Here is a 114497-nt window from a genome sequence, read left to right as displayed (position 1 = left end):
ACATGAGGCGGCCGTGGCGTGGGCGGGAGGCGGATCGCGGATCGGCGACGGTGTGGGTGCTGGGCGTGGTGGCGCTGCTCGGGGTGGTGTGCGCGGGGGTGCTGGCCGTGGGGCAGGCGGTGCTGGCCCGGCACCGGGCCGGGGCCGGAGCGGACCTGGTGGCGCTGGCGGCGGCGACGGAGTGGACGCGGGGCGAGCGGGCGGCGTGCGGGAGGGCGGCCGAGGTGGCCCGGGCGCAGGGGGCGCGGGTGGTGCGGTGTGCGATGCGGGGCGAGGTCGCGGACGTCTCGGTGGCGGCGGGGGCGGGGCCGTACGAGGCGGTGGTGAGGGCACGGGCGGGTCCTGCGGGCCCGGACGAGCGGGGTGGGCGGTGGGCCGGGCGGCTAAGCGGGGGCCGCGTTCAGGAGGGTGGTGAGGAGGCGGAGGGCGCCGCGTTTGTGGAGGGGTTCGTTGCCGTTGCCGCATTTCGGGGACTGGACGCAGGAGGGACAGCCCGCGTCGCACTCGCAGGAGGCGATGGCCTCGCGGGTGGCGGTGAGCCAGGCACGGGCCGTGTGGAAGCCGCGCTCGGCGAAGCCCGCTCCGCCCGGGTGGCCGTCGTACACGAAGACCGTGGGCAGCAGGGTGTCCGGGTGGAGGGGGATGGAGACGCCGCCGATGTCCCAGCGGTCGCAGGTGGCGAAGAGCGGAAGGAGGCCGATGGCGGCGTGCTCGGCGGCGTGCAGGGCGCCCGGGAGGATCTCCGGGGTGAGGCCGGCAGTGTCGAGGTCGTCCTCGGTGAGGGTCCACCAGACGGCACGGGTGCGCAGCGTGCGGGGCGGGAGGTCGAGTTTGGTCTCGCCCAGGACCTCGCCGGTGATCAGTTTGCGACGGAGGAAGGAGACCACCTGGTTGGTGACCTCGACGGAGCCGAAGTGGAGGCGGGCGGCGCCCCAGGGGACGGACTCGTCGGTGGAGAGGATGGAGATGGCGGTCGTGTCGCGGGCGGTCGTGGAGTAGGGCGGGGCGGCCTCCTCGACGAGGGCGGCGGAGTCTTCGAGGTCGAGGCGGCGCACGAGGTAGCTGCGGCCCTGGTGGAGGTGGACCGCGCCCTCGTGGACGGAGGTGTGGGCCGCTTCGGCGTCGACCGTGCCGAGCAGGCGGCCGGTGGACTCCTCGACGATCTGGACGGGGTTCCCCCCGCCGCCGCGGATGTCGGCCAGGTCGGCGGCCCGCTCGCGACGGGTCCAGTACCAGGACGTGCCCCGACGGCGCAGCAGGTTCGCCGCCTCGAGGGACGGCAGGAGCGGTTCGGCGGCGGGGCCGAAGAGGGTGAGATCGGAGGAGGTGAGGGGAAGTTCGGCGGCGGCCGCGCACAGGTGGGGAGCCAGGACGTACGGGTTGTCGGGGTCGAGGACCGTGGACTCGACCGGCTGGTCGAAGAGGGCCTCGGGATGGTGCGCCAGATAGGTGTCCAGGGGGTCGTCGCGGGCGATCAGGATCGCCAGGGCCCCGCCGCCGGAACGGCCCGCGCGGCCGGCCTGCTGCCAGAGGGAGGCGCGGGTGCCGGGGTATCCGGCGATGAGGACGGCGTCCAGGCCGGATACGTCGATGCCGAGTTCGAGGGCCGTGGTGGCGGCCAGGCCGAGGAGTTCGCCGGAGTGCAGGGCCGCTTCGAGGGCCCGGCGTTCCTCGGGGAGATATCCGCCCCGGTAGGCGGCCACCCGGCGGGGCAGGAAGCGGTCGGAGCGGTCGGCGAGGCGCTCCTTGGCGATCAGGGAGATCAGCTCCGCCCCGCGACGGGAGCGCACGAAGGCGACTGTGCGGGTGTTGTGGAGAACCAGGTCGGTGAGGAGGTCGGCGGTCTCGGCGGTGGCGGTGCGCCGGACAGGGGCGTTGTTCTCGCCGTGGAACTCGGTGAGGGGAGGCTCCCACAGGGCGAAGACCAGTTCGCCGCGGGGTGAGGCGTCGTCGGCGACCTCGCGGACGGGCAGCCCGGTCAGGCGGCTCGCGGCGATCGCCGGTTCGGCGGAGGTGGCCGAGGCGAGGAGGAAGACCGGGTCGGCGCCGTACCGCTCGCAGAGGCGGCGCAGACGTCGTACGACCTGGGCGACGTGGGAGCCGAAGACGCCCCGGTAGGTGTGGCACTCGTCGATGACGACGTAGCGCAGGGCCTTGAGGAAGGAGGACCAGCGGGGGTGGGACGGGAGGATGCCCCGGTGCAGCATGTCGGGGTTGGTGAGGACCAGGTTGGCGTACTGGCGCACCCACTCGCGTTCCTCGACCGGGGTGTCCCCGTCGTAGACCGCCGGGCGGACCGCGTTGCCCAGCGGGGCCGCCAGGGACTTCACCGCGCGGCGCTGGTCGGCGGCCAGGGCCTTGGTGGGCGCCAGGTAGAGGGCGGTGGCCCCCCGGCCGTTGGGGGCCTCGGAGCCGTCGAGCAGGGCGCTGAGGACCGGGGCGAGGTAGGCGAGCGACTTGCCCGACGCGGTTCCTGTGGCGATCACCACTGATTCGCCGTCCAGGGCGTGCTCGGCGGCTTGTGCCTGGTGGGCCCAGGGGTCCCGCACGCCGGCTGCCTCGATCGCCGCGATCACCTCGCTGCGGATCCGGTCCGGCCACACCGCATGGGTGCCCTCCCGCGCGGGCAGGTGCTCCGTATGAGTGACGCGAGCGGCCCGGCTCTCCCCTGCGGAGAGACGGGCGAGGACCTCGCCGGGAGACAGGGTCTGGGCCCTGCTCCGGGGAGGTCGTCCAGGACGGGAATTCGTGGCCATCACCGCCGAGTGTGTCACTGGCGTGACGGACAATGGTCCCAAGGCGTCGTGCTCGCCTGCTGGTAAGTGATTGAATGCGTTTCGCGGCTGGCGTTCCGTCCTCTGGCTCCGCCGGGGAGACCTCAGGGGGGCGGCCGCTCGATAGCAAGGTGCTGGAGGATCCGTGGACCTGTCCCTGTCGACTCGCAACGTGAACGGCCCCAACGGCGACCGTACGGTCGTCGAGGTCGGTGGCGAGATTGATGTGTATACCGCGCCCAAGCTGCGCGAGCAGTTGGTCGAGTTGGTGAACGACGGCAGTTACCACCTGGTCGTCGACATGGAGGCCGTGGACTTCCTCGACTCCACCGGACTCGGCGTGCTCGTGGGCGGACTGAAGCGTGTGCGTGCCCACGAGGGCTCGCTGCGCCTGGTCTGCAACCAGGAGCGCATTCTCAAGATCTTCCGGATCACCGGATTGACCAAGGTGTTCCCGATCCACACGACGGTCGACGAGGCCGTCGCGGCGGCCGACTGACATCTGGTCCGTCCGCCGGGAAGCACGCCCGCCCCATGTGGGCGTGCGACGCCCTCACCGGCGTGGCAGTACGCGCCGCCCACCGGCGTGAACACAAGCTCAGAGCAGTACGACGCGGGGTGCCGGGCCTCACCGCCCGGCCTCTCGCGGATGCACGCCCGTACGTCCTAGGGGGATGCGCAATGGCCACCGTGGAACTCCGTTTCAGCGCCCAGCCCGAGCACGTCAGGACGGCCCGCCTCGTGGCGGCCGCCGTGGCGCGTCGGGCCGGGGTCGACGAGGCGGTGCTGGACGAGGTCCGGCTCGCGGTGGGCGAGGCGTGCTCCCGGGCCGTGGGCCTGCACCGTACGAACAACATCACCGCACCGGTGAAGGTCGCGCTGACCGAGGAGGAGAAGACCTTCTCCATCGAGGTCAGCGACGAGGTGCCGGCACCGGGTGATCCGGTCCCCGGGGCGCGTGGCGCAGCGGGGACGGGGGCGCGCGGGACGGAACTCGAAGCGGACGCCGAGGACGACATGGGCCTCGCCGTCATCAGTGGACTCGTCGACGACCTCGAAGTCGTCGGCGGGGAAAGCGGCGGTTCGATCCGGATGAGCTGGCCCACCGCTTCCGCGGTGGTAATGCCCTGAAGGCATTCTGCGTGCGACATCTTTTCTGAATATTCGAAAGGCCCTGCTGAGCAGGGCCTTTCGTTTTTTCCGGAGCATTTCAATATCGTTCTCCGGGATTGGTGAAAGATCCCTTCAACGGCGGTCTGTTGAGATCAGCTTCCGCTCCCTAGAATCCGTCCATCTTGAGCTCTGCGCGTCAAGGAGGACGAATGGCGGGACTCTTCAACTCCCCACAGTCCGATCACTTCTCGAACCTCGCGGTCTCCCTCACCGACGACAACCGGCTGATCGTGATCGTCATCGCGGCCGTCGCGATCGCCGCACTGATCGTCGCCCGGCTGCTGGTGCGGCAGGTGCTGGCGGCCGACGAGGGCACCGAATCCATGAAGGAGATCGCCGCCGCGGTGCAGGAAGGCGCGAATGCCTATCTGATGCGGCAGTTGCGCACTCTGGGGATCTTCGCGGTAGTGGTGGTATTCCTGTTGCTGCTGCTTCCGGCGGACAACACCTCGCAGCGGATGGGGCGTTCACTGTTCTTCCTCGTGGGCGCGGTTTTCTCGGCGGCCACCGGTTACATCGGAATGCGGTTGGCTGTACGCAGCAATGTGCGCGTCGCGGCTGCCGCGCGGGAAGCGACTCCTGCGCCCGGTGAGGCGGAAAAGGATCTCAAAACCGTCTCCCACAAAGCGATGAAGATTGCTTTTCGCACCGGCGGCGTCGTCGGGATGATCACCGTGGGCCTCGGTCTGCTCGGTGCGGCCGTCGTCGTCCTCGTGTACGCCGCCGACGCCCCCAAGGTCCTGGAGGGCTTCGGGCTGGGAGCGGCCCTCATTGCGATGTTCATGAGGGTCGGCGGCGGCATCTTCACCAAGGCCGCCGACGTCGGCGCCGACCTTGTCGGCAAGGTGGAACAGGGCATTCCGGAGGACGATCCGCGCAATGCCGCCACCATCGCGGACAACGTGGGCGACAACGTCGGCGACTGCGCGGGCATGGCGGCCGACCTCTTCGAGTCGTACGCCGTCACGCTCGTCGCCGCGCTGATCCTGGGTATGGCGGCCTTCGGCGACGCGGGGCTCGCGTTCCCGCTGATCGTCCCCGCGATCGGGGTGGTCACCGCCATGATCGGCATCTTCGCCGTCGCGCCGAGGCGGGCCGACCGCAGCGGCATGACCGCGATCAACCGCGGTTTCTTCGTCTCCGCCGTGATCTCGCTGGTGCTGGTCGCCGTGGCCGTCTTCCTCCACCTGCCGTCGTCGTACCGGGAACTGGCCGGCGCGGACGCGTCCGTGGCCGGGCACGGAGGCGATCCGCGGATGCTGGCGCTGGTGGCCGTGGCCATCGGCATCGTGCTGGCCGCACTGATCCAGCAGCTCACCGGGTACTTCACGGAGACCACCCGGCGGCCGGTGCGCGACATCGGCAAGTCGTCGCTGACCGGGCCCGCGACCGTGGTCCTCGCGGGCATCTCGATCGGGCTGGAGTCCGCCGTCTACACCGCGCTGCTCATCGGACTCGGTGTGTACGGAGCGTTCCTGCTCGGCGGTACGTCGATCATCCTGGCCCTCTTCGCGGTCGCCCTGGCCGGGACCGGGCTGCTCACCACCGTCGGCGTCATCGTCGCCATGGACACCTTCGGGCCGGTCTCCGACAACGCGCAGGGCATCGCCGAGATGTCCGGTGACGTGACGGGCGCGGGCGCGCAGGTGCTCACCGACCTGGACGCCGTGGGCAACACGACCAAGGCCATCACCAAGGGGATCGCCATCGCGACGGCCGTGCTGGCCGCCGCCGCGCTCTTCGGCTCGTACCGGGACGCCATCCTGGGCGCCGCGAAGAAGGCGGGTGTCGTGACCGGCGGCCAGGGCACCCCGGTCAACCTCTCCATGGACATCTCGCAGCCCAACAACCTGGTCGGGCTGATGCTCGGCGCCGCGGTCGTCTTCCTCTTCTCGGGGCTGGCGATCAACGCGGTGTCCCGGTCGGCGGGAGCGGTGGTCTTCGAGGTGCGGCGGCAGTTCCGCGAGCACCCCGGGATCATGGACTACACGGAGAAACCGGAGTACGGGCGGGTCGTCGACATCTGTACGAAGGACGCGCTCAGGGAACTGGCGACGCCCGGCCTGCTGGCCGTCATGGCCCCGATCGCGGTCGGCTTCACCTTCGGCGTCGGCGCGCTCGGCTCGTACCTGGCCGGCGCGATCGGCGCGGGCACGCTGATGGCCGTCTTCCTCGCGAACTCCGGCGGGGCCTGGGACAACGCCAAGAAGCTCGTCGAGGACGGGCACCACGGCGGCAAGGGCAGCGAGGCGCACGCCGCGACGGTGATCGGCGACACGGTCGGCGACCCGTTCAAGGACACCGCCGGCCCGGCCATCAACCCGCTGCTGAAGGTGATGAACCTGGTGGCGCTGCTGATCGCACCCGCCGTGGTGCAGTTCAGCTTCGGCGTCGACGCCAGTCCGTGGGTGCGGGCCGTCGTCGCGGTCATCGCCTTCGGGGTGATCGTCGGTGCGGTGTACGTGTCCAAGCGGCGCGGCATCGTGATGGGCGACGAGGCCGGGGGCGACGCGACGGGCGGCGGCGGCGCCGGTGGTGACGAAGGCAACGCGGCGGCGGTCCCCCCGCAGGCCGAGCCCTCCGTGCCGACGCGGGCGGTGCCGCAGGCGAACGCATAACGGCAGGTCAGGAAGCGGACGGGCGGCACGTGGTGACGTGCCGTCCGTTCGTCCGCGCCGGAGTCCGGAAAGGGGCGCACGCCCGGCGCGTTCTTGGTGCAAATGGCTTCAATGCCGGAGGAATGGGAAGCCCGACACGCGGTAGTAGGCCACTTGGCGTGTATGTTCCGGGGCCGAGAACCTTGGAAGGGACCAATCCGGTGAACAAGAAGCTTGCAGCCGCGCTGTCCGGCGGTGCGGTACTCGTGATGACGGCGACGCTCTCGGGCTGCGGGGACGACGCCGAGGACAAGGCCAAGGACTGGTCCGCGTCGTACTGCCCCAAGGAGAAGGCGGCCGTCGAGAAGGCCACCAAGGCGGAGAAGCTCATCAGCTCCGTCGCCGCCGACGGCAAGCCCGAAGAGCTCAAGAAGGTCGACATCCAGGCCTTCCAGATGTACGGCGACGCGGCCCGGGACAGGATCAAGGCGCTCAAGGACGCCGGGGTCCCGCCGGTCGAGAACGGTGAGCGCGACCACAAGGAAATGATCAAGAACCTGGACGCCAGGGCGAAGGCCTACGACGAACTGAAGAAGCAGGCGGAGGCGCTGGACCCGGAGTCGAAGGAGTTCCCGAAGGCCCTCGACAAGATCGGCGCGGACCTCGGGAAGGCGGACAAGCTGCCCGCGCCGAAGATCTTCTGCCCGAGCTCGAACGCGGGGACGACGACGGGCGCGTCGTAGCCCGTCCCGGGGCGGGGCTGCCGTGATTGTCAGAGGCAGCGGCGACAATGGCGGGGTGAGTCAGACCAGCCTTTCCGCGCCCCTGCCCGAGTCCCTGCCTGCCGCCGGGAGTGCCGCCCGCCTCCGGGAGGCCCTGCTCGCGGCGGCCTTCACCGCCGACGGGCTGCTCGACCTCCTCGGCGCGCCCGCCTACAGCGCGCTGGCCCGCGGCGAGACGGTGCCCGCACTGCGCGCGACCAGGGGGGAGGAGCCGCTGGCGGCGCTGGTGCGGCTCTTCCTGCTCCAGGAGTCCGTGCCGGCGGCCCGCGTGGCCGGGGTGCTCCCGGTGGACGTGTGCGTGGCCGACCGGTGGCTGGTCCGCGAGGGCGAGGAGCTGCGGGCGACCGTCGACGTGCGGCCGTACGGCGGGGACGACGGCCAGGACTGGTTCATCGTCTCGGACCTCGGGCGCGCGGTCGGCGGCGCGGGCGGTGCCGGGACCCGGCAAGAGGGCGTCGTGCTCGGCGTCGGCGGGGCGTCCACCACGCTCGCCGGAATCACCGTGCGTACGCCTGTCGGCTCCGCCCTCGATCTCGGTACGGGGTCGGGGATCCAGGCGCTGCACGCCGCGCAGCACGCGGTGCGGGTGACGGCCACGGACCTCAACCCCCGGGCGCTGGACTTCACTCGGCTCACCCTCGCCCTGTCGGGGGCGGCGGAGGCCGAGTTGGCGGAGGGCTCGCTGTTCGAGCCGGTGGGGGAGGCGACGTACGACCTGATCGTCTCGAATCCGCCGTTCGTCATCTCGCCGGGCGCCCGGCTGACGTACCGCGACGGCGGCATGGGCGGCGACGACCTGTGCCGGACGCTCGTCCAGGAGGCCGGGGAACGACTGAACGAGGGCGGGTACGCGCAGTTCCTGGCCAATTGGCAGCACGTCGAGGGGGAGGACTGGAAGGACCGGGTCCGCTCGTGGGTGCCGCGTGGGTGCGATGCGTGGATCGTGCAGCGCGAGGTGCAGGACGTCACGCAGTACGCGGAGTTGTGGCTGCGGGACGGGGGCGATCACCGCAGCGATCCGGCCGAGTACGCGGCGCGGTACGAGGCGTGGCTGGACGAGTTCGAGGCGCGGAGGACGGTGGGGGTCGGCTTCGGGTGGATCACGCTGCGGAAGTCGGCCGCGGCGCGGGACGAGCCGTCGGTGCTGGTGGAGGAGTGGCCGCATCCGGTGGAGCAGCCGCTGGGGGAGGTCGTGCGGCAGCACTTCGAGCTTCAGGACTACCTGCGGGCGACGGATGACGCGGGACTGCTGGCGGACCACTTCGTGCTGGCCGACGAGGTCGTGCAGGAGCAGATCGGGGCGCCGGGGACCGAGGACCCGGAGTACGTGGTGCTGCGTCAGCACCGGGGGATGCGGCGGGCGACGCGGGTGGACACGGTGGGGGCGGGGTTCGCGGGGGTGTCGGACGGGGGGCTGAGCGCGGGGCAGATCCTGGACGCGATCGCGCGGTTGCTGGGGGAGGACGGGGTGGTGCTGAGGGACCGGACGCCGGAGGCGATCCGGGGGCTGGTGGCGGAGGGGTTCCTGCTTCCGGCGCGGGGGGTTGGGGAGTAGGCCGTCCCTGCGGAGTGCCTCGCCCAGGGCGCGGGCTAACTGCGCGCGCGACCCCCACGAACCCGCACGTCTCCCGCCGGGGGGGCGCCCCGTTCAGGGGCGCGGGGAACTGCGCGACCGGCCACGACGCATCCGCGGTGAACCGGGGGCAGCCGCGCGGCGAGCGCTTTAGGTGGAGGGGCGGGTCCGGGGCCTCCCTGCCCGAGCAGGGCGGGGCTGACGCGTCCGGTACGGGGGTTGAGCTCACGGCCCTGGCGGAGTCTCTTGCCCGGCACAGGCGCTTGCGCGGGGCGGCACCCGGGTGGGCCGGGAGCGGGAGGGGCCGCCCCCTTGCCCGCCCGTTCCGCCCCCTTGGGGCGGCCCCGTCGCCCAAGGGGACGGGGGAGCGGGAAGGGCGGCCCCGTCGCCCAAGGGGCGGGGGGAGGGGAAGGCCGGGCGGGTCCGTCGCCCGAGGGGTTGGGGGCGGGGGTGAAGGAAGTGGGGTTGTGGGGGCCGAGGGGAGGGGGAAGAGGGTCCGTACGGGGGCGGTGGGGTGGTCCGGGCGGCAGGAATGGCGATTGTCGGGTTACCGTCTCTCAGGTGGCCGTTGCGGGCTTTCGGGCTTTTGCCGTCTGACACGAGGACGGCATGTACCGTCACACTCCGCAGCGTCAAGCGTCCGGACGGGTCCGTCCGGCGGGCGCCTGAGACCACGACTGTGATCACTGAGTGCCGACCGGAGAGAAGAGCCAAGTTGTCCCCGACCAGCGAGACCGCACAGGGCGGCCGCCGACTCGTCATCGTCGAGTCGCCTGCCAAGGCGAAGACGATCAAGGGCTACCTCGGCCCCGGATACGTAGTCGAGGCGAGCGTCGGGCACATCCGCGACCTCCCGAACGGCGCCGCCGAGGTGCCCGACAAGTACACCGGTGAGGTGCGCCGCCTGGGCGTGGACGTCGAGCACGACTTCCAGCCCATCTACGTCGTCAATGCCGACAAGAAAGCCCAGGTCAAGAAGCTCAAGGAGCTGCTGGCCGAGTCGGACGAACTCTTCCTCGCCACCGATGAGGACCGCGAGGGCGAAGCCATCGCGTGGCACCTCCAGGAAGTCCTGAAGCCCAAGGTCCCGGTCCACCGGATGGTCTTCCACGAGATCACCAAGGACGCGATCCGCGAGGCGGTGTCGAACCCGCGCGAGCTGAACAAGCCGATGGTCGACGCCCAGGAGACGCGCCGCATCCTCGACCGGCTGTACGGGTACGAGGTCTCGCCGGTCCTGTGGAAGAAGGTCATGCCGAAGCTCTCGGCGGGCCGGGTCCAGTCGGTCGCGACGCGACTCGTCGTCGCCCGGGAACGCGAGCGCATCGCTTTTCGTTCTGCCGAGTACTGGGACCTCACCGGTACGTTCTCCACCGGACGTGCCGGGGACGCCTCCGACCCGTCCTCCCTGGTCGCCCGCCTGACGACGGTCGACGGCCGGCGCGTCGCCCAGGGCCGCGACTTCAACGCGGCCGGACAACTGAAGAGCGACGTCCTGCACCTGGACGAGGCGAACGCCCGCGCGCTGGCCGCCGCCCTCGCCGACTCCTCCTTCGCGGTGCGCTCGGTCGAGTCCAAGCCGTACCGCCGTTCGCCGTACGCCCCGTTCCGTACGACGACGCTCCAGCAGGAGGCTTCCCGCAAGCTCGGCTTCGGCGCGAAGTCGACCATGCAGGTGGCCCAGAAGCTGTACGAGAACGGCTTCATCACCTATATGCGTACGGACTCCACGACGCTGTCGGACACGGCGATCAACGCCGCCCGCGCCCAGGTGACGCAGCTTTACGGTGCCGCCTACCTGCCGGACAAGCCGCGCTCGTACGCCGGGAAGGTCAAGAACGCGCAGGAGGCGCACGAGGCGATCCGCCCTTCGGGTGATCGTTTCCGCACCCCCGCCGAGACGGGTCTGACCGGCGACCAGTTCAAGCTGTACGAGCTGATCTGGAAGCGGACCGTCGCCTCCCAGATGAAGGACGCGGTCGGCAACTCGGTCACGGTCAGGATCGCGGGCGCCGCCTCCGACGGCCGGGTCGCCGAGTTCTCCGCCTCCGGCAAGACGATCACCTTCCACGGCTTCATGAAGGCGTACGTCGAAGGCGCCGACGACCCGAACGCAGAGCTGGACGACCGCGAGCGCCGGCTGCCGCAGGTCGCCGAGGGCGATGCGCTGGCCGCCGAGGAGATCACGGTCGACGGCCACGCGACGAAGCCGCCGGCCCGCTACACCGAGGCCTCGCTGGTCAAGGAGCTGGAAGAGCGCGAGATCGGACGTCCTTCGACGTACGCCTCGATCATCGGCACGATCCTGGACCGCGGATACGTCTTCAAGAAGGGGACGGCGCTGGTTCCGTCGTTCCTGTCGTTCGCCGTGGTCAACCTGCTGGAGAAGCACTTCGGCCGGCTCGTCGACTACGACTTCACCGCCCGGATGGAGGACGACCTCGACCGCATCGCGCGGGGCGAGGCGCAGTCCGTGCCGTGGCTGAAGCGGTTCTACTTCGGCGAGGGCGAGGCCACGGGCGTCGCCTCGGACGCCGGCAACGGCGACGGGGACCACCTCGGCGGCCTCAAGGAGCTGGTGACGGATCTCGGCGCGATCGACGCGCGTGAGATCTCGTCGTTCCCCGTCGGGGACGGGATCGTGCTGCGGGTCGGCCGGTACGGGCCGTACATCGAGCGTGGTGAGAAGGACGCCGAGGGCCATCAGCGCGCGGACGTTCCGGACGACATGGCTCCGGACGAGCTGACGGTGGAGTACGCGGAGGAGCTGCTCGCCAAGCCCAGCGGTGACTTCGAGCTGGGCACGGACCCGGAGACGGGGCGGCAGATCGTCGCGAAGGACGGGCGCTACGGCCCGTACGTGACGGAGATCCTTCCCGAGGGCACGCCGAAGACGGGCAAGAACGCGGTCAAGCCGCGGACGGCCTCGCTGTTCAAGTCGATGTCGCTGGACACGGTGACGCTGGCGGACGCGCTGAAGCTGATGTCGTTGCCGCGGGTGGTCGGGGTCGACGCCGAGGGCGTTGAGATCACCGCGCAGAACGGCCGGTACGGGCCGTACCTGAAGAAGGGCACGGACTCGCGGTCGCTGGAGACCGAGGACCAGCTCTTCTCGATCACGGTCGAGGAGGCGCTGGCGATCTACGCCCAGCCCAAGCAGCGCGGGCGGGCGGCCGCCAAGCCGCCGCTCAAGGAGCTGGGCACCGACCCGGTGAGCGAGCGTCCGGTCGTGGTCAAGGACGGCCGTTTCGGGCCGTACGTGACGGACGGCGAGACGAACGCGACGCTGCGGTCCGGCGACAGTGTGGAGGAGATCACTCCCGAGCGCGGGTACGAGCTGCTGGCCGAGAAGCGGGCCAAGGGCCCGGCGAAGAAGGTCGCCAAGAAGGCGGTGAAGAAGGCCCCGGCGAAGAAGGCCGCCGCCAAGAAGACGGCGGCGAAGAAGACGGCTTCCTCTTCGGCCGCGGCGAAGAAGACCGTGGCGGCGAAGAAGGCCCCGGCGAAGAAGGCTCCCGCCAAGAAGGTGGCGGCGGCGCCGGCGGAGTAGGGCTGGAGCTTGCGGAGCGGGGCTGCCGCTCGCGGAGTGGGGGCGGCCCCGAGGAGTTGCGTACGGGGGCCGGAACCGGAACGGGCGGGCCCGGACCGGCCGGGCGGGCCGCCCCTTGCCCGCCCCCGGGGGCCCGCCCGTTCCGCCCCCGGGGCCCGCCGCCGAAAGGGCCGCGCGTGCCCCCCCCGCGTACCCACGCACACATTCGTTCGAGGACCCCCGCATGCCCCCCGGACACTCCGGATAGGCTGGCGGGATGACGCGAGCCGAGCAGCCAACGGTCGTGAGCCCCACCTCCGACGCACTAGCCGCAGACTCACGCGAGCGAGCCGTACGGGCTCTTCTGCGCCACCAGCCGCTGAAGCGGCTGTGGAGCGCACAGCTCGTCAGCGGTGTCGGGGACGCTCTCGCCCTACTCGTCCTTCTCCTGCTGACGCTGGAGGCCGCAGGCCCCCGGACGGTGTTCGGCGGTGACTACCGCGGTGCCGCCTTCGTGGTCGCCGCGGTCTTCGGTGCGCGACTTCTCGCCACGCTGCTGTTCGGCGCCGTCCTGCTCGGGCCGGTGTCCGCGCTCGTCGCGCCCGGCGGCCCGCTCGACCGGCGCTGGGCGATGCTCGCCGCCGACGGGCTGCGGCTCGCGCTGCTGGTCGTCGCGCCCCTGTGGGCCGGCTGGATGCCGGGCAGGGCGACGGCGGTGCTGCTCGTCACGGTCTTCCTCCTCGGCGTCGCGGAACGGCTCTGGTCGGTGGCGCACGAAAGCGCCGCCCCCGCCCTGCTGCCCACCCCGCCCATCGAGGGCGACGCGGTACGTCCGCTTCCGGATCACCTGGGGGCGCTGCGCAGGCTGACGCTCCGTACGAACTTCGCCACGATCCCCCTCGCCGCGGCCGCGCTCCTCGTCGCGACGCTGCTGGGACGACTGCTCGGCACCGGGATCGAATGGTTCACCGGGCACCCGGCGGCCCTCGCCTCGTACGTCGCGGCGGGCCTCTTCGCGGCCTCCCTCTCCGTCCTCGCCCTGCTGGAGCTGCCCGACGCGCACACTCCGCGGCCGCGCTCCCCGCTGGAGGGCCTGCGCAGGCCCAGCACCGGCAACGGCCCCGACAAGGGCCGCACCGGCGCCCTTCCGCTTCTGGTGCTGGCGGGCGGTGCCGTGACCTGCGCGACCGCCGCCGCGGGCGCCGTCTCCGTCCTGCACGCGCAGGACCTCGGCGGCGGGGGCGCGACCTTCGCGCTGCTGGTGCTGGCGCTCGCCGCGGGCACCGGGCTCGGCATCCGGACGGCCGCCAAGGTCCTCCCGGCGTTCTCGCGCCGACGCCTGCTGTCCCTCGCGGTCGCCGTCGCCGGGGTCGCGCTGCTGGCCATGGGGCTGGTGCCGGACACCACCACCGTGCTGCTCCTCGCCCTGCTCGCGGGGTACGCCGCCGGGGTCGCCGCCAACACCGCGCACACCCTGCTCGACCTGGAGACCGAGGACTACCGGCAGGCCCGCACCACCGAGCACCTTCAGGCCGTCGTACGGCTCAGTGGCGCGCTCGGCATGCTCGCCGGCCCCCTGCTGGCCGCCGCGATCGGGCTGCACCGGCTGGAGAGCGGAAGCGTCGTCCTCGTCCGGGGCGGCGGGGCCGGGTACACGTTGATGCTGGTCGGGGCCTTGCTGCTGCCGGTGGCCGCGCTCGTGCTCGCGAAGACGGACGACCGGCAGGGGGTCCCGCTGCGGCGGGACCTGCGGGAGGCGATCCGGGGCGGCGAGCCCGGGCAGGCACCGTCGAAGACCGGGTTCTTCATCGCCCTGGAGGGCGGCGACGGCGCCGGGAAGTCGACACAGGCGAAGGCGCTGGCCGACTGGATAAGGGCCAAGGGCCACGAGGTCGTCGTCACCCGCGAGCCGGGGGCGACGCCGATCGGCAAGCGGCTGCGGTCGATCCTGCTGGACGTGTCGAGCGCCGGCCTGTCGAACCGGGCGGAGGCGCTGCTGTACGCGGCCGACCGGGCCGAGCACGTGGATTCGGTGGTGCGGCCGGCGCTGGAGCGCGGTGCCGTGGTGATCACCGACCGGTACATCGACTCCTCGGTGGCGTACCAGGGCGCGGGGCGCGACCTGGCCCCGACCGAGATCGCCCGCATGTCCCGCTGGGCGACCCACGGCCTCGTACCGCACCTGACGGTTCTGCTGGACGTGGCGCCGGAGACGGCGCGCGAGCGGTTCACCGAGGCGCCGGACCGGCTGGAGTCGGAGCCGCCGGAGTTCCACGCGCGGGTGCGGGCCGGCTTCCTGACGCTCGCGGCTGCTGACGCCAGTCGCTACCTGGTCGTCGACGCGGGCCAGGAGCCCGAGGCGGTCACGACGGTCGTACGTCACCGGCTCGACCGGATGCTGCCGATGTCGGAGCAGGAGATCGCCGCCGCCGAGGCCGCGCGCAAGGCCGCCGAGGAGGAGGCGCGACGCCGCGCCGAGGAGGAGGCCGCGCGCAAGGCCGAGGAGGAGCGCATCGAGCGCGAGCGGCAGGAACAGCTCGCCCGGCTGCGCGCCGAGGAGGAGGAGCGCAAGCGCCGCGAGATCGAGGAGGCGCGGCGCCGCGAGGCCGAACGGCAGGCCGAGGAGGCCAGGCAGCGTGCCGAGGAGGCGCGCCGGCTCGCCGAGGAGGAGCGGGCACGCCGCGAGGCCGAGGCCAAGGCGCGCGCCGCCGAGCAGGAACGTCTGCGCAAGCAGGCCGAGGAGGAGGCGCGGCTGCGCGCCGAGGCGGAGGAACGCCGCCGGGAGAAGCAGCGCAAGGCGGAGGAGGCGCTGCTGAAGGCGGAGGAGGCGCGGGCGGCCGCGGCCGCTGCCGCGGCGGCTTCCGCTGCGGCGGCGACGGCTTCGGCCACGGCTTCGGCGACGGCCCCGGTGCGTACGCCGCGACCGGCCGAGCGCGTGCCGGAGTCGGACAACGAGAGGACCGTGCCGACGCCGATCGTGCGGCTGGACCTGACGAAGGACCCGGCGCCCGGCTCCGCGGACGAGACGACGGTCCTGCCGCAGACGCCGGCGGCGGACGGGACGACGGCGCTGCCGCGGACCCCGGCAGACGGTTCGGCGGACGAGACCACGGTGATCCCCCCGGTGCGGGAGGGGGGCCCGGCGGCGGACGAGACGGCGGTGCTGCCGCCCGTACGGGACGCGGGACCGGCGGACCGGGTGCCTGCGGGGTACTTCCGGGACGAACCCGCGGTGGACCGTACGCGGGAGCTGCCGCAGGTCGACCCGGACGGCCCGACGGAGGCGGAACGCCGGCCTCGACGGCGCTCGGACTGGGCGGAGGAGACACCGCTGGACGACCTGCCGTCGCTGGCGGACGAACTGCTCGGGGGGCCCCCGGAGGAAGACGGGAACAAGGGCCCGAGGGGCCGGGGCCGACGGTAGACGGCGGAGCCGGGACGGGCCGGACCGCCCGTCCCGGCAAGGGCTGCCGCCAGGATCGCGGCAGACCGCGGCTCCGCGGGCTCACGCGATGGCGCGCCCGCATCGCTCGCCCCCGGCAAGGGATGCCGCCAGTGGTGCGGGGAACTGCGCGACCAGCCGCCCACCGGCCCGCTCGGAGCGGCTGACCGCCCGGCGGGGTCACGGGACGGGGCAGGGAGGGGAGATGCCCCCGCCACCGGGTGCCGCGCCCGCCCCGGTCCGCGCGCGGGGTCCCCGTTCGCGCGCGTACGCCTGCGCACTGGGCGTGCCCGTACGCCCCGACCGCCCCCGGCCCCCCCCCGACCGCCCGCCCCCTCCGTCCTCGATTGTCAGTGGGCTCCCCCACAATGGAGACCGGCCCCACCCCGGGGCCCGCAAGTGCAGGGAGCGGCCATGACCGTATGGGACGACCTCGTCGGCCAGCAGCGCGTCCAGGAGCAGTTGGCCGGCGCGGCCAAGGACGCCGACGCCCAGGTCACTGCCCAGTCCGCCGGTGAGAAGGCCGCCGACGCGTCGAAGATGACGCACGCCTGGCTGTTCACCGGCCCCCCCGGCTCCGGCCGCTCCACCGCCGCCCGCGCCTTCGCCGCGGCCCTCCAGTGCACGAGCCCCGACCGCGCCCTCGGCGCCGACCCGGGCTGCGGGTTCTGCGACGGCTGTCACACCACCCTCATCGGCACGCACGCGGACGTCGAGATCGTCCGTACCGACCTGCTCTCCATCGGTGTGAAGGAGACCCGCGACCTGGTCCGCCGCGCCCAGCTCTCCCCGGCCGTGGGCCGCTGGCAGGTCATCGTCCTGGAGGACGCCGACCGTCTCACCGAGGGCGCGGGCAACGTCCTGCTCAAGGCCGTCGAGGAGCCCGCCCCCCGCACGGTGTGGCTGCTCTGCGCCCCCTCCCTCGAAGACGTGCTGCCCACCATCCGCTCCCGCTGCCGCCACCTCACCCTCAGCACGCCCTCCGTCGCCGCGGTGGCCGACGTCCTGGTGCGCCGCGACGGCATCGAGCCCGAGGCCGCCATGACCGCGGCCCGCGCCACCCAGGGGCACATCGGCCGCGCCCGCCGCCTGGCCACCGACGAGCGGGCCCGCAGCCGCCGCGCCACCGTCCTGCGCCTCCCGCTCCGCGTGGACGACATCGGCGGCTGCCTCAAGGCCGCCCAGGAACTGGTCGACGCGGCGGGCGAGGACGCCAAGCAGGTCGCGGAGGACGTGGACGAGAAGGAGACCGAGGACCTGAAGGCCGCCCTCGGCGCGGCCGCCGGGGGCCGGATGCCGCGCGGCACGGCGGGCGCGATGAAGGAGTTGGCCGACCGCCAGAAGCGCCGCTCCACCCGTACCCAGCGCGACAGCCTCGACCTCGCCCTGTCCGACCTCACCGGCTTCTACCGCGACGTCCTCGCCCTCCAACTGGGCTCCTCGGTCGCCCTCGCCAATGAGGACGTACGCGAGTCCCTGGAGCGCATCGCCCGCGACTCCACCCCCGAGCGCACACTGCGCCGCATCGAATCGATCATCGCCTGCCGCAACGCCTTGGACCGCAACGTGGCCCCTCTCCTCGCGGTGGAAGCGATGGCGGTGTCCCTGCGAGCGGGCTGAGCGGATGCCGGGCGGCGAGCGCCTGGCCGGCGGGACCCGGGACAAGCGGGCGGCCCCGGGTTGACCACCTCACTCGTACGAGCAACTGAACGCATCCGAGACCCACCACGCGTGACAATCCCACTACGCTCCGGACATGAACTCCAGGCGCCTGCTCCGTTCCTCCGCCACCCTGTTCGCCGTGACCGGTCTGCTGATCGCGGGCTGCTCCGGTGGTTCGGGGGCGTCGTCGCCGCCGAGCCGGACGGTGTCCACCACCGCGCAGAGCGCGGGGACGGCCGGGGACCGCGCGGCCCTGGCTCCGTACTACGCGCAGAAGCTGAGCTGGCGGGAGTGCGGGGTGCCCGGTTTCGAGTGCGCGACGATGAAGGCGCCGCTCGACTACGCGAAGCCGTCCGGCGGCGACATCAAGCTGGCGGTGGCGCGGAAGAAGGCCACCGGGCCGGGCAAGCGCATCGGATCGCTGCTGGTCAACCCCGGCGGGCCGGGCGGTTCCGCGATCGGCTACCTCCAGGCGTACGCCGCTCTCGGTTACCCGGCGCCGGTCCGCGCCCGCTACGACATGGTGGCCGTCGACCCGCGCGGAGTCGCCCGCAGCGAGCCCGTGGAGTGCCTGACCGGTCCCGAGATGGACGCCCACACGCAGGTCGACCAGACGCCGGACGACGCGGCGGAGGTCACCAGGCTGACGGCCGCGTACGAGAAGTTCTCGAAGGGCTGCGAGAAGCGTTCGAAGAAGATCCTCCCGCACGTCTCCACCGTCGAGGCGGCCCGGGACATGGACATCCTGCGCGAGGTCCTCGGCGACCAGAAGCTCCAGTACGTCGGTGCCTCGTACGGCACCTTCCTGGGGGCGACGTACGCCGAACTCTTCCCCGACCGCACCGGCCGCCTCGTCCTCGACGGCGCGATGGACCCCTCCCTGACCGCCCGGGACCTGAACCGGGACCAGACCGCCGGGTTCGAGACCGCCTTCCGGTCCTTCGCCGCCGACTGCGTCAAGCAGCGGGGCTGCCCGCTCGGCACCGGCACCCCCGCCGAGGCCGGCGCCCGCCTGAAGGCCCTGTTCAAGGCGCTGGACACCAAGCCCGTCCCCACCAAGGACAAGAACCGCCCGCTCGGCGAGGCCCTCGCCACGACGGGCGCGATCGCCGCGATGTACGACGAGGGGGCCTGGCCGCAGCTTCGGGCCGGCATCACGGCCGCCCAGCAGGGCGACGGCAACGGCCTGCTGGCGCTCGCGGACACCTACTACGAGCGCGACGGCAGCGGTGCGTACGCCAACCTCATGTACGCCAACACCGCCGTCAACTGCCTCGACCTCCCCCCGGCCTTCACCTCGCCGGCCGACGTCCGGGCCGCCCTCTCCGCCTTCGAGAAGGCTTCCCCGGTCTTCGGCAGGGGCCTGGCCTGGGCCTCCCTGAACTGCGCCTCCTGGCCGGTCGAGCCCACCGGCGCCGCCCACCGCATCGAGGCCAAGGGCGCGGCCCCGCTGGTCGTGGTCGGCACCACCCGCGACCCGGCGACCCCTTACAAGTGGGCCGAGTCCCTCGCCGGCCAGCTCGCCACCGGCACCCTCCTGACGTACGACGGCGACGGCCACACGGCGTACGGCCGCGGCAGCGACTGCATCGACACGGCGATCAACACCTACCTCCTGGAAGGCACCCCTCCGAAGGACGGCAAGCAGTGCTCCTGACCCGGCACCGCCCCCGCACAGCCCGCCACTGACCTGCGCGGAGTCCGCCATTCCGGGGGTGTGCGGAGCACCCCCGGAAACTGTGTAGACTTGGCTCCGCTGCTGATCGCACCATGGTGTGAACGCGGCGGCGCCGCCTTAGCTCAGTTGGCCAGAGCAACGCACTCGTAATGCGTAGGTCTCGGGTTCGAATCCCGAAGGCGGCTCGGAAGGACCCCAGACCGGAAGTTTCCGGTCTGGGGTTTTCTGTTGTGTGCGGGGCCGGGTCAGGACGGGTCGTTCTGAGGGGTGGGGCGGGTCCAGACCTCCAGGGCGGGGTGGCCGTTGGTGGCGGGGAGGGTGTCGGTGGGGTGCCAGTGCCAGGCTTCGTAGGCTGCCTTGGCCACCGTGTTGGCGGGCTCGATCAGGGTGGTGACGAGTTCGGCGTCGACCCGTACGAGAAGGCGGTCCTGGAGTTCCTCGGCCACGCCCCGGCGGCGGTGGGAGGGGGCGACCATCAGTTCCGCCACGTTGAAGATCCGGCCGGAGTCGGCGAGTTGGCCGAGGGTGGCGGGGGCGATGTCGTGGCGGCCGTACCACCAGGAGCCCTGGCGGTCGGGCAGGTAGCCGTAGATGCAGCCGACCAGGGCCGTCGCCGCGCTGGCGATCAGCATGTCGAAGCCGGGGCGCTGGACGTCCGCGGCGAAGCGGTCGAGGAAGGCGGCGCGGTCGCGGGCGGCGTGGGTGGGCGTTTCGCGGCGCGCGCTTTTGTCGTATGAGATCCGGGTGCCTGTGGACGGCGGACGGGGTGGGGGATCGGAGTCGCGGTACGTTTTCTCGTACAAGTCGGCGATCGATTCCCGCTGTTGGTCCGCCTGCCACCTGCTCAGCCGACGGAAGAAGACCTCTGCCACTGCTGCCATTCCCACAGAGTGTCAGGGGGCGGCGGGGAGTGGAACAGGTCGCCGCTCCTCCGCTCGCCGGTACCCATGCTGGTGTTTGTTCCGGTGCGGGAATCGTCTAGTGCGGCAGTGCCGTTTCGATCTGGGCGGTGACCTCGGCCGCCGGGAGCGGGCGGCCGGTGCGGCCGAAGCCGTGGATGGAGGTCTCGCCCAGGCGCAGGGTCGGCGTCCCGCGTACCTCGCTGCGGGCGAAGGCCTCGGCGACGGAGTCGGCCCACGGCCTGTACGTGCCCGATGAGACGGCCTCGCGGAAGTCGGGCGCGGTCAGGCCCGCCGATTCCGCTACGCGCAGCACCACGGAGGGGCGCCCGTAGGAGTCGACGCTCTCGTCGGGCTGCTGGGCGTAGAGGGCCTCGTGCAGGGTCTTGAAGTCGGCCTGGCTCTCGTTGATCGCGGCGCCGGCCGCGCTCAGTGCGGTGGCGGAGCCCTGCCCGCCGAGCATCCCGTCCAGGAGCGCCGCGAAGTGGTACTCCAGGCGCAGCCGGCCCGCGTCCGCGAGGCCCCGTATCGCCTGGCCCGACGCCTGCTCCAGAGCCGCGCAGTACGGGCAGCGGAAGTCCTCGTACAGGGAGAGAACCGGCAGGTCACCGGGCTGTCCGTACGGGATCACCAGGCCGGAGCCGCCCGTGGTGTGGGCGGGGGCCAGGTGCTGCGAGGACGTCTGCTGCGTCATGGGGCGGGCTCCTTTTTCGGTCCCTCCCAGATACGCACAGGGGCGCGGGCCGCGCATCTTCAGCCTGCGCGGCCCGCGCCCCTGTGCCGCCGGGCTCCCCCGGCAGGGGTCCTGCCCCTGTGGTGTGTCCTGCGCCGGTGGCTCAGCGGTTCTCCGCCTGGAACATCCAGTGCTGCTTCTCCAGCTCCGCCGTCAGGGCGATGAAGAGGTCCTGCGTCACCGGGTCCGGCTTGTCGGTCGCGGCGATGCGCTCCCGCATGCGCTCGATGATGCCGCCCAGCGCTTCGACCAGCAGCGACACCACGTCGTCGTCGGCTGTCCAGCCGGCCTCCTGCTGCGGCAGCTTGCTGCTCGCGGCGACGGTGCCCGCCCGGCCGTCGGGGGCGATGCCGATGGCGGAGGCGCGCTCGGCGACGGTGTCCGCGTAGGAGCGTGCCATGGTGACGATCTCGTCGAGCTGGAGGTGCAGCGACCGGAAGCGCGGGCCGACGATCGTCCAGTGCGCCTGCTTGGCCAGCAGGGAGAGGTCCAGCAGATCGACCAGCGCGCCCTCAAGCGCGATGCCGGTGATCTGGCGGGAGGTCTCGGGGAGCGTGCTCGTGATCACGGGAGTGGTGTGGGTGGGGCGGGTGGTGTGGGTGGGGGTGGCCATGGCCGGGGTCCTCCTGTGGTTCGGGGTGTTCTGGTTGTCCGGGTTGCTCGTGGTGGTCGTGGTGGTCGTGTTCCGCGGTGTCCGGCTCGTGGGCGCGGGCGGTCAGGCGTTCGGGCCCGGGCCGCCCAGGTGGTGCGCGGTGCGGCGGACGCCGTCCTGCGGGAGCTCGTGCGGCTCCGGGTGCTCGTGCACCACGCCCGGCGGATGGTCCCGCTCGGGGGCGCGCGGCTGTTCCTCCGGACGCGGTGTGGCGGGCTCGCGCTTCTTGACGCGGATACCCAGCACCACGGCACCTATGAGCACGCCCACGATCACCAGCCCGATCACGAACGGGGCGATGCCCACCATCAGGTCGCGGGACACCGCGAGCCCGGTGCCGGCGAGCTCTGTTTGGATGCTTTCGGTGCTGTGTGCGTACATGCGTCCCGCGTACCCCACCCGTCGCCGCGAATGCGGGTGAAACATTCCGTCGGGTCCATCGCGTCAGGAAGGTGTGGGCGGGCGCGGGACGAGGGGGCGGAGTTCGCATGCGGGGGACGGGGCGCGACGCGGAGTACCTGGAGTTCGCGACCGTCAGGAGCGGGCACCTCTACCGGTCGGCATGTCTGTTGACCAGCGGGGACACCCACCTCGCGGAGGACCTGACCCAGGAGACACTGGGGCGGATGTACGCCCTGTGGGGCCGGATCTCGCGGATCGACAATCCCGCGGCGTACGCCCAGACCGTTCTCGTACGGACCTTCCTCAGCCAGCAGAGGAGGCGCTCGGCCGCCGAGCGTCCGGTGGGGGATGTTCCGGACGGCGCGGGCGCCCCGGGCGGTGATCCGGAGCTGCGGATGACCCTCCTCCAGGCGCTGGGGCGGCTCGCGCCGAAGGACCGCGCGGTGATCGTGCTGCGGTACTGGGAGGACCGCAGCATCGAGGAGACCGCCGACGCCATGAACGTGAGCTCGGCGGCGGTGCGGACCCGGTCCGTGCGGGCGCTGGCCAAGCTGCGCGAGCAACTGGGCGGCACCCTGGTCGCGTTCGCCTCCGGGTGACGGGGGGCCGCTCCCCGACTGCCCGCCGCACGGCATTTCCAGGACGACACGACACCCATGACGGGGGTTTGCCATGCCACCTTTCGAGGACGAACTCGGCCGGGCGCTGCGGCGCACCGGCGACAGCTTCTCCGCCGACCAGCAACGGCTCGCCGACACGGGCCTGGCCAGGGGCCGGCGCACCCTGCGCCGCCGTCGGGCCGGCGCGGTCACCGGCAGCGTGGCCGCCCTGGCCCTGGTGGGGGTGGGAGGGGCGTGGGCGGGCGGCCTGCTGGGCGGTTCCGGCGGCCGGGGGGACGTGGCGGCACCCGTGCCCGCGGTGGAGCGGACCTCGGGCGCGAGCGACGCCGGGCGGGACGGCGGGAACGAGACCGGAAGGGCCGAGGGCTCGGGCAAGGGCGACAGCGAAGGCGACGGCCACGGCAAGGCGGACAGCGCGGTCGGCGACACGCGCCACATCACTCGCGCCTGGATGACCGACACCTTCAAGCGCCTGATGCCGCGCGGCGAACTGACCGACGTCGAGGCCCGGGGAACGGACGAGGCGGCCCGGGGAACGGAATCGGCGCCGGGGCCCCCGAACAGTCCGATGGTCTCCGCGCTCCACGACGACGGCCGGGGCAAGGGGGCCGTCCGGCTCGGCATCACCCGGGCCGACCCCGGCGGCCATTCGACCCGCGAGATGGTCACCTGCCCGGCCAGGGCCTACGTGCGCTTCGACTCGTGCAGGAGCGAGAAGCTCTCCGACGGTTCGGACTTCATGCTGTTGCAGAGGTATGTGTACAACACCGGCAAGACCAAGGAGTGGCGGGCCGTCCTGGTCACCCCGGACGGGCTGGTCGTCGACGTGAGCGAGTACAACGCGCCCGCCGAGAAGGGCGAGCCGGTCAGCCGCGTCGACCCGCCGCTGGACCCGGCCCAGTTGCGGAGGCTGACGACGGACGGCGCCTGGCGCTCCGTGACCGGCGCCCTGCCCGCGGCGAAACCCGAAGGAGACGTCGGCATCCCGGGGGAGCCGGGCGAGGAGAAGATGCACAGCACCCTGGCCGCCCTGCTGCCCAAGGGGCTGAGGCTCGGTGGCAGGTCCGGTCAGGCCGGGTTCGCCAGTGTGGTCGTCGACGACGGCGGGGGCGGCAGCCTCGTCGAGGTGAACGCCCAGGTCGGCATGGACGACCTGCTCGGCGGGAAGACACCGACCGAGAAGGACGGCACCGTGGTCACGGTGACCCGCAGCGGCAGTGAGAAGGGCGTCGCGGGGATCGTGCAGCTCACCGTCGACGCGGTGAAGCCGGACGGGCGGCGCGTCGTGCTCTCCGCCTTCAACGCCGACACCCAGCACTCCGCCGCCACCCGCGAGCAGCCGGCCCTCACGGCCGAGCAGCTCAAGGCGATCGCGCTCAGCCCCACCTGGTGGAAGTAGTTCCGGTGCGCGTGCTTCCTGCGGAAACAGTCCCCGTGCGCGTGCTTCCCATGGAAGTAGTTCCCGCACCGGAAGTAGTTCCCGCACCGGAAGTAGTTCCCGTACGAGCGGCTCCCGTACGAACTCACTTGGCGTCCGCATAGCACTCCACCTCCGCCACCGTGAACGGGAACCGCACCGGCGTCTCCCCGAAGGCGATCCGTCCGGCCAGGTCACCGGCCGCGCGGATCGCCTCCGCGACCGCCGCCGACTCGTCGGCGGGGCAGTGCACCATCACCTCGTCGTGCTGGAAGAAGACCAACTGGGCCCGCATCCCGGCCTCGTGCAGCGAGCGCCGCAGGGCCGCGAGCACCAGCAGCGCCCAGTCCGCCGCGCTGCCCTGGACGACGAAGTTGCGGGTGAAGCGGCCCCGGGCCCGGCTGTTCCGGGAGGCGTGCCCCGGGGCGAACTCGCCCTCGCCGGACTGCGGTTCCGGGGAGGGCTCCTGGGGCAGGCCCGCCTCGCCGGCGTCGTCGTCCGCGCCCGCCGCAGGGGGGCAGGTCCGGCCGAGCCAGGTCCGTACGAGCCGGCCCTCCTCGCCCGCGCGGGCGGCGTCGTCCACGTACGCGACGGCGCGCGGGAAGCGCCGGCGCATCGCGGCCAGGTTCTTCAGGCCGTCGCCCGAGGTCTGTCCGTATATCGCGCCCAGCACCGCGAGCTTCGCCGCCGCGCGGTCGCCGGAGAAGGCCCGGTCGGAGACCGCCTTGTAGAGGTCGCCGCTCTGGCCCGCCACGTCCATCAGGCCGGGGTCGCGCGAGATCGCGGCCAGCACGCGCGGCTCCATCTGGTCGGCGTCGGCCACCACCAGCCGCCAGCCCGGGTCGGCGACCACCGCGCGGCGGATCACCTTGGGGATCTGGAGGGCGCCGCCGCCGTTGGTCACCCAGCGCCCGGTGACCGTGCCGCCGGGCAGGTACTCCGGGTGGAAGCGCCCGTCGCGCACCCAGTCCTGGAGCCAGCCCCAGCCGTGCGCGGTCATGATCCGGTAGAGCTTCTTGTACGCGATCAGGGGTTCCACCGCCGGATGGTCGACGGACTCCAGCTCCCAGCGCCTGGTGGACCTCACCTTGACGCCGGCCTGCGCGAACGCCTTGATCACGTCGGCGGGCAGCTCGGGCCGCACCCGGCGGCCGAAGGCCCGCGACACCTCGTCCGCCAGCTCCGCCATCCGGCGCGGGTCGCCGCCGCCCGCGTACCGCTCGCCGAGGAGGTCGTCCAGCAGGGCCCGGTGGACGTCGGCCCGCCAGGGCAGGCCGCAGCGGTTGAGCTCGGCGGCGACGAGCATCCCGGCGGACTCGGAGGCGGTGAGCAGGCTCATCCGGCCGGGGTGCTCCGCCTCCTCGTGTCTTCGCTGCTGGTCGGCGTAGACCTCCAGGAGGGCGTCGAAGGGCACGGGCACGGGCTGCGGCTCGAAGAGGGAGGACTGCGAGCCGGGATCGGCCGTGCGGGCCGGCGGGTCGGGCGGCACCGGACGGCGGTGCAGCCGGGCGTGCGCCGCGGCGGCGGACCGCGGCTCGCCCCAGCGGCCCGCGTGGCCCAGCAGGAGGAGCTCGGCGTCCTCGATGTCGTAACAACGCTCCACCCGCACCCCGGCGGCGAGCAGACGCGGGTAGATCTCGGCGGTGTTCCGCCACACCCAGCGACCGACCTCGGGGCGGGAGCGGACCGCCTCGACGAGGTCGCTCTCGTGGCGCGCCCCGGCGGCGGGGCGGCCGTCCCGGGTGAGCGGGGCGAGCAGTGCCCCGCCTCCCTCTGTCGGGGCGACGGCCCACCGGTCGTTCATGGGTGCGAGTGTGGCAGCCGGGTCTGACAATCCGGCCGAAGCACCGCGTTCGCGCAGGTCAGGCGCAGGTCCGTCGGGCTCGGCCGGGAACAGGCCGCCGCGCTGGCCGGTCGCGGCCGAGACCGCGCGGCGCGTACTGGACCCGCTGGGGGTGCGCGAGGTAGCTCCACAGGGGGGACGCCGTCCACGACGCGGCGGGGTACGGAATGCTGCCGGACGCGGTCGCGCTGCGCGGCGGCAGGGGTGACCGGGTGATCACCGTCGCGGACCAGGCGGCGCGGTCCCTCGGGGTGGTCCGTTCCGGTGGCGGCACGGGCGGCCCGCACCAGGCGCAGGCGCTGGGGCATGGGCAGGGGGCGGCACCCGGGTGGGCCGGGAGCGGGCGGGGGCGAAGCCCAAGGAAGCGAGGGCGAACCCCAAGGGGGCGGAGGCGGAGCGCGATGCCCGAGAGGGCGGGGGCAGGAGGTGGCCGGGCGGTGGCTCCGGGGGCGGGCGAGGTATACCAGGGGGGTGAGCCCGACCGAGGAGAGACGACGTTGACCGAAGAGGCCTTCCCCGGGGCGGAGCGGGCGTTCTCCGCCCTGTACGGCACCGGCGACGACGATCTCGACCTCGGCGCCTCGCTGCTGGCCGCCGCCCCCTGGGCGGACGCCGGGCGCGAAGTGCTGCGCCGGGGGCAGGAGTTCGTACGCCGGGCGTGGGACCGGGGGTGGCAGCCCGCCGACGTCGCCCGTCTCGTACGGCGTGATCTCGACGAGGTGCATCTGCGGCTGCTGGCGGACCTGGTCGCCGCCGAGCGGCGCGGACATCCCGAGGAGCCGGTTCCGCCGCGCTGGCGGGCGCAGCTCGATGAGCTCGGGGTCCGCGCGGACGGTGTCTGGTGGAAGCGGGACGACGCGTACGGGGACGCCCTGGCCCGGCGGGAGAGAACCGACCGGTTCTCGCTGGCGACGGCCGCGCTGGAGCTGCTGCGGCTGCTGATCCGGCTGCCCCCGATCGAACCCGTCGGGCCCGCGCCCGGCGCGGGGGCCCGCGTGCGACAGGCGCAGGCGCCGCCCGGCGAGCCGCGCATGCTCACCCGCATCCGGGCGCTCCTCGCCAAGGCGGAGGCCACCGACTACCCGGAGGAGGCCGAGGCGCTCACCGCCAAGGCGCAGGAGCTGATGGCCCGGCACAGCGTCGACGAGGCCGTTCTGGCCGCGCGGGGGGACTCCGCGGCCGGGCCCGGCGCCTGCCGGATCGGGGTGGACGCGCCGTACGAGACGGCGAAGGCGATCCTGCTGGACGCCGTGGCGACGGCCAACCGGTGCCGGGCGGTGTGGAACAGCGCGTTCGGCTTCTCCACGGTGGTCGGTTTCGAGGCCGACCTGGAAGCGGTGGAACTGCTGTACACCTCGCTGCTGGTGCAGGGGACGGCCGCGATGACCCGTGCGGAGGCGGCGCAGCGGGCCGGCGGCAGGAAGCGCACCAAGTCCTTCCGGCAGTCGTTCCTGACCGCCTACGCCAGCAGGCTCGGCACCCGTCTCGCGGAGGCCACCGAGCACGCGGTGGAGGAGGCCGACCGCGGCGGCGCGCTGCTGCCGGTGCTGGCGGCCCGGGACGTCGCCGTGACGGACCGCGCGGAGCAGATGTTCCCGCGCACCACCGCCACCCGGGTGCGCGGAGTCAACGACCTCGCGGGCTGGGAGCACGGGACGGCCGCCGCGGACCGCGCCGCCGTTCCGGGCCGGCAGACGCCGCGGCGCGGACGCATCCGGTCCTGAGCGCGGCGGGTTCCGGGGCGCGGGCAGCGGCCAGCGGTCAGCGTTCCAGGTAGGAGCCGCAGCGGTACGGTCCGACCGTCTCGCGGCCCTCGAACGTCACCTGTACGTCGTCCGGGCGCACCCCCTTGGCCAGCAGCGACTGGGCACGCGCCAGGGTGCACACCAGTTGTCCGGTGGCCAGCTCGTTGAGCCCGTCCGCGAAGAAGGTCTTCGGGCTGCGCAGGACGACCCGCGCGCCGGAGCCGGTCACGTCGTAGGACGGCGGCATGCCCAGCGGTGAGGTGAGGCCCCGTTTGCGCTCCGCCTCGTCGGGGCCCAGCGCGAGGAGCTTCAACGCGGCCGGCAGTTCCCTGAGGGGCTGGGCGTCCGGCCGCGAAACGCCCTCCAGCCGCCCCGCCTTCGACACGAAGTACAGCCGCAGGCCCTTCGTCAGCCCGGTCGCCGGTTCGCCGCCCGCTATGACACCGGTCGGCTGCACGCCACAGGCGCCGAGCAGGAGGGCGCACGCGACAGCGGCGACGGCGGGCAGACGGACGTGGGCACGGGCACGGGTGCCGGTCATCGCGCGGCCTCCTCTTCCGGGTGCGGTGGGTGGCGGCGGTGCGGCAGGCGCAGCGTGAACACCGCGCCGGTGGTCCCGTCCGTCCGGTTGGCCGCCTCGACGGTGCCGCCGTGCAGGCGCGCGTTCTCCAGGGCGATCGCGGTGCCCAGACCGCTGCCGCCGTCGTCCCGGGTGCGGGTGCGGGAGGCGTCCGCCTTGTAGAAGCGCTCGAAGACCTGCGCCAGCACCGGGGCCGGCAGTCCGGGACCGGAGTCCGTGACGGTCACCGTCACCCCGTCCCGCTCCGCCCCCACCGCGACCGTCACCGGGGGAGCGCCGTGCCGCAGGGCGTTGCCGACCAGGTTGGCGACGATCACGTCGACCCGACGCCGGTCGGCCACCGTCCGTACCGCCCGCCCGGGTTCGAGCCGTACCGCGTCCGTCCAGCCGCGCAGGGCGAGCGAGGCCCGGACGGTCTCGCCGACGTCGATCTCGGAGGCGTTCAGCGCGGCGGCCCCCGAGTCGAAGCGGGACATCTCCATCAGGTCGTCCACCAGACGGGCCAGCCGCGCCGTCTCCCCGCTCACCGTGCGGGCCGCGTGCGCGGCGTCCGGCGGGAGCCGGTCGGCGTCCTCGTCCAGGACGGTGGCGACCATCGTCATCGCGGCCAGCGGGGTGCGCAGCTCGTGGCTGACGTCCGCGACGAAGCGCCGGGCCCGCGCCTCCTGCTCGCGCAGTTCGCCGACGGAGGCGCTCAGCTCGTCGGCGGTGTGGTTGAAGTCGCGCGCCAGGTCGGCCAGTTCGTCGCTGCCGCGCACCGCGATCCGGCTGTCGAGGTCGCCCTCGGCGAGCCTGCGGGTGGCCCGGCCCAGCTCCCGCACCGGGCGCAGCACCGTGCGCGCCGCCAGCAGCGCCAGCAGGGCGGCCAGCAGCACCACCGGCAGGATGCCGCCGCGCACGGCGTCCAGGACGCCGGTCGTGTCGTCCTGCTCGGCGCGCAGGGAGGCGACGGCGTAGACCTCCAGACCGGACGTCTGACCGTTCTCGTACGTCACCGGGGTGCCCACCACCAGGTACGGCTCGCCCTCGTGCACGACCCGCTGGAAGCTGACGCGCTCCCGCGTCGCGACGGCGGCCCGCAGTTCCGCGGTGATCCGGGAGTCGTCGGCCAGCGAGTCGGAGGTCGCCTTCAGGTCCTGGTGGCGGGCGACGACGAGCGGCGCGCCGCTCAGCCCGTCCGAGACGCGGGTGGCGAGGGCGGCGAGGGTCCGCACGTCGGGCGGCAGGTCGACGTTGGGGGCGACGGAGCCGACCCGGGCGACGAAGTCCTTCTGGAAGGAGTCCTGGGCGCGCTGGAGGACGGCAGTGCGCGACTCCCGGTAGGCGAGCGCGGTGGCGGTGACCGCGCTGACGAGGGCCACCAGCACGAAGGCCACCACCAGCCGGGCGCGCAAGCCGCCGACGAGCCGCAGCCGTCGCCCGGGGGCGCGCGGGGAGGCGCCCCTCCCGGGAGGGGGCACGCCGGGCGTCCGCGTCACAGCGGTCCGAACCGGTAGCCGAAGCCGCGCACCGTCTGCACGTACCGCGGCTTCGCCGGTACGTCCTCCAGCTTGGCGCGCAGTCTGCCCACCGCCGCGTCCACGATCCGGGAGTCGCCCAGGAAGGTGTGGTCCCACACCGACTCCAGCAACTGCTCCCGGCTGAACACCCGGCCGGGCGACGCCGACAGCTCCAGCAGGAGACGCATCTCGGTGGGCGGCAGCGGGACCGGAACGCCGTTCTTGGTGACGACCAGCCCGGCCCGGTCGATCCGCAGGCCGCCCCGGCCGGCCGCGTCCGGCACCGGCGCCGACGGCTCCGCGCGCCGCAGCGCCGCCCGGATGCGGGCCTCCAGCACCGGCGCGGTGACCGGCTTGACCACGTAGTCGTCGGCGCCCGCCTCCAGGCCGTCGACGACGTCCTGGTCGTCGCCGCGCGCCGTCAGCATGATGACCGGCAGCGTCGTCGTACGGGTGCGGATGCGGCGGCACACCTCGAAGCCGTCCAGGCCCGGCAGCATCAGGTCCAGCACGACCAGCTCGATCCGCGCCCCCCGCCCGCCGTCCAGCAGGGCCAGTGCCTCCTCGCCGGTGGCGGCCGTGTCCACGTCGTACCCGTGGCGGCGCAGCACCAGCTCCATTCCGTCCCGTACGGAGGCGTCGTCCTCGATCAGAAGCACATGCGGCATGAGGCCGATCATGCCGCACACCAGGGCCGCGACCAGGGCCTCGCACCGGGCACCTGCGCCGGGCGCGGGCATTGTTACGTTCCCATCATGTGCCCATGCACGGACCATCACGAGGGGCTTCGAACGTGGGCGCATGACCTTCCCCAGGACGAACCCCCGCGCCATCGCCCGGCTGCGCCTGGCCGCCCTCGTGGCCGCCCCCGTGCTCGCCCTCTCCGTCGCCTGCGGCGGCGCCGACGCCCCCCGGCAGGACGACGCCATCGCCGACGCCCCCGCCGCCCCGGGCACGGGCGCCGCGAGCAGCGGGAACAGCCCGAGCGCCAAGCCCGCCGCCAAGAGCGCCTTCCACGACGCCCAGACGAAGTTCGTCCAGTGCATGCGCGCCAAGGGCGGCTACCCGGAGTACCCCGACCCCAAGGTCGACGGGTACCTCCAGTGGGACAAGATCAACGAGCTCGGCGCGCAGCCCGGCCGCAACGACGGCATCAAGGCCGGCAAGAACAACGTCTGCATCGCGGAACTCCAGGCGGCCATGACGGCGGAGCCCGAGCGCGACCAGCAGAAGGACTACGAGTCGATGCTCGCGCACGCCAAGTGCATGCGCGACAACGGCGTCTCCCGGTTCACCAACCCGCAGATGTCCGGCGGCAACGCCGTCCCCGGCGGCGACCCCAACCCCGCCGACCCGGTGCTCGACCAGAAGTCCCCGGCGTACCAGAAGGCGGCGAAGACCTGCGCGCCGAAGCTGCTCCCCGGCCTGGACGGGCGGGTCTGATGAAGCGCCGCACCGCCCTCCTCGCCCTCGGCGCGCTGACCGCCGCCGCCGTCACCGCCGGCGTCCTCGTCCTCGGCGACGGCGGCGGTGCGGACGCCACGGCACGCCCCGCGCTGCCGGGCGCGACCGCGACGGTGGTACGCACCGACCTGGTGCAGTCCAAGACCGTCGACGGCAGGCTCGACTTCGCGCAGCGGCGCCCGGTCAGGGCCGTCGTCGAGGGCACCGTCACGGTGGCCGCCCCCGTGGGCCGCACCCTCGGCCTGGGCCAGGCCCTGTACGAGCTGAACGACAAGCCCGTCACGCTGCTGTACGGGGCGGTGCCGATGTTCCGCGAGATGAAGGCCGGCGACCGGGGCAGCGACGTGCTCCAACTGGAGCGGAACCTGCGCGACCTGGGGTACGGGTCGAAGCTGTACGTCGACACCCGGTACGACGAGGACACCGAGGCCGCCGTCAAGCGGTGGCAGAAGTCCCTGAACCGGGAGCCCACCGGCCGGGTCGGCATGGGCGACGTCGTCTTCCAGCGCGGCAAGGTCAAGGTCGTCGCCGCGGACGCCGCGCTCGCCGACCGGGTCGGCCCCGACAAACCGGTGCTCACCGTCGCCTCGACCAAGCCCGTCCTGCGCGCCCGGCTGGACCAGGGCGACGGCGCGCTCACCGCCAGGGGAACGCGGGTGGAGGTCACCCTGCCGAGCGGGAGGACCGCGCCCGGCAGGGTGCTCGGGACGGTGGTCCAGGACGAGGCGGCCGAGGGCGGCGAGAAGTCCGGGCCCGACGGCATCACCGTCGAGGTCGAGCTGACCGGGGGCGACGGCGCGGTGGCGGGGGAGGACTCCAGGGCGAGCGCGAGCGTGAAGTTCGTCAGCGAGAGCCGCAAGGGCGTCCTCGCGGTGCCGGTGGAGGCGGTGCTCGCCCTGCGCGGCGAGAACGGCGGCTACGGGCTCCAGGTGGTCCGGGGCGACACCGCCACGACGGTGCGGGTCGAGACGGGGATGACCGCCGACGGGCAGATCGAGGTCACCGGCGGCGGTCTGCGCGAGGGCATGAAGGTGGGAGTGGCGAAGTCATGACGACACCGAAGTCGCCGCCCCCGCGCCCCGTTTCGCCGGTGGCGCTCCCGCCCGCCTCTTCTCCGGTGCCGCAGCCGCCTTCGCGGGAGGCACCGGGCCCGGCGGCGTCGCGGCCCCCCGCGGTGGTGGAGCTGCGCGGCGCCACCAAGTCGTATCCCGGCGGTGTGCACGCCCTGCGCGGGGTGGACCTGACCGTCCACGAGGGGGAGATGCTCGCCGTCGTCGGTCCCTCCGGCTCCGGCAAGTCCACGATGCTCCAGATCATGGGCACCCTCGACAAACCCACCACGGGGACCGTCGAGGTCGCCGGATACGACGTCGGCGCGCTCAGCGACGCCCAGTTGTCCGCCCTGCGCGCCCGTCACATCGGCTTCGTCTTCCAGCACTTCCACCTGGCGGCGGGCCGCGACGCGGTCGACAACGTCGCCGACGGGCTGCTGTACGCCGGCGTCTCCCCGCGCGAGCGCCAGGCGCGTGCCCGGGAGGCCCTCGCCCGGGTGCGCCTCGACCACCGCTACTCGCACACCCCGAGCGAACTGTCCGGCGGCGAGAAACAGCGCGTGGCCATCGCGCGCGCCCTGGTGGGCGGTCCGCGGCTGCTGCTCGCCGACGAGCCGACCGGGGCGCTGGACACCGCGTCCGGGGAGATCGTCATGGAGCTGCTGCACGAACTGCACGCGGCCGGCACCACGGTCTGCGTCATCACGCACGACAACGAGATCGCGGACTCGCTGCCGCGCCGAGTGCGCTTCAGGGACGGGGAGATCGTGTCCGACACGTCCAGCGAGCGGGCGGTGTCCCGGTGAACGCGAAGAAGGACCTCAGACCGTCCCGGCTGGCGCCCCGTGACGTCCTGCGCGTCGGCTCGGTCGGGCTGCGCGCGCGCCGGGCGCGCGTGGTGCTGTCCGCGCTCGGCATCGCCATCGGCATCGCGACGATGGTCGCCGTCGTCGGGCTGTCCGAGTCGAGCCGTGCCGACCTGATGAACCAGCTCGACCGCCTCGGCACCAACCTCCTCACCGCCGAAGCCGCCGAGAGCGCCGACGGGAAGCAGATCAAGCTGCCCAGGAGCGCCGTCGCGATGGTCCGGCGCATCGGTCCCGTGCAGCAGGCCACCGCCACCGGCCACGTCACCGCCCAGGTCCGGCGCAGCGACGTGGTGCCCGAGGAGCGCACCGCGGGCGTCACCACCCTGGCGGCCCGCACCGACCTGCTGAGCACCCTCGGCGGCGGCGTCGACCGGGGCGTCTGGCTCGATCCGGCCAACGAGCGGCTCCCGGTGACCGTCCTCGGCGCGGTGGCCGCCGAACGCATCGGGGTCACGCGCCCCGGCGAGACGATCATGATGAACGAGACGCGCGTGGTCGTCGTCGGCATCCTGAAGCCCGTCGAACTCGTCCCCAACCTGGACCGGACGGCCCTGGTCGGCTTTCCGGCCGCCGAGCGGTACTTCGCCTTCGACGGGCACCCCACGACGGTCTTCGAGCGGTCCACGGACGCCTCCGTGGAGGACGTACGGGCGATCCTGGCCCGCACCATCAGCCCCGGCGCCGAGGCCGGGGTCAAGGTCTCCCGGCCCTCCGACGCGCTGGCGGCCAAGGCGGCCACCGACGAGGGGCTGACGACGCTGATGCTCGGACTCGGGGCGGTGGCGCTGCTGGTGGGCGGCGTCGGGGTCGCCAACACCATGGTCATCTCCGTGCTGGAGAGGCGTCAGGAGATCGGGCTGCGCAGGTCGCTGGGCGCGACGCGGGGGGCGATCCGGGTGCAGTTCCTGACGGAGTCGCTGCTGCTGTCGGCACTGGGGGGCGCCGCGGGGGCCGTGCTGGGGGCGCTGGCCACGTACGGCTTCGCGCGGGCGCAGGGGTGGAGCGCCGTGGTCCCGCCGTGGTCCCTGGCGGGCGGGCTGGGCGCCACCCTGTTCATCGGCGTGGTCGCGGGACTGTACCCGGCGATCCGGGCCGCCCGTCTCCACCCGACGGTGGCCCTGAACGCGACGTGAGCGGGCGGGGGGTCCCGGGGCGGCGGGAGCCGGAAGCGGCCCGGAGGCAGGAGCCGGGAGCGGCCCCCCGCCCCCCACCCCGCCGCGAGGGTTGCCGCACCCGAGCGCGGGTAGCCGGACGCACGGTTCCCCGGCAGCCCGACCGCCCGGCGAAATGCCCCTGAACAGCTAGTCTCGGTGATTATGAGCTGGCTCCACGCCCTGAAGCACACCGCCCGCTCCGGACTCACCGTCGAACGGCAGCGCCTCGACCCCCTGGTCGCCGTCCGGGCGGCCGCCGGGCTCGCCCTCGTCGTCGGGGCCGCCCTGTACTTCTTCGGGCCCGCCGTCGCGGCCAGCTCCGCCTTCGGGGCCTTCCAGGCCGCCCTGGCCACCTTCCAGCGCTCCTGGCGCACCCGGCCCGTGCTCGCGCTCGCCTCCGGCGCCAGCCTCGCCGTCACGACCTTCGTCGGATACCTGACCGGGGCTCATCCGGCGCTGTTCATCAGCCTGCTGGCCGTGTGGACCTTCCTGGCCGGGCTGGCCTGGGCGATCGGCCCCACGGCGGGCATGATCGCCAGCTCGAACGTCGCGATCATGCTGGTCACCGTGACGCTGCCGACCTCCGTCGCCGCGGCGGCGGGACACGCCGCGATGATCCTGGTGGGCGGACTCGTGCAGGCCGTGCTCATCGTGCTCTTCCCCGTACGCAGGTGGGGCGCCCAGCGCGACGCCCTCGCCGACGCGCTCGCCGCCGAGGCCGACTACGCGCGCCGGCTGCGGCACGACCCCGTCGCCCCGTTCGACCCCGAGCCCCTGATGACCGCCCGCAGCGCCGCCGCGATCACCCCGCGCCAGGCCCGCCGCCGCCCCGCCGAACTGCACGGCACCCGGGGCCTGGCCGAACGCATCCGGCCGGTGCTCGCCTCCCTCGCCGACCCCGCCCTCGGCGTCCCCGCCGAGGGGGAGCAGCGCGCCCGGGTACGGGAGCTGCTGGCCGCCGCCGGATCCACCCTGGACGCCGCCGCCCGCGCGGTGCGCCACGGCGAGCCCGTCGCCATGTCGCCCGCCGCCCGTGCGGTGCTCGCCGTGCCCAAGGAGGGCGCGGTGCTCACCGGGCCCGCCAGGCGTGCCGAGTCCCGGCTCATCAGCCTGCTGCGGGACGTCATCGAGACCGCCCAGGGCAGCGGCACCACCAACGGCCCCCGCCCCGGCCGCGGTGCCGGTGAAGCGGACTCCGCCGACGACACCGCCTACCGCACGGCCCGCCGTCTGGCGCGCAGTGCCGCCCGACGCGTCGCCCGCGTCCCGGAGAACCGTGCCGACCCGCACGACCACCTGCTGCGGCCCACCGTTCCCGGCCTCGTCCCCGTCGCCCTGCGCGCCATGCGCGCGGAACTGCGCCGCGACTCCCCGGTGTTCCGGCACGCTGTGCGCGTCGCCGTCGTCAGCGCCATCGGGTACGCCGTCGGCGCCTCCCTGCCGCTCGGGCACGGCTACTGGGCGCCCATGGCCGCCGTCATGGTGATGCGGCCCGACTTCTCCCAGACGTACTCCCGCGCGGTCGCTCGTTTCGGCGGCACCCTGCTGGGCGTCGGCCTCGCGACGGGCCTGCTGCAACTCACGCACCCGGACACCCGGTTGTCGGCCGCGCTCGCCGTCGGGTGCGCGTTCCTGATGTTCCTGCTGCTGCGCGCCGGGTACGCCGTCACGCAGGTGTGCGTCTCCGGATACGTCGTCTTCCTGCTCGGCATGGGCGGCCTCCAGTGGACCCAGACCGTCCCGGAGCGCGTGGTCCTCACCCTCGCGGGCGGGCTCCTCGCCATGCTCGCCTACGCCGTCTACCCGGCCTGGGAGACCCCGCGCCTGCGCACCCGGCTCGCCGGCTGGCTGGTCGCCGACGGGCGGTACGCGACGGCCGTCCTCCAGCGGTACGCCGACCCCGCCGGCGCCCCCCGGGACGCGGTGCGGGAAGCGCTGCTGGCCACCCGGGAGGCCCGGGTCGCCTGGCAGGACGCCCTGGAGCGGGCCGCCAACGAGCCCGTGCGCCACCGGGGCCTGTCCCGCGCGGCGGCCGACGACGCCCCGCACGCGCTGGCCCAGCTCGCCCGGGTGGCGATGCTGATGGAGGCCCACCTCCCGTCCCGCGACACCAGCCCGGTGCCGGCCGCCGCCGCCCTCGCCCAGGCGCTGCGCACCGACACCGAGGCGGCGGCCCGTGCCGTACGCGAACGGCGGGCCCCGCGCTGGGAGGCCTTCCGGGCGGCCCTGGAGTCGTGGGACGCCGGGGCCGCCGGGGACGCCACGGCCGACGACAGGTTCGTGCGCAAGGGGGCGGGCCTCCTCCTGGCGGCACTGGACGAGCTCACCGACGCCCTGGACGCGGAAGGGCCGCGCCCCCAGGGAGGCACGGCCCGTACGGCGGCCTAGGGCGGCGGGGCCGCGGCGCCCCGGGGCTACGGCTTCGGCGGGTCCGAGGGCGGCCCGGTCGGGACGCCCGAGGGCAGGGCGCTCGACGGGGCCCTGGTGAAGGTCTCCGTGACACCGCTGCCCTCCCACTTCACCGTGAGGGTCTTCCCGTCGGCGCCGGGCGTCACCGTGCCCCGGGCGCGGTCGGTCCGGCCGTTGGCGCACGAGAGGTCGAGCGTGACGGCGCCCCGCCGGGACACCGTTCCCGTGCAGATGTTCTCGCCCGCGATGCCCGCCAGCCCGTCGTGGATGGACAGCGCGACCATCTTGCCGCCCGTGGTGACCGCCCATTCGCCGTCCACGGAACCGGCTCCGGACCCGGACCCGGTGTCCCGCGCGGGCGGCGTGCTCGCGCCGCCGCCGTCGCCGGGGCTCGGCACGCTGCTCCGCGCGCTGCCCGGCGGACCGCCCCGGCCGTCCGGGCCGTCGTCCTTGCCGCTGTCGCCGCTGCAACCGGTCAGCAGCAGCGCCGCTGCGAGAGCGGCCGTCCCGGCGGCCGTACGTACCTGACTGTGCACTCCGGCATCCCCCAACGCGCGCTCGTGCGGCGGCCAATCGGCCACCGGAAGGAACGCGTCAAGCTACCAGGGCGTCTAGAGAAGGAGTCCGCACGGGAAGGAGGCCAATAAGGCCGACCGGTTCTGTAGTCAAGGGGCCACCCCGCGTGCACGTGCATCTGCCCATGCATCGGCAGATGAACGAAGCTATGATCCGGGTCAGTTGACAGTTCGGCAGCAGTTGACACCAGCACATCCGGGAGCGACCTGTGCACCACGCGTACAACGGCATGGCGGCCACAGAGCTTCACGGGGTGGTCTGGCAGAAGAGCAGGCACAGCAACTCGCAGGGCACCTGCGTGGAGTTCGCGAAACTGCCCGGTGGCAACGTTGCCGTGCGCAATTCGCGCCACCCCGAGGGGCCCGCGCTCGTCTACACGCCCGCGGAGATAGAGGCCATGCTCCTGGGCATCAAGGACGGCGAGTTCGACCACCTCATAGGGAACTGAGCCACGCGGTCGGAGGAAGAGGAAACCGGGCCACGCGCTCGACAGGGAACCGAGCCACGCGCGGAAGCGGGGCCGAGGGCCGTCCCCCTCGCGCCCCCGCCGCCCCCCGCGAGGTCGCCCGCCCTACCGCTCGTCGCGCAGGAGGAACAGCGCCCACACGACCTTGCCGTGCAGCGTCCCCGCCAGCGGGTGCCAGCCCCAGCTGTCGCTGAAGGAGTCCACCAGGAACAGCCCGCGCCCGGACTCCGCGGAGAAGTCCTCGCCCGCCCGCGCCGCCGGACCCAGGTGACTGGGGTCGCGCACCGCGCACACCAGTCTTCCGTTCCAGTGCATCAGGTGCAGCCGCACCGGAGGCTCGTTCTCGCGCGGGGTGTCCGCCGGGAGGGCGTGCCGCAGGGCGTTGGTGACGAGTTCCGAGACGACCAGGGCGACGTCGTCGAAACGGCTCTCCAGGTCCCACTGGCACAGCGTGCTGCGGGTGAACTTCCGTGCCCCGCGCACCGCTTCGAACCGCGGCGGCAGCGCGCACGAGGCCGAGGAGGACACGTCCTCGGGGCCGACGGGGGGAAGGCCCTGCCGTAATGGCACGAGCATGGTCGATCCATTCGTCCCCATGCGGGCACTCCCGGGTGTCGCGGTCGCGGCGAACAGCGGCGGCCGCACGCCGGAGTCCACGAAAGACGGAAGCGAGGGACGAACGCTGGTGGTCATACGTGCGCGCGGACCATGGTTCCGAATGCGTACAGCAGATGCAAGGGCAGATGCACGTGCACGCGCCGGACTTGGACAACAGAGTGCCGTTTCTTGCTCATTTCTTCCTCGGGTCTTCCTCGGGCCACTTTCCGGACGCTGCCGTCTCCGTAACCGAACGCGTACAGGCTGAAGCGTTTTGGTGGCAGACTTCGCCCTCTCGGGACCTTGGGGGAGGGCCTCGCGCACAGATGACCGAGAGGGAGGGCCGGAGAGGTGACCGCAGGCGAGTCGAGCGGATCGGTGGTCCGACGCATCCTGTTGGGCTCACAGCTCAGGCGCCTGCGCGAATCGCGCGGCATCACCCGTGAGGCGGCCGGCTACTCGATCCGCGCATCCGAATCGAAGATCAGCCGCATGGAGTTGGGACGGGTGAGCTTCAAGGCCAGGGACGTAGAGGACCTGCTCACGCTCTACGGCGTGAGCGACAGCGCCGAGCGCGAGTCGCTGCTCGCGCTGGCCCGCGAGGCCAACCTCGCGGGCTGGTGGCACAGTTACGGGGACGTCCTGCCCGGCTGGTTCCAGACGTACGTCGGCCTGGAGGGGGCGGCGTCCCTGATCCGCGTGTACGAGGTCCAGTTCGTCCACGGCCTGCTCCAGACCGAGGCCTACGCCCACGCGGTCGTCTCGCGCGGCATCCCGCACGCGACCGCCGCGGAGGTGGACCGCCGGGTGGCGCTGCGCCTGGACCGGCAGAAGGTCCTGGTCGCCGAGCGCTCCCCGCGCTTCCACGCCGTACTGGACGAAGCGGCCCTGCGCCGCCCGTACGGCGACCGGGACGTGATGCGCGGGCAGTTGCAGCACCTCATCGACATCTCCGAGCGGGAGAACGTCACGCTCCAGGTGATGCCGTTCAACTTCGGCGGCCACGCGGGCGAGAGCGGCGCCTTCACCCTGCTGCGCTTCCCCGAGTCCGACCTCTCCGACCTCGTCTACCTGGAGCAGCTGACCAGCGCGCTCTACCTGGACAAGCACGAGGAGGTCACCCAGTACGAACGCGTCATGGACCGCCTCCAGGGCGACTGCCCGAGCCCCTCGGCCACCCGGGACGTCCTGCGCGGACTCCTCCAACTGCTCTGATCCGGATGTACGTTGACGGAACCTTTGCCCGCGCAGGAACATCAAAGGTGACGGGGAACACCAGCACCGGTGGCACCACGCGCCGGGCGGCGGCACTCAGCGGCGACGCGGCGGAGCGGACGCAGAGCGAGCGGAAGCAGAGCTAAGGGATCACATGTCCTTCTTCACCGACCTGGCCCACCAGTACATCGACGGCGCGTGGCGGACCGGCAGCGGCTCGTGGGACATCATCGACTTCAACCCGTACAACGGGGAGAAGCTCGCCGCGATCACCGTCGCGTCCGTCGCCGAGGTGGACGAGGCCTACCGGGCCGCCGAACGCGCCCAGCGCGCCTGGGCCGGGGCGGGCGCGTACCACCGCAGGGACGTCGTCGAGCGGGTGCTGCGCCTGGTGGAACAGCGCGAGGACGAGATCGCCGCCGCCATCACCGAGGAGGTCGGCGGCACCCTGGTGAAGGCCCGCTTCGAGGTGCGCCTGGCGAAGGAGTTCCTGCGCGAGGCGACCCAGTTGGCCACCCTTCCCGAGGGGCGCATCCTCGCCTCCCCGGTCCCCGGCAAGGAGAACCGCGTCCACCGGCTCCCGGTCGGCGTCGTCGGGGTCATCAGCCCCTTCAACTTCCCCTTCCTCACCGGCGTCAAGGCCGCGGCGCCGGCGCTGGCGCTGGGCAACGCCGTCGTCGTCAAGCCGAACCAGAACACCCCCGTGGTCGGCGGCGGGCTCGTCGCGCACCTCTTCGCGGAGGCGGGGCTGCCGGCGGGACTGCTGAACGTGCTGATCACCGACATAGCGGAGATCGGCGACGCGCTGCTGGAGCACCCCGTCCCGAAGGTCATCTCCTTCACCGGCTCCGACCGCACCGGCCGCCATGTGGCCGCCATCGCCGGCGCCCACTTCAAGCGCACGATCCTCTCCCTCAGCGGCAACAGCGCCCTGGTCGTCCTGGACGACGCGGACCTCGACTACGCGGTCGACGCGGCCGTCTTCAGCCGCTTCGTCTCCCAGGGCCAGGTCTGCATGGCGGCCAACCGGATCCTGGTGGACCGGAGCGTGGAGCGGGAGTTCACCGAGAAGTTCGTCGCCCGGGTGCGCGCGCTGCGCACCGGCGACCCGGCCGACCCCGCCACCCAGCTCGGCCCCGTCATCAACACCTTCCACGCCGACGCCCTCACCGGCGTGGTCGACCAGGCGCTCGCCGCGGGCGCCACCGCTCTCGTACGGGGCGCCACGCGCGGCAACCTGGTCGAGCCCACGGTGCTCACCGGCCTCCCGGAGGGCTCGCCGATCCTGGAGCAGGAGATCTTCGGCCCGGTCGCCCTGCTGCTGGCCTTCGACGGCGAGGAGGAGGCCGTGCGCATGGCCAACGACAGCCCGTACGGCCTCAGCGGCGCGGTGATGACCCGCAACGTGGAGCGCGGCGTGCGCTTCGCCCAGCGGATCGAGACCGGGATGATGCACATCAACGACTCCACCATCCAGGACGACCCCCTGGTCGCCTTCGGCGGCGAGAAGGCCTCCGGCATCGGACGCATGAACGGCGAGTCGACCGTGGACGTCTTCACCACCCAGAAGTGGATCTCGGTGCAGCACGGCCGCTCGAAGTTCCCCTTCTGATCCCCGGAGTCGCGGACCACAGCTGTCCGCAAGCCTGCCTAACCTGGTCCTCGTACCGCGAACACCGCACGCGCCGCACGTTCCGCACAGCGTCAGCGCACTCCCCGAAGGGCGGCCCGCCATGGTCCTGCACGTCAGCGCCGAGAACTGCACCGACGAGGTCTCCACCCTCCTCGCCTTCCTGGAGGAGCAGCGCGCGGGCATCCGCAACGCCCTGCGCGGCCTCTCCGACGAGGAGGCCGCCACCACCCCCAGCGCCAGCGAGCTGTCCCTGTCCGGCATCCTCAAGCACGTCACCGAGGCCGAGCAGAACTGGCTCGCCATGGCGGGCTGCGACATCCCGTCCGCCCACCGCGCCGAGGCCGACTGGAGCGAGAGCTTCCGGCTGGTGCCCGAGAAGGGCGAGACGGTCGCCTCCCAGCTCGCCGCGTGGGCCGAGGTGGCCCGCAAGGGCGAGGAGTTCGCCCGCGCCGCCGACCTCGACGCCACCTTCCCGCTGCCCGACGCCCCCTGGTTCCCCAAGGAGGACGTGACGGTGCGCTGGATGCTGCTGCGCCTGATCACCGAGATGGGCCGCCACGCGGGCCACGCGGACGTCATCCGGGAGTCCCTGGACGGCAAGAACTCCTACGAGCTCGGCGAATAGCGGCACCCGGCACCCGGTACGCAGCCCGCGCCCCGGCCGCCCCGGGCTTGCACCTCACGCGACGTGAGGACGCAGGCTGGGGGCGTACCGAAGGAAACCCACCGCAGAGAGGGCAGCGGGCAGTCATGAGCCATTCCGTGGGGAAGGTCGCCGAGACCGCCGGCGTGACCGTGCGCACCTTGCACCACTACGACGCGATCGGACTGCTCTCGCCGAGCGAGCGCAACCGCGCCGGGCACCGCCGCTACAGCGACGGCGACCTCGACCGGTTGCAGCAGATCCTGTTCTACCGGGAGCTCGGCTTCCCTCTCGACCGGGTGGCGGCACTGCTGGACGACCCGGCGACCGATCCGCGGGAACACCTGCGGCGCCAGCACGCGTTGCTGGCGGACCGGATCGAGAGGCTCCAGGAGATGGCCGCCGCCGTCGAAAAGGCCATGGAGGCACGGAAGATGGGCATCAATCTCACGCCCGAGGAGAAGTTCGAGGTCTTCGGCGACTTCGATCCCGACGCGTACGCGGAGGAGGCCGAGCGCCGCTGGGGCGGCACCGACGCCTGGCGCGAGTCGCAGCGGCGCACCGCCGCCTACACCAAGGAGGACTGGAAGCGGTTCACCGAGGAGTTCGACGCGATCCACCGGAAGATGGCCGGCCTGCTCGCCGACGGCGTGCCGGCCGACGACGAGCGGGCGATGGACGTCGCCGAGGAACACCGCCGGTTCATCTCCGGCAGTCAGTACGAGTGCGGACACGAGATGCACACGAACCTCGGGGAGATGTACGTCGCCGACGCGAGGTTCACGGCCACCTACGAGGCGATCAGGCCCGGACTGGCCGTCTACCTGCGCGACGCGATGCTGGCGAACGCGGTCCGGCACCTGTGAGACGCCGGGGGCGGGCTCCTGGGGGCCTGCCCCTCGCCGCGTCCGCCGTCCACTGATCCGGGGCCCTCCGCCCTCCCGGGCAGGGCGGAGCGCACCCCGGGGGGCCGGGGGAACCCGGAAGTGCCCGCGTGCGTTGATACTTTTGCCCAGCCCCCGCATCCCATCCCCCCCCCAGGAGTCCGGAACCCGTGAATACGCTTGCGCTCGGACCGAGCTGGCTGGACCCGGACTTTCTGCTCAACACCTTCGGGCCCTGGGGCCTGCTGGCCATCGTCTTCGCAGAGTCGGGTCTGCTGATCGGTTTCTTCCTGCCCGGCGACTCGCTGCTCTTCACGGCGGGCCTGCTGGTCACCACCGGCAAGCTGGACATGCCGCTGTGGCTGCTGTGCACGCTGATCGTGCTGGCGGCGATCCTCGGCGACCAGGTCGGCTACCTCTTCGGCCGGAAGGTCGGCCCGGCCCTGTTCCGGCGGCCGGACTCCAAGATCTTCAAGCAGGAGAACGTACAGAAGGCCCATGAGTTCTTCGAGAAGCACGGGCCGAAGGCGCTGATCCTGGCCCGGTTCGTGCCGATCGTGCGGACGTTCACGCCGATCATCGTCGGCGTCAGCCGGATGAACTACCGCGTGTTCATCACGTACAACATCATCGGCGGCGTGCTGTGGGGAGCCGGGGTGACGCTGCTGGGCGCGGCGCTCGGCAACGTGGAGTTCGTGCACAAGAACATCGAGGTCATCCTGGTCGGCATCGTGCTGATCTCGGTGGTGCCGATCGTGGTCGAGGTGCTGAAGGCCCGCCGCCAGTCGAAGAAGAACCCGCCGGCGCAGGCCCCGGCCGCCGAGGGCGCCCCGGACCACCCGGCCGCCCCGCAGTACCCGGGCGCCCCGGCCGCCCCGTACGGCACCGGAGCCCCGCCCGCCCCGTCCGCGCAGGCGTACCCGGGTACCCGGCCCGCCCCGTACGGCACCGAAGCCCCCTACGGCGCCAACGCCCCGCACGGCGGCGACGCGCCCCCGTACGGCGGCGACCAGGACCAGGCCACGCAGATCCTGCGTCCCCAGAACCCCCCGAACAACCCGCCCCCGCGCGGCCGCCACGCCAAGCGCTGACCCCGTACCGACGCCGAAGGGGCGTCCGCGACCGCACGGTCCCGGACGCCCCTTCGGCGCACCCGGAGCTAGAAGCCGCGCGTGCGCTTCGCCGCGCGGCGGGTGCCGCCGTCGCGGCCCGCGCCCGGCATCCGCAGGAAGAGCCGGGAGATCTCGCCTCCCAGGTTCACGCCGATCGCGATGGCCAGGGCGATCGCCGCCGCCTTCGACAGCGAGCCCAGCCCCACGTTCAGCTCGCCCTGCGCGATGCCCAGCAGGCCGTAGTACGTCGCCGAGCCCGGCAGCAGCGGTCCGATCGCCGCGGTGACGTACGGCAGCGCCGACGCGTACTGGTAGCGCGAGAAGAGCTGGCCGAAGAGGCCGACGAGCCCGGCCGCCACCGCCGTCGCCGCGACCGCCGAGATGTGTCCCGTGGTGTTCATCGCGCCGAAGACGACCCAGGCCACCCCGCCGTTCAGCGCCACCATGATCACCGTGTTCCGCTCCTGCTGGAGCAGGATCGCGAAGGCGAAGCACAGGACGATCGAGGCGAGTGTCTGGATCACCGGGCGGGACTGCACGTGCATCGTCGCGTCGGGGTGCAGGTTCGGGTTCAGCCCGGCCCCCGCGTACAGCACGATCAGCACGCCCAGCACGATCGCGATGAAGAAGTACATGACTTCGAGCAGGCGCGCGGAGGCGGTGATGTAGTAGCCCGTCAGGCCGTCCTGCACCCCGGCCACCAGCGCCCGCCCCGGGAGCAACGCGAAGAGGCCACCGGTGATGACGGCGGAGGGAAGGATTCCGCTCACCACGCTCTCGGGCACGAAGGCCAGCCCCACCCCCATCGCCGCCGGCGGCATCGCCGCCGCCACGAACTGGTAGAACTCCGGCAGCCCGCGCCCCGCGCACAGCCAGGCCAGCCGGTCGCCCAGGACCGCCCCGATCGCCGCGGCGATGAACACCAGCACCCCACCGCCGACGAGGACGGAGGCGGACCCCGCGAGCAGTCCGCTGGCCGCGGTCAGCGCCCAGCCCGGATACGGGTGCCGGTTGCGCCGGATCTCCGCCAGGCGGCGGTACGCCTCCTCCAGCGTGACGTCGGTGTCCTCGGCCGTGATGTCCGCGATCAGCCGGTAGACGCCCGCCAGGCGGGTGTAGTCGGTGCCGCGACGGCGCACCGTGCGGCTCGCCGTGACCGGGTCGTCGATCAGGGAGGGCTGGTACGAGATGGACAGGAGCGTGAAGGTGACGTTCGGCTCGCAGCGGTCGAGCCCGTAGGCCCGGCACACCGCGAACATGGCCGCCTCGACGTCCTCGGCCCCCTCGCCGCCCGCGAGCAGCAGCTCGCCGATGCGCAGCGTCAGGTCGAGCACCCGGGGGACGGCGGGACCGGAGTCCTCGTCGTCCCCGTGCCGCTGCACGCTGTCCGGCACCGGGCGGTCGCCCACCGGCATCCGCAGCAGCGTGCGCATCCGGTCCTGCCAGGGGGCCTCCTTGGTCAGCTTGACCACGGGTATTCCGTGCGCGGGCGTGAACGCCGGGGGAGAGTGCCGGGCGCTGTAGGTCCTCGCGGTCTCGAACCCGCTCGCGGTCCGCTTCTGGGCCGCCGTCCGGGGCACGTCGAAGGCGGAACCCTCCTGCACGGGCGGCGCCTCGGACATCAGCCCCTGCGGAAGCTGGAACTCCGAGGTCGGCTGGTCCTCCTCGGCGGGCGGAGCGGCCTTCAGGCCCTGCGGCAGCGCGAACTCCGAGGTCACCGACTGGTCCTCGTCCGGCGTCACCACCGGAACGGCCTGGGTGGCGCCTGTTCCGGACGTGGTGCTGGACGGGTTGCGCGCGCCGCGCGGCACCGCGTCCGCCGGAGCCGTGGCGGACGCCGCGGGGGCGGTTCTGGGCGCGGCGGACTTCCTCGACGCGGAACCGGCCCCGCGGGCCGCCCCGACACCGGACGGCGGCGTGAACGCGCTCCGCGCCTCGTCCGACTGCGGCTTGCGGTCCTCGGCCTCTTCGGGCTGCTCCACCCGGGGTCCGCCCTTGCCGCCCTGCGCCTCCGCCACCACTCGCCTCGCTCTCACCACTCCGGGCTCCGACTGTCCCGCCTGCCCAGTATGTCCATGTTCGACCCGATGCCGCCGGGCAGGGCAGGGCCCGTTCCGCCGCGGGCCCACCGCGACGCCCCTACCCCCGCACCCGCACCGCTGCACCCTCCGGCCCCGCACGCCACGCACGGAGAACCCCCTGCGAGAGGGCCCCGCACAAGCAGACGGGCGGCCCCCTCACCAGAGGGAACCGCCCGCCGCCCGGGACTCACCTAACGCGGGTGCGCAGTTCAGTGCGCTCCGCCCTGCGCCTCAAGGCGCTTGTACGAGGCCTCGATCTCGGCCTCGGCCTCGGTGCGGCCGACCCAGTCCGCGCCCTCGACCGACTTGCCCGGCTCCAGGTCCTTGTAGACCTCGAAGAAGTGCTGGATCTCCAGGCGGTCGAACTCCGACACGTGGTGGATGTCGCGCAGGTGCTCCACGCGCGGGTCCGACGCCGGGACGCACAGCAGCTTGTCGTCGCCGCCGGCCTCGTCCGTCATGCGGAACATGCCGATGGCGCGGCACTTGATGACGCAGCCCGGGAACGTGGGCTCGTCCAGGATGACCAGCGCGTCCAGCGGGTCACCGTCCTCGCCGAGGGTGTTCTCGACGAAGCCGTAGTCCGCGGGGTAGCTGGTCGAGGTGAAGAGCCGACGGTCCAGGCGGATCCGGCCGGTCTCGTGGTCCACCTCGTACTTGTTCCGCGAACCCTTCGGAATCTCGATGGTGACGTCGAACTCCACGGGTGGCTCCTCCATGATCAACACAGTCTTCTGGGAATCTGCGTCCCCCCGGAGGAAACCGACCCCCGGAGCCCCGGCCGAATGGGTCGGAAGTGCCCCGCGGGGTGCCGTGCTCGCGCAAGACGCAGTGGTTAAGTGTCCCTCACGCAGACCTGTGATCGCGAAAGGGGCTGGTCCGCAGTGCCCAAGCTCAAGACCTGGCAGCTCACGGCGGGCTCCGCCGTCGCCGGACTGGCGCTGGCGGCCGGTGCCGTGAGCGTGGCGGGCCCCTGGGACTCCGGTCAGCGTAAGGCCGAGCGGGACCTGGCGGCCGCCCGGGACCGCACGGGTGGCGCACATCACGTGCCCGCCCGCCCCGACCCCGCCGAACCGTCCCCCGCGCCCAGTGCGGGCCGCGTCCTCAGCGCGCTCGGCGCCGGCGCGGGCGGGCGGTCCGGACAGCTCGCGCGGGTGCTCGAACCGCTCCTCGCCGACAGGGCCCTGGGGTCCGTGCGGTCCGCCTCCGTCGTCGACGCCGCCACGGGCAGGGAGCTGTACGGCAGCGGGGAGCGGACCGTGCTGACCCCCGCCTCCACGGTGAAGATCGCCACGGCCGTCGCCGCCCTGTCCGCCCTCGGCCCCGACCACCGCATCGCCACCACGGTGCTCGCCCCGCCCGACGGCGCCAGGGCCGTCCTCAAGGGCGGCGGCGACCCCACCCTCTCCGAGGACGGCCTGCGCGCCCTCGCCGCGGACACGGCCCGCGCCCTGCGCGACCGGGGGGCCCGGACGGTCTCCGTCGCGTACGACACGAGCCTGTACGCGGGGCCCGACGTCCACCCCATCGGCCGGGGCAACGAGAACCTCGCCCGGGTCACCCCGCTGATGGTGAACGAGGGCCGCACCGACGGCTCCAGCAGCGGCGTCGGCGACCGGACGCCCGACCCGGCGGGCGACGCGGCCCGCGCCTTCGCCGACGAGCTGCGCGAAGCGGGCGTCGAAGTGACCGGGGAACCGGTCTCCGGCACGGCCCCGAAGGACGCCGAGCCCGTCGCCAAGGTGCTCTCCGCGCCGCTGTCCGCGCTGGTCGAGCGCACCCTCACGCACAGCGACAACGACCTCGCCGAGGCCCTCGCCCGGCAGACCGCGCTCGCGGCCGGCGCGGAGGCGTCCTTCGCGGGGGCCGGCAAGGCCGTCCGCGACCGCCTCGCCACCCTGGACCTCCCGGCCGACGGCCTGCTGGCCGGGGCGCACTTCGCCGACGGCAGCGGCCTCGACCGCAACGACAAGGTGTCCGCAAGGCTGCTGACCGCCCTGCTGGCCCGGGCGGCCGACCCCGCCCGCCCCGAGCTGCGCCCGGTCCTCACCGGTCTGCCGGTCGCCGGCTTCAGCGGCACGCTGAGCACCCGGTACGCGGGCGCGGCCGGGCCCGGCCCGGTGCGGGCCAAGACGGGCACGCTGTCCGGGGTGAACACCCTCGCCGGCACCGCCGTCACCCCGGACGGCCGCCTGGTCGCCTTCGCCTTCCTCGCGGGCGGCACCGCCGACCCCGCCGCCGCGCAGCGGGCCCTCGACGCCCTGGCCTCCGCGCTGACCGAGGCCCCGTAACCCCCCGGCGGCCGGACCCCGGGCCTCCGTTTCGGCGGCCGCCCGCATCAACTCCCGGCGCACCACTCGACAACGTACGGTTGACGCATGACGAGCCTCGGTGGTGCAGCCTCTGCAGGGATGGTCGACTGGAAGCTCGCGGTCGCGACCGCGACCCGATTCGTGCGGCCCGGCCCGGACATCAGCCGGGAGGAGGCGCGCGCCGTCGTCGCGGAGCTGCGACGGCACGCGAAGGCCTCCGAGGAACACGTGCGCGCCTTCACCCGGATGATCCCCGAGGGACACGAGCCCGAGGACACCCCCGTCCTCGTCGTGGACCGCGCCGGCTGGGTGAAGGCCAACGTCGCGGGCTTCCGGGAGCTGCTCAAGCCGCTCCTGAAGAAGATGGAGGAGCGCCGCGGCTCCGGCCCCGGCGGCGTCGTCCTCGGCGCGGTCGGCGGCAAGGTGACCGGCGTCGAGGTGGGGATGCTGCTGTCGTTCCTGTCCTCGCGGGTGCTCGGCCAGTACGAGACCTTCGCGCCCGCCTCCCGCGACCTGCCCTCCGGCGAGAACGGCGGCGGACGCCTGCTGCTCGTCGCCCCGAACATCGTCCACGTGGAGCGCGAGCTGGAGGTCGACCCGCACGACTTCCGCCTCTGGGTGTGCCTGCACGAGGAGACCCACCGCACCCAGTTCACCGCCGTCCCCTGGCTGCGCGACCACCTGGAGGGCGAGATCCAGGCCTTCCTGAGCGAGACCGACGTCGACCCGATGACGCTCCTGGAGCGGGTGCGCGAAGCCGTGCAGTCCTTCTCCGGCGGCCGTGCGGACGGCGACGAGGACGAGGGCGGCCGCAGCCTGGTGGAACTGGTGCAGAGCCCGGCCCAGCGCGAGATCCTCGGACGCCTGACCGCCGTGATGTCGCTGCTCGAAGGGCACGCGGACTACGTCATGGACGGCGTCGGCCCGCAGGTCGTGCCCTCCGTCGCCGAGATCCGCGAGAAGTTCCAGCAGCGCCGCGCCAAGGGGGCCTCCCGGCTCGACCTCGCGCTGCGCCGACTGCTCGGCATGGACGCCAAGCTGCGCCAGTACCGCGACGGCGAAAGGTTTGTCCGCGCCGTCGTCGAGGAGGTCGGCATGGACGGCTTCAACCGGGTCTGGACCTCCCCGAACACCCTCCCGACCAAGGCCGAGATCGCCAAACCGGCGGACTGGGTCGCGCGGGTGCACCGTAAGGGAGAAGCGTGAAACCGGTGTGCGCGACGGCAGGAACGGTAAGGGAAACGCCCCCTAAATCACCCATCCGAGGGACCGTAAGCGCTGGGTAGGCGTGCAATGCTCGGGTAACCGCTCGTTTCTGTCACCATCTACGCACTCTCAGTGACAGCGGCCTCCTCCTCCCGAGGCACCCCAACTCCACCGAAGGGCACCGGACATGGGTCCCCATCCTGCGGTCGCGGCGATACGCCTGGCGGTCCGCCGCGTACTCCACGACGTACTCACCGACCACCGGGCACACCACGCCCCGCACGCGCAGGCGGCCCCGCCGCTCGTGCTCGTGGCCTGCTCGGGCGGCGCCGACTCCATGGCGCTCGCCTCCGCCCTCGCCTTCGAGGCGCCCAGGCTGGGCGTCCGCGCGGGCGGCGTCACCGTCGACCACAACCTCCAGGCGGGCTCCGGCACCCGGGCCAACGAGGTGGTCACCCGCATGACCGCGCTGGGCCTGGCCCCCGCCGAGTCCGTCTCGGTGACCGTCGGACGGGCCGGCGGCCCGGAGGCCGCCGCCCGCGACGCCCGCTACGCCGCCCTCGACGGCGCCGCCCAGCGGCACGGCGCGGCCGCGGTCCTCCTCGGCCACACCCGCGACGACCAGGCCGAGACCGTCCTGCTCGGCCTCGCCCGCGGCTCCGGCACCCGGTCCCTGTCCGGAATGGCGGCCGTCTCGGGGGCGGCCGGGCGCTACCGCCGCCCCTTCCTCCAGCTCGACCGGCAGACCGCCCGCAAGGCCTGCATGGTCCAGTCCCTGCCCGTCTGGGACGACCCGCACAACGCCGACCCCGCCTACACCCGCTCCCGGCTGCGCCAGGAAGGCCTCCCGGCCCTGGAGAAGGCCCTCGGCAAGGGCGTCGTCGAAGCCCTCGCCCGGACGGCCCAGCTCTCCCGCGACGACGCGGACGCCCTCGACCACTGGGCCGCCGAGGCGGACCGTTCCGTCCGCGACGACACCGGCCGCCTGGAGTGCGCCAAGCTCTACGCGCTGCCGCCCGCGGTGCGCCGCAGGGTCCTGCGCAAAGCGGTCATCGAGGTGGGCTCGCCCGCCGGCTCCCTCTTCGCCCGGCACATCGAGGAGGTGGACCGGCTGATCACCGGATGGCGCGGGCAGGGGGTCATCAACCTCCCCGGCCGGGTCGAGGCCCAGCGGCAGGGTGGCAGACTGGTCATTCGGCAGGGCTGATTCGGCAGGGCCGAAGTTCTACGAAAGTGATGCGGGTGGACGCGAACGACATGGGCACCGACCTCAAGTCGGTGCTCATCACCAAGGAAGAGATCGACGCGAAGCTGGCCGAGCTGGCCGCGCAGGTCGATGCGGAGTACGCGGGCAAGGACCTGCTCATCGTCGGCGTCCTCAAGGGCGCCGTGATGGTGATGGCGGACCTCGCGCGTGCGCTGTCCACCCCGCTCACCATGGACTGGATGGCGGTGTCGTCCTACGGCGCGGGCACCCAGTCCTCCGGCGTGGTCCGGATCCTCAAGGACCTGGACACCGACATCAAGGGCAAGCACGTCCTGATCGTCGAGGACATCATCGACTCCGGCCTGACGCTGTCGTGGCTGCTGTCGAACCTCGGCTCGCGCGAGCCGGCCTCCCTCAACGTGTGCACGCTGCTGCGCAAGCCGGAGGCCGCGAAGGTCGCGATCGACGTGAAGTGGGTCGGTTTCGACATTCCGAATGAGTTCGTCGTCGGATACGGCCTGGATTACGCGGAGAAGTACCGCAATCTCCCCTTCGTCGGCACCCTCGCGCCGCACGTCTACGGGGGCTGAGGCCCTCCGTCCGGTCCCGACGGACACCTCGGGGCCATATCGGGGAACCCTCACGCAATTCCCGCCGTTGGAGCAGGGGAAGGCAGCTTTGTCAGCCGTCCCCTGCGGTCGCGGGTGACAATGCTGGGGTACCGTCCGAAGAACAGTCTTTTATTCAGCGGCATTTACCTACGGGCAGGAGGGACGGGGCGCAGTTCGCCCCGTATGGATGGACGTGAAGCGATACTTCCGTGGGCCGGTCATGTGGATCGTGCTGGCCGTCCTCGCCGTGGTCGTGCTGATGCAGGTCGTCGGCTCGTCTGGCGGCTACAAGACGGTCGACACCGGCAAGGTCATCCAGGCGATCGACAAGGACCAGGCCCGTCAGGTCAAACTGACCACTGGTGACGAACAGATCATCAAGCTGGAGCTGAAGGACGGCCAGAAGGTCGACGACAGCACCAAGATCCAGGCGAGCTACATCGGGGACCAGGGCTCCAAGCTCACCGCCAAGCTCGACCAGAAGTTCGAGGCCGGCAAGCTCGAAAAGGGCTACACCGTCACCCCGACCAAGCAGAACGCCTTCGTCGGCATCCTGCTCTCCCTGCTGCCCTTCGTCCTGATCGTCGTCGTCTTCCTGTTCCTGATGAACCAGATGCAGGGCGGCGGCTCCCGGGTCATGCAGTTCGGGAAGTCCAAGGCGAAGCTCATCACCAAGGACACCCCCAAGACGACCTTCGCCGACGTGGCCGGGTCCGACGAGGCGGTCGAGGAGCTCCACGAGATCAAGGAGTTCCTCCAGGAGCCGGCGAAGTTCCAGGCCGTCGGCGCCAAGATCCCCAAGGGCGTCCTGCTGTACGGCCCGCCCGGCACCGGCAAGACCCTGCTGGCGCGCGCCGTCGCGGGCGAGGCGGGGGTCCCCTTCTACTCCATCTCGGGCTCCGACTTCGTCGAGATGTTCGTGGGTGTCGGCGCCTCGCGCGTCCGTGACCTCTTCGAGCAGGCCAAGGCGAACGCCCCGGCGATCGTCTTCGTCGACGAGATCGACGCCGTCGGCCGCCATCGCGGCGCCGGCATGGGCGGCGGCCACGACGAGCGCGAGCAGACGCTCAACCAGCTGCTCGTCGAGATGGACGGCTTCGACGTGAAGGGCGGCGTCATCCTGATCGCCGCCACCAACCGGCCGGACATCCTCGACCCGGCGCTGCTGCGCCCGGGCCGCTTCGACCGGCAGATCGCGGTCGACCGCCCGGACATGCAGGGCCGGCTGGAGATCCTCAAGGTCCACCAGAAGGGCAAGCCGGTCGCCCCGGACGTGGACCTGGGCGCGGTCGCCCGCCGTACGCCCGGCTTCACGGGCGCGGACCTGTCGAACGTGCTGAACGAAGCGGCGCTGCTCACCGCGCGCAGCAACCAGAAGCTCATCGACAACCACATGCTCGACGAGGCCATCGACCGCGTCGTGGCGGGCCCGCAGAAGCGGACCCGGATCATGTCCGACAAGGAAAAGAAGATCACCGCGTACCACGAGGGCGGACACGCCCTGGTCGCGGCGGCGCTGCCGAACTCGGACCCGGTCCACAAGATCACGATCCTGTCCCGCGGCCGGGCCCTGGGTTACACCATGGTGCTCCCGGACGAGGACAAGTACTCGACCACCCGCAACGAGATGCTCGACCAGCTCGCGTACATGCTGGGCGGCCGCGCCGCCGAGGAACTGGTCTTCCACGACCCGACCACCGGCGCCGCGAACGACATCGAGAAGGCCACCGGCACGGCCCGCTCGATGGTCACCCAGTACGGCATGACCGAGCGTCTCGGCGCGATCAAGTTCGGCGGCGACAACACCGAGCCCTTCCTGGGCCGGGACATGACGCACCAGCGCGACTACTCGGAAGAGGTCGCCGCGCTCGTCGACGAAGAGGTCAAGAAGCTCATCGAGACCGCGCACAACGAGGCGTGGGAGATCCTGGTCGAGAACCGCGACGTCCTCGACAACCTGGTCCTGGCCCTCCTGGAGAAGGAGACGCTGAACAAGGAGCAGATCGCCGAGATCTTCCGGCCGATCGTGAAGCGCCCGGCCCGCCCCGCGTGGACCGGCTCGTCCCGCCGTACGCCCTCCACCCGCCCGCCGGTGCTCTCGCCCAAGGAGCTGGCCCTCACCAACGGCGCGGCCAACGGCACGACGCCCTCGATCACCTCGGTGACCAAGGACGCCCCCGCGGCGGAGCCCGTCCCGGAGGACCGCCCGGAGAACGGCTAGCCGGTTCCGTCGCCGGTGTCACACCGGCCCGGAATGGATGCCGCGACCCCCAGGTTCTAGCCTGGGGGTCGCGGCATTTTCATATGCGCGCCCAGGTGAACCACAGGAACGAGGCACTGATGACCGACCCGGTGACGCTGGACGGCGAGGCCACCATCGGCGAGTTCGACGAGAAGCGCGCCGAGAACGCCGTGCGCGAACTCCTCATCGCCGTCGGCGAGGACCCCGACCGCGAGGGCCTGCGGGCGACGCCGGGACGGGTGGCGCGGGCGTACCGGGAGATATACGCGGGCCTGTGGCAGAAGGCCGAGGACGTCCTGACGACCACGTTCGACCTGGGCCACGACGAGATGGTCCTGGTGAAGGACATCGAAGTGATGAGTTCCTGTGAACATCACCTGGTCCCGTTCCACGGCGTCGCGCACGTCGGCTACATCCCGTCCTCCGACGGCAAGATCACCGGGCTGTCGAAGCTGGCCCGCCTGGTGGACGTCTACGCCCGCCGCCCGCAGGTGCAGGAGCGGCTGACCACGCAGGTCGCCGACTCGCTGATGGAGATCCTGGAGCCGCGCGGCGTGATCGTCGTCGTGGAGTGCGAGCACATGTGCATGACGATGCGCGGCGTCCGCAAGCCGGGTGCGAAGACCATCACCTCGGCGGTGCGCGGCCAGCTCCGCGACCCGGCGACGCGCGCCGAGGCGATGAGCCTGATCATGGCCCGCTGACCGGATTCTTCCGGACCGTACGAGAAGGGGCTCAGGCGGCGGGTGCCGCCGGGGCTCCTTCGTCGTCGTCCGGGAGGCGCAGGACGCGTTCCAGGAAGAAGGCGGCGGCGACCACCGCCGCGCCCGCCAGGACCGAGAAGCCCGCGTAGAGGGCCTGGTCGCGGCGGGCGGGGAGGTCGAGGGCCTCGGTGAGCAGGTGGACGCCCACGCCGCCGTACAGACCGGCGACGAGGGCGGCGACCAGGGCGCTGGCCTGGCCGAAGACCACCGCGCGGGCGGCCATCATCGGGTCGACGCCCTTGGCGCCGGGCCGGCGCTCGCGCTGGGCGCGCAGCCGGGAGCGCATCGAGAGGGCCGTCGCCAGCAGTACGGCGGCGATCAGGGCCAGCACGACCGGCGCCGCGACCGGCACGCCGGGCAGGGTGTCGACCGAGGACCACAGGCGGGCGCCCGCCCAGGACAGCACCCCGGCCGCGGCGAACAGGCCGACCAGCACTCCGAGCCGTAGTTGCTTCACGAAGCTCCGCTTTCCGTCATGTCGGTGGGCGTCACCGGTGTCCGTGCGGGCACGGGTGACGACACCAGTGTCGTACGGCGTCAACGCTTATTCGGGCAGCCGGAGTTCCAGGTCGGCGCGGGCCTGCACGCCTTCGGTGGAGACGGCGGCGAGCAGGTCGGCGACCGGGCCGCGGCCCGGGACCTGCGCCTGGGGGTCCACGTCGTGCCAGGGGGCGAGGACGAAGCCGCGCTCGTGGGCGCGCGGGTGGGGGAGGGTGAGGGCGGGGTCGTCGGAGACCACGTTGGCGTACGACAGGATGTCGACGTCGATCGTGCGCGGCCCCCAGCGCTCCTCGCGGACCCGGGCGAAGGACTCCTCGATGGCCTGCCCGCGCTCCAGGAGGGAGGCCGGCGGGAGCGTCGTCCGCACCAGGGCGACCGCGTTGAAGTAGGACGGCTGGGAGTCGGCCGCCACGCCCCACGGCTCGGTCTCGTACACCGGGGAGACCGCCTTGACGCGGACGCCGGGGGTGTCCTCCAGGAGGTCCACCGCGCCCTGGAGGGTCTCCAGGCGGTTGCCGAGGTTGGAGCCGAGGCCGATCACGGCCCAGTGGGGGTTGGAGAGGGTGATGTCGGCGGCGTCGACCTGGTCCGTGACCGAAGCGGGGACCGGCTGGACGGTGGGGTCGCTCTGCATGGGCTTCATACACGGCTCCGGGTGATGGTGATGGTCACGTCGTCGAAGGGGACGGTGATCGGGGCGTCGGGCTTGTGCACCGTCACCTCGATCTCCTGGACCCCGTCGTGCTTGAGGCACTGCTGGGCGATCCGCTCGGCGAGCGTCTCGATCAGGTTGACCGGCTCGCCCCGGACGACCTCGACGACCTCTTCGGCGACCACGCCGTAGTGGACGGTCTTCGTCAGGTCGTCGTCGGCCGCGGCGGGACGGGTGTCCAGGCCGAGGACGAGGTCCACGATGAAGGTCTGGCCCTCTTCGCGTTCCTTGGGGAACACGCCGTGGTGCCCACGGGCCTTGAGGCCGCGCAGCGCGACACGATCCACGCGAATCACTCCTGCTGTTCGTAGTCGTCGGGGGTCCGTGCCGCATGCGGACGGCACATCACCTGAGGACCGAATCTACCTGCGGGCACTGACAGCCCCCGCCCGCGGGTCTCGGGTTCTGCGGTGTCCCTGCCCACACGCTGTGGGGATTCACCGTCCCTCAGGAGGAGGAATCGAAGGGAGAGCGCTGACCCGGGGCGCGGCGGCGGAGCCTCAGTCGTCGTCGTCCCCGTCGGCGTCGGCCAGCACGGGAGAGCCGTGGTGCGCCCACAGCCGCCAGCCGTCGGGGGTGCGCCGGAAGGCGTTGGTGGCGACGACGAGCTGGCCGACCAGCGGGCCCAGCTCGCCGCTCTCCTCGTCGGCGGGGCCGCCGCTGAGGATGTTCTCGGTGCAGGTCACCAGGGCGGTGTCGCCCATCACGGAGACCTTCACGTCGGTGAGGAAGAACTGGATGTAGTCCGTGTGCGCCATGATCAGCGCGTACGAGCGCAGCACTTCGCCGCGTCCCGAGAGCACCGGCCAGCCGGGGTGCACGCAGGAGATCTCGTCGTCCAGCCAGAGCGCGGACAGCTCGTCGAAGTCGCCGCGTTCCAGACATTCGTAGAACGCCGTGTTGGCCAGCTCGACCTGTTCGACGTCGGTGCCCCGGGGCGTCACCGGGGGCCCGCGGCGGGTGTCGTCGTGGAGGCCGCCGCCGCAGGCGCCGTACGGGGCCGGCGCGCGCCGGCGACGGCGCGTGCGACCCGGACCGCGTCGGCGGTGGCCCGCACCTCGTGCACCCGGACCGCCCAGGCGCCCTCGTGCGCGGCGATCGCGGAGACGGCGGCGGTGGCGGCGTCGCGCTCCCGGGCGGGCGGCGGGGCGGCGCCCTCGCCGGCCAGGACGTGGCCGAGGAAGCGCTTGCGGGAGGCGGCGACCAGGAGGGGGAGGCCGAGCGCGCGCAGGTCGCCGAGGTGGGCGAGGAGGGCGAGGTCGTGCTCGGCCCGCTTGGCGAAGCCGAGGCCGGGGTCCACGACGACGCGCGCCGGGTCGATGCCGCCCGCGACGACGGCGTCCACCCGGGTGCGCAGTTCCGCGAGGACTTCGGCGACCACGTCGTCGTACACCGCGAGGCTGTTCATGTTCTCGCTGAAGCCGCGCCAGTGCATGACCACGAAGGGTGCGCCGGTGGCGGCGACGGCGGGGACCATGGCGGGGTCGGCGAGGCCGCCGCTGACGTCGTTGACGAGCACCGCGCCGGCGGCCACGGCCTGCTCGGCGACGGTGGCGCGCATGGTGTCGACGGAGACGGCGACGCCCTCGGAGACCAGGCCGCGCACCACGGGCACGACCCGCTTGAGCTCCTCGTCCGCGTCCACGCGGCTGGCACCGGGACGGGTGGACTCGCCGCCCACGTCGACCAGGTCGGCGCCCTCCGCGACCAGCGCGAGGCCGCGCTTGACGGCCGCGGCGGTGTCGAACCAGCGGCCGCCGTCGGAGAAGGAGTCCGGCGTGACGTTGACGACTCCCATGACGGCGCAGCGGTCCCACGGGGGGAGCCCCTTCGGCGAGCCCTCGGGGAACCGTTCCGGCAGTTCATCGGCGGACCGCGTGCGCAACGTACTCATACGCCCAGCGTAGGCGTCAGCGGGTGCACTCCGGACCGCCCCGGCCGTCCGGGAAGACCCGTCCCAGAAGCGTGTGGAGGGCGGTGCGCTCCGTGTCGTCCAGGGTGTCCAGCGCATCCAGGGTGGTGTGCATCCGGGCCCGGATGGCGTCGACGGTGACTTCGCCCGCGACGGTCAGGACGACGTTCTTCACCCGGCGGTCGGTGGGGCTGGGTTCGCGGCGCACCAGCTCGCGCTTCTCCAGCCGGTCCACGATGCCGGTGATGTTGGAGGCGTCACAGGCCAGCAGGGTGGCGAGGGCGCGCATCGGGGCAGGCGAGAAGCGCAGCACGCTGAGGGTCTTGGCCTGGCTGGGGGTGAGCCCCTCGGTGGCGGCGGCGAGGGTGAAGTCGCCGTAGTAGAGACCGAAGGCCCCGGCCAGCCGGTCGACGAGCTCGGCCTTGGTGGGCGCGGCGGTGCCGTCCTGGGATGCGGGGGCGGGGTGCGGCGGGTTGGCTGGCATGGGACAAGTGTACGCCGGAAAACTTGACCATCTCAATGATTGAGGCTTACGGTCGAACGAAGTGCTTGAGATGGTCAAGTATTGAGGTTCTGGATGTTCGCGACACCGGAGTTTGGAGAATTTCGATGAAGGCCATTACGTACAGCTCCTACGGCAGCCCCGACGTCCTGGAGTACGTCGAGCGGCCCGAGCCCAAGCTGGGTCCGGACTCCGTGCTGGTCAAGGTGAAGGCGGCCTCGGTCAACCCGGTCGACTGGAAGATCCTCGGCGGCTATCTGGACCCGGCGCTGGACGCGGTCTTCCCCGTGGTGCCCGGCTGGGACGTGGCGGGCGTCGTGGAGAAGGCCGGGGCGGCCGTGACCGAGTACGCGCCGGGCGACGAGGTCGTCGGGTACGTGCGCGAGGACCTGGTCGGCCGGGGCACCTTCGCCGAGTACGTGGCGGCTCCCGTGCGGACGCTGGCCCGCAAGCCGGCGAACGTGGGCTTCGAGGAGGCGGCCGGGCTGCCGCTGGCGGGGCTCACGGCGTACCAGGCGCTCGTGAAGAGCCTGGAGGTGCGGGCGGGCGAGACGGTGCTGGTGCACGCGGCGGCCGGCGGGGTCGGCTCGCTCGCGGTGCAGATCGCGCGGGCGCTCGGGGCCGAGGTCATCGGCACCGCGAGCGAGCGCAACCACGACTACCTGCGCTCGCTCGGCGCGAAGCCGGTGACGTACGGCGACGGCCTGGAGGGGCGCGTACGGGAGATCGCGCCCGACGGCGTGGACGCGGTGCTCGACCTGGTGGGCGGGGACGCGCTCCAGGTCTCGCCGTCGCTGCTGGCCCCGGGCGGGCGGCTGGCGTCCGTCGCGGACGGCGCGGTGACCGGCCTGGGCGGCTCGTACGTGTTCGTGCGGCCGGACACGGCGGACCTGACCGAGCTCGGGGCGCTCGTGGAGCGGGGCGAGCTCAAGGTCGAGGTGGCGTCGGTGTACCCGCTGGAGAAGGCGGCGGACGCCTTCCGGGAGAGCATGGGCGGGCACACCCGGGGCAAGATCGCGATCCGGGTGGCGTAGGGCCTTTCCGGGCCGGGCGGGGCGGACGCGGCTCGGGCCGGGGGCGCGGCCCCCGGACCTGCCGTTCTCGCCCCGTCCCCGCACCCCTGCCGTTCTCGCCCCGCCCCGCGCCCCGCCGGGCGCTCCCGAGGGGTCAGGCGACCCGCTCCACCTCGCGGCCCGGCTGCGCCGGCGCGTGGGCGCACGGCTGCGGCCCGCGCCGGACCGACGCCCTGCGGCGCAGGACGCGGGGCAGGGCCAGCGTGACGAAGCCCTCGGCCTGCATCGCGGCGAAGCCGATGCGGGGGAGGTCGCGCGTGGTGCGGAAGACCACGAAGCGGGGCTCCCAGCGCGGGCGGAACTTGGCGTTGAACTTGTACAGGGACTCGATCTGGAACCAGCGGGACAGGAAGACCAGCAGCCCCCGCCAGCCGCGCAGGACCGGGCCCGCGCCCAGCTTCTCGCCGCGGGCCAGCGCCGAGCGGAACATCGCGAAGTTCAGGGAGACCTTCTTGATGCCCAGGTCCGGGGCGGCCGTCAGGGACGCCACGATCAAAAGCTCGTTCATGCCCGGGTCCGCGCTGCGGTCGCGCCGCATCAGGTCCAGGGACATGCCGTCCGGGCCCCACGGGACGAAGTGCAGGACGGCCTTCAGATCGCCGTAGGGGCCGGGCTCGGCGCCCTCGTCGTCGGCCTTGTGGGCCGTCGCGATGAAGCAGTCCTCGTCGCCGGGCTCACCCACCCGGCCCAGCGCCATGGAGAAGCCGCGCTCGGTCTCCGTGCCGCGCCAGTCGGCGGCGGCGCGGCGGATGCGCTCCAGTTCCTCGGGGTCCAGGTCGCCCACGCGGCGCACCCGCGTCTCGTAACCGTTGCGCTCGATGCGCTTGACCATCTGGCGCACGTTGCGCATCGCGCGGCCGGTGAGGGAGAAGTCCGGGACGTCGACGATGGCCTCGTCGCCGAGCTCCAGGGCGTCCAGGCCCGTCTCGCGGGTCCAGACCTCGCCGCCCGTCTCCGAGCAGCCCATCACGGCCGGCGTCCACGAGTGGGCCTTGGCCTCCTCCATGAAGCGCTCGATCGCGCCCGGCCAGGCCTCGACGTCGCCGATCGGGTCGCCGCTGGCGAGCATCACGCCGGAGACCACGCGGTAGGTGACGGCCGCCTTGCCCGAGGGGGAGAAGACCGCCGCCTTGTCGTGGCGCAGCGCGAAGTGGCCCAGCGAGTCGCGGTCGCCGTGCTTGGCGAGCAGGGCGCGCAACTGCGTCTCGTCCTCCGCGGTGAGGCGGGCGGCCGGGTGCTCGGGGCGGAAGGCCAGGTAGATCGTGGTGATCGCGGTGATCCAGCCGAGCGCGCCGAGCGAGTAGCCGACCGTCCAGGAGGCCTGTCCGCCGTACGAGAGGGGGCCCTCGAAGCCCACCAGGCCGTACAGGACATGTTCCAGTCGCTCCAGCAGGCTCGGATCGCCGATCAGCTTCCGCGGGTGCGAGCTGACGATCAGCAGGCCCAGCGCGAGGGAGCCGACCGTCATCACGAGGAAGTTGGTGAGGGCCTTCCAGCGGCTGCGCGGGTCCGGCAGCGCGGCGAACTCACTCCGATGGGCGATCAGCAGCGCCAGCAGCGCGAGGGCGATCACCACTCCCAGCACGGAGTGCCGGTAGGTGTACTGGGCGACCGCGCCGACGGGCAGCAGGATCACCGCCGAGCGCCAGGCCCGGCGCTTGCGCCGCTTCAGCCCGTGCGCCAGCAGCAGGAGCAGCACGCCCACCGTGAGCGAGAAGGCCGCCGCGAACGGACCGAAGGTCCCCGGCAGCACTTCGGCCAGACTGTGCATGCGGCTGTGCCGGAAGCGGGGGAAGACCCCGGCGGCGATGTCGAGCAGGCCGACGATCATCACGGCGGCGCCCACCAGCGAAGGGACCTTCTCGGGACGCGGTCCGCGCAGGACCCGCCGCACCCGATCCGGAACCGCTCCGGACTTATCCCCATCTATTCTGATTGACATCGCTTCCCGAGGTTCCGCGAGAGGTTTTGTGCCCGTGGTACCTGGAGAAGGTCCGTCCGGGCAATGTGCGTTCACTAGGACGGCGCTTGCGGGGGGTGGGTTCACTCAGCTCTCAGGAAATTCTCATCCAGGAAGTAACGATCTCGACATGGGTCTCACCAGCACCAAAGTCCTTGTGCTCGCCGTAGTGGTGGCGGTACTGCTCTTCGCCGCCACGATCTGGCTGTGGCCGCGCCTGTCGGGACGTACCTGGCGCTCCGTCCTCGGCCGGATCGGCATGCTGCTGGCGACCCAGCTCGCACTGTTCGCCGCGATCGGGCTCGCCGCGAACAAGTCGTTCCTCTTCTACGGCTCCTGGGCGGACCTCTTCGGCCAGGAGGACCAGATGGGCGTGGTCGTCGACCACGCGGGCGCGGGCGGCAGCAAGGAGGCCCAGCTCATCGGGACGCAGGCCCTGGACGTGCCCGGCGGCAACAAGCCGGCCGTCGGCGGGCAGATACAGGAAGTACGGATCGAGGGCCGCGACTCCAAGATCGTCAGCCCGGCCTTCGTCTACCTGCCGCCGGAGTACTTCCAGCCGGAGTTCAAGCAGAAGCGGTTCCCGGCGACGGTCGTGCTCACCGGCTACCCGGGCATCGCGATGAACCTGATCAAAGGGCTCCGCTACCCCCAGACCGCGCTGATGCAGGCCCGGGCCGGCAAGGCGCAGCCGATGATCATGGTCCTGATGCGGCCCACCGTCGCACCGCCCCGGGACACCGAGTGCGTGGACATCCCCCGCGGCCCGCAGACCGAGACCTTCTTCGCCAAGGACCTGCCGCGCGCCGTCTCCAGCGCGTACCGGGTGGGCACGAAGCCGCAGAACTGGGGCTTCATGGGGAACTCCACGGGCGGCTACTGCGCCATCAAGATCGCCATGGCGCACCCGGACAAGTTCGCCGCGGGCGCGGGCCTCTCGCCGTACTACAAGGCGGCGGACGACCCCACGACCGGTGACCTCTTCGGCGGCGACGAGAACCTCAAGAAGCGCGCGAACCTGCTCTGGGCGCTCGACAACCTGCCGGCGCCCAGGACCTCCCTGCTGCTGACCACCAGCAAGAAGGGCGAGGACAACAAGAAGCCGACGGCGGAGTTCATCCGCAAGGCGAAGCCGCCGACGAAGGTCTCCTCGATCACGCTCGACAGCGGCGGCCACAACTTCAACACCTGGAAGCGCGAGATCCCCGCCGTCATCGAGTGGATGAGCAAGAAGCTCACCGCCTGACGGCCGGGGGCCCTCACCCCACGGTTTCGACGTCCACCTCCGTACGGGAGACCCTGCGCCCGTCCGCGTCGATGGACCGGCGCAGGGCCTCGTGCAGCCGGGCCGGGGTGAGCACCCCGAGGAACCGGCCCTCGCCGCCCTCGCCGAGCACCGCGATCCACCCGGCGTCGTGCTGGAGCATGGTCGAGAACGCCTGCTTGAGCGAGGCCCCCACCGGCAGCCACGCCTCCATCCGCCGCGCGTGCTCCCGCACCGTCCCGTCCTGCGCCGCGGCCCCGGCCGGTATCCAGCCGTGCAGGTTGTCCTCCCCGTCCAGGACGACGGCCCAGCGCGCGCCCTGCTCCGCCAGCCGCGCCGACGCGGTGCGCATCGGGTCGTCCAGGTGCACCACCGGCGGCTGCTCCAGGTCGCCCGCCTCGATCGGGGTCACCGAGAGCCTCTTGAGGCCGCGGTCCGCGCCGACGAAGTCCGCGACGTACGGGGTGGCGGGCGCGCCGAGCACCACGGCCGGGGCGTCGAACTGTTCGATGGAGCCCTGCCCGTAGACGGCGATCCGGTCGCCGAGGCGCACCGCCTCCTCGATGTCGTGCGTGACGAACAGCACCGTCTTGCGGACCTGCGACTGGAGCTTCAGGAATTCGTTCTGGAGGCGTTCGCGCACCACCGGGTCGACCGCGCCGAAGGGCTCGTCCATGAGCAGGACGGGCGGGTCGGCGGCCAGCGCCCGGGCGACGCCGACGCGCTGGCGCTGGCCGCCGGAGAGCTGTTCCGGATAGCGGGACCCGTACACCGCGGGATCGAGGCCCACCAGGTCGAGGAGCTCGGCCGCGCGCCGGCGCGCCTCGGCGCGCTTGACGCCGAGCAGGTGCGGCACGGTGGCGGTGTTGTCGAGGACGGTCCGGTGCGGGAAGAGGCCGACCTGCTGGATGACGTACCCGATCCGGCGGCGCAGCTCCACCGGGTCGACCCCGGCTATGTCCTCGCCGTCGAGGAGTATGCGGCCCCCGGTGGGCTCGATGAGGCGGTTGACCATCTTCATCGTGGTGGTCTTGCCGCAGCCCGACGGGCCGACGAGCGTGACGAGTTCACCCGCGGCGACCTCGAAGGACAGGTCGTCGACGGCGGTCGTTCCGTCGGCGTAGCGCTTGGTGACGTGCTCGAACCGGATCATGGGTCCCCATTGTGGCGGCTGGTGGCGGGTGTTGTGTGAAGGGCGTGTTGCCGTGCTGTGGCGGGGCCAACCGGTCCGGGCCGGTTGTCGGTGGTCGGGGATAGGCTCGCTCCACAGGCTGTGAACATACGTTCCCGACCGTGTGGAGCGGCCGGATCCGGGGGAGGTGGGAACGCGTGAGCGAGCAGAGCTGTCTGGTGACGAACGACTGGATCTGCGGGGAGTACCTGCGGTCCCGCAGCCAGGAGCTGACCGACGCGACCCTCCAGCACGTGGGGATCACGGTGGCGTCGGTGCTGATCGGGCTGGCCGTCGCGCTGCCGCTGGCCGTCCTCGCCCGGCGGCACAGGCGCTTCGCGGGACCGGTCCTGGGGCTGACCACGATCCTCTACACGGTGCCTTCGCTGGCGATGTTCTCGCTGCTGCTGCCGCTGTTCGGGCTGTCGTCGGCGCTGGTCGTGACGGGCCTGGTGCTGTACTCGCTGACGATTCTCGTACGGAACATCCTGGCCGGTCTGGAAGCCGTCCCGGAAGAGGCCAGGGAGGCGGCGCGCGGCATGGGGTACGGGCCGTGGCGGATGCTCTGGGAGGTCGAACTCCCGCTGTCGCTGCCCGCGCTGATGGCCGGGGTGCGCATCGCGACGGTCTCCACGGTGGCGCTGACCACGGTCGGGGCCATCGTCGGCCGGGGCGGGCTCGGCAACCTCATCGAGGACGCGCTGCCCACGTTCTTCAAGGCGCAGGTGCTGGCCGCCTCCGTGCTGTGCGTGCTGCTGGCGCTGGCCGCCGACCTGCTGCTGCTCGCTCTGCAACGGGTGCTCACCCCGTGGACGCGGGCGCCCAGGGCCTGGCGGGAGCCGTTCCGGGACCGGATACGCAAGACTTCTGCGGCTGTTGAGGCGGGCTGATCGCGCATGGGTGTGCTGGGTGACGCCTGGACCTGGCTGGCCACGGCCTCCCACTGGTCCGGCGACGGCGGGGTGTGGACCCGGCTGACGGAGCATCTGTACGTGAGCGGGGTCGCCCTGGGCGTCGCCTGCCTGCTCGCGCTGCCGCCGGCCTTCCTGCTGGGGCATCTCGGCAGGGGCGGCGCGCTCGCGGTCAACATCTCCAACATCGGGCGGGCGGTGCCGGTGTTCGCGGTGCTGGCGCTGTTCATGGTCTCGCCGCTGCGCTCCGCCGGTTATGTGCCGACGATCGTCGCGCTGGTGCTGTTCGCGGTGCCCCCGCTGCTGACCAACGCGTACGTGGGGACGCGGGAGGTGGACCGGGCGGTGGTCGAGGCCGCGCGCGGCATGGGCATGTCCGGGACCCAGGTGTTCCTGCGGGTCGAACTGCCCCTCGCCTTCCCCCTGGTGATGACCGGGCTGCGCTCGGCCGCCGTCCAGGTGGTGGCCACCGCCTCGATCGCCGCGATGGTCGGGCAGGGCGGGCTCGGGCGGATCATCACCGCCGGGTTCAACACCTACGACACCGCTCAGGTCGTGGCGGGGGCGGTGCTGGTGGCGTTGCTCGCCCTGGTGGTGGAGGGCGTGCTGGTGCTGCTCGGCAGGTTCTGCTCGCCGCTGCGCAAGACGGCGTGAGCGCGCCCCGTACGGCTGTCTTCCCCCTTTCTTCCCCCTCTTCTTCTCTTCTTCCCCTTTTCGGTTTCCGCACTGTGTGCCTCTCACGGATGGTGAATCCTCATGACCAAGACCTCACGCCTCGCGGGCGCGGCAATCGGCCTGGTGGCCCTGACCGGGTCGCTCGCCGCGTGCGGCGGCGGCGACAGCCTGGAGGCGAAGAAGCCGGGTGCGGGCGGGGCCTCCGCCGGGGCCGGCGGCGCGAAGGGCGCGCTGGTGGTGGGCGCCGCCGCGTTCACCGAGTCCAAGGTGCTGGCGGAGCTGTACGCACAGGTGCTGAAGGACGCCGGATTCGACACGTCGGTGACCGTCGTCAAGAACCGTGAACTGTACGAACCCTCGCTGGAGAAGGGCGAGATAGACGTCGTACCGGAATACGCGGCGACGCTCACGGAATTCCTCAACGCGAAGGTCAACGGCGCGGAGAAGGCCAAGACCACTCCGCTGGCCTCGCCGGATGTCGCCAAGACGGTCGGGGCGCTGGAGAAGCTGGCCGCCCCGCTCGGGCTGAAAGTCCTGCCCGCCGGGGAGGCCGTCGACCAGAACGCCTTCGCGGTGACCAAGGAATTCGCCGCGAAGAACAAGCTCAAGACCCTTTCCGACCTGGGGAAGTCAAAGGTCCAGGTCAAGATCGCGGCTGGTGACGAGTGCGCGGTCCGGCCGTTCTGCGCGCCGGGTCTGAAGTCGACGTACGGCATCGACGTCGCGGGTCTCGTCCCCAAGGGCGTCGGCACCCCGCAGTCCAAGCAGGCCGTCAAGGACGGGGAGGCCCAGCTCGTCCTCACCACCACGACCGACGCCACCGTCGACAGTTTCGGGCTGGTCCTCCTGGAGGACGACAAGAAACTCCAGAACGCCGACAACCTGCTGCCCGTGCTCAACGCCAAGGAGGCGGGAGACCCGGCCGTCGCCGAGGCCCTGAACAAGCTCACCAAGACCCTGACGACGGCCGATCTCGGCGAGCTGAACCGAAAGGTCGACGTCGAACGGGCCAAGGAAACCGAGGTCGCGAAGGCCTATCTGGAGTCCAAGGGGCTCGTCAAGAAGTAGCAGAAGCGGAATGAGGGGTGCCGTTCGACGTGTTCGGAACGTAACGGGCGGGAACAGATTTACGGGCGGTACCCCATCCGTGTCTCGCACACGGTAAATTTCCAGCCATGCCACGTGGACGCCACCGCCATTCCCCACCCCTGCACAAACTGCTGCCGCCTTCGACGGTCGCGGGTGCCTCACTCGTGATCGCCGGCGGCGCCTGGTTCGTGGCGGAACCCCTGGTGCTGCGGTTCCTGGTCGCCGCGGCGGCCGCCGCGGCCGTCACCGGGGCCGTCCTCATGCGCGGCTGGGACCGCACGGCCGGCCGCAGGATCGCCGAGCTGAACCGGGCCCGCGAGGCCGACGTCTGGAAGGCCGAGGAACGGGCCGCCGACCTGGAGGGCGACCTCGAGGAATCGCGCGCCCTGCGGACCCGGCTGGAGAACAAGCTGCGTGCCAAGCGCGTCGAGCTCGCCGGACTGCGCAACGAGCACGCCGCGCTGCTGCGCCGGTACGCGACCGCCGAGACCGAGCGGGCCACCGCGCTGGAGCGCCACCGGCTGCTGGAGCTGGAGACGGCGTCCGCGGCCCCCAGGGAACTGACGGCGGGCGCCGCCGCGCCCACCCCGGCGGCGTACGCGCGGGCCGCCGCCGCACTGGAGAGGCTGGCGTCCGGCGCCGGGCGCGCGGTCGAGGTGCGGGCCGCGGACCGGGCCCCGGCGGAGCGGCCCGCGGGGGCCGCCGAGGCCGCGGAGGGCACGCAGACGGGCCCGGGAGCGAACAGCGGGACGAACGCGGGGGCGACCGGCGCGGCGAACACGGGGGCGGGCACCGGAGTGGAGGCGCTGGCTCCGGTTCCGGCCCCGGCGAGTGCGGCGAAGCCGCCCGTACCGCAGGGACCGGCCCCCGTACAGCCGCCCCGGGCGCCCGTGCCGACGCGGGAGCTGCGGGAGCACCGGCGGCCCTCGGGCGTCCTCGCCCCGTACGCACCGCAGAACCTGCCCGCCGTGCGCAAGCAGGGCGGCTTCGACTTCTTCGGCACCGGCAAGGGTGCCGGCACCGCTGCCGAGCGCGCCGTGCAGGAGGCCGACCTGGCCGACGTCGTCGGCGAGGAGGCGCTCGCCGAGCACCGTACGGCCCGCGACGTGGACGGGGACGCGGTGGGCGAGGTCATCGACCTCACCGCGCACGACGAGACGGAGCAGTTGGACGTGGCGGGGCTCAGGAGCGTCGCCGGGTCCTGAGCCCCGCCGCGCCGGGCGCTACTTGTCGATGTCGCCGACGACGAAGAAGAGCGAGCCCAGGATCGCGACCATGTCGGCGACCAGGGTGCCGGGGAGCAGTTCGGCCAGCGCCTGGATGTTGTTGAAGGACGCCGAGCGCAGCTTGAGCCGGTACGGGGTCTTCTCGCCCTTGGAGACCAGGTAGTAGCCGTTGATGCCGAGCGGGTTCTCGGTCCACGCGTACGTGTGGCCCTCGGGGGCCTTGAGGACCTTCGGCAGGCGCTGGTTGACGGGGCCGGGCGGCAGGCCGGCCATCCGGGTCAGGCAGGCGTCGGCGAGGTCGAGCGCGTTGTGGGTCTGCTCCAGCAGGCACTCGAAGCGGGCCAGGCAGTCGCCCTCGGTGCGGGTGACGACCTTCAGGGTGTCCTGGAGTTCGCCGTACGCGAGGTACGGCTCGTCGCGGCGCAGGTCGAAGTCGACGCCGGAGGCGCGGGCGATCGGACCGGAGACCCCGTACGCGTGGACGGCGCCGGCGGACAGGACGCCGATGTTCCGGGTGCGGCCGCGGAAGATCTCGTTGCCGAGGACCAGGTCGTCGTAGACGTCCATGCGCGAGCGGACCGAGGCGACGGCGTCGCGGACCCGGCCGAGCCAGCCCGCGGGGAGGTCCTCCTTGAGGCCGCCGACGCGGTTGAACATGTAGTGCATGCGCCCGCCGGAGACCTCCTCCATCACGTGCTGGAGCTCCTCACGCTCGCGGAAGGCGTGGAAGACCGGGGTGATGCCGCCGAGTTCCAGGGGGTACGAGCCCAGGAACATCAGGTGGTTGAGGACCCGGTTCAGCTCGGCGAGCAGGGTGCGGGTCCACACGGCGCGCTCCGGGACCTCCATGCCGAGCATGCGCTCCACGGCCATGACGACGCCGAGTTCGTTGGAGAACGCGGAGAGCCAGTCGTGGCGGTTGGCCAGCATCACGATCTGCCGGTAGTCACGCGCCTCGAACAGCTTCTCCGCGCCGCGGTGCATGTAGCCGATGACCGGCTCGGCGTGCTGGATGCGTTCGCCGTCCAGGACGAGCTTGAGGCGCAGCACGCCGTGCGTGGAAGGGTGCTGGGGGCCGATGTTGAGCACCATGTCGGTGGCTTCGGCGCCGCCGCCGATGCCGACGGTGGTCGTCTGCGGGGGCGTCTGCGGTGTCATGGGGGCCAGTATCCCCCCTGGTGCCTCGCCCGCCCCCGGCACGTCACACGCGCTGCTGGAGCCAGCCGAAGTCGCCCAGGCCGCCCCGGGACGTCAGCTCCGCCGCCTCGCCCGCCCCGGCGAGGGCGCGGACGTAGGCGGCCGGGTCGGCCGACGCCAGGGCCAGGGGCGGACGGGCCCCCGACACGCCGAGCCGGGACAGCGCCTCCCGCTGGGTGAGCAGTTCCGTGGCGGCGACCGCGGCCGGGGCCGCCGCGCACGCGTCCAGGGCCACGTGCGCCGTGATGTCGCAGGAGCCGTCCGGGACCGGCCGTACCTCCCGGCCTCCCGCGAATCCGCTCAGCGTGCCGAACGGGGGGCGGGCGGCGAGGGCGTGCGCGTAGTCCACCGCGACCGCCAGCCCGCCGGCCAGCGTCCCGACCGCCGCGGCCCACGCCGCGTCCCGGGGGCGGCCGATCTCCGCCCGGTGCCCCGCGGGGAGCCCGGCCAGCGGCCACCACCGCTCCAGCCACCGCGCGTCCGCGCCCGCGACCGGCGCGCCCAGGCGTTCCCCGCCGTCGGCGCGCACTTCGACGTAGCGGGGGACGCCCGAGGGGTCCGTCTCCGCGACGTCCACCGGGACGTTGTCCAGCCACTCGTTGGCGAAGACCAGCCCACGCACCCCCCGGGGCGGTTCCGCGCACCACTCGACGCGGCGGTCGAGACCGGGCGGACGGGGCGCCTTCTCGACACCGTACGAGCGGACCTCGACGCCGTCGGGAAGCGCCGCCAGCACCCCGGTCAGGAGCTCGCCGCGCCCGGCGCCGATGTCGACCAGGTCGATCCGGGGCAGGCGCTCCGGGCCGCCCAGGTCCTCGTACGTACGCAGCAGGAGGCGCGCGACGGCCCGCGCGAAGAGCGGCGAGGCATGCACCGACGTACGGAAGTGACCCGCGGGGCCCTCGGGGCGCAGATAGAACCCACCGGGCCCGTAGAGCGCCCGCTCGGCCGCCGCCCGCCAACCGTCCCAGCCCCCGTCACCGGTCCCGCCCACCCGGTCACCGTCACCGGCCTCGCCCGCCCGGTCGCCCCCGTCGGGCCCGCCTGACCGGGCGCGCTCACCCGGCCCGCCGCCGCGGCCGCCGCGTCCGCCGTGCACGCTGTTCCGTCCGGCGGCGGCCGTGCCGTCGTGCCCGCCCCGGGGAGTCGAACCGTCTCTCACCCGGCCAAGTCTCCCCTGAGTCTCCACCTTGGGGAGTAGGGAGCGCTCCGCCGGATCGCTCCTCCGGTTGACCCATCGGCCTCCGCTGTTTCCCTACGCTGGACATGTGCAGCGCTTCTACGACTTCATCCGCCGACACCCGACGAGCGTCGACAGCTTCTGGGCTGTGATTCTCCTCGGGATGTCCGCGATGTCCGTCGGGGGCTACCGGAACGACGCGGGGGTGGGCCCCGCCGTGGTCTGCATCCTCCTCATGTGCCTGACGGTCGCCCTGCGCCGCCGGGTGCCGGAGAGGATGCTGATCCTGGCGATCGCGACCGGACTCCTCCAGGTCGCGCTGGGCATCGAGCCCAACCCGTCCAACTTCGCGATGCTCGTCATCGTCTACACCGTCGCCGCGAACGGGGCCCGCTGGGCGTCCCGGCTCGCCCTCGGCGCCTCGCTCTGCGCCGCCACGATCTCGCAGCTCCGCTGGCCGGTGGAGAAGAACGACGCGACGGCCCCCATCGTCTTCGCCGTCTTCCTGACCGTCCCCTTCCTCCTCGCCTGGGTGCTCGGCGACTCGCTGCGCACCCGCCGCGCCTACTTCGCGCAGTTGGAGGAGCGGGCGAGCCGGCTGGAGCGCGAGCGCGAGGCGCAGGCCAAGGTCGCCGTCGCCGCCGAGCGGGCCCGTATCGCCCGTGAACTGCACGACGTCGTCGCCCACAACGTGTCCGTGATGATCGTCCAGGCCGACGGCGCCGCCTACGTCATGGACGCCTCGCCCGACCAGGCCAAGCAGGCGCTGGAGACCATCTCCACGACCGGCCGCCAGGCGCTCGCCGAGATGCGCCGCCTGCTGGGCGTGCTGCGCAGCGGCGAGGCCCCCGAGAGCGGCGAGTACGTGCCGCAGCCCGACGTCCAGCAGATCGAGGACCTGGTCGAGCAGGTGCGCACGGCCGGTCTCACCGTCGACTTCCGCGTCGAGGGCACCGCCCGCCCGCTGCCCAGCGGCGTCGAGCTGACCGCGTACCGGATCGTGCAGGAAGCCCTCACCAACACCCGCAAGCACGGCGGCCCGGACGCGGGCGCGAGCGTGCGGCTGGTCTACTTCGACGACGGGCTCGGCCTGCTGGTCGAGGACGACGGCCGCGGCGCGGCGCAAGAGCTGTACGAGGACGGCGGCGCGGACGGCCAGGGCCACGGCCTGATCGGCATGCGCGAGCGGGTCGGTATGGTCGGCGGCACGCTGGACGCGGGACCGCGCCCCGGCGGCGGCTTCCGGATCAGCGCCCTGCTGCCGCTCAAGCCCGCTCACTGACAGCCCCCGAGGGAGCCCCTTTTATGCCGCCGATCCGCGTGATGCTCGTCGACGACCAGATGCTGCTGCGCACCGGTTTCCGCATGGTGCTGGCCGCCCAGCCGGACATGGAGGTCGTCGCGGAGGCCGGCGACGGCCAGGAGGCGCTGGACGTCCTGCGCACCACCGCCGTGGACGTCGTCCTGATGGACGTGCGGATGCCCCGGCTGGACGGGGTGGAGGCGACCCGGCGGATCTGTGCCCAGGAGGACGCGCCGAGGGTCCTCATCCTGACCACCTTCGACCTGGACGAGTACGCCTTCTCCGGGCTCCAGGCGGGTGCCAGCGGCTTCATGCTGAAGGACGTGCCGCCGGCCGAACTGCTGGCCGCGATCCGCTCGGTGCACAGCGGCGACGCGGTCGTCGCGCCGTCCACCACCCGGCGGCTGCTCGACCGGTTCTCGCCGATGCTGCCGAGCAGCGGCAAGGAGCCCCAGCACAAGGAGGTCGAGAAGCTCACCGACCGCGAGCGCGAGGTGATGCTGCTCGTCGCCCAGGGCCTGTCGAACGGCGAGATCGCCGCCCGCCTGGTCCTGTCCGAGGCCACCGTGAAGACCCACGTGGGCCGCATCCTGACCAAGCTGGGGCTGCGCGACCGCGTGCAGGTGGTCGTGCTGGCGTACGAGACGGGCCTGGTACGGGCCGGGGGCTCGCCCGGCGCCTAGCCCCGGGTGCCGGTCCTAGCGCAGCACCCCCTCCAGGAAGTCGCTGCCGAGCCGGGCCACCACCGTCGTGTCCAGTTGGTGCAGGACGTACCGGCCGCGCCGGCGGGTGGTGAGCAGACCGGCCTTCTTGAGCACCCCCAGGTGCCGGGAGACCTCCGGCGCGGTGATGCCCAGGACGTCGGCCAGCTCGCCCGTCGTGTACGGCGTGCGCGCCAGGAACCGGCACAGCCGCATCCGCATCGGGTGCGCCAGCGCCTCGAGCCGCTGCTGCAACAGAGGTACGGAAGCGGGCGACGGCAGCTCGACGGCGCTCACCGGGTAGTGGATCACCGGCCGCCAGCCGGGGGCGTGCAGCACCAGCAGGTGCGGCCAGCCGAAGGTGGACGGCACGGCGGTGAGCCCCGCCCCCACCGCGGGGTCCACGGCCGTGGTGTGGCCCTCGGCGAGCTTGTCGGCCCGGATGCGGCGGCCGTCCTCGTCCAGGGTCAGCGCGGGGGAGACCGCGTGCAGCGCCTCGGCCAGGCCCCGGCGTCGCAGCAGGTCCTGCTTGTGGCGGGCGTCCGAGGCGAGCTGGACCCGCACCCGCCGCCAGGTGTCGGCGAAGAACGCCTCGTCGCAGTCCTCGAAGAGGCGCCGCAGCCACAGCCTGACCGCGCCGGGGTTCGTCAGCAGCCGATGGGTGAAGTCCAGTTGCTTGGGGCCGCGGGCCGCCGCCAGGTCCAGCGCGCGCGACCGCAGGGCGGCGTCCACCAGCGGCGAGGGGCCGCCCGCCGTGTACATGCTGGAGCAGGTGAACTCCAGGGCCGCCGACACGAACTCCTCGTCGTCCAGCCGGTCCAGCAGGTCCAGGTCCTCCGCGAGCGTCGTCCCCGGCGCCGCCGCCGGGTCCTTGAGGCCGGCGAACGGCAGGAACACGTCCGAGAACGTCGTGCGCCACAGGAAGTCGGCCTCGGTGAGCCGGTCCGCCAGGTCCGGCTTGAGCGCCGACGAGGTCGCCGTCGCCCAGCCGTGCAGTCCCGGGTGGTGGCCCGGTTCGGACAGGGCGTGCAGCGCCATGCCCAGCTCGCCCAGCGGCGAGATCGCGAAGTCGATCCGCTCGGGCGGCAGTCCGGCGATGTCCACGGAGACGCTCATGGGCCCATGGTGCCCGGCCCCACCGACAATCGGCCCTCCGATTGACGGCGGCCGTCAATCGGAGGCGGCCCGATTGGCGGGTCCCGTCAATCGGTTGCACGCGGCGCCGCCGGCCGGTGCAGCGTGACGGTCATGACCGCCTCCCAGCAGCACCTCCTCGACGCCTACCGCGCCGCCCAGCACGGCGCCCCGGTCCCGCCCGCCCCCGGCCGGCACGACTGGCAGACCGTCCGCGAACTGCGCGACACCGTCCGCGAGGACCTCCGCTTCCGCGCCGTCGTCGCCGAACGCCCCGCCGGCGCGTACCTGCGGGCCGCCCTCACCCGGATCGCGGACCGCTTCCGCACGGTACGAACCACGTCTGCGGACGGCGCACGGACCACGCCCGCGGACGGCGCCCGTACGCTTCGGACCGGGCCCGCGGCCCCCACCGCGCCGTCCGCCCGTGCCCGTACCGCCGACTGCAACTAGCCGAGCCGGCCGACGAATCCGGCCACCGCCCCCCGCACGTCCGCCGCGCTCCACTCCAGCCCCCGCGCCGCCACCGTCACCTCGGTCACCGCCATCCCCGGAGGCCCCTCCGGGGCGGGGGACCACCGCTGGAACAGCGCCACCCCGCTCTCCTCCGCCTGCCGCACCGCCGCGTCCGTCAGCACGTCCGCGTCGTACGGCAGCCACACCTGGAACTGGTGCGTGTGCGGCACCCGGGGATGCACCCGGAACCACGGCGTTCCCGCCTCCCCGAAGCCCTCCGCCAGCGCCCGCGCCACCACCCTCGCGTGCAGCACGTACTCCGGCAGCCGGGGCAGCGTCCGCTCCAGGCCGATCAGGGCGCTCAGCGCCGCCGGGTACTGCTGGAACAGGTTGCCCCCGTAGCGGTGCCGCCAGGTCCTCGCCTCGTCGACCAGCGTCGCCGGGCCCGCGAGCACCGCGCCGGACATCCCTTCCAGCGACTTGTAGAACGACACGTACACGGTGTCGGCGAGCGCGGCGATCTCCGCGAGGGGCCGCCCGAAGTGCTCGGTGCACTCCCACAGCCGCGCCCCGTCGAAGTGCACGACGGCGTCCCGCTCCCGGGCCGCCTCCACCGCCTCCGTCAGCTCCTCCCACGACGGAAGCACGAAACCGGCATCCCGCAGCGGCAGTTCGAGCATCAGCGTGCCGAACGGCTCCTCGAACCCGCGCACCTCGTCCGCGTTCGGCAGCCGCGGCTCGTGGGTCGGATGCACCGTGCGCAGACCGCTCAGCCCGGTGAGGGCGCCGCGCTCGTGCCGTTCCGGGTGCGCGCGGGGGTGCAGGGCGACGGTGCTGTTCCCGGTACGTCCCGCCCAGCACCGGAGCGCGACCTGCTGCGCCATGGTGCCGGTGGGGAAGAACACCGCGGCCTCCTTGCCCAGGAGGCGGGCGGTGCGCCGCTCCAGCTCCGCCACGACGCCGTCGCCGTACAGATCGGCGTCCGCGTCCAGGTCGTACACGTCGCCCGCGTGGGCGGCCAGGTGGGCGAGCCGCTCCCCGATCCGGTGCTGCGCGGAGTGCCGGGCGAGCACCTTCCCGGCGTTGCGGAAGGCCGCGCGCCTGCGCTCCTGCGGGTCCGTGTGCGCGTGCCGCGCTTCGTCGTTCATCCGCCGATGATCGCGTACGTGGAACGGGGGGCGCCGGGGTTTTCCACCCCCTGTGGACGGGGAACGGCTCACCCCGACGAGCGCCCGAAACGCTGGCGTAGCATGACGGGCAATCGTCCGGTACCCCCTGCGGACTGGAACGGAAGGCCGTTTCCGCGTGAACCCATCCCCCCTCCCTGGCCCCCCCGACCCCGCCGACCGCCCCGCCCGGCTCACCGTCGGCGTCGTCGGGGCGGGCCGCGTCGGCTCCGCCCTCGCCGCCGCCCTGCGCCAGGCCGGGCACCGCCCGGTCGCCGCCTCCGGTGTCTCCGACGCGTCCGTGCGCCGGGCCGCCGCCCTGCTGCCGGGGGTGCCCCTGGTCACCCCCGCCGAGGTGCTGGCCCGCGCCGACCTCGTCCTGCTGACCGTCCCCGACGACGCCCTGCCCGGCCTCGTCGAGGGGCTCGCCGACACCGGTGCGATCCGGCCGGGCCAGCTCCTGGTGCACACCTCCGGGCGGTACGGGACGGCGGTCCTGGAGCCCGCCCTGCGCGCCGGGGCGCTCCCGCTGGCCCTGCACCCCGTGATGACGTTCACCGGCACCTCCGTGGACGTCCAGCGCCTCGCCGGCTGCTCCTTCGGGATCACCGCCCCCCAGGAGCTGCGGCTGGCCGCCGAGGCGCTGGTCATCGAGATGGGCGGCGACCCCGAGTGGATCGCCGAAGAGGCCCGCCCGCTCTACCACGCCGCCCTCGCCCTCGGCGCGAACCACCTGGTCACCCTGGTCGCCCAGTCGATGGAGCTGCTGCGCACCGCGGGCGTGGAGGCCCCCGACCGGATGCTCGGCCCGCTCCTCGGCGCGGCCCTGGACAACGCCCTGCGCTCCGGCGACGGCGCCCTCACCGGCCCGGTCGCCCGCGGCGACGCGGGCACCGTCGCGGCCCACGTGAGCGAACTGCGCAAGCGCGCCCCGCAGACCGTCGCCGGCTACCTGGCGATGGCCCGCACCACCGCCGACCGCGCCCTCGCGCACGGCCTGCTCAAGCCCGAACTGGCGGAAGACCTGCTGGGCGTCCTGGCCGAGGGGGACCTGCGATGACCGTTCTCGTCCGTACGGCGACCGGCCTGGCCGCCCTCGACCGCACCGGCCGCCGCTGCGTCGTGATGACCATGGGCGCCCTGCACGACGGGCACGCCGCCCTGATCCGTACCGCCAGGGAGCACGCGGGAGCCGAAGGCCAGGTGATCGTCACCGTCTTCGTCAACCCCCTCCAGTTCGGCGCGAACGAGGACCTGGACCGCTACCCGCGCACCCCGGACGCCGACTTCGCGCTCGCCCGGGAGGCGGGCGCGGACGCCGTGTTCGCCCCCGCCGTCGAGGAGGTCTACCCCGGCGGCGACCCCCAGGTGCGGCTCTCCGCGGGCCCCATGGGCGAGCGCCTCGAAGGCGCCACCCGGCCCGGCCACTTCGACGGCATGCTCACCGTCGTCGCCAAGCTGCTCCACCTGACCGCGCCCGACCTGGCCTTCTTCGGCCAGAAGGACGCCCAGCAGCTCGCCCTGATCCGGCGCATGGTGCTCGACCTGAACTTCCCCGTCGAGGTCGTCGCCGTGCCCACGGTGCGCGAGGCCGACGGCCTGGCCCGCTCCAGCCGCAACCGCTACCTGTCGCGGGAGGAGCGCGCCGCCGCCCTCGCCCTGTCGCGGGCGCTGTTCGCGGGCGCGCGCGAGCGGACTCCCGCGGCGGTGCGGGAAGCGGCGCACCGCGTCCTCAAGGAGGCACCGGGACTGGAGCTCGACTACGTCGCCCTGGTGGACCCCGCCGACTTCACCGACGCCGGCGACGGCCACCGGGGCGACGCGGTGCTCGCCGTCGCCGCCCGGGCCGGCGCCACCCGGCTCATCGACAACCTGCCGCTGACCTTCGGCGGCGTACCGCACGACACGCCGGACGCGACCGGACCGACCGGCGCACCGGACACGACCGGCGCACCGGACACGCCGGACGCCACCGCCGCCCCCGCCGCACAGCACCCCCAGCACACCCCTGGAGCAGCCCCGTGACCGGCATACGCCTCGCCGCCCCCGCCCCCGGCTGGTCCATCGACGCCGACGTCGTGGTCGTCGGCTCCGGTGTCGCGGGCCTCACCTGCGCCCTGCGCTGCACCGCGGCCGGCCTGCGCACCGTCGTCGTCACCAAGGCCCGCCTGGACGACGGCTCCACCCGTTGGGCGCAGGGCGGCATCGCCGCCGCCCTCGGCGACGGCGACACCCCCCAGCAGCACCTGGACGACACCCTGGTCGCCGGGGCCGGCCTCTGCGACGAGGAAGCCGTGCGCACCCTGGTCACCGAGGGCCCGGACGCCGTGCGGCGGCTGATCGAGACCGGGGCGCACTTCGACACCGACCCCGACAGCGGCGCCATCCAGCTCACCCGCGAGGGCGGACACCACCGCCGGCGCATCGCGCACGCGGGCGGCGACGCCACCGGCGCGGAGATCTCCCGCGCCCTGGTGGACGCGGTGCGCGCCCGGGCCGTGGAGTTCGTCGAGAACGCCCTCGTGCTCGACCTCCTCGTCGACGCGGACGGGCACACCGCCGGTGTCACCCTGCACGTCATGGGCGAGGGCCAGCACGACGGCGTCGGCGCGGTCAACGCCCCCGCCGTCGTCCTCGCCACCGGCGGCATGGGCCAGGTCTTCGCCGCCACCACCAACCCCGCCGTGTCCACCGGCGACGGCGTCGCGCTCGCCCTGCGCGCCGGCGCGGAGGTCTCCGACCTGGAGTTCGTCCAGTTCCACCCGACGGTGCTCTTCCTCGGCGAGGGCGCGGAGGGCCAGCAGCCGCTGGTGTCCGAAGCGGTGCGCGGCGAGGGCGCGCACCTCGTCGACGCGGACGGCGTGCGCTTCATGCTCGGACAGCACGAGCTCGCCGAACTCGCCCCGCGCGACATCGTCGCCAAGGCGATCATGCGCCGCATGCGGGAGCAGGGCGCCGCCCACATGTACCTGGACGGGCGGCACTTCGGCGCGGACATGTGGGAGCACCGCTTCCCGACCATCCTGGCCGCCTGCCGCGCCCACGGCATCGACCCGGTGACCGAGCCGGTCCCGGTCGCCCCCGCCGCGCACTACGCCTCCGGCGGCGTCCGCACCGACCTGCACGGCCGGACCACGGTGCCCGGCCTGTACGCGTGCGGCGAGGTCGCCTGCACGGGCGTGCACGGCGCGAACCGCCTCGCCTCCAACTCCCTCCTGGAGGGCCTGGTGTTCGCCGAGCGCATCGCCGAGGCCGTCACGTCCGCCGGGACCCGCGCCCCGGGCGCCCCCACCGAGCCCGCCGCCGTCCTTCCGCTCGTCGCCCCCGAGGCCCGCCACGGCATCCAGCAGACCATGTCGCGGGGCGCGGGCGTCCTGCGCTCCGCCCGGAGCCTCGGCGACGCCGCGGACGCCTTGGAGGCCGTGCAGCTCGGGGCCCGCCACGACGCGGCAGGACCGGGCAAGTCCGCCGAGCCCGGCGTCGACTCCTGGGAGACCACCAACCTGCTGTGCGTCTCGCGCGTGCTGGTCGCCGCCGCCCGGGAGCGCGCGGAGACCCGCGGCTGCCATTGGCGCGAGGACCACGCCGACCGCGACGACGCCCAGTGGCAGCGCCACCTCGTCGTACGGCTGACCGACGACCACCGCCTGGTGGTGCGCCGCACCGACACCGCCGCATTCCCGCCCGTACCGCAGGACCGTCCGAAGGAGCAGCACCAGTGAGCACCCCCGAGAACCCCCAGCTCCTCCCGCAGGCGGGCGGCTGCGGCGACGCCTGCGGCTGCTCCGGCGGAGCGCCGCAGGAGGTGCCGGAGGACGGCACGTACGACCTGTCCGACTGCGGCCTGGACCCCCACCTCGCGCAGCTCCTGCTGGACTGCGGCCTGGACCCGGTCGAGGTCGAGGACGTCGCGAACGTCGCCCTCGCCGAGGACCTCGCGCACGGCGTCGACGTGACCACCGTGGCGACCGTCCCCGAGGAGGCCGTCGCCACCGGTGACTTCACCGCCCGCGAGGCGGGCACGGTCGCGGGCCTGCGCGTCGCCGAGACGGTGCTCTCCATCGTCTGCACCGAGGAGTTCGAGGTCGAGCGGCACGTCGAGGACGGCGACCGCGTGCGGGCCGGGCAGAAGCTCCTCACCGTCACCGCCCGCACCCGCGACCTCCTCACCGCCGAACGCAGCGCGCTGAACCTCCTGTGCCGCCTCTCCGGCGTCGCCACCGCCACCCGCGCCTGGGCGGACGTCCTGGTGGGCACGCGGGCCAAGGTCCGCGACACCCGCAAGACCACCCCGGGGCTGCGCTCGCTGGAGAAGTTCGCGGTGCGCTGCGGCGGCGGCGTCAACCACCGCATGTCGCTCTCCGACGCGGCCCTCGTCAAGGACAACCACGTGGTCGCCGCCGGGGGAGTGGCCCAGGCCTTCAAGCTCGTGCGGGACGCCTTCCCGGGGGTCCCCGTCGAGGTCGAGGTCGACACCCTGGCGCAGGTCACCGAGGTGCTGGAGGCGGGCGCCGACCTGATCCTGCTGGACAACTTCACCCCGGAGCAGACCGCCGAGGCCGTCGCCCTGGTCGCGGGCCGCGCCGTCCTCGAGTCCTCCGGCCGCCTCACCCTCGACACGGCCCGCGCGTACGCCGACACCGGCGTCGACTACCTCGCCGTGGGCGCGCTCACCCACTCCGCCCCGATCCTCGACATCGGCCTGGACCTGCGCGAGGCGTCCCAGGACGGGGCGCGGTAAGCCATGCTCCTCACCATCGACGTCGGCAACACCCACACCGTCCTCGGCCTGTTCGACGGCGAGGAGATCGTCGAGCACTGGCGCATCTCCACCGACCCGCGCCGCACCGCCGACGAACTGGCCGTGCTGCTCCAGGGCCTGATGGGCATGCACCCCATGCTCGGCAACGAACTGGGCGACGGCATCGAGGGCATCGCCATCTGCGCGACCGTCCCCTCGGTCCTGCACGAGCTGCGCGAGGTCACCCGCCGCTACTACGGCGACGTCCCCGCCATCCTGGTCGAGCCGGGCGTCAAGACCGGCGTGCCGATCCTGATGGACAACCCCAAGGAGGTCGGCGCGGACCGCATCGTCAACGCCGTCGCCGCCGTCGAGCTGTACGGCGGCCCGGCGGTCGTCGTCGACTTCGGTACGGCCACCACCTTCGACGCGGTCTCCGCCAAGGGCGAGTACGTCGGCGGTGTCATCGCCCCCGGCATCGAGATCTCGGTGGACGCCCTCGGCGTCAAGGGCGCCCAGCTCCGCAAGATCGAGCTGGCCCGCCCGCGCAGCGTCATCGGCAAGAACACCGTCGAGGCCATGCAGTCGGGCATCGTGTACGGATTCGCCGGCCAGGTCGACGGAGTCGTCGCCCGCATGGCCCGCGAACTCTCCCCGCAGGACCCGGACGACGTCACGGTCATCGCGACCGGTGGCCTCGCCCCGATCATCCTCGGCGAGGCCACCGCGGTGGACGAGCACGAGCCCTGGCTGACGCTCATCGGCCTGCGCCTGGTGTACGAGCGCAACATCGCCCGCATGTGAGGACGCCCCGGCACGGCTTCGCGCGCGAGGGCGCCGTCCCCCGGCGCGCGAGCCCGCCGCGGCCTCCGCGCGGGCGGGCGCGCCCGGCGGCCGCCACCCCGTCACGATCCCCGTGCGCACGGGAAACGATCCCCGTGCGCACGGGAATCGCCCGGCCCGGACCGCAACGCGCCACCGATCACCCGCTGAGCAAAAATTGTCCGCTTAGCACTTAAAGTCACCACATGCCCACGCCATACGGTTCCCGCGGCGGCATGGCGTTCAGCGCAGACGAACTGCGTGTGCTCCGGCGCGCCCTCGCCCTCGCCCTCCACCCCGCCCCCCTCCCCGCCGACGAGGTGCGCGAGTGCCTGCGTCTGGCGGAGTCCGTCGACGAGGCGATCCACGAGGCGGGACGGCTGCGCGCCTTCCTGCTCGCCGACCTCGCCCGCTACCGGGCCGCCCTCCCCGCCTCCGCCACCGGTTACCTGGAGCTCCTCCAGGACGCCCTGGCGGCCGGCTACCGGCCCCAGCCCGACGACCTCGCCGCGCTGCGCTCCCTGCGCCGGCTCCCGCTCGGCGCGGCGCTCCTGGACCGCTGCCAGGGCATCGCGGAGCGTTCCGTGCGGGCCAGGCTCGCCCGTACGAGTCCTCCCGCGCCCGCCGCGCCCGCGCCCCGCACCCGCCTGACCGCCCTGCCCGGCGGCCGTGCCGCCGCCAAGCCGGCGCGCCCCGCCGCCCCCGCGGGACCGGTCCCCGCCGACAACCCCTCCCGCGAGCGGCCGGTGCCGACCCCCGCCGAGGCCTTCCCGCCCCGCAAGCGGCCCGCGCCCCCCGGGGAACGACGCGAAGCGAGCTAGCTACTCTGGAGGCATGGACTATGTCTCCGCGCTTCTGCCCCCCGTGGTGATGGCCGCCTTCTTCATCGGTCTCGTCGTGACGATCGTCAAGACGCAGGGCGGCGCCAACAAGACCAAGGAAGACCGAGCCACCGACGCCGTCGCCGCGGCCACCGCGGCCCCCGGCAGGCCGGTCGACACGGCCGGGCGCGACAGCGGCGCCTCCTGACCCCGGCGCACCGGCGGGAACGGACGCGCCGCCGTCGGGAACACGCGCACCGAAGAGGGGCGTGCGATCCGGAACTCATCCGGACCGCGCGCCCCTCTTTTCCTGCGCCCCGCCCGGAATAGCCGGGAATTCCGGATATCTCCCACTAGGCTGGCGCTGTGCCACGCCGATTGGGAGAGCTGGAAGACGCCGTCATGACGCGCGTGTGGCAGTGGAACCGTCCGGTCACCGTGCGGGAAGTCCTCGAAGACCTTCAGAAGGACCGTTCCATCGCCTACACCACCGTGATGACCGTAATGGACAATCTCCATCAGAAGGGCTGGGTGCGCCGGGAAGTGGACGGCCGGGCCTATCGATATACCTCGGTCTCCACGCGTGCCGCCTACTCGGCCGCACTGATGAACGAGGCCTGGTCGACCAGTGACAACCCCGCCGCGGCCCTTGTCGCGTTCTTCGGCATGATGTCCGCCGAGCAGCGCGAAGCACTTCAGGACGCGATGCGCGTCGTACAACGCGGCGACTCGGAAGATTCCGCTCCACCCCCGGATACCGCTCCCGAAACCGCCGCGGAAACCGGCGGGGGGCCGACGGAACTCCCCGGTGGCGACGCGAAGCCGCCGGGGCGATAGCGTCCGGGCATGGCCCCCGATCATATTGCGCCCGCAAAAGCCATCACCGAAGCCGCCTCCGAAGCCGCCCCCGCCGGCGTCCCGGCGGCCTTCCCCGTGGCCGTCACCGTCCGCCGGGCGCGCACCGGCGATGTGCGCGCGATCCGCGCCCTTGTCGACGCCTACGCGCGCGAGAGCATCCTGCTCGACAAAGCGAACGTGACGCTTTACGAGGACATCCAGGAGTTCTGGGTGGCGGAACGCGACGAGGACGCCCGGGTGATCGGCTGCGGCGCGCTGCACGTGATGTGGGAAGACCTCGCCGAAGTGCGCACTCTCGCCGTGGATCCCGCCCTGAAGGGCGCCGGAGTGGGACATCTGGTGCTGGACAAACTGCTCCAGACCGCTCGCTGGATCGGAGTGCGCCGGGTTTTCTGCCTGACCTTCGAAGTGGGGTTCTTCGCGAAGCACGGCTTCGTGGAGATCGGCGAGTCCCCGGTCGACACGGATGTCTACAGCGAGCTGCTGCGTTCCCACGACGAGGGCGTGGCGGAGTTCCTCGGTCTCGAACGGGTGAAGCCCAACACCCTGGGCAACAGTCGGATGCTTCTGCACCTCTGAAGCGCGTGTATCGGCTGTTGTCCTATGTCCGAAACGCGCACGTTTCCCGTGTTCTCGCGGTACTGAACCTCACACAGGGGTTTGTGTTTTCCCCGGAAAAGCGGTTTCCTTTCCGCGTACTGCATTTTCGATGAAAGGAAATCCGGTGGCGCAGAAGGTTCAGGTCCTTCTTGTTGACGACCTCGACGGCGTCGAGGCGAACGAGACGGTGACGTTCGCTCTGGACGGCAAGACCTATGAGATCGACCTCACCACCGCGAACGCGGAGAAGCTCCGCGGGCTGCTCGACCCGTACACCAAGAACGGCCGTCGCACGGGTGGCCGCAGCGCCGGCCGCGGCAAGGCGCGCGCTGTTTCCGGCGGCACTCAGAACACGGCCGAGATCCGTAAGTGGGCGAAGGAGAACGGTCACGACGTGAGTGCCCGTGGCCGTGTTCCCGCAGCGGTGAAGGAAGCCTACGACAAGGCCAACGGCTGAGCCTGCCGCATTTTCGGCAGTCCCGTATTCACGTCGAGGTCTCCGCGGTTCGGGGAGGCCGTCTTCGCGCTGATCAACCGGATGCGGTGGCATTCCGTCGCCGCGGCCGCCAGAAGTCGTACGAGATCGGGGGCGTCCCCACTGCCCCCGATGCCGGTGAAGGCCGGCAGTGCTTCTTCGCGCCCCGGCACGGGGGGCCGCAGCCAGACGGCGGCCCCGTCCTCCGGCAGGGGCGCGAAGCCCGGTGGAGCGGGGGCGGTGATCAGGCCGCCCGTGCCGGTCGCCCGCAGGTCCAGGTCGACGGAGCCCCACTCCAGCCAGTCCAGGAGTGACGGCACCTCGTCCGCGCTCCCCGTGGCGAGCAGCAGCCGCAGCCGCCGCCCCAGCAGGGCGACGGGCCCGGTGGGACCGATCCGGCGCAGCACGGCGTGCCCCGCTTCCGCGGGCAGTTCCAGTACGTCGAAGTGCCGGCCGGTGGGCAGCAGGACCGGTTCCCCGGGGGCGTGCACGGTGTCCCAGCCGAGTTCCTTCTCGTACCAGGAGGCCCAGGAGGTCCTGGAGGCCCGGCGGGGCGGCCGGGTCCGCGCGTCGTCGCCGCCGGGCAGCGGCGGGCGGGGGCGGGGGACGGTGGGGGCCATGCCCGGAGCAACTCCCGAAACGGCACTTGGTTACGCTGGGTCCGTGTCCGGATGCTCAGCGTGGGCGATATGGGGGCGTGTGGGTGCATCCGACGGCGCAAGGGTGTTCGCCCGTAGCTGAGGGAACCGGTGCGCGCCGCATGGAGTGTCAGTGCTTGCGGGTAAGACATCCCTAGTGGGGAGGGGCGACACGCACGCGAAGCGGTCCTCCGTTCGCCATCGGCGTAGTGGCGAAAGGGGTAACAGCTTGGCCTGCGGGAACATCGTCTCGCACCATCGAGTTGAGGCAGTAGTCGGCTGTTCAGGCCGGGAGGCAAGAACGGGTGTCGGCAGTTGGAACGAGCTGTCCCGCCCCGCGGGACTAGCATGCGGAAGGACAGGGAGGGGACCGACCCCTTAACTGCCCGACCGCTCTGAGGAGCGAATAACGATGTTCGAGAGGTTCACCGACCGCGCGCGGCGGGTTGTCGTCCTGGCTCAGGAAGAAGCCCGGATGCTCAACCACAACTACATCGGCACCGAGCACATCCTCCTGGGCTTGATCCACGAGGGTGAAGGTGTCGCCGCTAAGGCCCTGGAGAGCCTCGGCATTTCGCTTGAGGCGGTTCGCCAGCAGGTCGAGGAGATCATCGGTCAGGGCCAGCAGGCTCCGTCCGGCCACATTCCCTTCACCCCGCGTGCGAAGAAGGTCCTGGAGCTGTCGCTCCGCGAGGCCCTCCAGCTCGGCCACAACTACATCGGCACCGAGCACATCCTGCTCGGCCTGATTCGCGAGGGCGAGGGCGTCGCCGCCCAGGTCCTGGTGAAGCTGGGCGCCGATCTCAACCGGGTGCGGCAGCAGGTCATCCAGCTGCTCTCCGGATACTCGGGCAAGGAGACCGCCGCGGCAGGCGGCCCTGCGGAAGGCACGCCTTCCACGTCCCTGGTGCTCGACCAGTTCGGCCGGAACCTCACCCAGGCCGCTCGTGAGTCCAAGCTCGACCCGGTCATCGGGCGCGAGAAGGAGATCGAGCGGGTCATGCAGGTGCTGTCCCGCCGTACGAAGAACAACCCGGTCCTCATCGGCGAGCCCGGCGTCGGCAAGACCGCCGTCGTCGAGGGCCTCGCGCAGGCCATCGTCAAGGGCGAGGTGCCCGAGACCCTCAAGGACAAGCACCTCTACACCCTCGACCTCGGCGCGCTCGTCGCCGGTTCCCGCTACCGCGGTGACTTCGAGGAGCGGCTGAAGAAGGTCCTCAAGGAGATCCGCACCCGCGGCGACATCATCCTGTTCATCGACGAGCTGCACACGCTCGTGGGTGCGGGTGCCGCCGAGGGCGCCATCGACGCGGCGTCGATCCTGAAGCCGATGCTGGCCCGCGGTGAGCTCCAGACCATCGGTGCCACCACGCTCGACGAGTACCGCAAGCACCTGGAGAAGGACGCCGCGCTGGAGCGCCGCTTCCAGCCCATCCAGGTCGCGGAGCCGTCGCTGCCGCACACCATCGAGATCCTCAAGGGCCTGCGCGACCGCTACGAGGCCCACCACCGTGTCTCCATCACGGACGAGGCCCTCGTCCAGGCGGCCACGCTGGCCGACCGGTACATCTCGGACCGCTTCCTCCCGGACAAGGCGATCGACCTGATCGACGAGGCCGGATCGCGCATGCGCATCCGCCGGATGACCGCGCCGCCGGACCTCCGCGAGTTCGACGAGAAGATCGCGAACGTCCGCCGCGACAAGGAGTCGGCCATCGACTCCCAGGACTTCGAGAAGGCGGCCTCCCTCCGCGACAAGGAGAAGCAGCTCCTCGCCGCGAAGGCCAAGCGCGAGAAGGAGTGGAAGGCCGGCGACATGGACGTCGTCGCCGAGGTCGACGGCGAGCTCATCGCCGAGGTCCTCGCGACCGCGACCGGCATTCCCGTCTTCAAGCTGACCGAGGAGGAGTCCTCGCGTCTGCTGCGCATGGAGGACGAGCTGCACAAGCGCGTCATCGGCCAGAAGGACGCCATCAAGGCGCTCTCCCAGGCGATCCGCCGCACCCGTGCAGGCCTCAAGGACCCCAAGCGTCCCGGTGGCTCGTTCATCTTCGCCGGCCCCTCGGGCGTCGGTAAGACCGAGCTCTCCAAGACGCTCGCGGAGTTCCTCTTCGGCGACGAGGACGCGCTGATCTCCCTCGACATGTCGGAGTTCAGCGAGAAGCACACGGTCTCGCGCCTCTTCGGCTCGCCCCCCGGCTACGTGGGGTACGAGGAGGGCGGCCAGCTCACCGAGAAGGTCCGCCGCAAGCCGTTCTCCGTCGTCCTCTTCGACGAGGTGGAGAAGGCCCACCCGGACATCTTCAACTCGCTGCTGCAGATCCTGGAGGACGGTCGCCTGACCGACTCCCAGGGCCGCGTGGTCGACTTCAAGAACACCGTCATCATCATGACGACGAACCTCGGCACCCGGGACATCTCCAAGGGCTTCAACCTGGGCTTCGCCGCCCAGGGCGACGTCAAGACCGGGTACGAGCGGATGAAGAACAAGGTCAACGAAGAGCTCAAGCAGCACTTCCGCCCCGAGTTCCTCAACCGTGTCGACGACACGGTGGTCTTCCACCAGCTCAGCCAGGAAGACATCATCCAGATCGTCGACCTGATGATCGCCAAGGTGGACGAGCGCCTCAAGGACCGCGACATGGGCATCGAGCTCAGCGGTGACGCGAAGCAGCTCCTCGCCAAGAAGGGCTACGACCCCGTGATGGGCGCCCGGCCGCTGCGCCGGACGATCCAGCGCTCGATCGAGGACATCCTCTCGGAGAAGATCCTCTTCGGCGAGCTGCGCCCCGGCCACATCGTGGTCGTCGGCACGGAGGGCGAGGGCGACGCGAAGGAGTTCACCTTCCGCGGCGAGGAGAAGGCGGCCCTGCCGGACGCCCCGCCGATCGAGTCCGCGGCGGGCGGCAACGGGCCGAACCTGACGAAGGACGCGTAGCGCTCGGCGCGAGCGTGACGGAGTAGGGGCTGGCCCCGGGAACCTGACGGTTTCCGGGGCCGGCCTCTTTCTCCGTGCAAGGGGCGGGGGACGGCCGGAAACACGGGCCGGGGGTCCACGCGCACCGCCGCCCTCGACGCGTTCCGGTGGGTCCGTCCCCGCCGCGGCGGCTTACGCGTGCACGATCCGCACCACCGTCACCACCAGCACCGCCGCGCTCACGTAGTAGACGACCACCGCCCCGCCCGCGACCCCCTGGCGGCGGTCCTTCTCGCCCTTCACCTCGCGCGTGCCCTGGCCGTACGGGTCGCGGGCCAGGGCGCGCATGGCGTGCTCGAAGCGCCGGCGGAGGTCGGGGTGCATCGCGTGCCGGGCCGTCTCCGCGGCCGGGGCGTACTGGATGCGCAGCCGCGTCATGAGGCTTCCGGCCGGGGCGGCAGGGGCTCGTCGGACCCGGCGGACACGCAGTCGGAGAAGTCGCCCGAGGCCAGCCGGGCGAAGACCGCCTCGTCCTCCGCGGCGGCCTCCGTCGGGGCCAGCGCCCAGCGGGCCAGGACCAGCGGAAGGTCCAGGGCCGGAGTGCGGGCGATCTCGGCGTCCAGGTCGGCGGCCTGGGCGGGGGTGAGCGCGGCCCTGATGGTGGGGAGCGTGGCGGGCAGGTCGACCGCCCGGCCGCTCACCACCGTGTGCCACACGGCGTCCGGTTCGCTGCCCTCGTCCATCCGGTGCCCCTCCCGCCCCGACGGCACTGCACTCCGACCCCACCGTACGCCGACACCCCTCATGCGGTTGAGACTTGCGCACGACGGACGGGCGGGCGAGCGAAAGACGGGGGAGTCGCCCGTACGAGTGGGTCCGGCATGCCCGATTGACGCCGGATGTGTCCGTACGGAACGGCGGACGCGGCCCGCTCGTGACAAGGCGCACAGGCGTTACGGGCCTTACTAGCGCCGGTAGTGGACCGGGCGGCGACCTCGGCGCGACTCCGGGGCGGGCCGGGTCCGACTCGTCGGCGCCGGGAGCGGGAACCCTGTCCGGACCGGGGCGGCTCTCCGATTCCGGGTGCTCTGGCTAGGACGTAAACCTGATCGGCCGAGGTTTTTTCGAGTCCCTCGCGAAGGTCCCGCAAGCCGTCAAGCAACCGCAGGCCCGGGGGCCCGGCTACGAGGCGACGTCGTAGAAGGGGCGTTTGGGGAGGTGTGGCGCGTCGGGTTACCAATGTGGAGCAAGCCCGGCGAACCCGCCGGGTTCACTCGTCTCCGAAGGTTTCTCCCGTATGTCGAAGCTCGTGTCCCTCCGGGTCCGTAAGGCCGTCGTCGTCGCCGCGGCCGGCACGATGTGCGTGACCGGATCCGGGAGCGCCTTCGCTGCGAGCGCCGCCCCGGTCAAGGCCGCTCCGGTCAAGGCCGCCCCGGTCAAGGCCGCTCCCGTCAAGGCCGTCCCGGCGAAGACCGGCAGCGCGCCCAAGAAGGCCGCCGCCGCGAAGGCCAAGCGCTGGGGCCGGCCGCTCCAGGGCGGCTACGCCCTCTCCGCCACCTTCGGCAGGGGCGGCACGATGTGGTCCCACAAGCACTCCGGCCAGGACTTCGCCGTCCCGGTCGGGACCAAGGTGAAGGCCGCCGCGGCCGGCGTCGTGGTCAAGGCGGGCCGCAACGGCGGCGGCGACGGCCCCGCGTACGGCAACGCGATCGTGGTCAAGCACGCCCGCGGTACGTACTCCCAGTACGCCCACCTCTCGCGCATCCAGGCGAAGGTCGGCCAGCGGGTCGGCGCGGGCCAGCAGATAGCCCTGTCCGGCAACACCGGCAACTCCTCCGGCCCGCACCTGCACTTCGAGATCCGCACCACCCCGAACTACGGCTCCGCCGTCAACCCGGTCGCCTTCCTGCGCTCGGTCGGCGTCAAGGTCTGACCCCCGTCCGGCTCCCGCCGCCCCGGGCCGCCCCCCCCCGCCTGCCGTCCCCCCCCGTGAAGGCCGTCCTCAGGACGCGTCCGCCTGTGTCACCAGGTCGACCGCGACTTCGAGGACGGCCTTCCGCTTGTCCTCCTCGTCGCCCTCGATCTCCTTCAGCGCGAACATGCCCGCGTGCATCGTGAACAGCGCGCTGATGCACCGCACCTGGTCGACCAGCGGCGCCTCGGGCTCCTTCATCAACGCCATCATCTTGATCATCCGCGCCTTGAAGCTGTCGCCGACGCTCAGGTCCCGCACCGTCCCCTGGTTCTCCTGCATGAAGCGGAAGAGCGGGCCCGCGTTCGTCAGCGCGGTGCTGTAGCGGTTGAGGAGCTCCTTCTTGGTGGCCAGCGTGCGCGGCTGGCCCTCGCCCCACTCGATCAGCTCGTCCATCGGCCGGGTCAGGTCCTCGAAGAGGCTGATCAGGATGTCTTCCTTGGTCTTGAAGTGGTAGTACAGCGCCGCCTTGGTGACCTCCAGCTCCTCGGCGATCTCCCGCAGCGAGGTCTTCTCGTACCCCCGCTCCGCGAACAGCCGCAGGGCCACGTCCTGGATGCGCTGGCGCGTGTCACCCCGGCGCTGCCGTCCCGTTCCGCCGGCGCTGCTGCTCATCCGCGTACTCCCAAGGCTTGTTCAACCCGTCGAAACTTACTTGACGACCGGCAAGTTAACAGTCTACCTTCCTGAAGTGTAGCCAACTTGCCGGGCGGCAAGTAAGTATCAACAGGGGACGAGATATGACCACCACAGCGCCGCACGCGGCGATACCGAAGCCTCAGCAGGCGGGGAAGCAGCCGCGCAGCGTGCGCGTCGTGCTCCTCGCCCTCATGATCGCGATGTTGCTCGCGATGCTCGACAACATGATCATCGGCACCGCGATGCCCACCATCGTCGGCGAGCTGGGCGGCCTGGAGCACCTGTCCTGGGTGGTCACCGCGTACACGCTGACGACCGCGGCCTCCACCCCGATCTGGGGCAAGCTCGGCGACCTCTACGGCCGCAAGGGCATCTTCCTCGTCTCGATCGTCGTCTTCGTGCTGGGTTCCGTACTCAGCGGCATGGCCCAGGACATGGGCCAGCTCATCGGCTTCCGGGCCGTGCAGGGGCTGGGCGCGGGCGGCCTGATGGTCGGCGTCATGGCGATCATCGGCGACCTGATTCCGCCGCGTGAGCGCGGCAAGTACCAGGGCATGATGGCCGGTGTGATGGCGCTGGCCATGATCGGCGGCCCGCTGGCCGGCGGTGCGATCACCGACCACCTCGGCTGGCGCTGGTCCTTCTACATCAACGTGCCGCTCGGCGCGCTCGCCCTCTTCATGATCACCACCGTGCTGCACCTGCCGAAGAAGGAGCGCACCGGCAAGGGGAAGATCGACTACCTCGGCGCGGCCCTGCTGACCGTCGGCATCACCGCGATCGTCCTGGTCACCACCTGGGGCGGCACCGAGTACGCCTGGGGCTCCGGCCAGATTCTGGGCCTGGCGGCCCTCGGCCTCGCCTCGGTCGCCGGCTTCCTGTACGTGGAGACCAAGGCGGCCGAGCCGATCATTCCGCTGCACATCTTCCGCAACCGGAACTTCACCCTCATGTCGGTGATCGGCTTCATCGTCGGCTTCGTGATGTTCGGCGCGGTCCTCTACCTGCCGCTCTTCCAGCAGTCCGTGCAGGGCGCGTCGGCGACCAACTCCGGCCTGCTCCTGCTGCCGATGCTGCTGTCGATGATGGTCGTCTCGCTGCTCGTCGGCCGGGTCACCACCAACACCGGCAAGTACAGGATGTTCCCGATCGCGGGCGGCGCGCTGATCACCGCGGGACTGGTCCTGCTCGCGCAGATGGACACCGGTACCTCCCGCCTCACCTCCGGGATCTACATGGCGGTCCTCGGCGCGGGCATGGGCTTCCTGATGCAGATCACCATGCTGGTCGCGCAGAACAGCGTCGAGCCCAAGGACATGGGCGTCGCCTCCTCGTCCACGACCCTCTTCCGTACGCTCGGCAGCTCGTTCGGCGTCTCGGTGATGGGCGCGCTGTTCACCGCCCGGGTCACCGACTCGATGGTCGCCCAGGGCGGCTCCACCGGAGGCATGCCCCAGGGCGCGGCCCTGGACGCCGCCAGCCTGGAGAAGCTCCCGGCCGCGCTGCGGGAGATGTACCAGTTCGCCGTCGCCACCGGCACGCACGGCGCGTTCCTGCTCGGCGCGGGCGTCGCGGTGGTCGCCCTGGTCGCGGCGTTCTTCGTCAAGGAGGTCGAGCTGAAGGGCGCGGGCCCGCAGAAGAAGGACGGCTCCGCCCCGGACACCGCGGTGCAGAAGGACGCGGTGGCCGCCCAGGCGTAGGCGGTGCGCCGCCCGGCTCACAGGTGACCCCGGCTCACAGGTGACGAGGAAGGGGCGCCCGGCACACAGCGTGCCGGGCGCCCCTTCCTCGTACTCGTACGAACAGGCTCAGCGCCGCCGCGGCGGCAGGTCCGCCAGATTCACGATGGGGAAGCTGCCCGTCGCCGTCGGGGCGTGCTCCGGCAGCCACAGCACCGCGATCGCGCCCCCGTCCGCCTGCGCGTTGCGGAAGGTCAGCCGCGCCCCGAGCACCTTCGCCTGGCCCGACGCGATGGTCAGCCCGAGCCCGTGTCCGTGGCCCGCGCGGTCGGTCGACCCGGTGCGGAAACGGCTCGGCCCCTCCCGCAGCAGGTCCGCCGGGAAGCCCTTGCCGTGGTCGCGGACCCGCACCACCCGGCCCTCGACGGTCACCTCGAACGGGGGCTTGCCGTGCTTGGCGGCGTTGCCGAGGAGATTGCCGATGATGCGCTCCAGGCGGCGCGGATCGGTGTTGACCCAGCTCTCGTGCACCACCGTGACGACCGCGTCCGGGTACAGCGACGCCACCCGGCGCGAGACGAACTCGCCCAGCGCGATCTCCTGGAGCTCCGCCCGCTCGGCGGCGCTGTCCAGCCGCGCCACCTCCAGGACGTCCTCCACCAGCGTCCGCAGGGCCTGCGCCCGGTCCCGCACCAGCTCGGTGGGGCGCGACGGGGGCAGCAGTTCCGCGGCGGTGAGCAAGCCGGTGACCGGTGTGCGCAGCTCGTGCGCGATGTCGGCGGTGACCCGGCGCTCCGCCTCCACCCGCTCCTGGAGCGCGTCGGTGAGCGCGTCCACCGCGTGCGCGAGGTCGTCGGTCTCGTCCCGTACGACACCGCCGATCGCGTCCAGCACCCGTACCTGCGTCTGGCCCCGCGCCACGTCGGTGGCCGCGGAAGCGGCCTTGCGCAGCCGGCGCGAGATGGAGCCGCCGATGAGGATGCCCAGCGCGGTGCCGCCCACGACGACGGCGCTCGACGCGACCACCAGCGAACGGTCCAGGTCCGCCACGACGCGCGCGTTGTTCGGGAAGCGGGTGTGCAGGGAGAGGATGTCGCCCCCCGGATAGGGGACCGCGGCCCACACCTCGGGCACCCCCTTCGCGTCCTCCTGGACGTGCGTGGCGCGCCGCCCGTGGGCGAGCTTGGCCCGCAGCTCGGCGGGCAGGCCGGGGTTGTTGAGCTCGGAGCCGACCTTCGGGTCGCGCGAGGACTCGTACAGCCGCTGCGCGAACTGCAGCCGCTCCAGTTGCAGGTCACGGGCGTTGTCCAGCATGGAGACGCGTGCCGAGTTGTGCACGACGATGCTCAGCAGGACGGCGATCAGCGCGCTCACGGCGGCGATCGCGAAGCTGATCTTCCAGCGGATGCCGGTGCGCAGGGCGAGACGTCTCATGCGGCGCTCTTCACGGAAGGGGATCAGGCCTTCAACTTGTAGCCGAAGCCGCGGACGGTCTCGATCCGGTCCTGGCCGATCTTCGCGCGCAGCCGCTGGACGTGAACGTCCACCACCCGGGTGTCGCCGCCCCAGCCGTAGTCCCACACCCGCTCCAGCAGCTTGTCGCGGGAGAGCACGGTGCCGGGCGCGTGGGAGAACTCCAGCAGCAGCCGCATCTCGGTCGGGGTCAGCGCGACGGGCTCGCCGTGCTTGCGCACCTCCATGCCCTCGGTGTCGACCTCCAGCTCGCCGAAGGTCAGCACCCCGCCCTCGCCGCCCTCGCCGCCCTCCACTGGTTTGGGGGCGCCATTGCCGGACGCGTGGCCGAAGCGGCGCAGTACGGCGCGGATGCGCGCGACCAGCACCGAACCGTCGAACGGCTTCGTCACGTAGTCGTCGGCCCCGGCCTCCAGGCCCAGCACCACGTCGATCGAGTCGGCCCGCGCCGACAGCATGATCACCGGAACGGTCGACTCGTCACGGATGCGACGGCACAGGCTCACCCCGTCCATGCCCGGCAGCATCACGTCGAGCAGCGCGATGTCCGGCTGGTGCGCGCGGAACGCCTCCAGGCCGGAGAGGCCGTCCGGCATCGCGGTGACGGTGAAGCCGTCCCGCTCCAGCGCCAACTGGGTCGCCTCACGGATCACATCGTCGTCCTCGACGAACAGGACGTGCGTATCGGCCATGGGGTGCTCTCTGCTCTCTGCTCTCTCGGCCCGGGCCCCGGGTCCCGGCTCATGCGCTCAGGGGGCAGTGATGTTCCACGTGAAACATCACCCGGTCAGCTCCGGGGGGACGGGGTGTCGTCCGTGCCGCCGGCCCGTCCGGGCTCGGTGGCGTCCTTCTTCTGCTCGTCCGCGTCCAGGCCGGGGCTCTGCACCTCGCCCTGCTTGTCGCCGTTGCCGACGGCCTTGCTGTAGCTGTTCTCCACCCTGTCGTGCTCGACGAACTTCTGCCCCATCCAGCGGTACGTCACGACCACCTCGCCGGACGGGAACGCCACCGGGTCGCCCTTCTTGTACTCCGGACGGGTCACCACCAGGTCTCCCCGGTCGATCGACGCGTACACCGCCGGCTCCTCGGCCACGAAGACGTTGGTGTAGCGGCCGTTGTCCTCGCGGAACACGTAGCTGCCGATCCCCACGGCATCACCGCAGGTCATCACGTTCACGATGATGTCGTCGGAGGTGTTGCCAGTGACCTTCCCGTAGGAGGCGTCGACCGGGTAGATGTCCTTCACGCAGGGTTTCAGGTCGTGCTTGACCGTCGCGCTGACCTTCGGGTCGTCCTTCAGCAGCTCGACCGGGTCCTTCCGGGCGGCCGGCCCGGGCGGCGCTTCGGCCGGCGCGGAGGTCGTGGGCAGCGGCGTCGGATCGACCTTGGCCGCGACCGGGTCGCTGCGGGCCGGGCCCTCGTCGCGGGTGCCGGTGCCGCCCGCGCTGCAGGAGACCCCGAACAGGCCGACGGCGGCGAGGCCGGCCATCGCCGTTCCACTCACCGCCAGTACGTTCCGATGGGACTTCTCCCGGGTCCAGGACCCGGGTTCGTGCCCGATCGTGGTGCAGTCGTCGTCGGGGGCGGCCGTCCGGCCGTCCCCCTCTCCCGTCCGCTGATCGCTCCGCCTGCCTAGGCCGCGCACCGCTCCTGCCCCCGTTCGACCCGCACTCCACCACGCATGTCATCGCGCTCCAGGGCCCTGGCGTCCAGATCCCTGCTCTCCAGTTCCTGACGGAGCCGGGCGAGGGCCCGGTGCAGGGTGCTCTTGACCGTACCGGCAGACATGCCCAGTGCGGCAGCGGTCTCCTCGGTGCTCATCTGCTCCCAGTGCCGCAATACGACCACGCTGCGCTGCTTCGGCGCCAGCACTCCGAGGACGTCCATCAGCAGAGCGCGGTCGGCGCGCTGCTCCGTGCCGTCCTCGACGCGGGCGTCGGGCAGCTGCTCGGTGGGAACCTCGTCCAGCTTGCGGGCCCGCCACCACTCCGTACGCGTGTTGATCATGACACGGCGCAGGTAGGCGTCGGCCAGCGACTTGTCCTCGATGCCGTCCCAGCGGCCGTACGTACGCGCCAGCGCGGTCTGCAGGAGGTCCTGGGCGTCGACCGGGTCCGGGACGAGGCGGCGTGCGCTGCGCAGCAGGGCCTCCTGCCGCGTGCGTACGTACTCCTCGAATCCGAGCACCTCGCCGTGCGCCATTCGAACCGCCTCCGTCCCGTCCCGTTGTGTCAGCCGGTGGTCAATTCCGGCTGTTCCCCTGTGTCCCTGAAGGTACGGAGGGGTTGTCACGGGGCTGTGCGGGTCAGCGCTCGGAGGACGCACGGCTGTCCATCGGTTGTGTAACGACGGAACCCTTCCAGGAGGTTTAACTCTGCGGAAGCCGGTAAACGCCACCCGCCAGCGGCTCCACCAAACCGTCCGAAACCAGCCCGTCCAGGGCGCGTGCCCGCTGCACCGGCTCGTGCCACACCGCGTCGAGCTCCCTCTGCGGCACCGGAGTCACGGCCTCCCGCAACACGGCGAGCAGCCGCCCGCGCACCTGGCGGTCCGTACCGGCGTACGTCTGCGTCCTGCGCGCCGGGCCCTCGTGCGGGGGCTTGCCCGCGCGCAGCCAGGCGCACTGGGCGGAGATCGGGCAGCGCCCGCACGCCGGGTTCTTCGCCGTGCACACCAGCGCGCCGAGTTCCATCGAGGAAGCCGCCCAGCGGGCCGCCGTCTCCGTGTCCTCGGGCAGCAGCGCACGGGCCAGCCGGCGCTCGGCGGCGGTGGTCGCGTTCGGCGGGTACTCCACGCCGGTCACCGCGCGGGCGATCACCCGGCGGACGTTCGTGTCGAGCACCGCGTGCCGTTGTCCGTAGGCGAAGGACGCCACCGCGGCGGCCGTGTACTCGCCGATGCCCGGCAGCGACAGGAGCTGCGCGTGCTCGGACGGCACATCGCCGCCGTGCCGCTCCGTTATGGCGGTGGCCGCACCGTGCAGGCGCAGCGCCCGGCGCGGGTAGCCGAGCCGGCCCCAGGCGCGGACGGCCTCGCCGGACGGCTCGGCGGCCAGGTCGGCGGGGCGCGGCCAGCGGGCCAGCCACTGCTCGTACACCGGGAGGACCCGGGCGACGGGCGTCTGCTGGAGCATGAACTCGCTGACCATCACACCCCACGGGCCCGCCTCGGGGCGCCGCCAGGGCAGGTCGCGGGCGTGGGCCGTAAACCAGAGGTTGACGGCGGGGTGCAGGACGGGCAGCTCGCCGCCGTGCTGATCGGGCACGGCCGCGGCGGTGGTCCCGGCCGTGGTGGAGGTCGCGGACATGGGCTCGGACGGGGGCTGGGGCGTGAACTCAGTGGTCGCAGTCATGGCACCTCCGATCCTGGCACGAAACGGTGTGCGCACGGCCGAGGCGGGACGCGGAGCCGCCCGCCGATGCGAGCGCGCTCATGTCAGGCTCCGGGACCTGCGGCCCGCGCCGGGGCCCGCGAACCACACCAGCAGGCCCACGCCGGACGCCCGCATCCACATGATCGCGCCCTGTCCCAGCCGCGCGCACACCCACACCAGCACCGCCCCGCCGATCCCGCCGAACAGCAGCCCCACCAGCACGTCGTGCGGGTAGTGCACGCCGACGAACACCCGGGAGAGCGCCATCAGCAGCGCCATCGGCGCGACGAACACCGCCAGCCGCGGCCAGGCCAGGATCAGTCCGGCCGCCGCGGCGCCCGCGATCACCGAGTGGTTGCTCGGGAACGACCAGTCGCCCACCGGCGGGCACTCCACCAGCGGCCGCGCCGCCCGCGCCACCGCCCGGCACGGCCGGTCCTCGTCGATCACCGACTTCAGCGACTCGCTCGCCACGTACATCACCCCGGTCGCCAGCGGTGCCAGCACCGCGACCGCCACCGAGGCCGCGCTGTCGCCGCGGGCGCGCCACCACACCACGAGGAAGAGGCCGGCGAAGACCAGCAGCCCCAGCTCCGTCCATATCTCGGCGAGGAACTGGAACCAGCCGGGAGTGGAGTGCGCGAAGTTGAGGATGGCGCGGTAGAGCGCGCTGCTGGTTTCCATGCCCCCAGACGTTACGGAATGGACGGGCGGCGTTCACAATCGCCGAAGGTCGACTCCTGTGGGTGACGGAGCATGACGAAAGTCGGGTGCGGGATCGTCAGCCAGGATGATGATCGGCAAAAGTTGTCGCGACAGCGGCGGGTGGGGCAGGAGTTGGGGCCCGTTCTCTCGTAGAGTTCTGGCCGTGGGATCTCTGCGTAATCCAGTCGGGCCGCTCCCCTCCTCCATTTACTGGCGACGGAGGGCCGTCGGGCTGTCCTTGCTGGTGCTCCTGGTGGTGCTGGTGCTGTGGATCGTGCTCTCCGGCGGAGAGGACGACGACAAGAACGGCAAGGGTGCGGGAGGCCCCTCACCCGCCGCCTCCATCACCCCCGGCCCCTCGGCCACGGGACCGGTCGTACCGGGCGAGCCGGGCGGTCGCGACCCCGGGGACGCCAACGGGGGGACGGACGGCGGCAGTACGGGATCGGGGTCCGGGTCCGCCGGGTCGGGTTCCGGGTCCGCGGGATCGGGTTCCGGGTCCGCCGGGTCCGGTGCCGGCACGGCCGGGACGGGGTCCGCGTCCGGTTCCGGCGGCACGGGCGCGTCCGGTGCCGGAGGGTCGGGGCAGCAGGTTCCGGCGAACTCCGAGCTGCCCAACTGCGCCTCGGACGCGGTCGAGTTGACGCTCAGCGCGGTCAAGGTGCAGGTCCCGGTGGACGAGCCCGCGAAGTTCACGCTCACCGCGAAGAACACGTCGTCGGCCGCCTGCAAGGTGGACCTGGGCCCCGCGGGGGCGGTCGTCACCGTCAAGAACGACGCGAGCGAGAAGGTCTGGTCCTCGAAGGACTGCGTGAAGGGCGCCCGGAACGTCTTCTTCCAGCTCCCGCCGAAGGGGCAGGCCAGCCAGGTCGTCTCCTGGGACCGCAAGCCGAGCGACGCGGCGCGCTGCGACGTCCCCGCCGGTGGCCCGGTGGCGCCCGGCACCTACGTGGTGGAACTCGCCGGAGCCAAGTTCCCCGCGTCCATCTCCCTCCAGAAGGACTGACCGGTCCGGTGGGGCTGGCAGGTCCAGAGAAGGACTGACCGGTCCGGTAGGGCTGATTGGTCCAGTAGGGCCGGCCGGTCCGGATGGACTGACCGGCCGCAAAAGACCGTCCGCCCCGCCGCCTGCCCCCTCGGGCCGCCCGCGGCGGGGCCGTCGTCCTCACCCGTCGGCGGGACCGGTCACACGTACCGCTCCAGGATGGACGACTCCGCCAGTCGCGAGAGGCCCTCGCGGACCGAGCGGGCGCGGGCCTCGCCGACGCCGTCGACCGCCTGGAGGTCGTCCACGCTCGCGGCGAGCAGCTTCTGCAGGCCCCCGAAGTGCTCGACGAGACGCTCGATGATCGCGCCGGGCAGCCTCGGCACCTTCGCCAGCAGGCGGTAGCCGCGCGGGGACACCGCCGAGTCCAGCGTCTCCGGGGAGCCGCTGTAGCCCAGGGCGCGCGCCACGGTGGGGAGTTCGAGCAGCTCGCTGTGGGAGAGCGCGTCGAGCTCGGTCAGGGCTTCGGTCACCGTCCGCGAGCGCTTCGCGGTCGGCTCGGGGACGTAGTCCCGTACGACCAGCTCGCGTTCCGGCTCGACGCCCGCGATCAGCTCGTCCAACTGGAGCGAGAGCAGCCGGCCGTCGGTGCCCAACTCGACCACGTACTCGGCGATCTCCGTGGCGATCCGGCGCACCATCTCCAGGCGCTGGGCGACCGCCGTCACGTCGCGGACCGTCACCAGGTCCTCGATCTCCAGCGCGGAGAGCGTCCCGGCCACCTCGTCCAGGCGCAGCTTGTAGCGCTCCAGCGTGGCGAGCGCCTGGTTCGCGCGGGAGAGGATCGCGGCCGACTCCTCCAGGACCCGGCGCTCGCCGTTCACGTACAGGGCGATCAGACGCATCGACTGCGAGACGGAGACCACCGGGAAGTGGCACTGCTTGGAGACGCGGTCCGCCGTGCGGTGGCGGGTGCCCGTCTCCTCCGTGTGGATGGAGGCGTCCGGCACGAGCTGCACGCCGGCCCGCAGGATCTTGGTGATGTCCTTGTCGAGGATCAGCGCGCCGTCGAGCTTGCACAGCTCGCGCAGGCGGGTCGCGGTGAACTCGACGTCCAGCACGAAGCCGCCGGTGCACATCGACTCGACGGTCTTGTCCATGCCGAGGACGATCAGTCCGCCGGTGTTGCCGCGCAGGATGCGCTCCAGGCCGTCGCGGAGGGCCTGCCCGGGGGCGACGGCGCTCAGCGAGGCGCGGATCTGGGCCTCGTTGCCAGAGCCGGAGTTGCTGGAGCCTCCGCCGGACTTTCCGGGTGATGAGGCCCGGTCGTTGGCTGCCACTGCACTCCTCCGGATACGGGGGTCACGGGTCGGGGCCGCCCCCGGCAGGGGCGGTCAACTTCGCCTCGCGTACGCGGTGGACAGGCGAGACCAGGGCAAAGTCTACCGGCGCTCCTCCTCACTCCGTGGGGCCTGTGCGCGAGACCGGCGCGGAAGGGCCAGCAGGGCGGCTCCCATGTCGGCGACCTCGGTCACCTTCATGCCCGCCGGAACCCGGCCCGGATCGGTCGGGACCAGGGCGTGCGTGAAGCCCAGCCGGTGTGCTTCGGCGAGGCGGCGCTGGACGCCCGTGACCCGGCGGATCTCCCCGGCCAGGCCCACTTCGCCGATCGCGACCAGGTTCTTGGGCAGCGGGGTGTCGGAGGCGGCGGAGGCCAGGGCCAGGGCGACGGCCAGGTCGGAGGCGGGCTCGGTGAGCTTCACGCCGCCGACCGTGGCGCAGTAGATGTCGCGCTTGCCGAGGGCGCTGATCTTCCCGCGCTGTTCCAGAACGGCCAGCATCATCGAGACGCGGGAGGTCTCCAGCCCGGAGGTGGTGCGGCGGGGCGAGGGGATCTGCGAGTCGACCGTGAGCGCCTGGACCTCGGTGACCAGGGGGCGGCGGCCCTCCAGGGTGACGGTCAGACAGGTGCCGGGGACGGCGACGTCACGGCGGGTGAGGAAGAGGCCCGAGGGATCGGCGAGGCCCGTGATGCCCTCGTCGTGCAGCTCGAAGCAGCCGACCTCGTCGGTGGCCCCGTACCGGTTCTTCACGCCCCGGACCAGGCGCAGCCGGGCGTGCCGGTCGCCCTCGAAGGAGAGGACGACGTCGACCAGGTGCTCCAGCAGGCGCGGGCCCGCGATGTTGCCGTCCTTGGTGACGTGGCCGACCAGCAGGGTCGCCATGCCGCGTTCCTTGGACGCCCGGATCAGGGCCGCGGTCACCTCCCGGATCTGGGCCACGCCGCCGGGCGCCCCGTCCAGTTCGGCGGAGGCGACCGTCTGCACGGAGTCGAGGATCAGGAGGGTCGGCTTGACCGCGTCCAGATGGCCGAGGACGGCGGCCAGGTCGGTCTCGGCCGCCAGGTAGAGGTGGTCGCTGACCGCCTTGATGCGGTCCGCGCGCAGCCGGACCTGGCTCGCCGACTCCTCCGCCGTGACGTACAGCGTGCGGTGCTCGTCGTCGGCGGCCTTCGCGGCGACGTCCAGCAGCAGCGTCGACTTGCCGACGCCCGGCTCGCCCGCGACCAGGACCACCGCGCCGGGCACCAGACCGCCGCCGAGCACCCGGTCCAGCTCGGGCACCCCGGTGGAGCGGGCCGTGGCGGTGCGGACGTCCACCTGGCCGATGGGGAGCGCGGCCGTGGAGACCCGGCCGGCCGCGGTCGTCCGGACGGCGGGCGCGCCGCCGAACTCCTCGACCGTCCCCCAGGCCTGGCACTCGGGGCAGCGGCCGAGCCACTTGACGGCCGTCCAGCCGCATTCGGTGCAGCGGTAGGACGGCCGGTCCTTCGCGGATTTCGTACGGGCAGCCATGGCGTCACCGTACAGAGCGGGTCTGACAACGCGGTCACGGGCCGGTGCCGGGGCGCCCGGCGACACCGGACGGGAACCGCCACCAAGCGTGATGGCATAGGCCAGTGGTACGGGACAGAAGAGGGCGGAATGAGGGATTCCTGTCCTCTTTCGAGTGATCTGTTCACCCGTAAGGATTAAAAGGGCTCAAGGGGAGCGAGGGGGCGGCCGCAGCACCCCTACGGTCGGCCGGATGACGACCAGTAGGCGGGAGCAGCACCCCACGCGCCGCACACCCCCCACCGGCACCGCCGGCGCCCCGGGAAGCGCGGGCGCGGCCGGAAGCAGCACCGGCGCGCACCGGGTCCACCGGCGCGCCCCCCGCACCCTGGCCCAGCGCCCGCCGAGCCGCTACGAACCCCACCTCGACGGGCTGTTCACCTACGCCCTGTCCGTCCTGCGCGACCACGACGTCGCGACCGCCGTCCTCGGCGACGTGCTGGCCCTCGCCGAGCGCAGCTTCGCCCGCAGCCCCGCCGACGAACCGGACCGCCGGGCCTGGCTGTACGCCCTCACCCGCTGGGCCTGCCTGCGCCGCCTCACCGACGAGAAGCGGCGCAGACAGACCTCGCCCGGCGGCAAGGGGGCCCACCGCCCGCCCTCCGCCGTACCGGAACCGGAACTCCCGGTCGAGGAGAGCGTGGCCCGCGCCCGGCACGCCGACCTGGCCCGCCTCGCCTGGCCGGAGGCCGCCGGAACGTCCCCGGAGCAGCGGGAGGCGCTGGAACTCGCCGTACGGCACGGACTCGGCGCCCGGCAGGTCGCGGCCGTGCTGGGGCTCGACCACCCGGCGGCCCGCGAACTCCTCGCCGCCGCGGCCTGCGAGGTCGAACGGACCCGGGCAGCGCTGCTGGTCGTCGAGAGCGGGGCCTGCCCCACGGTGACCCGGCTGACCGGGGACGACCGGGTGCTGCTCAGCACCGCCCTGCGCGCGGAACTCGTACGGCACGTCGACGAGTGCCCCCTGTGCCGGCGGGCCGCCGAACGGGCCGGGGCGGCCGGGCCCTGGCCGGGCACCGGCGCGTCCCCGGGACGGCTTCCGCTGGTCGAGGCGCCGCGCTCGGCGGCGTACATGGCGATGCTGCACGCACCCCGGCCGGCGCGCGCGGGCACGCCGCGCTTCGACCGCACGGGCTTCCCGCTGGACCCCAAGGACCGCGCGGCGCGCCGCGAACGCCTGCGCACCCGCGCCGTCACGACGACCGTGGTGGCGACCGTCGTGGCCGCCCCGGTGCTCGCGCTCTGGGCGGCGTACCGGGCGCCCCTCACGGGGGAGGGGCACCGGGGCGCCGCCGTCACCGCGAGCGAGAAGGACGGGCCGCTGGGCGCCGACGGCTCGCCGTACGAGGGGGCCGGCGGGGGCGCGTACGAGAGGACCGGGAACACCCGGGGCGGACCCGACCCCACCTTCTCGACGGGCAGCGGACTGCGGGACGTCGCGGTGCGGGTCCTCACGCCGGGCCGGGCGGGAGCGCCCGGCGCGGGACGGCTCGCGGTGACGGCGGAGGCGTCCGGCGGGGCGACGGTGGTGCGGCTGAGCGCTTCCGGGGCCGCGCCGGTGACCTGGTCGATCTGGGCCGACGCGCCCTGGCTGCGGCTGAGCAGGAGTTCGGGGACGCTGGCCCCGGGGGAGTCGGTGACGGTGTACGTGACCGTGGACCGGGAGAAGGAACCGCGGAAGGCGTGGACGGCGCGGGTGGGGGTGTCGCCGTGCGGTGCGGTGGTGTCGGTGAGCGGCCGGGGGGCCGGGGCGACGGAGCCCGCTCCCGGGCCCGCGCCCGGGGCCGGCGGGCCGAGCGGGGGGCCGTCGTCGCCGCCCACCGGGCCGACCACGTCGCCGCCCACGCATCCGCCGAGCACACCGCCGCCGACGGCACCGCCGACCCGGCCGCCGAGCACGCCGCCCGTGGAGCCTTCGTCGCCGGGGCCGACGGAGGAGCCGAGTCCTTCGCCGTCGGCGCCGGAGCCGGAGCCGTCTGCGACGGGGGAGCCGGGGTAGGGGCGGTCGGCCGCGGGGTCGGGTGACGGGCGCCGGTCGCCGAGCCCGAGCGCGGCGTGCCGCGTGCCGAGCGCCGCGCGGGTGGGACGAGTGCCGCGTGGGCGGGCCGGGGTCTCCGTCCCGTGCGGGCGGGCCGGGGTCTCCGTCCCGTGCGGGCGGGCCGGGGTCTCCGTCCCGTGCGGGTGGGCCGTGGTGGTCCCCGTCCCGTGCGGGTAGGCCGTGGTCCCCGTCCCGTGCGGGTGCGTCGTGGCCGGTCGCGCAGTTCCCCGCGCCCCTGATGGCGTGCCCTTCGGGCAGCCGTCCCCTGCCCCCGCACCCGGCCCACCGAGGGCGGGGGACAGCAAGGGGACGGCCCCCGGAGGGGGACCTACACCCCCGGGTCCGCCGGGTGCGGGGCCACCAGGGGGAGCTGGGAGGCCAGGCGGGCCTCGCACAGCTCCGCCAGCTTCGCGTAGCCGCCCGCCCCCATCAGCTCCGTCAGCTCCGGCCGGTAGGAGACGTACACCGGATCGCCCGCCCCGTGCGCCGAGGTGGCCGACGTGCACCACCAGTGCAGGTCGTGACCCCCCGGGCCCCATCCCCGCCGGTCGTACTCACCGATCGTGACCATCAGGATCTTCGTGTCGTCCGGCCGCTCGACCCAGTCGTACGTCCGGCGCACCGGCAACTGCCAGCACACGTCCGGCTTGGTCTCGAGCGGCTCCCGGCCCTCCCGCAGCGCCAGGATGTGGAGCGAGCAGCCCGCCCCGCCCGCGAAACCGGGACGGTTCTGGAAGATGCACGAACCCTCCCAGCGGCGCGTCTGACGGTCGCCGTCCTCGTCCGCCTGGACCCAGCCGCCGTTCGGCCCCTTCACGGCCTTCGAGGACCGGGCGACGTCGTGGAACTGCCAGATGTCCGGAGTCAGCCGGGCCACGTGCCCCGCGACCCGCCGCTCGTCGTCCTCGTCGGAGAAGTGCGCCCCGAGCGTGCAGCAGCCGTCGTCGGCACGCCCCAGCTTGATGCCCTGGCAGCCGCTGCCGAAGATGCACGTCCACTTCGACGTCAGCCAGGTCAGGTCGCAGCGGAAGACCTGCTCCTCGTCCTCCGGGTCCGGGAACTCCACCCACGCGCGGGCGAAGTCCAGCCCCTGCTCGTCACTCACCACGGCCCCCGTCACGCCCGTTTCCGGCAGTTCCGCGGCTTTTCCCGGCTTCGCCTTTTTCGTCTTTGGCACGGGGCAAGGGTAGGCGCAGGAACCCGCGCGCCGTGCAGCAGTAGCGTTCCGTGCATGAGACTCGGAGTCCTCGACGTCGGTTCGAACACGGCGCACCTGCTCGTGGTGGACGCCCATCGTGGCGCCCGCCCCCTTCCCGCGCACTCCTACAAGGAGGAGCTGCGCCTCGCGGAACTGCTCGACGAGGGCGGGGCGGTGGCCCCCGCGGGCATCGACCGGCTGGTCGGCACCGTGCGGCAGGCCATGCAGACCGCCGAGGACAAGGGGTGCGAGGACGTCATCGCCTTCGCCACCTCCGCCGTGCGGGAGGCGTCCAACGCCGACCACGTCCTCGCCCGGGTACGGGAGGAGACGGGCGCCGACCTGAAGGTGCTGTCCGGCGAGGACGAGGCCCGGCTCACCTTCCTCGCGGCCCGCCGGTGGTTCGGGTGGTCCGCGGGCAAGCTGCTGCTGCTCGACATCGGGGGCGGCTCGCTGGAGATCGCGTACGGCATCGACGAAGACCCCGACGCCGCCGTCAGCCTGCCGCTGGGCGCCGGCCGGCTCACCGCGGCGCACCTGCCCGGCGACCCGCCGGACGCCCAGGACGTACGGGCGCTGCGCCGGCAGGTGCGTGCGGAGATCGCCCGCACGGTCGGGGAGTTCGCCCGCTTCGGGCCGCCGGACCACGTCGTGGCGACCTCCAAGACCTTCCGCCAGCTCGCCAGGATCGGCGGGGCGGCCCGGTCGGCGGAGGGTCTGTACATCCAGCGCGAACTGAGCCGCAGTTCGCTGGAGGAGTGGGTGCCGAAGCTGGCCGCCATGACCGTCGAGCAGCGTTCCCACCTGCCCGGCGTCTCCGCCGACCGCGCCCCCCAGCTCCTGGCCGGCGCGCTGGTCGCGGAGGGTGCGATGGATCTGTTCGAGGTGCCGGTGCTGGAGATATGTCCGTGGGCGCTGCGCGAGGGAGTCATCCTGCGGCGGCTGGACCACCTCCCCTCGTCCTGACGGGTCGGCCCCTCGCCGTCCCCGCCGGGAGAGGGGACCGTACGCTGTCCTTCGTGGCAGAAGTGGCGAAACCAGCGGCACCGGCGGTTCCGGCGGTACCGGCCGTACGCATCCCGGATGCGAAGGTCGCGCTGTCCACCGCCTCCGTCTACCCGGAGTCGACCGCGACGGCCTTCGAGATCGCCGCGCGCCTCGGCTACGACGGCGTCGAGGTCATGGTGTGGACGGACCCCGTCAGCCAGGACGTCGAAGCGCTGCGCAGACTCTCCGACCACCACGGCGTGCCGGTCCTCGCGGTGCACGCGCCGTGCCTGCTGATCACGCAGCGGGTGTGGTCGACGGACCCGTGGGTCAAGCTCCGGCGGGCCCAGTCGGCCGCCGAGAAGCTCGGCGCGTCGACGGTCGTCGTCCACCCGCCCTTCCGCTGGCAGCGCTCGTACGCCCGGGACTTCGTCACCGGGATCTGGCGGATGGCCGACGAGACGGACGTGCGCTTCGCCGTCGAGAACATGTACCCGTGGCGGTACAAGGACCGCGAGATGCTGGCGTACGCCCCGGAGTGGGACGTGACGAAGGACGACTACCGGCACTTCACCGTCGACCTCTCGCACACGGCGACCGCCCGCACCGACGCGATGGCCATGATCGACCGCATGGGCGACCGGCTCGGCCACGTCCACCTCGCCGACGGCAAGGGCTCCGCCAAGGACGAGCACCTGGTCCCGGGCCGCGGCACCCAGCCCTGCGCGGAACTGCTGGAGCGGCTGGCCGCGACCGGCTTCGACGGGCACGTGGTCGTCGAGGTCAACACGCGGCGGGCGATGTCCTCCACGGAACGCGAGGCCGACCTGGCCGAGGCCCTTGCCTTCACCCGCCTCCACCTGGCCTCCTCCCGCCCGCCCCGGAGCACTTAGGCGAACACCCCACCCCCGAGGCACCGAAAGGCATCTCCCCCTCGGGCGACGGGACCACCTTCGCCTTCTCTCGTCCCCTCGGGCGGACGGGACCGCTCTGCCCCCTTCCCCCTGGGGCTTCGCCCCCGCCCCCTCGGGCGGACGGGACCGCCTTACCCCCTTCCCCCGCCCCCTTGGGCGACGGGACCGCCCTTCCCGCTTCCCTCCTCGCCCCCTCGGGCGACAGGGCCGCCTTTCCCGCTCCCCCCGTCCCCTTGGGCGACGTGGCCGCCCTTCCCGCTTCCCCCGTCCCCTTGGGCGACGGGGCCGCCCCAAGGGGGCGGGACGGGCGGGCAAGGGGGCGGCCCCTCCCGCTCCCGGCCCACCCGGGTGCCGCCCCTGCTCAAGCGCCTGCGCCGGACGTGCGTCCCTGCCAGGGTCGTGACCTCAGCCCCGGCACCGGGCCAGGCAGCCCCGCCCGGTTCGGGCAGGAGAGGCCCCGGACCCGCCCCTCCACCTAAAGCGCTCGCCGCGCAGCCGTGCACGGTTCCGTGCAGATCCGTCATGGCCGGTCGCGCAGTTCCCCGCGCCCCTGAACGGGGCGCACCGCCCGGTGGGAGATGCGCACGCGCGTCGTGGCTGGGCGCTCAGTTCCCCGCACCCCCGACGGGGCACCCCCCGGCCGGAGCCGTACAGGAGGACCCGGGCGCGCAGCCCCCGCACACCCGTTCCGCCATCCGGACCCCACGTCCACATCCCGGAACCTAGGCGTACGCTCGACGCCAGCCGTACCGTACATGTACCGACGACGACGAATCCCTGGGAAGTGAACCCCGATGCCCGAGCTGAGGTCCCGCACCGTCACCCACGGCCGCAACATGGCAGGCGCCCGCGCGCTCATGCGCGCCTCCGGTGTAGCGAGCGAGGACATCGGCAAGCCGATCATCGCGGTCGCCAACTCCTTCACCGAGTTCGTCCCCGGCCACACCCACCTCGCCCCCGTCGGCCGCATCGTCTCCGAGGCGATCCACGCCGCCGGCGCCGTCCCCCGCGAGTTCAACACCATCGCCGTGGACGACGGCATCGCCATGGGCCACGGCGGAATGCTCTACTCCCTGCCCTCCCGCGACCTCATCGCGGACAGCGTGGAGTACATGGTCGAGGCCCACTGCGCCGACGCCCTGATCTGCATCTCCAACTGCGACAAGATCACCCCCGGCATGCTGAACGCGGCCCTCCGCCTCAACATCCCCACGATCTTCGTCTCCGGCGGCCCCATGGAGTCCGGCCGCGCCACCCTCGTCGACGGCACCGTCCGCACGCTCGACCTGGTCGACGCCATGTCGGACGCCGTCAACGACAAGATCTCCGACGCGGACATGCTCCGTATCGAAGAGAACGCGTGCCCCACCTGCGGCTCCTGCTCCGGCATGTTCACCGCCAACTCCATGAACTGCCTCGCCGAGGCCATCGGCCTCGCCCTCCCCGGCAACGGCTCCACCCTCGCCACCCACACGGCCCGCCGCGCCCTCTACGAGAACGCCGGCCGCACCATCGTCGAGATCACCAAGCGCCACTACGAGCAGGACGACGCGTCCGTCCTCCCGCGCGCCATCGCCTCCCGCGCCGCGTTCGAGAACGCCATGGCCCTCGACATCGCCATGGGCGGCTCCACCAACACCATCCTGCACCTCCTCGCCGCCGCCCAGGAGGCCGAACTCGACTTCGGGCTGCGGGAGATGGACGAGATCTCGCGCCGCGTCCCGTGCCTGGCCAAGGTCGCCCCCAACGTCGCCAAGGACCGCACGTACTACATGGAGGACGTCCACCGCGCGGGCGGCATCCCCGCCATCCTCGGCGAACTCCACCGCGGCGGACTCCTCAACGAGGACGTCACCTCCGTCCACTCCGCCTCCCTCGCCGAGTGGCTCAAGAACTGGGACGTGCGCGGCGGCTCGCCCGCCCCCGAGGCCGTCGAGCTGTGGCACGCCGCCCCCGGCTGCGTCCGCTCCGCGACCGCCTTCTCGCAGTCCGAGCGCTGGGACACCCTGGACACGGACGCCGCCGAGGGCTGCATCCGCTCCGTCGCGCACGCCTACTCCAAGGACGGCGGCCTGGCCGTCCTCCGCGGCAACCTGGCCCCCGACGGCTGCGTCGTGAAGACCGCCGGCGTCGACGAGTCGATCTGGACCTTCGAGGGCCCGGCCGTCGTCTGCGAGTCGCAGGAGGAAGCCGTCGAGAAGATCCTCCTGAAGCAGGTCCGGGCGGGCGACGTGGTCGTCATCCGTTACGAGGGCCCCAAGGGCGGTCCGGGCATGCAGGAGATGCTCTACCCGACCTCGTACCTCAAGGGCACGGGCCTCGGAAAGGCCTGCGCGCTGATCACCGACGGCCGTTTCTCCGGCGGCACCTCGGGCCTCTCCATCGGCCACGCCTCCCCGGAAGCCGCCTCGGGCGGCGCGATCGCCCTGGTCCGGGACGGCGACCGCATCCGCATCGACATCCCCAACCGCACCATCGAACTGCTCCTCTCCGACCAGGAGCTGGCCGAACGCGACGAGGCCCTCGGCGGCGTCTACGCCCCGAAGAACCGCGAACGCAAGGTCTCCCAGGCCCTGCGCGCCTACGCCGCCATGGCCACCAGCGCCGACAAGGGCGCGGTCCGCGACGTGAACAAACTCGCCTGACCCCCGGCCGGTGGGGGCGGGACCTCCTGCCCCCACCGCCGCCGGACGGCCCGTCGCACACGTGTCGTGCCACCGGCCCCCGCCCCCGCGGCGAGACCCCGCCGCCTAGTGCCGAGGCGGCGGCGGCCCACCCGGCGGACCGCCCCCGGGCCCACCCCCGCCCGGCGGCCCGCCCCCGCCCGGCGGTTCGTCCCCGCCCGGCCGCAGCTCCGGATCGTGCGGGTCCAGCGAGAAGACCGCGCCGCCCGCCCCCGTGACGACGAGCGCGCCGCCCACCCGCAGCACGCCCGTGTCGTGGTATGCGGCCGGCGGCGACCCGCGATGCCCCGACCGCCATCTCTCCACCCCGGTACGGGAGTTGAGCGCCAGTACCCGCCCGCTCAGGCTGGGCACGTACAGCGTCGCAGCCTCCGCGTCCGTCTCCGGCACGCCGAGCCCGCGCACCCCGGTGTCCCGCGCCCAGCGCGCCCGCCCGCTGCGCGCGTCGTACGCCGAGACCTGCCCCCAGTGGTGCACGAAGTACACCGTGTCGCCCCGCAGCACCGGCCGCCCCTGCGGCGTACCGGAGAGCCGGACCGTGCGCGGGGCCCGCGCGCCCGTGGGATCGACCAGGACGAGACCGGAGTAACTGCCCTCGTGATGCGCGTGCCGGCCGGTGTCCTCCGCCCGCGCCCACTTCGCGAAGACCCACCGGCCCCCGCTCAGCCCGAGCCGGTCGCGGTCGGCCGCCTGCTCGGTGACGGTGGTCCGGCCGCCGCTCCCGCTCGCGTACCGCACATACGTCCGCGGCCCGTCCTCCTTGCCGGGGTCCGCGCAGGTCCCGTACAGCGCCCCTTCGATCTCGTACGGAACACACGCCAGCCCCGCCGGATTCGGCGAGGTCCAGCGGGCGTCGCCGGTCGCGGTGTCGCGGGCGACGACGGCGCGCAGATCGGCGGAGGGCGCCGCGACCAGGCCGCCGAGCACGGCGGGCTCCCGCGCGGCCGCCGGACGGCCGACCGGCCGGTGCCACAGGCGGCGGCCGTCCCGGGAGTCGAGCGCGACCAGCCGGTGCGCCGCGTCCGACAACGTCTCCACCACGAACACGGCTTTCCCGCCCGCCAGTTGGGACGGCGAGGAGTCCCCGGCCCCCCGGGTCCCCGAAGCGGTCGGCGGCTGCGGGGCCCGCCACAGCACCGTGCCGGTCGCCGCGTCCAGCCGTACGGTACGCACCGAACCGCCCCCGCAGTGCACGGCCACGGCGCCGTCCGCGGTGCACCGGACGGCCTCGACGGGACCGGTCGTCCCGACGGTGGCGGGCGGCAGCACGGTCTGCCAGGAGCGCCACCCGGTGGGAAGCCGCTCGCCGGACCTCAGCGGCGCCCGCGCCCCGGACGAGGACTGCACGGCCACCCCGCCCTCCGCGCCCCCCGCTCCCCGCGCGTCCTTCGCGTCGGGCAGCAGGAGGAGGAGTCCCCCCGCCCCCGCGGCGAGCAGCAGTCCGGCGAGGGCGGCGACCCGAACGCGCCGCGCACGCGGGGGCGCGGGGGAGTGGGCCTCGCCCCGGCGGCGTACGACCATCGTGTCCGGGTCGTCGGCCGCGGCAGCACCCCCGCCGCCGCCCGATTCGCTCCCGGCCGGCCGCCACTTCCGTAACAACCCGGCCAACTCCGCCAGGTCCGGCCGCTCGTCCGGCTCCTTGACCAGGCAGTACTCCAGAATCCCGCGCAGCGGCTCCCGCACGCCGTCCAGCACGGGCGGCTCGTGCACGACGGCGTACGCGGTCATGAACGGACTGTCGGAGTCGAACGGCCCGCGCCCCGCCGCCGCGTACACGAGCAGCGTCGCCAGCGAGAAGACGTCCGATGCGGGCCCGACGCTCCGAGGGCTGTTCAACTGCTCGGGCGACATGAACGGCGGCGTCCCCATCACGTTCCCGGTGACGGTCAGCGGCGCGTTCCCCACGGCCCGCGACACCCCGAAGTCGATCACGCGGGGCCCGTCCGCCGCCATCAGTACGTTCGCGGGCTTGAGATCCCGGTGGACGACCCCCACCCGGTGGATGTCCCGCAGGGCCTCCACCAGCCCGAGCGCGAGCAGCCGCAGCTCGGCGTCCCCCAGCGGCCCCTGCTCCTCCAGCAACTGCGCCAGCGTGGGCCCGGGAACATACTGCGTGGCCATCCACGGCCGTGCGGCATCGGCGTCCGCGTCCACAACAGAGGCGGTGAACGCCCCGCTGACCTGCCGCGCGGCAGCGATCTCCCGCTTGAAACGGGCCCGGAAGTCCGGATCGGCGGAGTACTGCTCGTGAATCACCTTCACGGCGACCTCGCGCCCGGAGGCCGACCGCGCCAGGAAAACGGTCCCCATCCCCCCGGTGCCCAGCCGCCCCAGAATCCGGTACTCCCCGACGACCTGGGGATCGTCCGCCGCCAGCGACACACCCCAACTCCCTTGCCCCTCACCGCACCCGGACCCCCCACCCTAGCCACACCCCCCTCGCCCTCCCACCCCCACTTCCCGCCCCCACGCCACCCCATGCCGCCCCGTCAGCACCCACCTCACCCTCACCCCCACCCCGCCCTGCTCGCACACCCCCGCCCCGACGCCCCCGCCCGGGGATAATCGCCCCCGTGACCGAAAACCCCCACCCCTCCCGGCCCACCCCCGCCCCGGACCCCGGCCCCCGCCCCGAACCCCTCCGCCTCTTCGGCACCACCTGGCTCCACCACACCGACGGCTACGCCCTCCGCCGCGTCGGAGCCTCCGTCGGCTCTCTCGCGGCAGCGGTCGCCGGCTGCCTCCTCCTCCGCTTCGCCTACCAGGGCCTCCAGATCGCCGACGTCGGCGGCATCGTCGACACCCTGGTCATCGTGATGTTCGCGATCTGCAGCGCGATCGCCTTCCGCAAGACCTGGGAGAGCTTCACCTCCCGCCCCGCCGACCCGGCCCGCGACCAGTCCCTCCGCAGCCTGAAGACCATCGGCTTCGTCGGCTCGCTCCTCGCGTACTTCTTCCGCTCCCTCACCGAGGCCCCGGGCGAGAAGCTCCACCGCCAGGAGTACGAAACGGCCCTGGCCCAGTACGAACGCCGCCGCGGAACCCGCACGGGCAACCCCGCCGCCCGCAAGAAGAAGCCGAAACGCACCTGACACCCCCCCGACAACCCCCCCGAGCACGACCCCATGGCCACCTCACCCAGGGACCCGCCCCCCGAAGCCCCCGCCCCCCTCACCCCGGCCCACCCCGCCCACTTCACCGCCCGCGCCCACTCCTTCAACGCCGCCGCCTCCGCCTGCGCCGCCCACCGCCCCTTCTACCCGCCCGCCCTCCTCGACGCCGTCGAGGAACTCGCGGACCGCCCCCTCGCGGGCGCGGACGTGGCAGACATCGGCGCGGGCACGGGAATCGGAACGAGCCTCCTGCACGCCCGGGGCGCCCGCGTGACCGCCGTGGAACCCGGTGCCGGAACGGCCGCTGAATTCCGCCGCCGGCTCCCCGACGTCCCGCTCGTCCGGGGCAACGGCAACCAGCTCCCCCTCGCCACGCCCTCCACCGACTTCATCACGTACGCCCAGGCCCGGCACTGGACCGACGCCGCCCGCTCCGCACCGGAGGCACAACGCGCCCTGCGCCCCGGCGGCGCGCTCGCCCTCTGGCGGAACGTCCTCGACGACACCGTCGACTGGGTCGCCGCTCAGGACGCCCGCCTCCGCGCGTTCTTCGCGGACGGCCGAACCCCCGCCACCGGAACCATGGGCGCCCACGGCGACATGAAGAACCGCGTAGGACACCACCCACATGGCCTGCGCTTCGCCACCCGCGAGATTGCCTGGACCCGTCACGTCTCCGTCGGCGACCACCTGGCCAACCTCGCCACCCACTCGGCCTTCCTCATCCAGCCCGAGGAAGCCACCGCCCGTTTCCTCGCCGAAGAACGAGCCCACCTCCTCGCGACCTTCCCCACCCCCACCTTTCCGAGCCCTCCACCACCGAACTCCACCTCGCCCTCATCCCCTGACTCCACCGGGCCACCCCACCTCTTCCCCCCCGCTCCCTTGGGCGACGGGGCCGCCCCAAGGGGGCGAGGGGGGTACCCCCTGCTCGAGCGAAGCCAAGAGCTTGGGGGAGGGCGGGCAAGGGAGCGGCCCTTCCCGCTCCCGGCCCACCCGGTGCCGCCCCTGCCCGAGCGCCTGCACCGGCCGCGCGTACCCGCCCAGGCCCAGAGCCCCCCACGGCCCCCGAAGCCCACCCTCCGGACGCCCACCTCCCCCCACCACCCCCGATGCAAGGATGTCCCCGTACCCCAGCCCCACCGCCCGGAGGGTGACCGAAAATGACCGACCACCAAGCCCCCCCCACCCCCAAGACCATCGCCGTCCTCGGCACCGGCAAAATCGGCGAAGCCCTCCTCAGCGGCATGATCCGCGGCGGCCGCCGTCCCGCCGACCTCCTCGTCACCGCCCGCCGCGCCGACCGCGCCGAGGAGCTCCGCACCCGCTACGGCGTCGAATCCGTCACCAACGCCGAAGCCGCCAAGCGCGCCGACACCCTGATCCTCACGGTCAAGCCCCAGGACATGGCCAAGCTCCTCGAAGAGCTCACCCCCCACCTCCCCACCAACTCCGACGCCGGCACCAGCCCCCTGATCATCAGCGGCGCCGCCGGCATCCCCACCTCCTTCTTCGAGGAACGCCTCGCCCCCCACACCCCCGTCGTCCGCGTCATGACGAACACCCCGGCCCTCGTCGACGAGGCCATGTCCGTCATCTCGGCCGGCAGCCACGCCACTCCCGCCGACCTGGCCCACGCCGAGGAGATCTTCGGCGGCGTCGGCAAGACCCTCCGCGTCCCGGAGTCCCAGCAGGACGCCGCCACCGCTCTCTCCGGCTCGGGCCCGGCCTACTTCTACTTCCTCGTCGAAGCGATGACCGACGCCGGAATCCTCCTGGGCCTGCCCCGCGCCCAGGCCCACGACCTGATCGTGCAGGCCGCCATAGGAGCAGCGGTCATGCTCCGCGACAGCGGCGAACACCCGGTCAAGCTCCGCGAAGCGGTCACGTCCCCGGCCGGCACCACCATCAACGCCATCCGCGAGCTCGAGAACCACGGCGTACGGGCCGCCCTCATCTCCGCCCTGGAAGCCGCCCGCAACCGCAGCCGCGAACTCGCCTCCGGCACGGGCTGACCCGGATCAAGGGCGACCAGCCCACCGCCTACGGCCCCACGGCCCGCGGTTCGTCACCCCCCGACCGCCGGCAGCAACCCAATGGCCCGGTACGCCGCATCAACGGTGGGCCGGGCCATCGCCCGCGCCCGCTCCGCGCCCTCCCGCAACACCCCCTCCACATGTCCCGCATCCGCCGCCAGCTCCGCATACCGCTCCCGCACCGGCCTCAGCATCTCCACCACCGCCTCCGCCACGTCCTTCTTGAGCGCCCCGTACGACGCGTACGCACCGGCCAGCTCCTCCGGCTCCCCACCCGCGCACGCCGCCAGCAGATCCAGCAGATTCGCCACCCCGGGCCGCTTCTCCCTGTCGTACTCGACACCCCCGCTGCCGCTGTCCGTCACCGCCCGCATGACCTTCTTCCGTACGACACCGGGCTCGTCCAGCACGAACACGACCCCACCGGTCCCCGCCGTCGTCTTCCCCATCTTCGACGTCGGCTCCTGAAGGTCCATGACTCTGGCCGCGACCACCGGCTTCGTCGCCCGCGGCACCACGAAGGTCTCCCCGTACCGCTGGTTGAACCGGACCGCCAGGTCCCGCGTCAGCTCCACGTGCTGCGTCTGGTCGTCCCCGACCGGCACCTCGTCCGCCCCGTACGCCAGGATGTCCGCCGCCATCAGCACGGGGTACGTCAGCAACGACAGCCGCACCCCGTCCCCCGCGGCCTGCGCCTGCGCACTCTTCTCCCGGTACTGGATCATCCGCCGCATCTCCCCGTCGGACGCCGTGCATTCCAGTACGTACGACAACCGGGCGTGCTCATCCACCTGGCTCTGCACGAACACCGTGCACACGGCGGGGTCCAGTCCGACCGCCAGCAACAGGGCCGCGATCTCCCGGCTGAGCCGCAGCACCCGCGCCGGATCGTGCTCCACGGTCAGCGCGTGCAGGTCCACCACCGAGAACAGCGCCTCGCCCCGGTACTGGTCCACCGCCGCCCACTGGCGCACGGCCCCGAGGTAGTTCCCGAGCGTCATGTGCCCGGTCGGCTTGATCCCACTGAAGATCCGCGTCATCCGTCCTCATCCTCCTGGTCGAGACCACCGCTGGCGGCCGGCCTCCCGGAGGGGGAAACGCGAACGGCCGCCGAAGCGGCGGCCGTGGGTGCATACGTGTGCGAGGCCGCCGTCAGGCGGCCCACCAGCAGGTGCACGTACGCGTCGTCATGCCGAACACCGTAGCCCCAGCCCCCGGGGTTGACACGCGATTAACCGCTACGTAATGTACTCCGAGCTGTCCGACTGTGAGACCTGGCCCCGGCCGGTCCCCGGACAGTCATTCCGCACCAACCACTCAAGCAGGCGACTCGACGTCGCATCGTCTTCGTGTGCTCTTTTTGCGAAATGAGGAATCCGCGTTCGAAAGAGCGCCCCCGATTGGCATCGGGGCCCAGGAATCCGCTAATGTCTCACTCGTCGAAACGGCCCAACAGCCGCAAAGACAATCCCCCCGCTGACTGGGAATCAGGCCCGAAAGGATCTGATAGAGTCGGAGCCGCCGGAAAGGGAAAACGCGAAAGCGGAGAACCTGGAAAGCAGCGAGCGGAAACCGAGGAAATCGGCACTGGAAACAGTCTGATAGAGTCGGGAACGCAAGAACAACAGAAACACCGAACGAAAACGTCCGGAGGAAAGCCCGCAGGGGTGAGTACGAAGGAAGCGTCCGTTCCTTGAGAACTCAACAG

100 protein-coding genes, 1 tRNA gene and 2 pseudogenes (1 of these 103 running past the window's edge) are annotated in these 114497 nt (G+C 72.8%); 62 read left to right on the top strand and 41 right to left on the bottom strand.

The window, feature by feature from the left end:
* On the top strand, positions 1-6 hold the final stretch of the coding sequence (locus tag ACZ56L_RS33125; RefSeq protein ID WP_401765523.1) for a TadE family type IV pilus minor pilin. It extends 324 nt beyond the left edge of the window; only the last 6 of its 330 coding nucleotides appear in the window; its start codon lies beyond the left edge, outside the window; it ends in the stop codon at positions 4-6.
* Positions 3-284 (top strand): annotated as a pseudogene (locus ACZ56L_RS33120) (Rv3654c family TadE-like protein); the annotation flags it as partial. The gene ACZ56L_RS33125 and the pseudogene ACZ56L_RS33120, both read left to right, overlap by 4 nt.
* Before the next feature lie 99 nt (positions 285-383).
* Here ACZ56L_RS33120 and ACZ56L_RS33115 read toward each other — a convergent pair.
* Entirely contained in the window at positions 384-2756 is a 2373-nt protein-coding gene (locus ACZ56L_RS33115; RefSeq protein WP_345220307.1) for a DEAD/DEAH box helicase, read from the bottom strand.
* 163 nt (positions 2757-2919) lie between these two features.
* On the opposite strand from ACZ56L_RS33115, the gene ACZ56L_RS33110 reads away from it, so the two are divergent.
* The 10 genes from ACZ56L_RS33110 to ACZ56L_RS33065 all read left to right on the top strand — a co-directional run bounded on the left by ACZ56L_RS33110 (position 2920) and on the right by ACZ56L_RS33065 (position 19392).
* Positions 2920-3273, top strand: a complete 354-nt coding sequence (locus ACZ56L_RS33110; RefSeq protein WP_189826890.1) for an STAS domain-containing protein — start codon at positions 2920-2922, stop codon at positions 3271-3273.
* Between the two features lie 182 nt (positions 3274-3455).
* Positions 3456-3905 carry an ATP-binding protein gene (locus ACZ56L_RS33105; protein ID WP_401765518.1) on the top strand — a complete coding sequence of 150 codons (450 nt, stop codon included), beginning with the start codon at positions 3456-3458 and terminating at the stop codon, positions 3903-3905.
* Between the two features lie 191 nt (positions 3906-4096).
* Positions 4097-6565: a sodium-translocating pyrophosphatase gene (locus tag ACZ56L_RS33100; RefSeq protein WP_471068446.1), complete on the top strand. Its 2469-nt coding sequence runs from the start codon at positions 4097-4099 to the stop codon at positions 6563-6565.
* A gap of 200 nt (positions 6566-6765) precedes the next feature.
* Entirely contained in the window at positions 6766-7287 is a 522-nt protein-coding gene (locus ACZ56L_RS33095; protein WP_345220299.1) for a small secreted protein, read from the top strand.
* Positions 7288-7342: 55 nt separating this feature from the next.
* A complete protein-coding gene (locus tag ACZ56L_RS33090; protein ID WP_471068444.1) occupies positions 7343-8881 on the top strand; it encodes a DUF7059 domain-containing protein in 1539 nt (512 codons plus the stop codon).
* A 733-nt stretch (positions 8882-9614) separates the two neighbouring features.
* Entirely contained in the window at positions 9615-12446 is a 2832-nt protein-coding gene (gene topA, locus ACZ56L_RS33085; RefSeq protein ID WP_401765510.1) for a type I DNA topoisomerase, read from the top strand.
* A gap of 256 nt (positions 12447-12702) precedes the next feature.
* Positions 12703-15849 (top strand): dTMP kinase, encoded by a 3147-nt coding sequence (gene tmk, locus ACZ56L_RS33080; RefSeq protein ID WP_471068440.1) that lies wholly within the window; start codon positions 12703-12705, stop codon positions 15847-15849.
* A 432-nt stretch (positions 15850-16281) separates the two neighbouring features.
* Complete coding sequence (locus tag ACZ56L_RS33075; protein ID WP_345220289.1) at positions 16282-17487, top strand: DNA polymerase III subunit delta'; 1206 nt, start codon at positions 16282-16284, stop codon at positions 17485-17487.
* Positions 17488-17623: 136 nt separating this feature from the next.
* On the top strand, positions 17624-19186 hold the full coding sequence (locus tag ACZ56L_RS33070; RefSeq protein WP_471068436.1) for an alpha/beta hydrolase: 1563 nt from the start codon (positions 17624-17626) through the stop codon (positions 19184-19186).
* A gap of 132 nt (positions 19187-19318) precedes the next feature.
* Positions 19319-19392 (top strand) — tRNA-Thr (locus tag ACZ56L_RS33065).
* Between the two features lie 60 nt (positions 19393-19452).
* Here the strand turns inward: ACZ56L_RS33065 and ACZ56L_RS33060 are convergent.
* The 4 genes from ACZ56L_RS33060 to ACZ56L_RS33045 all read right to left on the bottom strand — a co-directional run bounded on the left by ACZ56L_RS33060 (position 19453) and on the right by ACZ56L_RS33045 (position 21872).
* On the bottom strand, positions 19453-20088 hold the full coding sequence (locus ACZ56L_RS33060) for a GNAT family N-acetyltransferase (protein WP_471068433.1): 636 nt from the start codon (positions 20086-20088) through the stop codon (positions 19453-19455).
* A gap of 97 nt (positions 20089-20185) precedes the next feature.
* Complete coding sequence (locus ACZ56L_RS33055) at positions 20186-20800, bottom strand: DsbA family protein (RefSeq protein WP_471068430.1); 615 nt, start codon at positions 20798-20800, stop codon at positions 20186-20188.
* Positions 20801-20942: 142 nt separating this feature from the next.
* Positions 20943-21452 carry a Dps family protein gene (locus ACZ56L_RS33050; RefSeq protein ID WP_345220251.1) on the bottom strand — a complete coding sequence of 170 codons (510 nt, stop codon included), beginning with the start codon at positions 21450-21452 and terminating at the stop codon, positions 20943-20945.
* Positions 21453-21554: 102 nt separating this feature from the next.
* Positions 21555-21872 (bottom strand): DUF6479 family protein, encoded by a 318-nt coding sequence (locus tag ACZ56L_RS33045; RefSeq protein ID WP_345220249.1) that lies wholly within the window; start codon positions 21870-21872, stop codon positions 21555-21557.
* Positions 21873-21979: 107 nt separating this feature from the next.
* Between ACZ56L_RS33045 and ACZ56L_RS33040 the strand changes: the two genes are divergently transcribed.
* A complete protein-coding gene (locus ACZ56L_RS33040; protein WP_345220247.1) occupies positions 21980-22492 on the top strand; it encodes a SigE family RNA polymerase sigma factor in 513 nt (170 codons plus the stop codon).
* Positions 22493-22565: 73 nt separating this feature from the next.
* Positions 22566-23912: a hypothetical protein gene (locus tag ACZ56L_RS33035; RefSeq protein WP_471068425.1), complete on the top strand. Its 1347-nt coding sequence runs from the start codon at positions 22566-22568 to the stop codon at positions 23910-23912.
* Positions 23913-24036: 124 nt separating this feature from the next.
* Here the strand turns inward: ACZ56L_RS33035 and ACZ56L_RS33030 are convergent, their stop codons facing one another.
* Positions 24037-25734, bottom strand: coding sequence for a bifunctional 3'-5' exonuclease/DNA polymerase (locus tag ACZ56L_RS33030; RefSeq protein ID WP_468692265.1), 1698 nt, complete (start codon positions 25732-25734; stop codon positions 24037-24039).
* Between the two features lie 536 nt (positions 25735-26270).
* Here ACZ56L_RS33030 and ACZ56L_RS33025 point away from each other — a divergent pair.
* Complete coding sequence (locus ACZ56L_RS33025) at positions 26271-27497, top strand: DUF2786 domain-containing protein (RefSeq protein WP_471068421.1); 1227 nt, start codon at positions 26271-26273, stop codon at positions 27495-27497.
* A gap of 37 nt (positions 27498-27534) precedes the next feature.
* Here ACZ56L_RS33025 and ACZ56L_RS33020 read toward each other — a convergent pair whose 3' ends face one another.
* From ACZ56L_RS33020 to ACZ56L_RS33010, 3 genes are read right to left on the bottom strand one after another with little or no spacing between them, the layout of a single operon-like run.
* A complete protein-coding gene (locus tag ACZ56L_RS33020; protein WP_471068418.1) occupies positions 27535-28059 on the bottom strand; it encodes a GerMN domain-containing protein in 525 nt (174 codons plus the stop codon).
* Positions 28056-29558 carry an ATP-binding protein gene (locus tag ACZ56L_RS33015; protein WP_471068415.1) on the bottom strand — a complete coding sequence of 501 codons (1503 nt, stop codon included), beginning with the start codon at positions 29556-29558 and terminating at the stop codon, positions 28056-28058. Before ACZ56L_RS33015 ends, ACZ56L_RS33020 begins: the two co-directional genes overlap by 4 nt.
* 14 nt (positions 29559-29572) lie before the next feature.
* Positions 29573-30265: a response regulator transcription factor gene (locus ACZ56L_RS33010; RefSeq protein ID WP_345226291.1), complete on the bottom strand. Its 693-nt coding sequence runs from the start codon at positions 30263-30265 to the stop codon at positions 29573-29575.
* Positions 30266-30398: 133 nt separating this feature from the next.
* On the opposite strand from ACZ56L_RS33010, the gene ACZ56L_RS33005 reads away from it, so the two are divergent.
* The 5 genes from ACZ56L_RS33005 (at position 30399) to ACZ56L_RS32985 (ending at position 36524) form a co-directional block, all read left to right on the top strand.
* The gene (locus ACZ56L_RS33005) at positions 30399-31040 is read left to right on the top strand and encodes a hypothetical protein (protein WP_471068412.1); all 642 of its coding nucleotides are present in this window, start codon (positions 30399-30401) and stop codon (positions 31038-31040) included.
* Positions 31040-32113, top strand: a complete 1074-nt coding sequence (locus tag ACZ56L_RS33000) for a peptidoglycan-binding protein (protein ID WP_345220239.1) — start codon at positions 31040-31042, stop codon at positions 32111-32113. The genes ACZ56L_RS33005 and ACZ56L_RS33000 overlap by 1 nt, the downstream gene beginning before the upstream one ends.
* Complete coding sequence (locus tag ACZ56L_RS32995) at positions 32110-32919, top strand: ABC transporter ATP-binding protein (protein WP_471068408.1); 810 nt, start codon at positions 32110-32112, stop codon at positions 32917-32919. Before ACZ56L_RS33000 ends, ACZ56L_RS32995 begins: the two co-directional genes overlap by 4 nt.
* Positions 32916-34115, top strand: coding sequence for an ABC transporter permease (locus ACZ56L_RS32990; protein ID WP_471068405.1), 1200 nt, complete (start codon positions 32916-32918; stop codon positions 34113-34115). The genes ACZ56L_RS32995 and ACZ56L_RS32990 overlap by 4 nt, the downstream gene beginning before the upstream one ends.
* A 183-nt stretch (positions 34116-34298) precedes the next feature.
* Entirely contained in the window at positions 34299-36524 is a 2226-nt protein-coding gene (locus tag ACZ56L_RS32985) for an FUSC family protein (protein WP_471068402.1), read from the top strand.
* A gap of 26 nt (positions 36525-36550) precedes the next feature.
* On the opposite strand, the gene ACZ56L_RS32980 is transcribed toward ACZ56L_RS32985, so the two are convergent.
* Positions 36551-37081, bottom strand: coding sequence for a hypothetical protein (locus tag ACZ56L_RS32980; protein ID WP_471068399.1), 531 nt, complete (start codon positions 37079-37081; stop codon positions 36551-36553).
* Positions 37082-37329: 248 nt separating this feature from the next.
* On the opposite strand from ACZ56L_RS32980, the gene ACZ56L_RS32975 reads away from it, so the two are divergent.
* Positions 37330-37569, top strand: a complete 240-nt coding sequence (locus ACZ56L_RS32975) for a DUF397 domain-containing protein (protein ID WP_189826919.1) — start codon at positions 37330-37332, stop codon at positions 37567-37569.
* Positions 37570-37692: 123 nt separating this feature from the next.
* On the opposite strand, the gene ACZ56L_RS32970 is transcribed toward ACZ56L_RS32975, so the two are convergent.
* Positions 37693-38184: an ATP-binding protein gene (locus ACZ56L_RS32970; protein ID WP_345220227.1), complete on the bottom strand. Its 492-nt coding sequence runs from the start codon at positions 38182-38184 to the stop codon at positions 37693-37695.
* Positions 38185-38535: 351 nt separating this feature from the next.
* Here ACZ56L_RS32970 and ACZ56L_RS32965 point away from each other — a divergent pair, with 351 nt between their 5' ends.
* The 5 genes from ACZ56L_RS32965 to ACZ56L_RS32945 all read left to right on the top strand — a co-directional run bounded on the left by ACZ56L_RS32965 (position 38536) and on the right by ACZ56L_RS32945 (position 43650).
* Positions 38536-39399, top strand: a complete 864-nt coding sequence (locus ACZ56L_RS32965; RefSeq protein ID WP_345220224.1) for a helix-turn-helix domain-containing protein — start codon at positions 38536-38538, stop codon at positions 39397-39399.
* A 154-nt stretch (positions 39400-39553) separates the two neighbouring features.
* On the top strand, positions 39554-41011 hold the full coding sequence (locus tag ACZ56L_RS32960) for an aldehyde dehydrogenase family protein (RefSeq protein WP_471068393.1): 1458 nt from the start codon (positions 39554-39556) through the stop codon (positions 41009-41011).
* Positions 41012-41132: 121 nt separating this feature from the next.
* A complete protein-coding gene (locus ACZ56L_RS32955) occupies positions 41133-41657 on the top strand; it encodes a DinB family protein (RefSeq protein ID WP_345220219.1) in 525 nt (174 codons plus the stop codon).
* Positions 41658-41782: 125 nt separating this feature from the next.
* Entirely contained in the window at positions 41783-42541 is a 759-nt protein-coding gene (locus ACZ56L_RS32950) for a MerR family transcriptional regulator (protein ID WP_345220217.1), read from the top strand.
* 188 nt (positions 42542-42729) lie between these two features.
* Positions 42730-43650 carry a DedA family protein gene (locus ACZ56L_RS32945; RefSeq protein ID WP_471068388.1) on the top strand — a complete coding sequence of 307 codons (921 nt, stop codon included), beginning with the start codon at positions 42730-42732 and terminating at the stop codon, positions 43648-43650.
* 68 nt (positions 43651-43718) lie between these two features.
* On the opposite strand, the gene ACZ56L_RS32940 is transcribed toward ACZ56L_RS32945, so the two are convergent.
* Together ACZ56L_RS32940 and ACZ56L_RS32935 are read right to left on the bottom strand one after the other, a co-directional pair.
* A complete protein-coding gene (locus ACZ56L_RS32940; protein WP_468692278.1) occupies positions 43719-45653 on the bottom strand; it encodes a threonine/serine exporter family protein in 1935 nt (644 codons plus the stop codon).
* Positions 45654-45961: 308 nt separating this feature from the next.
* Complete coding sequence (locus tag ACZ56L_RS32935) at positions 45962-46456, bottom strand: inorganic diphosphatase (protein ID WP_185034151.1); 495 nt, start codon at positions 46454-46456, stop codon at positions 45962-45964.
* Between the two features lie 180 nt (positions 46457-46636).
* Between ACZ56L_RS32935 and dacB the strand changes: the two genes are divergently transcribed.
* From dacB to folE, 6 genes are all read left to right on the top strand, one after another.
* On the top strand, positions 46637-48043 hold the full coding sequence (gene dacB / locus ACZ56L_RS32930; RefSeq protein ID WP_471068384.1) for a D-alanyl-D-alanine carboxypeptidase/D-alanyl-D-alanine endopeptidase: 1407 nt from the start codon (positions 46637-46639) through the stop codon (positions 48041-48043).
* Between the two features lie 87 nt (positions 48044-48130).
* The gene (locus ACZ56L_RS32925) at positions 48131-49270 is read left to right on the top strand and encodes a zinc-dependent metalloprotease (protein WP_345220214.1); all 1140 of its coding nucleotides are present in this window, start codon (positions 48131-48133) and stop codon (positions 49268-49270) included.
* Between the two features lie 187 nt (positions 49271-49457).
* Positions 49458-50477, top strand: coding sequence for a tRNA lysidine(34) synthetase TilS (tilS, locus tag ACZ56L_RS32920; RefSeq protein ID WP_345220213.1), 1020 nt, complete (start codon positions 49458-49460; stop codon positions 50475-50477).
* Between the two features lie 29 nt (positions 50478-50506).
* Positions 50507-51067 (top strand): hypoxanthine phosphoribosyltransferase, encoded by a 561-nt coding sequence (gene hpt, locus ACZ56L_RS32915; RefSeq protein WP_189826931.1) that lies wholly within the window; start codon positions 50507-50509, stop codon positions 51065-51067.
* A 208-nt stretch (positions 51068-51275) separates the two neighbouring features.
* The gene (gene ftsH, locus ACZ56L_RS32910; RefSeq protein ID WP_345220212.1) at positions 51276-53309 is read left to right on the top strand and encodes an ATP-dependent zinc metalloprotease FtsH; all 2034 of its coding nucleotides are present in this window, start codon (positions 51276-51278) and stop codon (positions 53307-53309) included.
* Positions 53310-53428: 119 nt separating this feature from the next.
* Positions 53429-54034, top strand: a complete 606-nt coding sequence (gene folE, locus ACZ56L_RS32905; RefSeq protein ID WP_471068506.1) for a GTP cyclohydrolase I FolE — start codon at positions 53429-53431, stop codon at positions 54032-54034.
* Positions 54035-54065: 31 nt separating this feature from the next.
* On the opposite strand, the gene ACZ56L_RS32900 is transcribed toward folE, so the two are convergent.
* The 6 genes from ACZ56L_RS32900 to ACZ56L_RS32875 form a co-directional block, all read right to left on the bottom strand.
* Entirely contained in the window at positions 54066-54551 is a 486-nt protein-coding gene (locus tag ACZ56L_RS32900) for a DUF3180 domain-containing protein (RefSeq protein ID WP_468692239.1), read from the bottom strand.
* Positions 54552-54638: 87 nt separating this feature from the next.
* Positions 54639-55238, bottom strand: a complete 600-nt coding sequence (gene folK / locus ACZ56L_RS32895; protein ID WP_468692237.1) for a 2-amino-4-hydroxy-6-hydroxymethyldihydropteridine diphosphokinase — start codon at positions 55236-55238, stop codon at positions 54639-54641.
* Positions 55235-55594 carry a dihydroneopterin aldolase gene (gene folB / locus ACZ56L_RS32890; protein ID WP_380837403.1) on the bottom strand — a complete coding sequence of 120 codons (360 nt, stop codon included), beginning with the start codon at positions 55592-55594 and terminating at the stop codon, positions 55235-55237. The genes folK and folB overlap by 4 nt, the downstream gene beginning before the upstream one ends.
* 213 nt (positions 55595-55807) lie before the next feature.
* Positions 55808-56251, bottom strand: a complete 444-nt coding sequence (locus tag ACZ56L_RS32885) for a nuclear transport factor 2 family protein (protein ID WP_345220207.1) — start codon at positions 56249-56251, stop codon at positions 55808-55810.
* Positions 56248-57201 carry a dihydropteroate synthase gene (gene folP / locus ACZ56L_RS32880; RefSeq protein ID WP_345220206.1) on the bottom strand — a complete coding sequence of 318 codons (954 nt, stop codon included), beginning with the start codon at positions 57199-57201 and terminating at the stop codon, positions 56248-56250. Before folP ends, ACZ56L_RS32885 begins: the two co-directional genes overlap by 4 nt.
* 16 nt (positions 57202-57217) lie before the next feature.
* A complete protein-coding gene (locus ACZ56L_RS32875) occupies positions 57218-57703 on the bottom strand; it encodes a MarR family winged helix-turn-helix transcriptional regulator (RefSeq protein ID WP_471068373.1) in 486 nt (161 codons plus the stop codon).
* Positions 57704-57828: 125 nt separating this feature from the next.
* Between ACZ56L_RS32875 and ACZ56L_RS32870 the strand changes: the two genes are divergently transcribed.
* Entirely contained in the window at positions 57829-58755 is a 927-nt protein-coding gene (locus ACZ56L_RS32870) for an NADP-dependent oxidoreductase (protein WP_401766395.1), read from the top strand.
* Positions 58756-58888: 133 nt separating this feature from the next.
* Here ACZ56L_RS32870 and ACZ56L_RS32865 read toward each other — a convergent pair whose 3' ends face one another.
* The gene (locus tag ACZ56L_RS32865; RefSeq protein ID WP_345220203.1) at positions 58889-60736 is read right to left on the bottom strand and encodes a phosphatidylglycerol lysyltransferase domain-containing protein; all 1848 of its coding nucleotides are present in this window, start codon (positions 60734-60736) and stop codon (positions 58889-58891) included.
* A 148-nt stretch (positions 60737-60884) separates the two neighbouring features.
* Between ACZ56L_RS32865 and ACZ56L_RS32860 the strand changes: the two genes are divergently transcribed.
* Positions 60885-62000: an alpha/beta hydrolase gene (locus tag ACZ56L_RS32860; RefSeq protein WP_471068369.1), complete on the top strand. Its 1116-nt coding sequence runs from the start codon at positions 60885-60887 to the stop codon at positions 61998-62000.
* Positions 62001-62013: 13 nt separating this feature from the next.
* Here the strand turns inward: ACZ56L_RS32860 and ACZ56L_RS32855 are convergent, their stop codons facing one another.
* Positions 62014-63171, bottom strand: coding sequence for an ABC transporter ATP-binding protein (locus ACZ56L_RS32855; protein WP_345220201.1), 1158 nt, complete (start codon positions 63169-63171; stop codon positions 62014-62016).
* A 176-nt stretch (positions 63172-63347) separates the two neighbouring features.
* On the opposite strand from ACZ56L_RS32855, the gene ACZ56L_RS32850 reads away from it, so the two are divergent.
* The 4 genes from ACZ56L_RS32850 (at position 63348) to ACZ56L_RS32835 (ending at position 67069) form a co-directional block, all read left to right on the top strand.
* Positions 63348-64079, top strand: a complete 732-nt coding sequence (locus tag ACZ56L_RS32850; protein WP_471068364.1) for an ABC transporter permease — start codon at positions 63348-63350, stop codon at positions 64077-64079.
* A 6-nt stretch (positions 64080-64085) separates the two neighbouring features.
* Positions 64086-64754 carry an ABC transporter permease gene (locus tag ACZ56L_RS32845; RefSeq protein WP_471068361.1) on the top strand — a complete coding sequence of 223 codons (669 nt, stop codon included), beginning with the start codon at positions 64086-64088 and terminating at the stop codon, positions 64752-64754.
* Positions 64755-64856: 102 nt separating this feature from the next.
* On the top strand, positions 64857-65843 hold the full coding sequence (locus ACZ56L_RS32840; RefSeq protein ID WP_471068358.1) for an ABC transporter substrate-binding protein: 987 nt from the start codon (positions 64857-64859) through the stop codon (positions 65841-65843).
* A gap of 107 nt (positions 65844-65950) precedes the next feature.
* The gene (locus ACZ56L_RS32835) at positions 65951-67069 is read left to right on the top strand and encodes a hypothetical protein (protein ID WP_471068355.1); all 1119 of its coding nucleotides are present in this window, start codon (positions 65951-65953) and stop codon (positions 67067-67069) included.
* An 18-nt stretch (positions 67070-67087) separates the two neighbouring features.
* Here ACZ56L_RS32835 and ACZ56L_RS32830 read toward each other — a convergent pair whose 3' ends face one another.
* Together ACZ56L_RS32830 and ACZ56L_RS32825 are read right to left on the bottom strand one after the other, a co-directional pair.
* On the bottom strand, positions 67088-68248 hold the full coding sequence (locus ACZ56L_RS32830) for an NADH-quinone oxidoreductase subunit D (protein WP_401766412.1): 1161 nt from the start codon (positions 68246-68248) through the stop codon (positions 67088-67090).
* 43 nt (positions 68249-68291) lie between these two features.
* On the bottom strand, positions 68292-69281 hold the full coding sequence (locus ACZ56L_RS32825) for an SAM-dependent methyltransferase (protein ID WP_471068503.1): 990 nt from the start codon (positions 69279-69281) through the stop codon (positions 68292-68294).
* Positions 69282-69555: 274 nt separating this feature from the next.
* Here ACZ56L_RS32825 and ACZ56L_RS32820 point away from each other — a divergent pair, with 274 nt between their 5' ends.
* Both ACZ56L_RS32820 and ACZ56L_RS32815 read left to right on the top strand, forming a co-directional pair.
* The gene (locus tag ACZ56L_RS32820) at positions 69556-70749 is read left to right on the top strand and encodes a DUF7134 domain-containing protein (RefSeq protein WP_471068352.1); all 1194 of its coding nucleotides are present in this window, start codon (positions 69556-69558) and stop codon (positions 70747-70749) included.
* A gap of 23 nt (positions 70750-70772) precedes the next feature.
* Positions 70773-71453: a response regulator transcription factor gene (locus tag ACZ56L_RS32815; protein ID WP_345220193.1), complete on the top strand. Its 681-nt coding sequence runs from the start codon at positions 70773-70775 to the stop codon at positions 71451-71453.
* Between the two features lie 15 nt (positions 71454-71468).
* Here the strand turns inward: ACZ56L_RS32815 and ACZ56L_RS32810 are convergent, their stop codons facing one another.
* A complete protein-coding gene (locus ACZ56L_RS32810) occupies positions 71469-72587 on the bottom strand; it encodes a DUF5937 family protein (protein ID WP_345220192.1) in 1119 nt (372 codons plus the stop codon).
* Between the two features lie 132 nt (positions 72588-72719).
* Here ACZ56L_RS32810 and ACZ56L_RS32805 point away from each other — a divergent pair, with 132 nt between their 5' ends.
* Positions 72720-73058, top strand: a complete 339-nt coding sequence (locus tag ACZ56L_RS32805; protein ID WP_471068347.1) for a hypothetical protein — start codon at positions 72720-72722, stop codon at positions 73056-73058.
* Here the strand turns inward: ACZ56L_RS32805 and ACZ56L_RS32800 are convergent.
* On the bottom strand, positions 73055-74209 hold the full coding sequence (locus tag ACZ56L_RS32800; RefSeq protein ID WP_471068345.1) for a threonine aldolase family protein: 1155 nt from the start codon (positions 74207-74209) through the stop codon (positions 73055-73057). The two genes, ACZ56L_RS32805 and ACZ56L_RS32800, sit on opposite strands and share 4 nt — an antisense overlap.
* Positions 74210-74366: 157 nt before the next feature.
* Here ACZ56L_RS32800 and ACZ56L_RS32795 point away from each other — a divergent pair, with 157 nt between their 5' ends.
* From ACZ56L_RS32795 to ACZ56L_RS32750, 10 genes are all read left to right on the top strand, one after another.
* The gene (locus ACZ56L_RS32795) at positions 74367-75287 is read left to right on the top strand and encodes a Rossmann-like and DUF2520 domain-containing protein (RefSeq protein WP_345220189.1); all 921 of its coding nucleotides are present in this window, start codon (positions 74367-74369) and stop codon (positions 75285-75287) included.
* Positions 75284-76252, top strand: a complete 969-nt coding sequence (panC, locus tag ACZ56L_RS32790) for a pantoate--beta-alanine ligase (RefSeq protein ID WP_471068342.1) — start codon at positions 75284-75286, stop codon at positions 76250-76252. The genes ACZ56L_RS32795 and panC overlap by 4 nt, the downstream gene beginning before the upstream one ends.
* Positions 76249-77949 carry an L-aspartate oxidase gene (locus ACZ56L_RS32785; RefSeq protein WP_401766422.1) on the top strand — a complete coding sequence of 567 codons (1701 nt, stop codon included), beginning with the start codon at positions 76249-76251 and terminating at the stop codon, positions 77947-77949. Before panC ends, ACZ56L_RS32785 begins: the two co-directional genes overlap by 4 nt.
* Positions 77946-78968: a carboxylating nicotinate-nucleotide diphosphorylase gene (gene nadC, locus ACZ56L_RS32780; RefSeq protein WP_471068339.1), complete on the top strand. Its 1023-nt coding sequence runs from the start codon at positions 77946-77948 to the stop codon at positions 78966-78968. The genes ACZ56L_RS32785 and nadC overlap by 4 nt, the downstream gene beginning before the upstream one ends.
* Before the next feature lie 3 nt (positions 78969-78971).
* Entirely contained in the window at positions 78972-79772 is an 801-nt protein-coding gene (locus ACZ56L_RS32775) for a type III pantothenate kinase (RefSeq protein WP_345220185.1), read from the top strand.
* A 254-nt stretch (positions 79773-80026) separates the two neighbouring features.
* Positions 80027-80611 (top strand): hypothetical protein, encoded by a 585-nt coding sequence (locus ACZ56L_RS32770; protein WP_471068500.1) that lies wholly within the window; start codon positions 80027-80029, stop codon positions 80609-80611.
* Positions 80612-80624: 13 nt separating this feature from the next.
* Complete coding sequence (locus ACZ56L_RS32765) at positions 80625-80819, top strand: hypothetical protein (protein WP_345220184.1); 195 nt, start codon at positions 80625-80627, stop codon at positions 80817-80819.
* 158 nt (positions 80820-80977) lie between these two features.
* Entirely contained in the window at positions 80978-81448 is a 471-nt protein-coding gene (locus ACZ56L_RS32760) for a BlaI/MecI/CopY family transcriptional regulator (RefSeq protein ID WP_345220183.1), read from the top strand.
* Between the two features lie 9 nt (positions 81449-81457).
* The gene (locus ACZ56L_RS32755; RefSeq protein WP_471068335.1) at positions 81458-82048 is read left to right on the top strand and encodes an amino-acid N-acetyltransferase; all 591 of its coding nucleotides are present in this window, start codon (positions 81458-81460) and stop codon (positions 82046-82048) included.
* A gap of 145 nt (positions 82049-82193) precedes the next feature.
* Entirely contained in the window at positions 82194-82526 is a 333-nt protein-coding gene (locus tag ACZ56L_RS32750; protein ID WP_345220181.1) for a histone-like nucleoid-structuring protein Lsr2, read from the top strand.
* Here ACZ56L_RS32750 and ACZ56L_RS32745 read toward each other — a convergent pair.
* Positions 82505-83164 (bottom strand): SCO3374 family protein, encoded by a 660-nt coding sequence (locus ACZ56L_RS32745; RefSeq protein WP_471068331.1) that lies wholly within the window; start codon positions 83162-83164, stop codon positions 82505-82507. The two genes, ACZ56L_RS32750 and ACZ56L_RS32745, sit on opposite strands and share 22 nt — an antisense overlap.
* A gap of 430 nt (positions 83165-83594) precedes the next feature.
* Here ACZ56L_RS32745 and ACZ56L_RS32740 point away from each other — a divergent pair, with 430 nt between their 5' ends.
* The gene (locus ACZ56L_RS32740) at positions 83595-86120 is read left to right on the top strand and encodes an ATP-dependent Clp protease ATP-binding subunit (protein WP_345220179.1); all 2526 of its coding nucleotides are present in this window, start codon (positions 83595-83597) and stop codon (positions 86118-86120) included.
* A 171-nt stretch (positions 86121-86291) separates the two neighbouring features.
* On the opposite strand, the gene ACZ56L_RS32735 is transcribed toward ACZ56L_RS32740, so the two are convergent.
* Positions 86292-86537, bottom strand: a complete 246-nt coding sequence (locus ACZ56L_RS32735) for a hypothetical protein (RefSeq protein ID WP_345220178.1) — start codon at positions 86535-86537, stop codon at positions 86292-86294.
* The gene (locus ACZ56L_RS32730; RefSeq protein WP_345220177.1) at positions 86534-86842 is read right to left on the bottom strand and encodes a hypothetical protein; all 309 of its coding nucleotides are present in this window, start codon (positions 86840-86842) and stop codon (positions 86534-86536) included. The genes ACZ56L_RS32735 and ACZ56L_RS32730 overlap by 4 nt, the downstream gene beginning before the upstream one ends.
* Before the next feature lie 554 nt (positions 86843-87396).
* Between ACZ56L_RS32730 and ACZ56L_RS32725 the strand changes: the two genes are divergently transcribed.
* Positions 87397-88032, top strand: a complete 636-nt coding sequence (locus tag ACZ56L_RS32725) for a M23 family metallopeptidase (RefSeq protein ID WP_471068326.1) — start codon at positions 87397-87399, stop codon at positions 88030-88032.
* Between the two features lie 69 nt (positions 88033-88101).
* Here ACZ56L_RS32725 and ACZ56L_RS32720 read toward each other — a convergent pair whose 3' ends face one another.
* Positions 88102-88686, bottom strand: coding sequence for a TetR/AcrR family transcriptional regulator (locus tag ACZ56L_RS32720; RefSeq protein ID WP_345220175.1), 585 nt, complete (start codon positions 88684-88686; stop codon positions 88102-88104).
* Between the two features lie 125 nt (positions 88687-88811).
* Between ACZ56L_RS32720 and ACZ56L_RS32715 the strand changes: the two genes are divergently transcribed.
* A complete protein-coding gene (locus ACZ56L_RS32715; RefSeq protein WP_401766440.1) occupies positions 88812-90410 on the top strand; it encodes an MDR family MFS transporter in 1599 nt (532 codons plus the stop codon).
* 108 nt (positions 90411-90518) lie between these two features.
* On the opposite strand, the gene cseC is transcribed toward ACZ56L_RS32715, so the two are convergent.
* The 6 genes from cseC to ACZ56L_RS32685 all read right to left on the bottom strand — a co-directional run bounded on the left by cseC (position 90519) and on the right by ACZ56L_RS32685 (position 95919).
* Complete coding sequence (cseC, locus tag ACZ56L_RS32710) at positions 90519-91823, bottom strand: two-component system sensor histidine kinase CseC (protein ID WP_345220173.1); 1305 nt, start codon at positions 91821-91823, stop codon at positions 90519-90521.
* Between the two features lie 23 nt (positions 91824-91846).
* Positions 91847-92554 (bottom strand): two-component system response regulator CseB, encoded by a 708-nt coding sequence (cseB, locus tag ACZ56L_RS32705; RefSeq protein WP_345220172.1) that lies wholly within the window; start codon positions 92552-92554, stop codon positions 91847-91849.
* A 95-nt stretch (positions 92555-92649) separates the two neighbouring features.
* Entirely contained in the window at positions 92650-93372 is a 723-nt protein-coding gene (locus tag ACZ56L_RS32700) for a hypothetical protein (protein ID WP_380837425.1), read from the bottom strand.
* 122 nt (positions 93373-93494) lie between these two features.
* A complete protein-coding gene (locus tag ACZ56L_RS32695) occupies positions 93495-94064 on the bottom strand; it encodes a SigE family RNA polymerase sigma factor (RefSeq protein WP_345220170.1) in 570 nt (189 codons plus the stop codon).
* 166 nt (positions 94065-94230) lie between these two features.
* Positions 94231-95214, bottom strand: coding sequence for an HhH-GPD family protein (locus ACZ56L_RS32690; protein WP_471068320.1), 984 nt, complete (start codon positions 95212-95214; stop codon positions 94231-94233).
* Between the two features lie 78 nt (positions 95215-95292).
* Positions 95293-95919: a phosphatase PAP2 family protein gene (locus ACZ56L_RS32685; protein ID WP_345220168.1), complete on the bottom strand. Its 627-nt coding sequence runs from the start codon at positions 95917-95919 to the stop codon at positions 95293-95295.
* A gap of 184 nt (positions 95920-96103) precedes the next feature.
* Between ACZ56L_RS32685 and ACZ56L_RS32680 the strand changes: the two genes are divergently transcribed.
* The gene (locus ACZ56L_RS32680) at positions 96104-96946 is read left to right on the top strand and encodes a hypothetical protein (protein WP_471068317.1); all 843 of its coding nucleotides are present in this window, start codon (positions 96104-96106) and stop codon (positions 96944-96946) included.
* Between the two features lie 179 nt (positions 96947-97125).
* Here the strand turns inward: ACZ56L_RS32680 and disA are convergent, their stop codons facing one another.
* On the bottom strand, positions 97126-98265 hold the full coding sequence (gene disA, locus ACZ56L_RS32675) for a DNA integrity scanning diadenylate cyclase DisA (RefSeq protein WP_345220166.1): 1140 nt from the start codon (positions 98263-98265) through the stop codon (positions 97126-97128).
* A 102-nt stretch (positions 98266-98367) separates the two neighbouring features.
* Positions 98368-99780, bottom strand: coding sequence for a DNA repair protein RadA (gene radA, locus ACZ56L_RS32670; RefSeq protein WP_345220165.1), 1413 nt, complete (start codon positions 99778-99780; stop codon positions 98368-98370).
* A 232-nt stretch (positions 99781-100012) separates the two neighbouring features.
* Between radA and ACZ56L_RS32665 the strand changes: the two genes are divergently transcribed.
* Positions 100013-101818 (top strand): BACON domain-containing protein, encoded by a 1806-nt coding sequence (locus ACZ56L_RS32665; RefSeq protein WP_471068312.1) that lies wholly within the window; start codon positions 100013-100015, stop codon positions 101816-101818.
* Between the two features lie 367 nt (positions 101819-102185).
* Here ACZ56L_RS32665 and ACZ56L_RS32660 read toward each other — a convergent pair whose 3' ends face one another.
* On the bottom strand, positions 102186-103034 hold the full coding sequence (locus ACZ56L_RS32660; RefSeq protein WP_468692181.1) for a DUF3109 family protein: 849 nt from the start codon (positions 103032-103034) through the stop codon (positions 102186-102188).
* 54 nt (positions 103035-103088) lie between these two features.
* Here ACZ56L_RS32660 and ACZ56L_RS32655 point away from each other — a divergent pair, with 54 nt between their 5' ends.
* The 3 genes from ACZ56L_RS32655 to ilvD all read left to right on the top strand — a co-directional run bounded on the left by ACZ56L_RS32655 (position 103089) and on the right by ilvD (position 107601).
* Positions 103089-104021 carry a Ppx/GppA family phosphatase gene (locus ACZ56L_RS32655; protein WP_345220163.1) on the top strand — a complete coding sequence of 311 codons (933 nt, stop codon included), beginning with the start codon at positions 103089-103091 and terminating at the stop codon, positions 104019-104021.
* A gap of 62 nt (positions 104022-104083) precedes the next feature.
* Complete coding sequence (locus ACZ56L_RS32650) at positions 104084-104935, top strand: sugar phosphate isomerase/epimerase family protein (protein WP_401766476.1); 852 nt, start codon at positions 104084-104086, stop codon at positions 104933-104935.
* A gap of 815 nt (positions 104936-105750) precedes the next feature.
* The gene (gene ilvD, locus ACZ56L_RS32645) at positions 105751-107601 is read left to right on the top strand and encodes a dihydroxy-acid dehydratase (protein WP_468692179.1); all 1851 of its coding nucleotides are present in this window, start codon (positions 105751-105753) and stop codon (positions 107599-107601) included.
* 105 nt (positions 107602-107706) lie between these two features.
* Here ilvD and ACZ56L_RS32640 read toward each other — a convergent pair whose 3' ends face one another.
* Entirely contained in the window at positions 107707-110022 is a 2316-nt protein-coding gene (locus tag ACZ56L_RS32640) for a protein kinase domain-containing protein (protein WP_471068308.1), read from the bottom strand.
* 191 nt (positions 110023-110213) lie between these two features.
* Here ACZ56L_RS32640 and ACZ56L_RS32635 point away from each other — a divergent pair, with 191 nt between their 5' ends.
* The 3 genes and pseudogenes from ACZ56L_RS32635 (at position 110214) to proC (ending at position 112768) form a co-directional block, all read left to right on the top strand.
* On the top strand, positions 110214-110732 hold the full coding sequence (locus ACZ56L_RS32635) for a hypothetical protein (RefSeq protein ID WP_345220160.1): 519 nt from the start codon (positions 110214-110216) through the stop codon (positions 110730-110732).
* 33 nt (positions 110733-110765) lie between these two features.
* A pseudogene (locus ACZ56L_RS32630) lies at positions 110766-111545 on the top strand (class I SAM-dependent methyltransferase); the annotation flags it as partial.
* A 371-nt stretch (positions 111546-111916) separates the two neighbouring features.
* On the top strand, positions 111917-112768 hold the full coding sequence (proC, locus tag ACZ56L_RS32625) for a pyrroline-5-carboxylate reductase (protein ID WP_471068304.1): 852 nt from the start codon (positions 111917-111919) through the stop codon (positions 112766-112768).
* A 53-nt stretch (positions 112769-112821) separates the two neighbouring features.
* Here proC and trpS read toward each other — a convergent pair whose 3' ends face one another.
* On the bottom strand, positions 112822-113829 hold the full coding sequence (gene trpS, locus ACZ56L_RS32620) for a tryptophan--tRNA ligase (RefSeq protein WP_471068301.1): 1008 nt from the start codon (positions 113827-113829) through the stop codon (positions 112822-112824).
* A gap of 447 nt (positions 113830-114276) precedes the next feature.
* On the bottom strand, positions 114277-114497 hold a 221-nt coding region (locus ACZ56L_RS32615), incomplete at its 5' end, for a hypothetical protein (protein WP_471068298.1).

Source organism: Streptomyces sp. NPDC039736 (assembly GCF_055596485.1).
Note: the sequence above shows the minus strand (reverse complement) of the source record. Positions and strands in the feature narration are given on the sequence as shown.

Coding starts and splice junctions, on each gene's coding strand:
- ACZ56L_RS33115 (WP_345220307.1), bottom strand. CDS start 2,756: ATGGCCACGAATTCCCGTCCTGGACGACCTCCCCGGAGCAGGGCCCAG.
- ACZ56L_RS33105 (WP_401765518.1), top strand. CDS start 3,456: ATGGCCACCGTGGAACTCCGTTTCAGCGCCCAGCCCGAGCACGTCAGG.
- ACZ56L_RS33100 (WP_471068446.1), top strand. CDS start 4,097: ATGGCGGGACTCTTCAACTCCCCACAGTCCGATCACTTCTCGAACCTC.
- tmk (WP_471068440.1), top strand. CDS start 12,703: ATGACGCGAGCCGAGCAGCCAACGGTCGTGAGCCCCACCTCCGACGCA.
- ACZ56L_RS33075 (WP_345220289.1), top strand. CDS start 16,282: ATGACCGTATGGGACGACCTCGTCGGCCAGCAGCGCGTCCAGGAGCAG.
- ACZ56L_RS33070 (WP_471068436.1), top strand. CDS start 17,624: ATGAACTCCAGGCGCCTGCTCCGTTCCTCCGCCACCCTGTTCGCCGTG.
- ACZ56L_RS33060 (WP_471068433.1), bottom strand. CDS start 20,088: ATGGCAGCAGTGGCAGAGGTCTTCTTCCGTCGGCTGAGCAGGTGGCAG.
- ACZ56L_RS33055 (WP_471068430.1), bottom strand. CDS start 20,800: ATGACGCAGCAGACGTCCTCGCAGCACCTGGCCCCCGCCCACACCACG.
- ACZ56L_RS33050 (WP_345220251.1), bottom strand. CDS start 21,452: ATGGCCACCCCCACCCACACCACCCGCCCCACCCACACCACTCCCGTG.
- ACZ56L_RS33045 (WP_345220249.1), bottom strand. CDS start 21,872: ATGTACGCACACAGCACCGAAAGCATCCAAACAGAGCTCGCCGGCACC.
- ACZ56L_RS33040 (WP_345220247.1), top strand. CDS start 21,980: ATGCGGGGGACGGGGCGCGACGCGGAGTACCTGGAGTTCGCGACCGTC.
- ACZ56L_RS33035 (WP_471068425.1), top strand. CDS start 22,566: ATGCCACCTTTCGAGGACGAACTCGGCCGGGCGCTGCGGCGCACCGGC.
- ACZ56L_RS33030 (WP_468692265.1), bottom strand. CDS start 25,734: ATGAACGACCGGTGGGCCGTCGCCCCGACAGAGGGAGGCGGGGCACTG.
- ACZ56L_RS33020 (WP_471068418.1), bottom strand. CDS start 28,059: ATGACCGGCACCCGTGCCCGTGCCCACGTCCGTCTGCCCGCCGTCGCC.
- ACZ56L_RS33010 (WP_345226291.1), bottom strand. CDS start 30,265: ATGCCGCATGTGCTTCTGATCGAGGACGACGCCTCCGTACGGGACGGA.
- ACZ56L_RS33005 (WP_471068412.1), top strand. CDS start 30,399: ATGACCTTCCCCAGGACGAACCCCCGCGCCATCGCCCGGCTGCGCCTG.
- ACZ56L_RS33000 (WP_345220239.1), top strand. CDS start 31,040: ATGAAGCGCCGCACCGCCCTCCTCGCCCTCGGCGCGCTGACCGCCGCC.
- ACZ56L_RS32995 (WP_471068408.1), top strand. CDS start 32,110: ATGACGACACCGAAGTCGCCGCCCCCGCGCCCCGTTTCGCCGGTGGCG.
- ACZ56L_RS32985 (WP_471068402.1), top strand. CDS start 34,299: ATGAGCTGGCTCCACGCCCTGAAGCACACCGCCCGCTCCGGACTCACC.
- ACZ56L_RS32970 (WP_345220227.1), bottom strand. CDS start 38,184: ATGGGGACGAATGGATCGACCATGCTCGTGCCATTACGGCAGGGCCTT.
- ACZ56L_RS32960 (WP_471068393.1), top strand. CDS start 39,554: ATGTCCTTCTTCACCGACCTGGCCCACCAGTACATCGACGGCGCGTGG.
- ACZ56L_RS32955 (WP_345220219.1), top strand. CDS start 41,133: ATGGTCCTGCACGTCAGCGCCGAGAACTGCACCGACGAGGTCTCCACC.
- ACZ56L_RS32950 (WP_345220217.1), top strand. CDS start 41,783: ATGAGCCATTCCGTGGGGAAGGTCGCCGAGACCGCCGGCGTGACCGTG.
- ACZ56L_RS32925 (WP_345220214.1), top strand. CDS start 48,131: ATGACGAGCCTCGGTGGTGCAGCCTCTGCAGGGATGGTCGACTGGAAG.
- tilS (WP_345220213.1), top strand. CDS start 49,458: ATGGGTCCCCATCCTGCGGTCGCGGCGATACGCCTGGCGGTCCGCCGC.
- hpt (WP_189826931.1), top strand. CDS start 50,507: ATGCGGGTGGACGCGAACGACATGGGCACCGACCTCAAGTCGGTGCTC.
- ftsH (WP_345220212.1), top strand. CDS start 51,276: ATGGACGTGAAGCGATACTTCCGTGGGCCGGTCATGTGGATCGTGCTG.
- folE (WP_471068506.1), top strand. CDS start 53,429: ATGACCGACCCGGTGACGCTGGACGGCGAGGCCACCATCGGCGAGTTC.
- folK (WP_468692237.1), bottom strand. CDS start 55,238: ATGAAGCCCATGCAGAGCGACCCCACCGTCCAGCCGGTCCCCGCTTCG.
- folP (WP_345220206.1), bottom strand. CDS start 57,201: ATGAGTACGTTGCGCACGCGGTCCGCCGATGAACTGCCGGAACGGTTC.
- ACZ56L_RS32875 (WP_471068373.1), bottom strand. CDS start 57,703: ATGCCAGCCAACCCGCCGCACCCCGCCCCCGCATCCCAGGACGGCACC.
- ACZ56L_RS32870 (WP_401766395.1), top strand. CDS start 57,829: ATGAAGGCCATTACGTACAGCTCCTACGGCAGCCCCGACGTCCTGGAG.
- ACZ56L_RS32865 (WP_345220203.1), bottom strand. CDS start 60,736: ATGTCAATCAGAATAGATGGGGATAAGTCCGGAGCGGTTCCGGATCGG.
- ACZ56L_RS32860 (WP_471068369.1), top strand. CDS start 60,885: ATGGGTCTCACCAGCACCAAAGTCCTTGTGCTCGCCGTAGTGGTGGCG.
- ACZ56L_RS32855 (WP_345220201.1), bottom strand. CDS start 63,171: ATGATCCGGTTCGAGCACGTCACCAAGCGCTACGCCGACGGAACGACC.
- ACZ56L_RS32845 (WP_471068361.1), top strand. CDS start 64,086: ATGGGTGTGCTGGGTGACGCCTGGACCTGGCTGGCCACGGCCTCCCAC.
- ACZ56L_RS32840 (WP_471068358.1), top strand. CDS start 64,857: ATGACCAAGACCTCACGCCTCGCGGGCGCGGCAATCGGCCTGGTGGCC.
- ACZ56L_RS32835 (WP_471068355.1), top strand. CDS start 65,951: ATGCCACGTGGACGCCACCGCCATTCCCCACCCCTGCACAAACTGCTG.
- ACZ56L_RS32830 (WP_401766412.1), bottom strand. CDS start 68,248: ATGACACCGCAGACGCCCCCGCAGACGACCACCGTCGGCATCGGCGGC.
- ACZ56L_RS32815 (WP_345220193.1), top strand. CDS start 70,773: ATGCCGCCGATCCGCGTGATGCTCGTCGACGACCAGATGCTGCTGCGC.
- ACZ56L_RS32810 (WP_345220192.1), bottom strand. CDS start 72,587: ATGAGCGTCTCCGTGGACATCGCCGGACTGCCGCCCGAGCGGATCGAC.
- ACZ56L_RS32805 (WP_471068347.1), top strand. CDS start 72,720: ATGACCGCCTCCCAGCAGCACCTCCTCGACGCCTACCGCGCCGCCCAG.
- ACZ56L_RS32800 (WP_471068345.1), bottom strand. CDS start 74,209: ATGAACGACGAAGCGCGGCACGCGCACACGGACCCGCAGGAGCGCAGG.
- panC (WP_471068342.1), top strand. CDS start 75,284: ATGACCGTTCTCGTCCGTACGGCGACCGGCCTGGCCGCCCTCGACCGC.
- ACZ56L_RS32775 (WP_345220185.1), top strand. CDS start 78,972: ATGCTCCTCACCATCGACGTCGGCAACACCCACACCGTCCTCGGCCTG.
- ACZ56L_RS32770 (WP_471068500.1), top strand. CDS start 80,027: ATGGCGTTCAGCGCAGACGAACTGCGTGTGCTCCGGCGCGCCCTCGCC.
- ACZ56L_RS32765 (WP_345220184.1), top strand. CDS start 80,625: ATGGACTATGTCTCCGCGCTTCTGCCCCCCGTGGTGATGGCCGCCTTC.
- ACZ56L_RS32755 (WP_471068335.1), top strand. CDS start 81,458: ATGGCCCCCGATCATATTGCGCCCGCAAAAGCCATCACCGAAGCCGCC.
- ACZ56L_RS32745 (WP_471068331.1), bottom strand. CDS start 83,164: ATGGCCCCCACCGTCCCCCGCCCCCGCCCGCCGCTGCCCGGCGGCGAC.
- ACZ56L_RS32740 (WP_345220179.1), top strand. CDS start 83,595: ATGTTCGAGAGGTTCACCGACCGCGCGCGGCGGGTTGTCGTCCTGGCT.
- ACZ56L_RS32735 (WP_345220178.1), bottom strand. CDS start 86,537: ATGACGCGGCTGCGCATCCAGTACGCCCCGGCCGCGGAGACGGCCCGG.
- ACZ56L_RS32730 (WP_345220177.1), bottom strand. CDS start 86,842: ATGGACGAGGGCAGCGAACCGGACGCCGTGTGGCACACGGTGGTGAGC.
- ACZ56L_RS32725 (WP_471068326.1), top strand. CDS start 87,397: ATGTCGAAGCTCGTGTCCCTCCGGGTCCGTAAGGCCGTCGTCGTCGCC.
- ACZ56L_RS32720 (WP_345220175.1), bottom strand. CDS start 88,686: ATGAGCAGCAGCGCCGGCGGAACGGGACGGCAGCGCCGGGGTGACACG.
- ACZ56L_RS32715 (WP_401766440.1), top strand. CDS start 88,812: ATGACCACCACAGCGCCGCACGCGGCGATACCGAAGCCTCAGCAGGCG.
- cseC (WP_345220173.1), bottom strand. CDS start 91,823: ATGAGACGTCTCGCCCTGCGCACCGGCATCCGCTGGAAGATCAGCTTC.
- cseB (WP_345220172.1), bottom strand. CDS start 92,554: ATGGCCGATACGCACGTCCTGTTCGTCGAGGACGACGATGTGATCCGT.
- ACZ56L_RS32695 (WP_345220170.1), bottom strand. CDS start 94,064: ATGGCGCACGGCGAGGTGCTCGGATTCGAGGAGTACGTACGCACGCGG.
- ACZ56L_RS32690 (WP_471068320.1), bottom strand. CDS start 95,214: ATGACTGCGACCACTGAGTTCACGCCCCAGCCCCCGTCCGAGCCCATG.
- ACZ56L_RS32685 (WP_345220168.1), bottom strand. CDS start 95,919: ATGGAAACCAGCAGCGCGCTCTACCGCGCCATCCTCAACTTCGCGCAC.
- radA (WP_345220165.1), bottom strand. CDS start 99,780: ATGGCTGCCCGTACGAAATCCGCGAAGGACCGGCCGTCCTACCGCTGC.
- ACZ56L_RS32665 (WP_471068312.1), top strand. CDS start 100,013: ATGACGACCAGTAGGCGGGAGCAGCACCCCACGCGCCGCACACCCCCC.
- ACZ56L_RS32655 (WP_345220163.1), top strand. CDS start 103,089: ATGAGACTCGGAGTCCTCGACGTCGGTTCGAACACGGCGCACCTGCTC.
- ilvD (WP_468692179.1), top strand. CDS start 105,751: ATGCCCGAGCTGAGGTCCCGCACCGTCACCCACGGCCGCAACATGGCA.
- proC (WP_471068304.1), top strand. CDS start 111,917: ATGACCGACCACCAAGCCCCCCCCACCCCCAAGACCATCGCCGTCCTC.
- trpS (WP_471068301.1), bottom strand. CDS start 113,829: ATGACGCGGATCTTCAGTGGGATCAAGCCGACCGGGCACATGACGCTC.